General features: G+C 65.9%; 86 protein-coding genes (2 of these 86 cut by a window edge). 47 read left to right on the top strand and 39 right to left on the bottom strand.

Features of this window, described 5'->3' with window-relative positions; all coding sequences use genetic code 11:
- On the top strand, positions 1-585 hold the final stretch of the coding sequence (locus tag ACLIMP_RS20375) for an amidohydrolase family protein (protein WP_443478177.1). Its footprint begins 804 nt before the window's first position; only the last 585 of its 1389 coding nucleotides appear in the window; its start codon lies beyond the left edge, outside the window; the stop codon is at positions 583-585.
- A 28-nt stretch (positions 586-613) separates the two neighbouring features.
- Complete coding sequence (locus tag ACLIMP_RS20380) at positions 614-1717, top strand: dipeptidase (protein WP_443478909.1); 1104 nt, start codon at positions 614-616, stop codon at positions 1715-1717.
- A gap of 10 nt (positions 1718-1727) precedes the next feature.
- Here the strand turns inward: ACLIMP_RS20380 and ACLIMP_RS20385 are convergent, their stop codons facing one another.
- The 5 genes from ACLIMP_RS20385 to ACLIMP_RS20405 all read right to left on the bottom strand — a co-directional run bounded on the left by ACLIMP_RS20385 (position 1728) and on the right by ACLIMP_RS20405 (position 7038).
- Positions 1728-2609, bottom strand: a complete 882-nt coding sequence (locus ACLIMP_RS20385; RefSeq protein WP_324699649.1) for an SDR family NAD(P)-dependent oxidoreductase — start codon at positions 2607-2609, stop codon at positions 1728-1730.
- Positions 2609-3169 (bottom strand): nuclear transport factor 2 family protein, encoded by a 561-nt coding sequence (locus tag ACLIMP_RS20390; protein WP_324699650.1) that lies wholly within the window; start codon positions 3167-3169, stop codon positions 2609-2611. The genes ACLIMP_RS20385 and ACLIMP_RS20390 overlap by 1 nt, the downstream gene beginning before the upstream one ends.
- A complete protein-coding gene (locus ACLIMP_RS20395) occupies positions 3159-4055 on the bottom strand; it encodes an SDR family NAD(P)-dependent oxidoreductase (RefSeq protein ID WP_054434571.1) in 897 nt (298 codons plus the stop codon). The genes ACLIMP_RS20390 and ACLIMP_RS20395 overlap by 11 nt, the downstream gene beginning before the upstream one ends.
- Positions 4052-4582, bottom strand: coding sequence for a nuclear transport factor 2 family protein (locus tag ACLIMP_RS20400; protein WP_054434573.1), 531 nt, complete (start codon positions 4580-4582; stop codon positions 4052-4054). The genes ACLIMP_RS20395 and ACLIMP_RS20400 overlap by 4 nt, the downstream gene beginning before the upstream one ends.
- Before the next feature lie 119 nt (positions 4583-4701).
- Positions 4702-7038: a TonB-dependent receptor gene (locus ACLIMP_RS20405; protein ID WP_324699651.1), complete on the bottom strand. Its 2337-nt coding sequence runs from the start codon at positions 7036-7038 to the stop codon at positions 4702-4704.
- A 410-nt stretch (positions 7039-7448) separates the two neighbouring features.
- Between ACLIMP_RS20405 and ACLIMP_RS20410 the strand changes: the two genes are divergently transcribed.
- From ACLIMP_RS20410 to ACLIMP_RS20420, 3 genes are read left to right on the top strand one after another with little or no spacing between them, the layout of a single operon-like run.
- Positions 7449-10865 carry a glycoside hydrolase family 2 protein gene (locus ACLIMP_RS20410; protein ID WP_324699652.1) on the top strand — a complete coding sequence of 1139 codons (3417 nt, stop codon included), beginning with the start codon at positions 7449-7451 and terminating at the stop codon, positions 10863-10865.
- 2 nt (positions 10866-10867) lie between these two features.
- Positions 10868-11662, top strand: a complete 795-nt coding sequence (locus ACLIMP_RS20415; RefSeq protein WP_324699653.1) for a GDSL-type esterase/lipase family protein — start codon at positions 10868-10870, stop codon at positions 11660-11662.
- Positions 11659-13119: a carboxylesterase/lipase family protein gene (locus ACLIMP_RS20420; protein WP_324699654.1), complete on the top strand. Its 1461-nt coding sequence runs from the start codon at positions 11659-11661 to the stop codon at positions 13117-13119. Before ACLIMP_RS20415 ends, ACLIMP_RS20420 begins: the two co-directional genes overlap by 4 nt.
- A 6-nt stretch (positions 13120-13125) precedes the next feature.
- Here ACLIMP_RS20420 and ACLIMP_RS20425 read toward each other — a convergent pair whose 3' ends face one another.
- Positions 13126-14046 (bottom strand): ROK family protein, encoded by a 921-nt coding sequence (locus ACLIMP_RS20425; protein WP_324699655.1) that lies wholly within the window; start codon positions 14044-14046, stop codon positions 13126-13128.
- Between the two features lie 148 nt (positions 14047-14194).
- Positions 14195-15439 carry an ROK family transcriptional regulator gene (locus tag ACLIMP_RS20430; protein WP_132469550.1) on the bottom strand — a complete coding sequence of 415 codons (1245 nt, stop codon included), beginning with the start codon at positions 15437-15439 and terminating at the stop codon, positions 14195-14197.
- Between the two features lie 216 nt (positions 15440-15655).
- Here ACLIMP_RS20430 and ACLIMP_RS20435 point away from each other — a divergent pair, with 216 nt between their 5' ends.
- The 4 genes from ACLIMP_RS20435 (at position 15656) to ACLIMP_RS20450 (ending at position 24120) form a co-directional block, all read left to right on the top strand.
- The gene (locus ACLIMP_RS20435) at positions 15656-18760 is read left to right on the top strand and encodes a TonB-dependent receptor (protein WP_324699656.1); all 3105 of its coding nucleotides are present in this window, start codon (positions 15656-15658) and stop codon (positions 18758-18760) included.
- 105 nt (positions 18761-18865) lie between these two features.
- Positions 18866-20416: a tryptophan halogenase family protein gene (locus tag ACLIMP_RS20440; protein ID WP_324699657.1), complete on the top strand. Its 1551-nt coding sequence runs from the start codon at positions 18866-18868 to the stop codon at positions 20414-20416.
- A gap of 9 nt (positions 20417-20425) precedes the next feature.
- Positions 20426-22864, top strand: a complete 2439-nt coding sequence (locus tag ACLIMP_RS20445; RefSeq protein WP_324699658.1) for a glycoside hydrolase family 3 protein — start codon at positions 20426-20428, stop codon at positions 22862-22864.
- Between the two features lie 23 nt (positions 22865-22887).
- Complete coding sequence (locus ACLIMP_RS20450) at positions 22888-24120, top strand: glycoside hydrolase family 27 protein (RefSeq protein ID WP_324699659.1); 1233 nt, start codon at positions 22888-22890, stop codon at positions 24118-24120.
- Here ACLIMP_RS20450 and ACLIMP_RS20455 read toward each other — a convergent pair whose 3' ends face one another.
- Positions 24121-25188: a Gfo/Idh/MocA family protein gene (locus tag ACLIMP_RS20455; protein ID WP_324699660.1), complete on the bottom strand. Its 1068-nt coding sequence runs from the start codon at positions 25186-25188 to the stop codon at positions 24121-24123.
- 104 nt (positions 25189-25292) lie between these two features.
- A complete protein-coding gene (locus ACLIMP_RS20460) occupies positions 25293-26327 on the bottom strand; it encodes a DUF1838 family protein (RefSeq protein ID WP_185999764.1) in 1035 nt (344 codons plus the stop codon).
- A gap of 191 nt (positions 26328-26518) precedes the next feature.
- On the opposite strand from ACLIMP_RS20460, the gene ACLIMP_RS20465 reads away from it, so the two are divergent.
- Together ACLIMP_RS20465 and ACLIMP_RS20470 are read left to right on the top strand one after the other, a co-directional pair.
- Positions 26519-27748: a class I SAM-dependent methyltransferase gene (locus ACLIMP_RS20465; RefSeq protein WP_324699661.1), complete on the top strand. Its 1230-nt coding sequence runs from the start codon at positions 26519-26521 to the stop codon at positions 27746-27748.
- Positions 27749-27759: 11 nt separating this feature from the next.
- Positions 27760-28128 (top strand): hypothetical protein, encoded by a 369-nt coding sequence (locus ACLIMP_RS20470; protein WP_443478178.1) that lies wholly within the window; start codon positions 27760-27762, stop codon positions 28126-28128.
- Positions 28129-28201: 73 nt separating this feature from the next.
- Here the strand turns inward: ACLIMP_RS20470 and ACLIMP_RS20475 are convergent, their stop codons facing one another.
- The 8 genes from ACLIMP_RS20475 to ACLIMP_RS20510 form a co-directional block, all read right to left on the bottom strand.
- Positions 28202-29263, bottom strand: coding sequence for an LLM class flavin-dependent oxidoreductase (locus ACLIMP_RS20475; RefSeq protein ID WP_443478179.1), 1062 nt, complete (start codon positions 29261-29263; stop codon positions 28202-28204).
- A gap of 30 nt (positions 29264-29293) precedes the next feature.
- On the bottom strand, positions 29294-30757 hold the full coding sequence (locus ACLIMP_RS20480) for an MFS transporter (protein WP_443478180.1): 1464 nt from the start codon (positions 30755-30757) through the stop codon (positions 29294-29296).
- Positions 30758-30875: 118 nt separating this feature from the next.
- Positions 30876-31166 carry a DUF1330 domain-containing protein gene (locus tag ACLIMP_RS20485; protein WP_054439005.1) on the bottom strand — a complete coding sequence of 97 codons (291 nt, stop codon included), beginning with the start codon at positions 31164-31166 and terminating at the stop codon, positions 30876-30878.
- 50 nt (positions 31167-31216) lie between these two features.
- Complete coding sequence (locus ACLIMP_RS20490; protein WP_324699664.1) at positions 31217-32425, bottom strand: FAD-dependent oxidoreductase; 1209 nt, start codon at positions 32423-32425, stop codon at positions 31217-31219.
- A gap of 152 nt (positions 32426-32577) precedes the next feature.
- Entirely contained in the window at positions 32578-33573 is a 996-nt protein-coding gene (locus ACLIMP_RS20495; protein ID WP_324699665.1) for an alpha/beta fold hydrolase, read from the bottom strand.
- Positions 33570-34799: an LLM class flavin-dependent oxidoreductase gene (locus ACLIMP_RS20500; protein WP_324699666.1), complete on the bottom strand. Its 1230-nt coding sequence runs from the start codon at positions 34797-34799 to the stop codon at positions 33570-33572. Before ACLIMP_RS20500 ends, ACLIMP_RS20495 begins: the two co-directional genes overlap by 4 nt.
- Positions 34796-35644: an LLM class flavin-dependent oxidoreductase gene (locus ACLIMP_RS20505; protein WP_443478181.1), complete on the bottom strand. Its 849-nt coding sequence runs from the start codon at positions 35642-35644 to the stop codon at positions 34796-34798. Before ACLIMP_RS20505 ends, ACLIMP_RS20500 begins: the two co-directional genes overlap by 4 nt.
- A complete protein-coding gene (locus tag ACLIMP_RS20510) occupies positions 35641-36942 on the bottom strand; it encodes a M24 family metallopeptidase (protein ID WP_443478182.1) in 1302 nt (433 codons plus the stop codon). Before ACLIMP_RS20510 ends, ACLIMP_RS20505 begins: the two co-directional genes overlap by 4 nt.
- A 120-nt stretch (positions 36943-37062) precedes the next feature.
- Here ACLIMP_RS20510 and ACLIMP_RS20515 point away from each other — a divergent pair, with 120 nt between their 5' ends.
- The 8 genes from ACLIMP_RS20515 (at position 37063) to ACLIMP_RS20550 (ending at position 45043) form a co-directional block, all read left to right on the top strand.
- Positions 37063-37935 (top strand): alpha/beta fold hydrolase, encoded by an 873-nt coding sequence (locus ACLIMP_RS20515; protein ID WP_443478183.1) that lies wholly within the window; start codon positions 37063-37065, stop codon positions 37933-37935.
- Positions 37932-39332 carry an MFS transporter gene (locus ACLIMP_RS20520; RefSeq protein ID WP_443478184.1) on the top strand — a complete coding sequence of 467 codons (1401 nt, stop codon included), beginning with the start codon at positions 37932-37934 and terminating at the stop codon, positions 39330-39332. The genes ACLIMP_RS20515 and ACLIMP_RS20520 overlap by 4 nt, the downstream gene beginning before the upstream one ends.
- A gap of 71 nt (positions 39333-39403) precedes the next feature.
- The gene (locus tag ACLIMP_RS20525) at positions 39404-40237 is read left to right on the top strand and encodes an alpha/beta fold hydrolase (protein ID WP_185999772.1); all 834 of its coding nucleotides are present in this window, start codon (positions 39404-39406) and stop codon (positions 40235-40237) included.
- On the top strand, positions 40215-41222 hold the full coding sequence (locus tag ACLIMP_RS20530) for a phosphotransferase enzyme family protein (protein ID WP_292636074.1): 1008 nt from the start codon (positions 40215-40217) through the stop codon (positions 41220-41222). The genes ACLIMP_RS20525 and ACLIMP_RS20530 overlap by 23 nt, the downstream gene beginning before the upstream one ends.
- A gap of 2 nt (positions 41223-41224) precedes the next feature.
- Positions 41225-42640, top strand: a complete 1416-nt coding sequence (locus ACLIMP_RS20535; RefSeq protein WP_324699671.1) for an MFS transporter — start codon at positions 41225-41227, stop codon at positions 42638-42640.
- Positions 42641-42708: 68 nt separating this feature from the next.
- Complete coding sequence (locus ACLIMP_RS20540; protein ID WP_185999774.1) at positions 42709-43689, top strand: alpha/beta fold hydrolase; 981 nt, start codon at positions 42709-42711, stop codon at positions 43687-43689.
- 2 nt (positions 43690-43691) lie between these two features.
- Entirely contained in the window at positions 43692-44087 is a 396-nt protein-coding gene (locus tag ACLIMP_RS20545; RefSeq protein ID WP_132469558.1) for a Cap15 family cyclic dinucleotide receptor domain-containing protein, read from the top strand.
- Positions 44084-45043, top strand: a complete 960-nt coding sequence (locus ACLIMP_RS20550; RefSeq protein ID WP_324699672.1) for an alpha/beta fold hydrolase — start codon at positions 44084-44086, stop codon at positions 45041-45043. The genes ACLIMP_RS20545 and ACLIMP_RS20550 overlap by 4 nt, the downstream gene beginning before the upstream one ends.
- Positions 45044-45107: 64 nt before the next feature.
- Here ACLIMP_RS20550 and ACLIMP_RS20555 read toward each other — a convergent pair whose 3' ends face one another.
- From ACLIMP_RS20555 to ACLIMP_RS20570, 4 genes are all read right to left on the bottom strand, one after another.
- A complete protein-coding gene (locus ACLIMP_RS20555) occupies positions 45108-46202 on the bottom strand; it encodes an LLM class flavin-dependent oxidoreductase (RefSeq protein ID WP_324699673.1) in 1095 nt (364 codons plus the stop codon).
- A gap of 126 nt (positions 46203-46328) precedes the next feature.
- A complete protein-coding gene (locus ACLIMP_RS20560) occupies positions 46329-47513 on the bottom strand; it encodes a class I SAM-dependent methyltransferase (protein ID WP_292636070.1) in 1185 nt (394 codons plus the stop codon).
- Positions 47514-47535: 22 nt separating this feature from the next.
- Positions 47536-47892 (bottom strand): hypothetical protein, encoded by a 357-nt coding sequence (locus tag ACLIMP_RS20565; RefSeq protein ID WP_054439114.1) that lies wholly within the window; start codon positions 47890-47892, stop codon positions 47536-47538.
- A 4-nt stretch (positions 47893-47896) separates the two neighbouring features.
- A complete protein-coding gene (locus ACLIMP_RS20570; RefSeq protein WP_443478185.1) occupies positions 47897-48487 on the bottom strand; it encodes an ureidoglycolate lyase in 591 nt (196 codons plus the stop codon).
- Positions 48488-48669: 182 nt separating this feature from the next.
- Between ACLIMP_RS20570 and ACLIMP_RS20575 the strand changes: the two genes are divergently transcribed.
- Entirely contained in the window at positions 48670-50229 is a 1560-nt protein-coding gene (locus ACLIMP_RS20575) for an FAD-binding oxidoreductase (protein ID WP_185999780.1), read from the top strand.
- Positions 50230-50302: 73 nt separating this feature from the next.
- Here the strand turns inward: ACLIMP_RS20575 and ACLIMP_RS20580 are convergent, their stop codons facing one another.
- From ACLIMP_RS20580 to ACLIMP_RS20595, 4 genes are all read right to left on the bottom strand, one after another.
- The gene (locus ACLIMP_RS20580; RefSeq protein ID WP_443478186.1) at positions 50303-51229 is read right to left on the bottom strand and encodes an alpha/beta hydrolase family protein; all 927 of its coding nucleotides are present in this window, start codon (positions 51227-51229) and stop codon (positions 50303-50305) included.
- A gap of 2 nt (positions 51230-51231) precedes the next feature.
- Positions 51232-51633, bottom strand: coding sequence for a c-type cytochrome (locus ACLIMP_RS20585; RefSeq protein WP_443478187.1), 402 nt, complete (start codon positions 51631-51633; stop codon positions 51232-51234).
- A gap of 189 nt (positions 51634-51822) precedes the next feature.
- The gene (locus ACLIMP_RS20590) at positions 51823-52938 is read right to left on the bottom strand and encodes a DUF3089 domain-containing protein (RefSeq protein WP_443478188.1); all 1116 of its coding nucleotides are present in this window, start codon (positions 52936-52938) and stop codon (positions 51823-51825) included.
- The gene (locus ACLIMP_RS20595) at positions 52931-54331 is read right to left on the bottom strand and encodes an MFS transporter (protein ID WP_443478189.1); all 1401 of its coding nucleotides are present in this window, start codon (positions 54329-54331) and stop codon (positions 52931-52933) included. The genes ACLIMP_RS20590 and ACLIMP_RS20595 overlap by 8 nt, the downstream gene beginning before the upstream one ends.
- Positions 54332-54563: 232 nt before the next feature.
- On the opposite strand from ACLIMP_RS20595, the gene ACLIMP_RS20600 reads away from it, so the two are divergent.
- Positions 54564-56777, top strand: coding sequence for a beta-glucosidase family protein (locus tag ACLIMP_RS20600; protein WP_443478190.1), 2214 nt, complete (start codon positions 54564-54566; stop codon positions 56775-56777).
- Between the two features lie 48 nt (positions 56778-56825).
- On the opposite strand, the gene ACLIMP_RS20605 is transcribed toward ACLIMP_RS20600, so the two are convergent.
- The 3 genes from ACLIMP_RS20605 to ACLIMP_RS20615 form a co-directional block, all read right to left on the bottom strand.
- On the bottom strand, positions 56826-58046 hold the full coding sequence (locus tag ACLIMP_RS20605) for an alpha/beta hydrolase-fold protein (RefSeq protein ID WP_443478191.1): 1221 nt from the start codon (positions 58044-58046) through the stop codon (positions 56826-56828).
- A 143-nt stretch (positions 58047-58189) separates the two neighbouring features.
- Positions 58190-58741: a cupin domain-containing protein gene (locus ACLIMP_RS20610; protein WP_054439036.1), complete on the bottom strand. Its 552-nt coding sequence runs from the start codon at positions 58739-58741 to the stop codon at positions 58190-58192.
- Positions 58742-58756: 15 nt separating this feature from the next.
- Entirely contained in the window at positions 58757-59944 is a 1188-nt protein-coding gene (locus tag ACLIMP_RS20615; RefSeq protein ID WP_443478192.1) for an LLM class flavin-dependent oxidoreductase, read from the bottom strand.
- Positions 59945-60107: 163 nt separating this feature from the next.
- Between ACLIMP_RS20615 and ACLIMP_RS20620 the strand changes: the two genes are divergently transcribed.
- The 5 genes from ACLIMP_RS20620 (at position 60108) to ACLIMP_RS20640 (ending at position 66614) form a co-directional block, all read left to right on the top strand.
- Entirely contained in the window at positions 60108-61073 is a 966-nt protein-coding gene (locus tag ACLIMP_RS20620; RefSeq protein WP_443478193.1) for a LysR family transcriptional regulator, read from the top strand.
- A gap of 154 nt (positions 61074-61227) precedes the next feature.
- Entirely contained in the window at positions 61228-62094 is an 867-nt protein-coding gene (locus ACLIMP_RS20625) for a phytanoyl-CoA dioxygenase family protein (protein WP_443478194.1), read from the top strand.
- A complete protein-coding gene (locus tag ACLIMP_RS20630; RefSeq protein WP_443478195.1) occupies positions 62091-62672 on the top strand; it encodes a cupin domain-containing protein in 582 nt (193 codons plus the stop codon). Before ACLIMP_RS20625 ends, ACLIMP_RS20630 begins: the two co-directional genes overlap by 4 nt.
- Positions 62673-62704: 32 nt before the next feature.
- Positions 62705-64081 (top strand): MFS transporter, encoded by a 1377-nt coding sequence (locus ACLIMP_RS20635; protein ID WP_443478196.1) that lies wholly within the window; start codon positions 62705-62707, stop codon positions 64079-64081.
- Between the two features lie 178 nt (positions 64082-64259).
- Positions 64260-66614: a TonB-dependent receptor gene (locus tag ACLIMP_RS20640; RefSeq protein ID WP_443478197.1), complete on the top strand. Its 2355-nt coding sequence runs from the start codon at positions 64260-64262 to the stop codon at positions 66612-66614.
- Between the two features lie 72 nt (positions 66615-66686).
- On the opposite strand, the gene ACLIMP_RS20645 is transcribed toward ACLIMP_RS20640, so the two are convergent.
- Entirely contained in the window at positions 66687-68171 is a 1485-nt protein-coding gene (locus ACLIMP_RS20645) for a flavin monoamine oxidase family protein (RefSeq protein ID WP_324699684.1), read from the bottom strand.
- A gap of 81 nt (positions 68172-68252) precedes the next feature.
- Positions 68253-70679: a TonB-dependent receptor gene (locus ACLIMP_RS20650; protein WP_443478198.1), complete on the bottom strand. Its 2427-nt coding sequence runs from the start codon at positions 70677-70679 to the stop codon at positions 68253-68255.
- A 635-nt stretch (positions 70680-71314) separates the two neighbouring features.
- Here ACLIMP_RS20650 and ACLIMP_RS20655 point away from each other — a divergent pair.
- The 3 genes from ACLIMP_RS20655 to ACLIMP_RS20665 all read left to right on the top strand — a co-directional run bounded on the left by ACLIMP_RS20655 (position 71315) and on the right by ACLIMP_RS20665 (position 76246).
- On the top strand, positions 71315-73453 hold the full coding sequence (locus ACLIMP_RS20655; RefSeq protein WP_443478199.1) for a TonB-dependent receptor: 2139 nt from the start codon (positions 71315-71317) through the stop codon (positions 73451-73453).
- Positions 73454-73533: 80 nt separating this feature from the next.
- Entirely contained in the window at positions 73534-74295 is a 762-nt protein-coding gene (locus tag ACLIMP_RS20660; protein ID WP_443478200.1) for an SDR family NAD(P)-dependent oxidoreductase, read from the top strand.
- A gap of 142 nt (positions 74296-74437) precedes the next feature.
- On the top strand, positions 74438-76246 hold the full coding sequence (locus ACLIMP_RS20665) for a diguanylate cyclase (RefSeq protein ID WP_197283080.1): 1809 nt from the start codon (positions 74438-74440) through the stop codon (positions 76244-76246).
- A gap of 27 nt (positions 76247-76273) precedes the next feature.
- Here the strand turns inward: ACLIMP_RS20665 and pncB are convergent, their stop codons facing one another.
- The gene (gene pncB, locus ACLIMP_RS20670; protein WP_443478201.1) at positions 76274-77578 is read right to left on the bottom strand and encodes a nicotinate phosphoribosyltransferase; all 1305 of its coding nucleotides are present in this window, start codon (positions 77576-77578) and stop codon (positions 76274-76276) included.
- 27 nt (positions 77579-77605) lie between these two features.
- Here pncB and ACLIMP_RS20675 point away from each other — a divergent pair, with 27 nt between their 5' ends.
- Entirely contained in the window at positions 77606-78256 is a 651-nt protein-coding gene (locus ACLIMP_RS20675; RefSeq protein ID WP_443478202.1) for a cysteine hydrolase family protein, read from the top strand.
- A 21-nt stretch (positions 78257-78277) separates the two neighbouring features.
- On the opposite strand, the gene ACLIMP_RS20680 is transcribed toward ACLIMP_RS20675, so the two are convergent.
- Positions 78278-79045 (bottom strand): energy transducer TonB, encoded by a 768-nt coding sequence (locus tag ACLIMP_RS20680; protein ID WP_443478203.1) that lies wholly within the window; start codon positions 79043-79045, stop codon positions 78278-78280.
- Between the two features lie 359 nt (positions 79046-79404).
- On the opposite strand from ACLIMP_RS20680, the gene ACLIMP_RS20685 reads away from it, so the two are divergent.
- The 4 genes from ACLIMP_RS20685 to ACLIMP_RS20700 all read left to right on the top strand — a co-directional run bounded on the left by ACLIMP_RS20685 (position 79405) and on the right by ACLIMP_RS20700 (position 84872).
- Complete coding sequence (locus tag ACLIMP_RS20685; RefSeq protein WP_443478204.1) at positions 79405-80328, top strand: LysR family transcriptional regulator; 924 nt, start codon at positions 79405-79407, stop codon at positions 80326-80328.
- A gap of 90 nt (positions 80329-80418) precedes the next feature.
- Positions 80419-82410 (top strand): TonB-dependent receptor domain-containing protein, encoded by a 1992-nt coding sequence (locus ACLIMP_RS20690; RefSeq protein ID WP_443478205.1) that lies wholly within the window; start codon positions 80419-80421, stop codon positions 82408-82410.
- A 69-nt stretch (positions 82411-82479) separates the two neighbouring features.
- Complete coding sequence (locus ACLIMP_RS20695) at positions 82480-83331, top strand: DUF4198 domain-containing protein (RefSeq protein ID WP_443478206.1); 852 nt, start codon at positions 82480-82482, stop codon at positions 83329-83331.
- 257 nt (positions 83332-83588) lie between these two features.
- Entirely contained in the window at positions 83589-84872 is a 1284-nt protein-coding gene (locus ACLIMP_RS20700) for a cystathionine gamma-synthase family protein (protein ID WP_443478207.1), read from the top strand.
- A gap of 169 nt (positions 84873-85041) precedes the next feature.
- On the opposite strand, the gene ACLIMP_RS20705 is transcribed toward ACLIMP_RS20700, so the two are convergent.
- On the bottom strand, positions 85042-87279 hold the full coding sequence (locus ACLIMP_RS20705) for a TonB-dependent receptor (protein WP_443478208.1): 2238 nt from the start codon (positions 87277-87279) through the stop codon (positions 85042-85044).
- A gap of 532 nt (positions 87280-87811) precedes the next feature.
- On the opposite strand from ACLIMP_RS20705, the gene ACLIMP_RS20710 reads away from it, so the two are divergent.
- Positions 87812-92035 carry a bifunctional nitrate reductase/sulfite reductase flavoprotein subunit alpha gene (locus tag ACLIMP_RS20710; protein ID WP_443478209.1) on the top strand — a complete coding sequence of 1408 codons (4224 nt, stop codon included), beginning with the start codon at positions 87812-87814 and terminating at the stop codon, positions 92033-92035.
- A 135-nt stretch (positions 92036-92170) separates the two neighbouring features.
- Entirely contained in the window at positions 92171-94699 is a 2529-nt protein-coding gene (locus ACLIMP_RS20715; protein ID WP_443478210.1) for a TonB-dependent receptor, read from the top strand.
- Positions 94700-94719: 20 nt separating this feature from the next.
- Here the strand turns inward: ACLIMP_RS20715 and ACLIMP_RS20720 are convergent, their stop codons facing one another.
- Complete coding sequence (locus ACLIMP_RS20720) at positions 94720-95763, bottom strand: FecR family protein (protein ID WP_443478211.1); 1044 nt, start codon at positions 95761-95763, stop codon at positions 94720-94722.
- Positions 95760-96242: an RNA polymerase sigma factor gene (locus tag ACLIMP_RS20725; protein ID WP_054439062.1), complete on the bottom strand. Its 483-nt coding sequence runs from the start codon at positions 96240-96242 to the stop codon at positions 95760-95762. The genes ACLIMP_RS20720 and ACLIMP_RS20725 overlap by 4 nt, the downstream gene beginning before the upstream one ends.
- A gap of 202 nt (positions 96243-96444) precedes the next feature.
- Here ACLIMP_RS20725 and ACLIMP_RS20730 point away from each other — a divergent pair, with 202 nt between their 5' ends.
- The 4 genes from ACLIMP_RS20730 (at position 96445) to ACLIMP_RS20745 (ending at position 102458) form a co-directional block, all read left to right on the top strand.
- A complete protein-coding gene (locus tag ACLIMP_RS20730) occupies positions 96445-98778 on the top strand; it encodes a TonB-dependent receptor (RefSeq protein WP_185999806.1) in 2334 nt (777 codons plus the stop codon).
- Between the two features lie 74 nt (positions 98779-98852).
- A complete protein-coding gene (locus tag ACLIMP_RS20735) occupies positions 98853-100313 on the top strand; it encodes an amidohydrolase (protein WP_443478212.1) in 1461 nt (486 codons plus the stop codon).
- Between the two features lie 87 nt (positions 100314-100400).
- Entirely contained in the window at positions 100401-101699 is a 1299-nt protein-coding gene (locus ACLIMP_RS20740; protein ID WP_443478213.1) for a dicarboxylate/amino acid:cation symporter, read from the top strand.
- A 72-nt stretch (positions 101700-101771) separates the two neighbouring features.
- Positions 101772-102458 (top strand): GntR family transcriptional regulator, encoded by a 687-nt coding sequence (locus ACLIMP_RS20745; RefSeq protein WP_185999809.1) that lies wholly within the window; start codon positions 101772-101774, stop codon positions 102456-102458.
- 58 nt (positions 102459-102516) lie between these two features.
- On the opposite strand, the gene ACLIMP_RS20750 is transcribed toward ACLIMP_RS20745, so the two are convergent.
- Positions 102517-103440 (bottom strand): SMP-30/gluconolactonase/LRE family protein, encoded by a 924-nt coding sequence (locus ACLIMP_RS20750; protein ID WP_443478214.1) that lies wholly within the window; start codon positions 103438-103440, stop codon positions 102517-102519.
- Between the two features lie 159 nt (positions 103441-103599).
- On the opposite strand from ACLIMP_RS20750, the gene ACLIMP_RS20755 reads away from it, so the two are divergent.
- From ACLIMP_RS20755 to ACLIMP_RS20770, 4 genes are all read left to right on the top strand, one after another.
- On the top strand, positions 103600-104556 hold the full coding sequence (locus ACLIMP_RS20755) for a hydroxyacid dehydrogenase (RefSeq protein ID WP_443478215.1): 957 nt from the start codon (positions 103600-103602) through the stop codon (positions 104554-104556).
- Positions 104553-105275 carry a 4-carboxy-4-hydroxy-2-oxoadipate aldolase/oxaloacetate decarboxylase gene (locus ACLIMP_RS20760; RefSeq protein ID WP_054439070.1) on the top strand — a complete coding sequence of 241 codons (723 nt, stop codon included), beginning with the start codon at positions 104553-104555 and terminating at the stop codon, positions 105273-105275. Before ACLIMP_RS20755 ends, ACLIMP_RS20760 begins: the two co-directional genes overlap by 4 nt.
- A gap of 161 nt (positions 105276-105436) precedes the next feature.
- Positions 105437-106747, top strand: a complete 1311-nt coding sequence (locus ACLIMP_RS20765) for an NtaA/DmoA family FMN-dependent monooxygenase (protein ID WP_443478216.1) — start codon at positions 105437-105439, stop codon at positions 106745-106747.
- Positions 106747-107919 carry an alpha-hydroxy acid oxidase gene (locus ACLIMP_RS20770; protein ID WP_054439071.1) on the top strand — a complete coding sequence of 391 codons (1173 nt, stop codon included), beginning with the start codon at positions 106747-106749 and terminating at the stop codon, positions 107917-107919. The genes ACLIMP_RS20765 and ACLIMP_RS20770 overlap by 1 nt, the downstream gene beginning before the upstream one ends.
- A gap of 95 nt (positions 107920-108014) precedes the next feature.
- On the opposite strand, the gene ACLIMP_RS20775 is transcribed toward ACLIMP_RS20770, so the two are convergent.
- Positions 108015-108743 carry a hypothetical protein gene (locus ACLIMP_RS20775; protein ID WP_443478217.1) on the bottom strand — a complete coding sequence of 243 codons (729 nt, stop codon included), beginning with the start codon at positions 108741-108743 and terminating at the stop codon, positions 108015-108017.
- A gap of 136 nt (positions 108744-108879) precedes the next feature.
- On the bottom strand, positions 108880-110127 hold the full coding sequence (locus ACLIMP_RS20780) for a S8 family serine peptidase (protein WP_443478218.1): 1248 nt from the start codon (positions 110125-110127) through the stop codon (positions 108880-108882).
- 83 nt (positions 110128-110210) lie between these two features.
- Between ACLIMP_RS20780 and ACLIMP_RS20785 the strand changes: the two genes are divergently transcribed.
- Together ACLIMP_RS20785 and ACLIMP_RS20790 are read left to right on the top strand one after the other, a co-directional pair.
- Positions 110211-110708: an RNA polymerase sigma factor gene (locus ACLIMP_RS20785; RefSeq protein ID WP_443478910.1), complete on the top strand. Its 498-nt coding sequence runs from the start codon at positions 110211-110213 to the stop codon at positions 110706-110708.
- Positions 110705-111502 (top strand): anti-sigma factor family protein, encoded by a 798-nt coding sequence (locus tag ACLIMP_RS20790; protein ID WP_443478219.1) that lies wholly within the window; start codon positions 110705-110707, stop codon positions 111500-111502. Before ACLIMP_RS20785 ends, ACLIMP_RS20790 begins: the two co-directional genes overlap by 4 nt.
- A gap of 57 nt (positions 111503-111559) precedes the next feature.
- Here ACLIMP_RS20790 and ACLIMP_RS20795 read toward each other — a convergent pair whose 3' ends face one another.
- The gene (locus ACLIMP_RS20795) at positions 111560-114460 is read right to left on the bottom strand and encodes a TonB-dependent receptor domain-containing protein (RefSeq protein WP_443478220.1); all 2901 of its coding nucleotides are present in this window, start codon (positions 114458-114460) and stop codon (positions 111560-111562) included.
- Positions 114461-114726: 266 nt separating this feature from the next.
- Between ACLIMP_RS20795 and ACLIMP_RS20800 the strand changes: the two genes are divergently transcribed.
- Positions 114727-115343 carry the 5' end (the start) of a glycoside hydrolase family 2 TIM barrel-domain containing protein gene (locus ACLIMP_RS20800; RefSeq protein ID WP_443478221.1) on the top strand. It continues 2512 nt past the right edge of the window, so only the first 617 of its 3129 coding nucleotides appear in the window; the start codon lies at positions 114727-114729; its stop codon lies beyond the right edge, outside the window.

Here is a 115343-nt window from a genome sequence, read left to right on the forward strand (position 1 = left end):
CCGGTCATGCTCGCCTCCTACGAGGACCATACGCCCGTTCACGAGAACCTGCTGGCGAAGAAGGGCGACGATCCCGTGATCGCCGGGCTCTACCGCGACATGCTGGCGCGCGGCACCCTGCTCGACGCGACCGGGAGCCTGTTCGCGCGCTATGACCGGCTGCGCAGGGAACACCCGGAAACCCGCGCGCTGCGCTGCACCGGCGCAGCCACCGCGCGCCTCGTGCGGCAGGCATGGAAAGCGGGCGTGCCGATATCGACCGGAACCGATTTCGAGGCCGATACCGCCAGCCCATGGCCCGCGCTTTACGACGAGCTGGACTTCATGGCCCGCGATGTCGGGATGCCGCCGCTGGCCGTGATCCATGCAGCAACGCTCATAGGGGCCAGGGCCGCCGGGCAGGAGAAGGACACCGGATCGATCGAGCCGGGCAAGCTTGCCAACTTCGTGGTGCTCGGCGCCGATCCGCTGAAGGATATCGCCAACATTCGCAGCATCGAAAGCACGGTGAAACGCGGCAAGGCCTATGCCCGCGCCGATTACAAGCCCGTGACGACCGAGGAAATGGGAACGGACGATGATTGACCGGCGTGCACTGATCGCCCGCGGCGCGATGACCATGGCCGCCGCAACTTTCGCACCGGGCACGGCCATGGCCGCGGCGGCATCCGCAAAGGGCCGGATCGACGACTGGATCGTAATCAATGCGCTGGGCGGCCTCGCCGATCCCAACTGCGAAAGCGGCGCCGATGTGGAGCAGTTCACGCCGCGCGTGCTGGCCGAAGCGGCGGCCTCGGGGCTGACGGCGGTGAACGTCACGCTGGGATATGTCTCCGGGCCTGCCGAGCCTTTCGAGTTCAGCGTGCGCGAAATCGCGCAAACCGATGCCGCGATCCGCGCCAACAGCGGCAGGCTGGCAAAGATCCTGACCGCCGCCGACATCCGCAAGGCCAAGGCGGACGGCAAGGTCGGCGTGATCTACGGCTTCCAGAACGGCGCGATGATGGGCAGCGATGCGAGCCGCGTCGATATCTTTGCGGGCCTTGGGGTGCGCGTGTTCCAGCTTACCTACAATCCGGCGAACCAGCTTGGCGACGGTTCGATGGCACCGGAAAACCGGGGTCTGACGCCGTTCGGCCGTGAGGTGGTGGAGCGGCTCAACGCGGCGAAAGTGATGGTCGATCTCTCGCACAGCGGCGAGCGGACCTGCCTCGAGGCGGCGCGCCTGTCCCGCGTGCCGATATCGATCAACCACACCGGCTGCCGCGCCGTAACCGACCTGCCCCGCAACAAGACGGACGCCGAACTGCGGCTTGTGGCGGAAAAGGGCGGGTTCGTGGGCATCTACTTCATGCCCTTCCTCAACGCTTCGGGCCATGCCACGGCGCAGGACGTGGTGCGCCACATCGATCATGCCGTGAACCTGTGCGGCGAGGATCATGTCGGCATCGGCACGGATGGCACCGTCACCCAGATCGACGACCTCCAGCACTACCAGAGCGTCCTTGCAAAAGAGATCGCCGAACGCCGGGCCGCCGGGATCAGCGCCGCGGGCGAACGGCCGGACACCTACCCCTTCATCACCGACCTGCGCGGCCCCGACCAGTTCCGCGAACTGGCCCGCCTGCTCGCCGCGAAGGGTTATTCGAGCACGCGGATCGAGAAGATCATGGGTCTGAACTTCCTGCGCCACGCGCAGACCGTCTGGGGCGGCTGAGCCCGCCCTGTCAGGCGTGCGTGATCGCGCCCGCTTCCCACAGCGGGGCGCCACGGGTTTCGCGCAAGGACGGGATCGTGCGCCCATCCCGGTCGGTCACGCCGTATTCGGCGGCGAGTTCGGCGTTGATGAATGTCCCGCCGGAGCGCGCGTGCAGGTTCGGGTCCATGGCCAGCGCCGCGATCACCCGCCCCGGGAACTCCGGCGAAGAACCGGCCGCGCTGTTGAGCTGGCTGGCCATGCCTGGCACCGACTTGAGGTTCTCCAGCGCGCGTTCGGTATACGTGAAACCCTGCCAGAGCGAGAGCGCCGTCACGCCTGTTTCGCGCAGTTCGTGGCCCATGTCGCGCATCATCCGGTCGGTCGCGGTCTTGGTCGTGCCGAAGACCACGTCGTAAGTGTACGTCACCCCGACATAGCCGGAAAGCGCCGCGATCAGGCCCGATCCCTGCGGCACCATGATCCGCGCGGCGTGCCAGGCCGCGATGTAGGCGGCGCGCAGCCCGGTATCCCAGACTTCCCATTCCGCCAGCGGCTTTTCCCAGAAACCGTCACGCCGGGTCATCGCCTCGGGAATGGCCATGGCGTTGTTGACGAGCAGATCGAGCCGGCCCTCCTCACGCTCGATCCGTTCGAAAACGGCCGCGATCTGCGCCTCATCCGCAAGGTCCATCTGCACGGCAATGCCCTTGCCGCCGCGCGCGTCCACTTCGGCCACCGTTTCCGCCAGCGTTCCCGGCAAGGCGCTCTGCCCCGCCTCCACCGTTCGGCCGGTGACGTAAACCGTGGCGCCATGTTCGGCCAGGGCACAGGCGATGCCCTTGCCGATGCCGCGGCTGGCACCCGTGACGAGCGCGACCCGGCCGACCAGCCCGTCGGAAATCCGTGCCATCAGCCCTGCTCCCTGGCCGGATTGCGCGGCGCGCGGCGATTGACCAGCGGCCGCTGATAGGAGGGGTCTTCCGCGTTCCGGCTCGATACGCCGTTCAGCGCGATATCGGGTACGTCGGCGAAGGGAATGGGCATCGGTTGCGGCACGAAGCCCCATTCGATCACATTGGTCCGCAGCGCGATTTTCCACTGCCCGTCCCGCCTTTCGAGCCGGTCGATATAGCGCCCGCCGGCAACCCACAGGCTTTCATCGCGGTTGCGGCCGGTGAACTGGTAGTAGGTTTCGGTATGGGCCGTATCGCCGTCGAGGTCGATCGTGGTCTGGAGCAGGGCGTGATGGGTCAGGATCTGCCCCGCCTCGTGCATCGGGATCGCCCAGTCCCAGCAATCCGCCGCACTGCCGACGAACGGCCCCGCCGCCGTTTCCGCATCCTCGTGGAAGGCCGACAGATAGATGTCCCGATCGAAACGATCCATCCCGCGCGAAAACCGCGCGAGGCACTCCATGATGTCCTGCTTGTCGAGCAGTTCGCCAAGACGGCTTTCACGGTCACTTGCCACGGTAATCGACCTCCGAAATCGGCTTCCAGACCGGTGAGCCCCGGCTTGCACGGGCCGAGGCGATCACGCTGCCGTCCACGTCCGCAATCCCGTATTCCTGCGCCAGTTCGGCTGTGACGAATTCCCCGCCCGATCGTTTCATGATCTGCGGATCGGCTGCCAGCGCAGCCACGACGCGGCCGGGGTGTTCCACCGAACTGCCCTGCATCGAGGTGATAGAGGTGGTCATCCGGTCGCCCATCCTGGCGAGGTTGTCCCGCGCCTTCTCGGTGAGCGTCAGCCCCTGCCAAAGGGTGAGCGAGGCGACGCCGTGCGGCTCCAGCTCGATCGCCATGTCGCGCGCCATGCGGTCTACCGCGGATTTCGAGGTACCGAAGATCACGCCGTAAGTATAAGTTACTGCAGCAAAGCCGGAGATCGCCACGATCAACCCCGAGCCCTGCGGCGCCATGATCCGCGCCGCATGCCACGCCGCAACATAGTTGGAACGCACGCCGACATCCCACATCTCGAGATTGGAAAGCGGCTTTTCCCAGAAACCCTTGGGCTCCAGCAGATCGTCGGACAGCGTGAAGGCGTTGTTGACGAGAATGTCGAGCCGGCCCTGCTCCCGCTCGATCTGTTCGAAGAGGGCCGCCACTGCCGCATCGTTTCCATGGTCGCAGGCGACCGCCACGCCGCTACCGCCGCTTGCGCGCCCGCGTTCGTCACATTCGGCCGCAGTGCCGCCGACGGTGCCGGGCAGGTAATAGTCCCCCTCGCGCACGGTGCGTCCGGTGACGTAGACCGTCGCGCCCTGCTCGGCCAGCACCAGCGCGATGCCCTTGCCGATACCCCGGCTGGCGCCCGTGACCAGCGCGACCTTTCCGGACAGCGGCGCGCTCATCCGCGATCTCCCGCGAACCATGCCTCGCTGTAATCGCCCTTGGCCCGGCCGGGGAAATGCTCAGCGGTAAAGGGATAGCCCATGACACCCCTGGACCAGTCCGCCGCGGCGCCCCAGTCCTGCTCCCAGTCGTAGAGCATCACCCGCCCGGCGATGCGCCACTCTCCCCCGCGCTTCTCGAAACTGTCGAGATAGCGGCCGCCGATGCAGGTGTCGCGGTCGCCATTGCCCATGTCGACGCGGTGATAGGAAAAGACGTGCGTTTCCGCCTTCGCACGGTCTCCGTCCAGTTCGATAAACGATTGGCCGATCAGGTGCTGGGTGTCCTTGATCGCATCCGCGCCCGGAACGACCCATGCCAGATAGGTTTCGAAATCGCCGCTGTGGACGCCGTAGTCGAAACGGGCCTCGGGCCACCAGCAGCCCCGGATAAGCTCCGCGCTGCGCCGATCCTCGCCCCGCGCCAGCCGCGCGACACAATCCCGGATGGCTTCGCGATCGACGAATGCCGCCAGTTCAGGGCTCATGCTTCCTCTCCGTTATCGGTTCTTTCAAGCCCGTATCGCATCGCCATGCCCGCCAGACTTGACATATCCGGACAGAAAACCGGCATCGCCCCGGCGTCTCGCCGGGGCGGGACCGGACCTCAGCGGAACTTCGCTCCGAACTGTATCCCGTAAGTCACCGGCGCATTCCATACCGAGCCGGTGCCAAGCGTATTGAACAGCACCTGCGTGCGATAGCGGCGGCCCGTCACGTTATCGCCGTAGATCGCCACGGTGTAGCGGTCGGAGGGATCGGTCCATTCCGCGCGCAGGGCGAGCACTTCGTAGCCCTTCTGCTTGAACTGCTGTTCGGGGTCGAAGTAGAAGCTCGAGGTGTAGTAGAGGTTGCCCGACAGCATGAGCCTGCCGCCGCCGAGATCGAGACCGTAGCTGGCGCCGATATTGCCGGTGAATTCGGGCGCGCGCTGCATCTTGTAGCCGGAGGCATCGGTCGTCGTCTGGGTAAGCGCGCCGGGGCCTATACCGCCCAACGCCGTGGGAATGCAGGCGATCGGGTTCGTCAGATCCGCAACGGTCGGGTCGCAGTAACTGTAGTACGGGGCGTTCGGGAACGACTTGTAGCGCGCATGGGTCCAGGCAGCGCCGCCCAGCAGGCTGAAATCGTTCGTCACCTTGTAGCGGAGCTGGGCTTCGAGTCCGTAGATTTCCGAGGATGCGGCATTGCGGATCTGCGCCGCGCCGCTCTGGAAGCTGGAAACCTGGAGGTTCTTGTAGTCGTAGTAGAACCCGGCAAGGTCGGCCTGGAGGCGGCGGTCGTCGTACTTGAAGCCCACTTCGAAGGCGTTGATCTTCTCCGGCTTCACCGGCTGCTGCGAATAGCCGCCCACGTTGAGGATGCCGGCCTTGTAGCCGCGCGTGAACGAGGCATAGACGCTCGATTCCTCGCTCGGCTTGTAGCGCACCACCACGCGCGGCGTGAAGCTGTCGTTCTTGAGCGTGTTGACCGGGATGCGCACGCCCGCTCCCCCGGAATAGGGCACGACTTCGCCGTTGGGGCCGATATAGGACGTGGTGGTCGCGTTGGTGACGAAGTAGCCGTCATCGACGATATCGTGGCTGTAGCGACCGCCGAGCGTGAAGAAGAGGCTGTCGCTGACCGCATAAGTGGCATCGAGGAAGGCGGCGTAGGACTTCGTATTGGTGTTCGAACCGCCGAACTGGCCGTAAGGCGAACCGCCGAAGCTTGCCCCGATGTCCCAGGTATCGCGGATCTGGAAGTAATTGAGCCCCGCAGTCCACTGAAGCGGCGACCCCGGCTTGGAATTGAACAGGAATTCCTGGCTCCAGGTCTCGTCATTGACGCCGACGTAGATGTTGAAGAACGGCAGCCCGGTGGCGTCGAGATCGCCGTAATAGGGCGACAGGTCCTTGCGATACTGGGTGTAGGAGGTGAAGTCCGCCACGCCGAGGTCAGCCTTTATCGTGGCCTGGAGCGCGTCTGAATTGGTGCGGAAGCTGACCGGCGTGTTCAGCAGGACATCGCCCGGCTTGGTCGCATAAGTGGAGCTGGGCGCGTAGAGATAGACCAGCGGCAGGCCCTTCGAGCTCGAAGTCCCGTAGAACGCCTGCCCGGCGGAGGAAATCTTGTCGAAGAAGCCCGCGCCGCCCGACTTGTCGACATAGGCATTGACGAGCTGGGTCGTGGGATCGTCGGTCTCCGCATGGATCCAGCGCAGCAGCAGCGAGACGTCGTCGGTGATATCGGCCTTCAGGCCGACCCGGATCGACCAGTTTTCATACCTGCCGATGTTGTCGTCATCGTTGGACAGATCGGTGAAGTAGCCGTCTCCGCGCCGGTAGAGACCCTCCACGTCGAGCGCCACGCGGTCGCTGATGCCGAAGGTGGCATAGGCCTGCGCCTTCACGGCGTTGAAGCGGCCATAGCTGACCTTGGCCTGGGCGCTGGTTTCGGTGCTGGGTTCGGCCGTGGAGACGATGATCGCGCCGCCGGTGGTGTTGCGTCCGAACAGGGTGCCCTGCGGCCCCTTCAGCACTTCGATGCCGCGCACGTTCAGCAGATCGAAGTCCGACATGTAGGTATTGGCCTGGAAGAAGCCGTCGACATAGATGCCGACATTGGGGCCGCCGCCGGAGGTGGTGATGGCGGTGCCGACGCCGCGAATGGTCGGCTGGACGGCGGGGCCCTGACTGTCGAAGCGCAGGCCCGGCGTCACCCTTGCGGTATCGGAAAGCTGGTTGACGTTGGCGGTGGCGAGCTGCTCCTGCCCGAGCGAGGTCACGCTGATCGGCACATCGCGCGATTGTTCGGCGCGGCGCTGCGCGGTGACGATGATCTCGGTGCCGGTGGGCGTTTCGGCGGCGGGCTGCTGCTGGGCCAGAGCCATGCCGGGCACACCTGCAGCGGCGGCCGCAAGCGCGAGCATGGAAACCGATCGCGCGGAAATCGAGCGCACCATTCAAAAACCTCCCCTGTATGCGCTGCCGTCCGTATGTTCGCGGCTTCGCGCATCTGAACCGAGGAAGAAGCCCCGGCCCCCGGCGAACCGCCGCAAGAACGGACCTGAGCCGACCTCTTCCTCAACCTGATGGTAATGCCCTCTGCCGGGCGCCGTAGCTTGACGAATTCGGACAAACTGGAATGCGCACCGCCGGTTTCGCCATGGCGATAACGGCTCGGCGGTGCGGATTGCCGGGGCATGTTGCTTTCATGTCGCGCATCCGCCTTGACCGATCCCGACGAAGTTGCGCGAAGTCCAAGCCTTCCTCACGCCCGACTAAATCGATCCGATTATGCAAAAACATTTTCTTTTTGCGACGGGACGTGCTTTTTTGACAGTCAAAGCCAAGAGGCACTGAAGGGATGGGGATGATGAAGGGAATGAAGATTTCCGCGCGCGCGGTTCTGGCAACTGCCTGTGCGATGCCGCTTCTTGTCCTGGCCAATTCGGTCTTCGCGCAGGGCGCCGGGCCGGTCGATCTGGAAGTGATTCCCGCCGCGCCCACCTGGTCCAGCGATGTCGCGCCCGGATCGTCCTGGACGCTGAGCTTCTGGGCCGCCCTTGCCAGCAATTCGCACGGACAGCTCGTCGCCCTGGCCGACCCGGCAGGAACCCCGATCGTGTCGATCGCGCTCGACGGCGCAAGGCCCGTGCTCTCGGCCGGGGAAGACAGCGCCTCCGGCCCGGTGCTGCGCGATGCGGCAGGCTGGCACCATTTCGCGCTGGTCGCCACCGACAAGGGCGAGCGGCTCTATATCGACGGCCGGCCGGCAGCGGCGCTGGCCCGCCCTCTCGCATCACCGCCCGCCAGACTGCTGGTAGCGCCATCCGCCAACCCTTCGGGCAGCGTGGCGGGCCGCATCGCCGGGTTGAAGCTGGAGGCCGGCGCGGCGGCAGAGGCCGACTTGCGCAAGGCCGCCGCGCAGGCGCCCGATCCCGCGCTGATCCAGTTTACCGAGACCAGCGCCCGCTGGCCGCTTCAGGTGCGCCAGATGCAGGGCCAGCTCACGCCCCAGCCTCCCGCCACCCTGCCCCGCAGTGCTACCGCGCCGGACAAGCCGGTCGCCAAGCCGGTGCCGCAAGTCCCCGCCCTGGCGCCGCAGGGCGATGCGCGGTGGACCTTGCAGAAGTGGACGCTGGCCGAGGCGCCGGCCGTTTCCGGCGATGCCGCTGCCATCTCCCGCCCCGGCTTCACGACCGGGAAGTGGTACGCGGCCACCGTTCCCGGCACCGTGCTCACCACCCTTGTCGACCGGGGCGTCTATCCCGACCCCGCGCACGGGCTGAACAACCTCGTCATTCCCGAAAAGCTGGCGCGGCAGGACTACTGGTATCGCACCGAGTTCGATCTTCCCGCAGAAGCTTCCGGCAAGCGGCTGGAATTGCTGCTGAACGGGGTGAACTTCAGTTCGCAGGTCTGGGTAAACGGCACCGAGGTCGGCACCACCAGAGGGGCCTTCGTGCGCGGCCGCTTCGATGTCTCGCCCTACCTGAAGCCCGGCCGCAACGCCGTGGCCATCCGCGTTTCGCCGCCGCCGCATCCGGGCCGCGCCCATGAGGAATCGCTGACGGCAGGCGTTGGCGAGAACGGCGGGGCGATGATGCTCGACGGGCCGACCTTCGGCGCCTCCGAAGGCTGGGACTGGATCCCCACCATCCGCGACCGCCAGACGGGGCTCTGGCAGGACGTGCAGCTCCTCGCCTCGGGCGATGTGCGGATCGGCGATCCGCAAGTCGTCACCACCCTGCCCAATCCCGACAATTCCGTGGCCAATGTCGAGATCACGGTTCCGGTCTCCAACCTGTCGGACCAGCCCCGCACCGCAACCGTGCGCGCCGCTTTCGACGACGTGACCGTGGAGCGATCGATCACCGTTCCGGCGCGCCAGTCCGCCTCGGTGCGCTTCTCGCCCGAGACCGACGCCGTGCTGGCGGTGCGCAATCCCCGGCTCTGGTGGCCCAACGGATACGGCGACCCGGCGCTGCACACGCTTCACCTGACCGCCTCGGTCGATGGCGGCAAGTCCGATGCGAAGGATCTGCGCTTCGGCATGCGGCAGGTCACTTACGAACTCTCGCTGGTGGACGGCGAAGGCAATCTCGACCGGGTCGCCATCGACTTCGAGAAGGCGCGGGCGCTCGGCCAGCAGATCGTGGACGAACGGCACGAGGCGATCCGGCAGGTGCGCGGCGGCTGGGCCTATTCCTTCGCGCCCGGCGCCGAGAACTCCCCCGCCGTCACCCCGATCCGGGGCGACGAGGGCCTTTCGCCGTTCCTCGTCCTGCGCGTCAACGGCGTGCGGATCGCCGCGCGCGGCGGCTCGATCGGCATGGACGACTTCATGAAGCGCGTGGACCGCGAGCGGCTGGAGCCCTTCTTCAAGCTGCACAAGAACGCCCACGTCAACGTCATCCGCAACTGGGTGGGCCAGAATACGCAGGCCAGCTTCTTCGATCTCGCCGATGAATACGGCCTCATGGTCATGAGCGATTTCTGGGAATCGACGCAGGACTACAATATCGAGGCCGAGGACGCGGACCTGTTCCTCGGCAATGCCAGGGACGTGGTCCAGCGGTTCCGCAACCATCCCTCGATCGTGCTGTGGTTCGGCCGCAACGAAGGCGTGCCGCAACCGATCCTCAACGAAGGGCTGGACACGCTGCTCCGCAAGGAAGACGGCACGCGCCTTTACATGACCTCGTCCAATCGCATCAGCCTGCACGATTCCGGCCCCTACAACTGGCGCGCGCCGGAGAAGTACTTCACCGAATACTCGAAGGGCTTCGCGGTCGAGGTGGGCACGCCGTCCTTCCCGACACTGGAATCGTGGGAGCGCGCGATCCCGGCGAGCGAGCGCTGGCCGATCAGCGATACCTGGGCCTATCACGACTGGCACCAGACCGGGAACGGCGCGGTCAAGACCTTCACCGATGCCATGGACCGCGAATTCGGCAAGCCGACCAGCCTGCCCGATTTCGAGCGCAAGGCGCAGATGCTGGAATACGAAAGCTACCGTGCGATCTTCGAGGGCATGAACGCCGGCCTCTGGACCGAGAATTCGGGCCGCATGCTCTGGATGACCCAGCCCGCCTGGCCGAGTTCGGCGTGGCAGATCCTATCCTCCGACTATGACACCCACGGCGCGTTCTACGGGATGAAGAAGGCCTCCGAGCCGGTCCACGTCCAGATGAACCTGCCGGACCACAAGGTGATCGTGGTCAACAACCGCATGGCCGCGCTTTCCGGCGTGACCGTGCGGGCCAGGGTGCAGGCGCTCGACGGCCGCCAGCTTGCGGCGCAGGAGACGAAACTCGATCTCACCGCCGGCAAGGTGGGCGAGGCCTTCACGCTCGACCTTGCGCCGCTCATGGCCTCGGGTCCGGTTCTGGTGCGACTGGAGGCGGTCGACACATCGGGAACCCGGCTTTCCGACAACTTCTACTGGCAGGCGGCGAGCGACGAAGCGCTTCAGGCGCTCAGCGCCATGGCGCAGGTGCCCCTCACCGCAAGCGCAAGGGCGGCGCAGGACGGCGACGAGACGAGGATCGAGGTCACCTTGACCAACCCCGGCACGACAGCCGCGATCCAGACCAAGCTGACCCTGTTCGATGCCAAGGGAAAACAGGTGCTTCCGGCCTATTTCTCGGACAACTACGTCTCGCTTCTGCCGGGAGAGACCCGTAACGTGACGATCACCGCGCCCACCGCTGCCGCCGGCAATTCACCTTCGGTCAAGCTGCGCGGCTGGAACGTCGAACCCCGGACCATCGCCACAGGAAAATGACCTTGCGCCTGAAAATTCTGCCTGCTTTCGCCCTTCCCTCCCTTGCCCTGTCCTCCCTGGCTCTTTCCGCGCCGGTTCTTGCCCAGACGGCTCCGACCGCGCCCGCTGCGCCCAATGCGGCGCAGGCGGCGGACCTGCGCCTGCGAACTGACTGGGCCTGGACGACGCGCTACCGGGACGCCAATCTGGCGGATGCGGCCACTGCTGCCCGCCCCCGCATCGTGCTGATGGGCGATTCCATCACGCAGGGCTGGTACGATCTCGATCGCCCCTTCTTCACGCCGGGCCGGATCGGACGCGGCATCGGCGGGCAGACGACCTCGCAGATGCTGCTGCGCTTCCGGCAGGACGTGATCGATCTCAAGCCGCAGGTCGTGCAGATCATGGCCGGAACCAACGACATCGCCGGTAATACCGGGCCGATGACCGACGAGCAGATCCAGGGCAACTTCCGCTCGATGGTGGAACTGGCCCAGGCGCACGGCATCCGCGTGGTGATCGCCTCGATTCCCCCGGCCGACCTGTTCCCCTGGCGCCCCGGCCTCGACACGGGATCGCGCATCCAGCGCATCAATGCCTGGCTCAAGAGCTATGCCGTAAAGACCGGCGCGGTCTATGCCGATTACTGGACGGCGATGAAGGGCACCGGCCTCGGCGCGCGCGAGGGGCTCACCTCCGACCATGTCCACCCGACGCCCGCCGGATATGAAGTGATGAACAAGGTTGCCGAGGCAGCATTCAAACAGGCCCTCGCCCTGCCCGCGACAAGGCCGCTGGCCGCCGCCCGCGTGCCATGATCGGCGCTCTGGCGGCGCTCGTCCTGACTGCGGCGGGGACGAGCGCCGCCGCGCCCGTGGTGGAGACCGATGCCGGCGCGATCCGGGGCGAGACCGCCGAAGACGGGCGCAGCCTGTTTCGCGGCATTCCCTTTGCCGCGCCGCCCATCGGCGACTTGCGCTGGCAGCCCCCGCAACCCGCCATGCCGTGGCAGGGCCTGCGCGAAGCCACGCGCTCAGCCCCGGCCTGCATGCAGGTGGATTACGGCTGGAACCATGAAGCGGCGGCGAACCAGTCGGAGGATTGCCTCTATCTGGAAGTCGGCACGCCATCGTTGCGGCCTGAGAAGCCGCTGCCGGTCATGGTCTGGATCCACGGCGGCGGCAATCGCGGCGGCGGCGGTGCGGGCACGATCTCCTCGCCGATCGTCAGGCGCGGCATCGTGCTGGTCAGCGTGCAGTACCGGCTCTCCGCGCTCGGCTTCCTGTCCCACCCGGCGCTCGGCGCACATTCGGGCAATTACGGGTTGATGGACCAGCAAGCCGCCCTGCGCTGGGTCCAAGCCAATATCGCCCGCTTCGGCGGCGATCCGGCGAATGTGACGATCTTCGGCGAATCCGCAGGGGCTCAGGACGTCGGGCTGCAAATGCTCTCGCCCGGCGCCCGGGGGCTGTTCGCCAAGGCCATCGCCGAAAGCGGAACTCCCGGCTTCGGCCTGCCGCCCCGGAGCCTGACCGAAAACGAAACACTCGGCGAGCATATCGCCGTGGCCGCCGGGGCCCCGCCCCATGCCTCGGCACGGCAGCTTCGCGCCGTCCCGGCAGCGGCGCTCATCGCCGCCAGCGAGGCGGCGGACGTTCCCGCGCTGGATGATGACAGCTTCATCTGGCTTCAGGCCGTGGTCGACGGAGTGGTGCTGACGGAAACCCCGGCAGCATCGCTGGCACGCGGGACCGGCAACGACATTCCGCTGATATTGGGCAACAACTTCCACGAACTCGGCCTTCACGGCACGCCGCAGCGGGCCATCGCGCAGGGGTTCGGAACGAATGCGCCCAGCGCGCTGAAGGCATATGGCCTGACGCGCGCTGGCACGCCGCCCGCCGATCTCGAATTACGGCTGGCGAACGACCTGACATTCCGCTGCCCCGCCCTGCATGTCGCGGCGGCCCGCGCGCATGGCGGCGGGCGCACCTGGCATTACCAGTTCAGCATCGACGGCCCCGGAGAAGCCCCGGTCACCCACGGTTCGGAAATTCGCTACGTCCTCGGCGCCGCAGGGAGCGCGGAAGGCGCGCTCGCCCCGCTCGCCGCTTACTGGACCGCGTTTGCAGCCACGGGCGATCCCAATGCCGCCGGGCTGCCCGCATGGCCCCGTTTCGGTGCGGACGCCGCCACGCTGGAATTCACCGCGAACGGCGCACGGCTGGTGCCCCGCCTTTCCGGCGAGGTCTGCGCGCTGCGCAGCGCACCCTGATCGGGGTCAGGCGGCAGGAACCGCCTCGTCCAAGTCCCAGAGCAGCGCCGCGCCGCGCACGCCCGAACTGTCGCCCCAGCGCGCCCGCACCACTTCGCCGGTCCACGCGCCGGAGAAAGTCCGCGCCCGCACGGCCTGCGCCAATCCCTCGTAGATCGGCTCGACATTCGACATGCCGCCGCCCAGCACGATGGCGTCTGGATCCAGCAGGTTGGCAACCACCGCGAGGCCGCGCGCCAGACGGTCGCGGTAGCGCTCCAGCGCCTCGCGTCCATGCGCATCCCCGGCCTCGGCGGCGGCAACGATGGCCGGCGCATCGAGATCGCGTCCGGTCGCGCCTTCGAACGAGCGGCGGAACCCCGTTCCCGAAACCCAGGATTCGAAGCATCCGCGCAGCCCGCACCAGCAAGGCGGCGCGGGAAGCTCGTCGGGCTGCGGATCGGGAAGCGGCATATGCCCGAGTTCCCCGGTCAGTCCATGCGCGCCGCCCACGACGTGATGGTCCAGCACGAAGCCGCCGCCGCAGCCGGTGCCGATGATGAGCCCGAAGACCGACGCCTTGCCCGCCGCCGCACCGTCGATGGCTTCCGACAGGGCGAAGCAGTTGGCGTCATTCGCAAGACGGACCTGCCGGCCCAGCGCCGCTTCGAGATCGCGCTGGAACGGGCGTCCGTTGAGATAGGCCGAATTGGCATTGCGCATGAGGCCGGTGCCTCGCGCCGCCGACCCCGGCGTGCCGATCCCGATCGTGCCGCGCATCCCAAGCTCGCCTTCGACCGCCGCCACAAGTTCGCAGAGCGTCGCCAGCGCGCCGTCATAGGAGCCGGGCGTCGGCGTCCGGCGGCGGTGCAGAACCGAGCCGTCGGCAGCCAGCGCCGCCGCCTCGATCTTGGTGCCGCCGAAATCGATTCCAATCCGCATGGTCATGCGGCTGCTCGCCGCATCGGCGCGAAACCCGCCATAGCCCTCTCCGGTAAAACTGCGCCTTCGCCAGGCAAATCCATACACGCCCGCGACGCTTCAAATGTTCAAGCGCACTTTGGCACGTTCACCGAATAAGACAATTTCTTTTTTTTTAGATCGGGTCCGAGCGACCGGCCTGCATGAGGATGGCATCTGAGGGCAGGAGCTGGTCAAGGAACGGCAGGATAGCCGCGCCGATGGCCGGTGCTTCCGCCGCCATCTGCGCCGGATGGACCGGCACGCGATTGGGCATGGAAACCTGCGCGAGGGCGGCGTCGAGCCGGGCGCTCAACCGTTCGATCAGCGGCACCGGAAGCCGGCCGCCGATCACGATGGCGTCGGGATCGAGCAGGCACGACACTGCCACCAGCGGCCCGGTCAGCGCGCGGGTGGCGTCGGCGATCCACTGGTCCATCGTGGTCGCCATCACCGGATCCAGGGCGAGCAGGTCCTCCAGCGCATCGAGCCTGCGCCCGGCCTGCAACAGCCGCTCCTCGATCGCCGAAAGCGAAACGGTGTCCTGCACCACCGCCCCCGGCTCGGCCGCGCCGACATCCGGCATGAGCCCGATTTCGCCGCTCCGCATCCGCGCGCCGCGATAATAGCTGCCGTCGATCACCGGCCCGCCGCCAAGACCCGCGCTGATCAGCAGGTAGAAGAAGCTCGGCCTTTCCTGCCCGATCACGCCTTGCGCCTCGCCAAGAGCGGCCGCTGCTGCGTCATTGTCGACATGGACGGGCCAGGGCAGGATTTCCTTGAGGAGGCTGGGGAAATCGACTTCCGACCAGCTGCCGTATCCTTCCGGCTTGTGCGGCAAGGCGATCCCGCCGAGATCGTCGGGCCGGGCAAGACCGATCCCCAGCACCCGTTCCCGGTCGACTCCGCCCGCCGCCAGCAGGCCGTCGATTTCCTCGGCAACGATAGCCAGCACGTCGGACGGCAGCGCGAAGCGGACTTCGCGGGTGACGCGACTGCGCACTTCGCCGGCAAGGTCGAGCGCGACGAGAGTGATGTGATCGCGGTCCACGTTGAGGCCGATGGCGAAGGCCCCGTCCGGGTTGATCGCAAGGCGCAGGGCCGGCTGCCCCCGGCCGCCATGCTTGCGGCCGAGGTGGGCGATCAGGCCCATCTCGTCGAGCCGGGAGGTGATGTTGGCGATGGTGGGCGCGGTCAGGCCGGTTTGCCGGGCCAGTTCGATACGCGTGGTTTCGCCGCTGAGCCGGATGGCCTGGAGCACGATGCGCTGGTTGTAATCGCTCGCCCGCGCCAGGTTGGTGCCGGACAGCGAGATGGCGAGCCGCTTGCCACGGGCTTCCGCCGAATCAGGTGATGCGACGATGCGATCCTCTCTTTTCATGGCTCAGACGATTACATCCGGATTGCTCGCCGAACTAACAAAAAAGAAAAAATTTAAGTTGACGCTCTTCCCTATTGGGCAGATGTGTATCGCAACGCGAGTCACCAAGAATACTCGCACCCGGAGAGGATAAGCGGCAGTACGACCGCGGGTCGACGCCCCTCTCCGAAAAGAATGAGGCACGCATCGCGCGTGAGTGGAGAGGAGTTGAGGGGAATGAAGCAGCATAGTTGCGTGCGTCGTGGCGTCCTGTTGGCGGCCACGTCTATCGTTGCACTGGGTTCGTCGCATGGCGCCTGGGCCGAGGAAATCGCGCCGGTCCTGACCGGAACCGCCACGCGCCTTGCCGTGGCGGAACAGGCCGAAGGCGGCGGTACCGCCGCTCCGACGGCCGATCCCAGCGCCGAGGAAATCATCGTCACCGGCATCCGCGCCTCCCAGGAACGCGCCGTCAACATCAAGCGCAATGCGACTTCCGTGGTCGATTCCATTTCTGCCGAGGACATCGGCAAGCTGCCCGACGTCACCATCTCGGACTCCCTCCAGCGCATTCCGGGCGTGCAGATCCTGCGCAGCGCGGGCGAAGGTTCGACCATCAATATCCGCGGCCTGCCGCAAGTTACCACGCTGCTCAACGGCGAAGCCTATCTCGGCGCGCAGTCGATCACCACGATCCAGCCGAACTTCAACGATATCCCCTCGCAGCTCTTCGCAGGCGCCGACGTCATCAAGTCGGCCACCGCGGATTCGCTGAACGCCGGCATCACCGGCACCGTCAACTTGCGCACCCGCCGTCCCTTCGACCTGAAGGAAGGCGTGACCGTCGCCGTCGCGGCGGAAGGGGCCTACGGCGACAAGACCAAGCACAAGTTCGACCCGAACTTCAACGGCCTGCTTTCCTGGCACAACGACCGCTTCGGCTTCATGGTCTCCGCCGCCTATTCCGACGTGCGCCTGTCGAATTCGCACAACGGCATCCAGGAAGGCTACGGCGCCGCCCTGCATAACGAAGGCACGCTGGACGCCACCTCCACCAACGGCTTCTCGCCCGCCAACCGCCCGCGTGGCACGGCGGTAGCCGGCGGCGTGGACGTCAACGACAACGGCAATTCCAACGATGCCTTCATCGTTCCGCAGGGCTTCACCGGCTGGAACAAGATCAACCAGCGCCAGCGCCTCGGCATCAACGGCTCGGCGCAGTGGATGATCAACGACGCCCTCACCCTGACCGGCGACGCTTTCTTCACCCGCCAGAACGAGCATGACCGCACCGCCGGTTTCCAGATGCAAAACGTGAACTGGCAGGCGGCGGAATTCGTCCCCGGCCAGTCACGCGATACGGGCGCAACTTATGTCGGCGGTGACGGGCGCACCTACAACATCAATACCACCCAGGTTTACAACTACGATCTCGGCAACTTCGATTCCTACGCTCAGACCGATCGCTACAAGTCGCAGTCGCAGAACTACAACGTCGAGCTGAAATTCGACAATGGCGGTCCGTTCAAGGGAAGCCTGCGCGGCATCTATGGCAAGGCGCACCAGTACTACGACCAGAGCTACCTCCAGTTCAGCATGTCCGACGGCCGGCAATGGCAGCCGGGCGGCATCGGCCACTATCCCGACGGCGACCGCGTGTTCAACGAGAACGGCTACACCGTCAACACGATTGCCGGGCTGAACTCGCTTCCCGCCGTAGTGGACTTCACCGGCAACAAGCCGGTCTTCACCTTGCCCTCCCAGCTCCTGAGCGAACTGGGCGACATCAGCAACTATGCGCTCAAGACGATGTCGTCGGAAGGCAACTATCGCCGCAAGGGCGACCTCAAGGTCCTGCGTGCGGATGGCTCCTACGAAGCCTCGCCGGACCTCACGGTGAGCTTCGGCGGCCGCTATTCCGAACGCTCCATCAATGACTACGAGTTCGACCGCGCTGCGCCGCTCTATGCTGGCATGGCGAGCGATCCGAACGGCTGCCTCGTGAAGTGGAAGGCGTTCGACGTTCCCATGAGCGACAGCTCGTGCAGCGCCGGCGACGCTTCCGGCTTCTACACCGCCGGTCTCACCCGCCTCGCCAACGATCCAACCCTTGGCGGCCGGGTCAAGCTGTTCAACCCCGGCGTTGCCGGTGTGCCTGCCATGTACGTGCTCGATCCCAAGGCGATGGATAACGCCCTGGCCTTCCAGAACGAGTTCTACCCCGGCAACGTCGAGGTCATGAACCCGGGCGCCTCGTTCAAGGTCGGCGTCAAGCAGATTTCGGGCTATGTCCAGACGGACTTCCATGGCGACCTGTTCGGCGTGCCCTTCTCGGGTAACGGGGGCGTGAAGGTCATCAACACCAAGCTCGACATCACCCAGTACATCACCGGAGGCCCGCAGCCTTACGGGCTCGCCAACGAACTGGGCGGTTCGGTCAACACCAAGCGTGATTTCACCGACATCCTGCCCGCGTTCAACGTGGCCTTCGACCTGGCGCAGAACCTGAAGTTCCGCTTCGCCTTCTCGAAGACGATGACCCTGCTCGACCTCAACCAGTGGGGCGGCGGCCTGAACCCGACTTACGCGATCGACACCAGCATTCCCGGAACCCCTGTCTTCCGCGTCACGGGCGGCAGCCAGAACGGCAACCCGAACCTCGATCCCTGGCGCGCCACCAATGTCGAGGCATCGCTGGAATACTACCTCGGCCGGGGAAGCCTGCTGAGCCTGGGCGCTTTCCACATCGCGGTGGACAGCTTCATCCAGAGCGGCAACGAGATCCGGACCGACCTGCCCGACAACGACGGCGTGGTGCGCAACCGCACGGTCTCGATCAGCACCCCGGTGCAGGGTTCGGGCGGCTCGCTGAAGGGGGTCGAGGCCGGTGCGAAACTCTCGTTCACCGATCTCGGCTTCATGCCGGGCTTCCTGGAAAACTTCGGCATCGACACGAACTTCACCTTCTCGCCCTCCAGCACCGGCGACAAGGATCTGGCGGGGCGCAAGATTCCCTTCCAGGACAACTCGAAGATCCAGACCAACGCGGCCGTGTTCTACCAGGACTCGCACTTCCAGGCCCGCGTGGCGTGGAACTTCCGTTCCAAGCGCGCGGTACAGTCCAACTTCGGCGGCATTGCCGGTCTGGAACTCTACCAGGCGCCCACCAACTACGTCGACGCCTCGATCAGCTACGACGTGACGCCGAACATCACGATCTACGGGCAGGGTTCCAACCTCACGGGCGAGTACGAGAAGTACTACCTCACCTGGAAGGACCAGAAGGCCTACAACAACATCTTCGAACGCCGCTTCACCATGGGTGCGCGCGTCAAGTTCTGACCTCCCCCCTTTCTCCCCCGCCCACCTCCTCCGGGCGGGGGGGATCCTTTTTCCATCGCGACCGGCTAGGTTCACGACCTGGACAGGTCTTCGGGGGGCCAGACAATGGCGAAGAATGCGATCCGTTCCATCCTGATCGTCGGCGGCGGCACCGCCGGCTGGATGACTGCAAACCTGCTGGCAACGCGCCTGCGCCGCCTGCCGATCGAGATTACTCTCGTCGAAAGCCCCGACATCCGCACCGTCGGCGTGGGCGAGGCGACGGTTCCCGCCATTCGGGATTACTTCAAGGCCATCGGCGTCACCGAATTCGAAGTGATGCGGGCCACGCAGGGCACCGTGAAGCTCGGCATCGAATTCCAGGACTGGGCACGGCCCGGGGAACGCTTTTTCCATCCCTTCGGCCGCTACGGCGTGGACGCCTTCGCGGTGCCGTTCCACCAGTTCTGGCTCAAGCGCCGCATGGCGGGAGACGAGACCCCCCTCTCGGCCTATTGCCTGGCGACCGAGGCGGCATCGCGCGGTCTCGTGCTGCTGCCGCCCGACCAGCCCGCCAACGACCTCGGCGTGTTCGACTGGGCGATCCATTTCGACGCGGGCCTCTTCGCGCGGTTTCTTTCCCAGCGCGCCCGGGACGATCTGGGCGTGCGCCATGTCGAAGGCACCATCGCCGGCGTGAACCGCGATGGAGAGACCGGACGCATCGCCTCCGTCACGCTCGAAGGAGGGGCCGAACTGGCGGCCGATCTCTTCGTGGACTGTTCGGGCTTCCGCAGCCTCCTGCTGGGACAGGCGCTGGACGTGCCTTACGAGGACTGGACGCACCTGCTCCCCTGCGACCGCGCGGTTGCCGTGCCCTGCACGCATGGCGAGGAGATGGCCCCCTTCACCCGGAGCACCGCGCTTTCCGCCGGGTGGCAGTGGCGCATCCCGCTCCAGCACCGCGTCGGCAACGGCTACGTCTATTCGAGCCGCCACATTTCCGACGACGAGGCCACCGCCACGCTGCTCTCGCGGCTCGAAGGCGAGACGCTGGCCGAACCCAACATGCTGCGCTTCAGGACCGGGCACCGGCAGCGCCTGTGGGAGAAGAACTGCGTGGCGGTGGGCCTGGCCGCGGGCTTCCTCGAACCGCTGGAATCGACCTCGATCACCCTCATCCAGAGCGCCGTCGAACGCCTGCTCGACCACTTCCCCGACCGTGACTTCGATCCCTCGCTGGCGGATGAATTCAACCGCATCACCCGGCTGGAATATGCGCGGATCAGGGACTTCCTGCTGCTCCACTACTGGGCGAACCGCCGCGAGGGCGAAGCGATGTGGGACGAATGCCGCGCGCTGGAACTGCCCGAGACGCTGGCCGCACGCATCCGTGCCTTCACGGGCGGCGGCAAGCTGCCGCGTTTCGAGTGGGACTCCTTCCAGTCGCCGAGCTGGCTTTCGATGTATGCCGGTTTCGACATCTGGCCGCCCCGCCACGATCCGCTGGCGGACCAGTTGACGGTGGAGGAACTGGGCGCTTCGTTCGCCAAGATGCGTGAGGCCATCGGGCGCGCCGCAGCGCTGGCAGTGCCGCATGCCCGCTTCATCGCCGAAAACTGCGCCGCCCCTGCCGCGCCTCATGATCATGGGCGCGTGCCCGCCCATTCAGCCTAGGAACGCCCGATGCGCCGTACGCTCGCCACTCTGCTTGCCCTTTCCGGAAGCGTACTGCCGCTGGCAAGCGCTCTTGCCGAGGACACCGGCCCCGCCGCCACCGCGCATGCCGAACTCTGGCCCAAGGCGCAGAGCGTCGGCCTTGTCGATCCGGAAACGGAGGCGAAGATCACCCGGCTGATGGCGCAGATGTCGGTGCGGGAGAAGGTCGGGCAGATGATCCAGCCCAGCATCGCCGCGATGAAGCCGGAGGAACTGCGCGAATATCCGGTGGGCTCGATCCTGGGCGGCGGCAACGATCCGCCGCTTTCGGGCAACGACCGGGGCCCGGCCAGCGACTGGATCGCCACCGCCGAAGCCTTCCGCCAGATCTCGATCGAAAAGCGCCCCGGCCATGTGCCGATCCCGGTGATCTTCGGCATGGATTCGGTCCACGGCAACTCGAACGTGTTCGGCGCCACGATCTTCCCGCACAATGTCGGCCTTGGCGCGATGCGCGATCCCGAACTGATGGAGAAGATCGGTCAGGTGACGGCTGCCGAAAGCGCCGCCTCCGGCTTCGACTGGGCCTTCGGTCCCACCGTCACCGTGCCGCAGGACGATCGCTGGGGCCGCGCCTACGAAGGCTATTCCGAGCGCCCCGAGATCACCCGCGAATACTCCGCCGCCATGGTGCGCGGGCTGCAGGGTACGCCCGGCAAGAGCCGCATCCAGAACGGCAATGTCGCCGCATCGATCAAGCACTTCCTGGCTGACGGCGGCACGCACGGCGGCATCGATCAGGGCGACGCGCAAGTCCCCGAGAAAGACCTGATCGAGATCCACTCGCCGGGTTACGTCAGCGGCATCGATGCCGGGGCGATGACCGTGATGGCCAGCTTCTCCTCGTGGAACGGGGTCAAGAACCACGGCAACAAGACGCTGCTGACCGATGTCCTCAAGGGCCGCCTCGGCTTCGAGGGCTTCACCGTGGGCGACTGGAACGCGCATGGCCAGATCCCCGGCTGCACCAACGGCAATTGCGCGGCAACCTTCAATGCCGGTCTCGACATGGCGATGGTGCCCAGCGACTGGAAGGACCTGTTCAACAACACGCTGAAGCAGGTTCAGGACGGCACCATCCCGATGGCGCGGGTGGACGATGCGGTGCGCCGCATCCTGCGCGTGAAGTTCAAGCTGGGCCTGTTCGATCCCGCCCGCCCCTACGAACACCGCACCGAGCTCGGCACGCCGGAGCACCGCGCGGTAGCGCGTCAGGCGGCGGCGGAATCGCTGGTGCTGCTCAAGAACAACGGCGCGCTGCTGCCGATCAGGCCGGGCCAGAAGGTGCTCGTCACCGGCACCCATGCCGACGATATCGGCATGCAGACCGGCGGCTGGACGATGTCGTGGCAGGGCACCGGCAACACCAATGCCGACTTCCCCGGCGCCACCTCGATCTGGGGCGGCCTCAAGACCGCGATCGAGGCGGCGGGCGGCACCGCCACGCTGAGTGCCGACGGCAAGGTCACGGGGCCGCAGCCCGATGTCGCCGTCGTCGTCTTCGGCGAGACGCCTTATGCCGAAATGGTCGGCGATATCTCCACGCTGGAATTCCAGCCGGGCGACAAGCAGGCGCTGGCACAGTTGAAAGCGCTGAAGGCGCAGGGGATTCCGGTCGTCTCGGTGTTCATCTCGGGCCGCGCGCTCTGGGTGAACCCGGAGATCAACCAGTCCGACGCTTTCGTTGCCGCCTTCCTGCCGGGTTCCGAGGGCGAGGGCCTGGCCGACGTGCTGGTCGCCAGGAAGGACGGCACGCCGAACAAGGACTTCCGCGGCAAGCTCAGCTATTCCTGGCCGAAGAACGCAGGCCAGTTCCTCAACAACGTGGGCCAGCCGGGCTACGATCCGCAGTTCGCCTATGGCTACGGCCTGACCTACAAGGACAAAAGCGCGGTTCCGCAGCTGAGCGAAGTGGCCGGGCTCGATGCCTCGCTTTCCAACGTCTCGGTCTACTACCTGCCAGGCAAGGTGCTGGCGCCGTGGAAGCTCGCAACAGGCGGCGCGGTCGCGGTGAGGAATGTCGACGGCGGCGGCACGCAGGAAGGCGCGCGCCAGCTCACCTTCACCGGCCCCGGCGAAGTGCGCATCGAAGGACCGACGGTCGATCTGAACCGCCAGAGCAACGCGATGCTCAGCTTGCGCATCGATTACCGCATCGATGCCAAGGGAACCGTCGCGCCGAAGCTGGGCTTGGGCGAGACGCTCCTCGACGGCGCACAGGTCTTCACCGCCGCGCCGGGCCAGTGGGCCAGCGTCAAGGTCTCGCTCTCCTGCTTCGCCAAGGCCGGGGCGGACATGACGAAGATTTCACGTCCCTTCGTGCTGCAAGGCAATGCGGGCCAGACGATCGCCATTTCCACCGTCAAGCTCGACGCCGATCCCACCGGCGCGATCTGCCCGAACTGAGCTTTAAAGAGAGAATGCTCCCCATGTCGCGACTTGCGAAATTCGCCGCACTCGCCCTGAGCCTTGCCCCTGTGGCCCTCACCAATCCGGCGCTGGCGGAGGAAGTGGACCAGAACCGCCTGCCGCCCTCGCAGGACCCGGCACGCATGGCCAACGGCCTTGCACAGACGCCGCCGATGGGCTGGAACAGCTGGAACAAGTTCGCCTGCAACATCTCGGAAAAGACCATCCGCGACACGGCGGACGCGCTGGTCGCCACCGGGATGAAGGATGCGGGCTACAATTACCTCGTGATCGACGATTGCTGGCATGGCGAGCGCGATGCCAAGGGCTTCATCACCGCCAATGCCAAGGCCTTCCCCTCGGGCATCAAGGCCACGGCCGACTACGTCCATTCGAAGGGCCTCAAGTTCGGCATCTATTCGGACGCCGGCACCAAGACCTGCGGCGGACGGCCCGGAAGTCAGGGCCACGAGTATCAGGACGCGATCACTTATGCCTCGTGGGGCGTGGACTATCTCAAGTACGACTGGTGCAGCACCGGCAGCCGCAATGCGGAAGAAGCCTATGCGCTGATGTCGGATGCGCTGCGCTCCACGGGGCGCGACGTGCTGCTCTCGCTCTGCGAATGGGGCACCAACCGCCCATGGCTCTGGGCCTCGAAGATCGGCAACATGTGGCGCACCACCGCCGATATCACTGACAAATGGTCGGGCAAGCACGGCTATGCGCTGGGCATGCTCGATATCGTCGATCTCAACGAGCCGCTCTGGGCTTATGCCGCGCCGGGACACTGGAACGACCCGGACATGCTGGAAGTCGGCAACGGCGGCATGACCACCACCGAATACCGCAGCCACTTCTCGCTCTGGTCGATGATGGCCTCGCCGCTGATCGCGGGCAACGACGTGGCGAACATGAGCGCCGATACCAGAGCGATCCTGCTCAACAAGGACGTGATCGCGGTCGATCAGGACAAGCTGGGCCGTCAGGGCCGCCGGATTGCGAAGGACGGAAACGGCGAAGTCTGGGTCCGCACGCTGGCGGACGGCAAGCGCGCCGCGCTGCTGTTCAACCGGGGCGAGACGCCGGTGAAGGTGACGGTGAACTGGGCGCAGCTGGACTATCCGGCCGGCCATTCGCTCAGGCTGCGTGACCTTTGGGCGCACCGCGATCTGGGCGCGATGAAGGGCAGCTTCTCGGCGCAGGTCCAGCCGCATGACGTGGTGATGGTCACGCTCACGCCGGAAAGCTGATCACTCCGCCAGAAGCGGAGGGTCGATGGCATCGGCCGCCGAATTGGCGCGGGCCGATGCCTTCACCCGGTCTATCAGGGTGATGAGGCGGGCGGCATCGTCGCCGGTCGGGCAGCGATGGGGCTCTCCGCGCAGGGCCTGCACGAATTCGCGGAGCTGATCGGTGAAGTAGTGATCAAGCCGCCGCCCGCCCATCGCGCGCGGATTGGCCAGCACGCCCTCCGGCGGAGTGACCAGCACTTCGCCGTTCCAGCGCAATATCTCGCCGTGCTCGATCTCCAGCACGCCGTGCTCGAAGTGCAGCACCTTGCGGTCCAGCACCGAGGGCTGGTTGTACGAGATGTGGACGCTGGCCATGCGGCGGCCGGGATAGGCGAGCAGGATCATCGCCTCATCCTCGCCCTGCCAGCCGGACTGGTGGCGCGCAGCTTCGGCATGGACGCGAACGGGATCGTCATCCCCCATGACCAGTTGCACGAAATCCAGCGCATGAGGCGCGAAGAGCGAAAGGATCAGCCCCTCCTCCGGGCTGCGCTCGGCCCACCACGGGGCCTGCGGACCGTCCCATTTCACGCAGGTCGAAACCTCCAGCGTGCGCAGGCGGCCGAACTGCGCCGACCTTTCCGCGCTGGCGCCCGAGAGGATGTCCGCCATGCAGCGCACCGCGGCGTTGTGCCGGAAGGTATGCCCCGCCGCCAGCACCAGCCCCCGCGCCTGCGCCTCGCGCGCCAGCATCGCGGCATCGGCCCCGGTCTCCGCCACCGGCTTCTCCACCAGCACATGCCGCCCTGCCCGCAGCGCCGCCAGCGACTGTTCGGCATGAAGCGCGTTGGGCGTGGCGATCAGCACCGCCTCCACCTCCGCCAGCGCCAGCGCCTCCTCCAGCGAGGTCAGCGCCCGGGCACCGAACGGCGCAGCGGCGGCCTGCGCCGCGGCCCGATCGGCATCGACCGCGGCGACCAGCCTGACATGGCCGGGCAGCGATGCGGCGGCGGCGAAATGCGCGCCGGAGATGCGGCCGCAGCCGATGATGGCGAGACCGGTCGGCGGTCTTGTCTGGTCGGTCATCGTCGCGGGGCTCCGGTCGGGAAAAGCAAATCCGCACCGAAGGATGGGTCGACAGGCCGACCCACCCCTCGGTGCCGTTCAGGCAGCTTTAGGTGCCGCTCGGTCTACTCCGGCTTGTGCAGCAGCGCCTGCGGCGCGGCGGGCGGCTTGGGCGGTGTCCAACCCGCCGGAACCGGGGCAGGCTTCTGTTCGCGGGCATAGTTCTCAAGGCTCGAAAGCGACGGGCCATAGTCCTCCGTCGGCGCGTGCAGCCACTTTTCGCCATAACCGCGCGCCGCCGCCACGAGATCCGCCGGAAGGCCCTTTTCGCCGTCCTCGATCGTCTGGAAATGGGTGAAGTAGTTCACATGGCCTTCGGCCTGCCCCATCAGCATCCACGGCAACCACGGCGTGATCCGGCTCCAGGCGCCGATATGCGGGATATGCGTAAGGCGCGGATTCTCAACGTCCTCGCGCTTCACCGTATAGATGAAGTGCTCCGAAACGCGGTTCATGGGGCCGGCGGATTCGCGCACCCACTTCGCCGGGTCCAGTGCGTTGGGATACTGCATGTCGATGTCGGTACGCAGGATCAGCGTGCCGTTGGGACCTTCCTCCCAATCCTGAAGGAAGGGCTTGCGCGGCGGCTTGTCCTTGTTGAGACCGCCGTAGGACGGGGGTTCGGGCGCCCACTGGCTGATCGTGAAGTTGAACGGATCGTTGGCGATCGGCACGACCTTCACGGTCTCGCCGGTGTAGGGATTCTGCCAGTTTTCCAGTATCTTACCGGTTTCGAGATCCCGATAGAACACGATCTCGCGCAGCATCCGGCGATAGGAACCGTCCTCCAGCCGCTTGGTCCGCACGAAGCTGAAGCCCTCCACGCCGAACAGCGGACGAACCGGCTCGTTCGGCCGCACGCCATAGGCCTTGCCCTTCAGCCAGCCGCACTTTTCCTTGGCAGGATCGATATCGGCATCGATACGGACGTAGACGTCGCGGTTCCACTCCGGGTCCTTGAAATCGATCCTGGTCTTGAAGGCAGGCGTTGCCTTGCTGGGCCCGGTGGCGGCCTGCGCCAGCGACGGTGCTGCCGCAAGTCCTGCTGCAACTCCTGCGAATCCGAGGCTTTCGCGGCGGGAGAACTTCATTTCGTCCATTCGATGATCCCCTGTTGGGTCCGGCATCCGTTCGAACCGGTTGATCGGTTTTTTGCGCTTTCGAAAGCGCGCGGCATCGCGATAGGGTGCGGTGATCGCCAAGCGGATAGCCGGCGGCGGCGGGGCTGCCCCGAACCGCGCATCGCCGCAGAACCGTAACCGCGCACAGGATCAAGCGGAGTCGCAGCAGAATGCTCAACACCTTCCAGCAATCGCCCCACGCAGCCCTGCCGAAAGCGAATGCCGACGAGGCCTCGCGCCAGGAATTCGCCAAGAGCTTCAAGGGCTTCATCCAGTCCGGCCTGTTGCCCGGCCTCGGCCCGGTCTACCAGACCCGCGTCTCCCAGTCGTTCGAGAAACAGCACGGCCGCGCCCCGGTGGACCGCCGCGACATCCGCACGGGCATGGTGGGCGATCTCTACTTCCAGCACTATGCCGCCGCGAACCGGATCGCGCAGGAACTGCTGTGGGAATCGGTGAACGGCTCGGTGGACCGCCAGCTTCCCGAGCTGCTGGGAAAGGCGAAGGAACTGTCCGCCTCCACCCCGGCAAAGCTGCAGATTCCCGAAGATTTCGTCCCGCCGCGCTATGTCACCGCGCTCGACATCCACTGCATGCCCGGCGGCTATTGCTCGGAAGTCTGCGCGCAGGACATTTCGGTGGGCGCGCTCTACGACCGGGGCGTCTACCTCTATGCGATGGGCTATACCGGCCCCGACAATGACGACATGGGCCGCTCGGTGGTGAACTACCTCAAGCGCAATCGGCCTGATTTCAAGCCCCGCCGCATCCTCGACATGGGCTGCACGGTCGGCCACTCGACCCTGCCCTACAAGGAACTGTTCCCCGAAGCCGAAGTCTGGGGCATCGACGTGGGCGCGCCGGTGGTGCGCTATGCCCATGCCCGCGCCGCCGCGATGGGACAGGAGGTCAACTTCGCGCAGATGAGCGCCGAGCAGACCACCTTCCCCGACGGTCACTTCGACCTCGTCGTCAGCCATATCCTCCTGCATGAAACCAGCGGCAAGGCCATGCCCAAGATCTTCGAGGAAGCACACCGCGTGCTCGCGCCCGGCGGGTTGATGATCCACGCAGACCTTCCTCCCTTCGATCTCATGGACCCGTTCACCCAGTTCATCCTCGATAACGAGACCTGGTACAATAACGAGCCGTTCTGGGGCGCCATGCGCGACATGGACCAGATCGCGCTGGCCGAAAAGGCCGGGTTCGACCGCGCAGACGTGCGTTTCGATACCGCGCCGATGGCCGTGATGGAATTCGCCGCCGCCGCCGAGGGTTACAGCCAGGAAGCCTCCGAGCATGTTGCCGAGCGTGACTTCACCGCCGGCGAATTCGCGCCCGGCGGTGGCTGGGAAGTTCTCATTGCCCGCAAGCCCGAAGAAAAGGCCCTCGCCGCGTGAACGACATGACCATGACTGAAGAAACCACCGGCGAACGCCCGCACGTCATCCGCCACGCCAGGGGCAAGCGCCCGCAGTTCTACGACACGCCCGGCCTCGATGCCGCCATGTCGATGATAATGGTGCTGGCCAACGAGATGTGCGTCCTGCGCGACCGGCTGGATTCCGCCGAGCGCGTCGCCAAAGCCTCGGGGCTCGACCTCGCCGCCGGGATCGAGACGCTCCAGTTCGACCAGGACGCCCTGGAAGAGCGCGAGCAGCGCCGCCAGGATTTCCTCCAGCGGCTGTTCTATCTCCAGCTCAAGGATGCCGACGAAGCGGCCAAGGCCCAGACCGAGGCCGCCTACAACCAGACCATTGCCGATATCGCGCAGCAGTAGAGCTGCTGCCGGGACAAGGAAAAAGCCGCCGATGCCGGACGCATCGGCGGCTTTTTCGTGCCTCCCGTCTGCCTCAATCCGCCAGTCGCCGCAGTTCCGGACCGATCTCGGTGCCGATCCGGTGCGTGTCCGCCAGCCAGTCGAACCCGGTGACGAGGAAATTGTCGATCCCCGCCTCGCGGTAGCGCATCAGGGCCTGCACCAGGGTTCCGGGCGATCCGACAAGGCACATCACCTGAAGGCGGCCTTGCGTCGCCTTGGTGAGCCCGGTCCACAGGCATGGGTCCAATGCGGCATCGTCCGCCTCCACCGCGCGCTCCGCCGCATCCTGTGCCGCCCGGCCAAGATCGCGTCCCAGTGCCCCGAACGCGGCCTGCCGCGCCTCGACACCGCGCAGGAGGTCGCGGGCGCGATCCCATGCCGCCTCGTCGCTGTCCGCCACCACCAGGCGCATCGACATCGAGAAACGCGGATCGCGGCCATGGACCCCCGCCTCCCGCCTCACCTTGCCGACCAGTTCGGCCACTTGCGCAGCGCTGCCCGGCCCGAGCGCGTAGACATCCGCCAGTTCGGCGCCGTAGCGCAGGCCCAGTTCCGACGTCCCGGCCCAGAACACCGGCACGCTGCCGTTCACCGGACGCACTTCGCTGCCAGCCTGCTCGAACTGGTACCAGTCTCCCTCATGGTCGAAGGGGTGCTCTCCGGCCCACATCCGGCGCATGACCTGCACATATTCGCGGCTGCGGTTATAGCGCTCCTGCTTGGAGTGGTAATCGCCGTCACAGCGGGTTTCGATGTCGGAAAAGGCAGTGATGATGTGGACGCCCGCTCTGCCGCCGGAGAACTGATCGAGCGTCGCGAAGGCGCGCGCGGCCATGGTCGGGGCGATGAAACCGGGACGATGCGCAACCATCAGCTTGAGGCGGCTGGTCACCGCCGCCACCCATGTCGCGGTGACGAGGCTGTCGGCAGACTTCGCGTTCTGGCCGATCAGTACCCGGTCGTAGCCCGCCTGCTCATAGGCGCGCGCACATTCGGCGACGAAGGCGGGATCGTAAAGGGCAGGTTCGACGCTCGCCTCGGAACCCCGGTAGGGCGAGACGAGGCCGACGAGCTCGATGGGTTTGCGTGACATGGCATGATTTCCCGGAATGGAGCCTGAGGGTCAGGCCTTCGCGTCCTGCCCGTTCTCCAGCGCCTGAAGCTGCGCGGGATCGAGCCGATAGAAACACAAGGCGACGATGGCACAGAGCATGGCCGCGGCGGGGATCGCGGATTCGCAGAGCATGATCGCCAGGATCGCCCGCTCGCCCTGCACGGCCGCCTGTCCGCTGGCCGAAGGAACGTAGCCCATCGCGCCCAGGAACACCCCCATCGCCGCCAGCGCCGCGGCGGAGGAGAGCTTGTCGAACAGCGTGGTGAAGCCGGCAAAAGCGCCCTCCCGGCGCTCGCCGCTCTGCACATAGTCATAGCGCACGGCGTCGGACAGCAAGGCATAGGCGCACAGGATCATGCCCCCGCCCGCAAAGCCGCTTGCCAGACCGCGCAGAGAAACCAGCACCATGCTCTCGCCCGGCGCGGCGGCAAGCCAGCTCAGTTGCACCAGTCCGAACAGCGCCAGCGAGGCCATATAGCAGGCCTTCTTGCCGACCCGGCCCGAAAGCCAGACCCACACCGTCATGCCCAGCACCATCATCACGGTCGCCATCATGAAGTAAGTGCCCAGCACCTCGTCGCCCAGCCCGAGAACGACACGCGTGAAATAGGCAAGCGCAGCCGATCCGATCGCGGTGCCGAACAGCAGGAAGACATGGGCGATGGCGAGAATCCGGAAAGGTCGGTTATCCCAGGCTAGCCGGACCTGCCGCCCCAGCGCGACCAGCGGATTGCGGCGCACGATGGCGGTGGAGGCGCGCGGCTGCGTGCGCGGAGCGTCGCGCAGCAGGCGCACCGCCAGCACGGTGGCCAGCAGGACCACGAGACCCACGACCATCGCCAGCAGGAGATGCCCGCCGCGCGTCGGCCCGGTCAGGCCGAGCAGCCAGGCGGGAAGCGTCGATCCGATCAGGGTGCCGATGGCATTGCCGTAAGTGCGCCAGGCCATGAGCCGGGTACGTTCGTGCGGATCGGAGGAGCTTTCCACCACCATCGCGAAGCCCGGGATCGTCAGCAGGGTATAGCCGGTGGCGTGGATCGCCAGAGCCAGCGTGACGAAGACTTGCGCCAGCACGATAGAGCCCATGTCCGGCGCCCCGAACAGCAGCGCGAGGCCCAGCGGCATGGCGATGCCACCCGCGAAGAGGAACGGCAGGCGGCGCCCCCAGGGCGTCACCGCGCGGTCGCTCCAGGCGCCGACCGCCGGATCGAGGAAACCGTCGTAGATCTTGACCAGCGCGAAGATCAGGCCCGCCGCCCCTGCCGAGATGGCAAGGCTGTCAGTCATGAAGCGCAGGCCCAGCACGGTGACGACATTCTGCCCCGCGGCATGTGCCAGCGGGATCATGAGCGAGCCGAACCGGATACGCCATGTCCTGGAACCGGATGGCTTGGAACCGGCAGGCGGAGCGATGGTCTGCGGTATATCGATGGCGCGCGGAATCGTTCCCGCGCCGGTTAGTTCGCTGGTCAAGCCTGCTGCCCTCCTGCCGTGCATCCCAGTCGATGCCGTCCCTTGCGAAGGTGCCTGCGGGCAGCCGCCCGCCGCGCCGTTTCTGCGCATTCTCCGCAGAGCGGAGAACCGCGAGGGATCACCCTTCGACGAGCGTCACGCTGACCTCGGCAATGCCGTCGCGCAGCTTCTTCACCTCGGCGTATTCGGCCGATTCCCAGAAGGCCATCGCGGTTCCGGCATCGGGCCACTCCATGACGACCGCACCGCCGCCCTCATGGCCTGCGCCTTCGAGCACCCGGCCCTTCCGGCCGCGCAGCACGTAGCGCGCGCCCCATTCCTCCGCGAGCCGGGCCACTGCCGGGGAATAGCCCGACATGAAGGCCTCCCGGTCGTGGACTTTCGTGGTGATGACGAACCAGGCAGGCATGTTCTGTCTCAGAAATGGGAACCGGACCGGTCGGTCCGGTTCCACGCGGGTCAGCGGATCAGCGCCGCATCCTCCAGGCTCTGGAACATCGCCTGGCGCATGAGGTAGGCACGGCGGCGTTCGTCGTCCTGCTTGATCGCCAGGAACTCGCGCCGACGCGCATCGTGCGCCGATCCGCAGCCGCCGCTGATGAAGGCCATGTTCTGCTTGGTCTGGGCCTGGGTGAAGCTATGCGTCACTTCGCGGCGCTGGCGGTCGTAAAGCGCGAGGCTGGGCTCCATCGCCGCCTGTCCCTTGAGCACGGGCAGCAGCTTCTCGAACAGGTTGAAGGCATCGTGGATGCCCGAATTCATGCCGAAGCCGCCGAGCGGATTGTTGAGATGGGCAGCATCGCCCACCAGCACGACGCGGCCCTCGCGGAACGACTGGGCCACGCGCTGGTGGACCCGATAGAGCGTGCGGTGATGCGTGACGACCGAGGCACCGTCCCCCATGAGACGATCGAAGATCGCCGTCTTGTTGGCTTCGGACGTCAGTTCCGCCTCGTCCACCGCGCCGTTCACCGGCACCAGCACGCGCCAGACGGACGGCACCTTCAGCAGCACCAGCCATTCCTGCGGATCGGAAACGTAGTTCACCAGCGAAAGGTTGGGCAGGAACTGGCCGAGATCGGTTTCGGTCGAAAGGGTCAGGAACCGCTCGGGATAAGTGAACCCGTCGAATTCGGTGCCGAGCCACTTGCGCACGATGGAATTCGCACCGTCCGCGCCGATCAGGAAGTCGGCGCGGACGCGCTCGATCCCCATCGTCGTCTCCACGGCAAGGTCCACGCCGTTCTCGTCCTGCACGAACGAAAGCAGGCGATTGCCGAAGCGGACATCGGCATTGGCGTGATTGTCCAGCCCCGATGCAAGCGCACGGGAAAGGTGATACTGTTCGCACTGGATGCGGAAGGGATAGCGGGTGACGTCGTGCAGCTCGCTGAGATCGAACTCGATCACTTCGCCCGAAGCGCGGTCGCGCCACTGATAGACGGGGGCCTTGAGGCCGGTTTCCAGCAGCATCGGCGTGATGCCGATATCGTCCAGCATTTCGAGCGTCGGCGGGTGGAAGGTCGAGGCGCGCAGATCCTGCGCACAGTCCTGTCCGGCTTCGAGCAGGATCACCGAGATACCCTGCTGCGCCAACAACGTCGCCATGACCGTGCCGACAGGGCCGGCACCGGCAATCGCTACCTGGCAACGATCTTTCACTGACATTTGCGATGAAACTCCATTCAACGGGACCGACAGGCGTAAAAGCTGCCGTCCGGGCTTGCGGCGCCGACCGTGACTCTATCCGAGGCGCGGTGAGCGGGATCGGGGCTGCGATGTTTGGGGTGATGTTTGGGGCGGTGTTCGGGCGGCCCCGTTCAGGCTTTCGCGGCCGGAACGGCAGCCGGTGTGACCTTGTCCAGCCAGCGTTTGAGGTCGCGGGTGAACTTCTCCGGGTTCTCCCACATCGGGAAGTGGCCGAGGTCGGGATATTCGATCAGTTCGACCGGCGCATGCGTGAAGCGGGCGACCGAGGCCTTGGCCCCTTGCGAGATCACGTCGTCATAGCTGCACCATTGCAGCAGCACCGGCACGCGCACCGTTTCCGCCACTGCTCCGACGTCCGAGGTCTTGAACGCCTTGACGTTGGCCTGAATGTACTGCGCCTGGCGGCCCAGCGCGCCGGGCAGGTTGTTCATGTCGTAAATCTGGTCGACCATGCGATCGGTCGGCACGAAGCCGGGGGGCGTGGTATCCTCCAGCATCAGCTTCCAGAACCAGTGCGAGCGCCAGTCCGGCAGCACCGCCTTGTGGAACGAGAGCATCCACGCCAGCCGCGGATCGACCTTGCGGGTCTGGCTCGGCCGTTCGAGCGGCAGCATCGAAAACGCCATGGCCGTGGCGTGGCCCGGATAGGCGCGGTTGTATTCGAGCGCGACGTTCGATCCATTGGACGTGGCGACGACCGCGAACCTGTCATGGCCAAGCTGTTTCATCAGCCCGTCCATGAGCTGCGCGGAACGCGGCGTGGAATAGACGCCCGAAGGATCGGGGCCGGTCAGCCCATAGGGCGACCAGTCGAAGCGGACCACGCGGTAGCGGTCCTTGAGACGCTCGGCAACGCCGTCCCATTCATGGAGATTGACGATCGAGCCGTGAAGCAGGACCACGACCGGCGCGCGCGCCGGGCCTTCCTCGCGCACGTGCATCCGCACACCGTCCACGGTGACGAAGCGCGAGGGGCCGTCGGCCCAGCGCTTTTCGAGTTCCGCCCGGTCGCTCGCGCCCGCTCCTGCCCGCAGGGCCAGCACGCTTCCACCGCCGACCAGCACCAACGCGCCAAGCGCGCCCAGAAGGATATGGCGCTTCTTCATGCCGCCACCGCCTCACGCGCGGGCAGGCCCAGCGTCTCGCGCAGGGTGCTGCCGGGATATTCGGTGCGCAGGCGTCCGCGCTGCTGGAGCAGCGGCACCACCTGTTCGACGAAGTCCTCAAGCCCGCCCGGCATGTAGCTGGGCTGGAGGGTGAAACCATCGCAGGCACCGGCATCGCGCCAGGCGATCATCATGTCCGCCATCTGCTCGGGCGTGCCGAGGAACACGTTATGGCCGCGCGGATGGCGCATGAAATTGGCCGCGAAATCGCCAAGCGGGGTGCCCTTCTCCTGCGCGGGGGTGATGGCGCGGGCGATGTCGGCCTTGGGCAGGATCGTCCGGTCGAGGATCGTGTCCACCGGGATCGCACCGGCAGGGTCGAAGGCGGTCAGGTCGCAGCCCAGCGATTCCGAGAGATACTCGATGGCCAGCGCATCGTCGGCAAGATCGAGAATGGCGAGATGGTTGGCGCGCGCCTCCTCCTCGGTGCCGCCGAGCACGCAGGACAGGCCCGGCATGATCCGCACACCGTCGGGATCGCGGCCCACGGCGGCGATGCGGGTGCGCAAGTCGCTGCGGAAATCCACGCCTGCCTCGATATTGGCGGCCGGACAGAAGATCGCCTCGGCCGTGCGCGCCGCGAAATCGCGCCCGTCGGGTGACTGGCCCGCCTGGACGAGGACCGGGCGGCCCTGCGGCAGCAGCGGCCCTTCGCGGTCCATCGCCGCCCAGAGTTCGCAGGCCTTGGCGACGACTTCCTTGGCGTGGCGATAGCGTTCGTCCTTCGGCGGCAGGTCGTCCTCGCCGAAGTTGGGGGCGGTGTCGGGGTGCGCGGTGGTCACGATGTTCCAGCCCGCGCGGCCGCCGGAAATACGCTCCATCGTGCCGAAGCGCTCGGCGAGCATTTCCGGGGTGTTGTATGTCGTCGAAACCGTTGCGACGAGGCCGACGTGCTTCGTTACCGCCGCCATCGCGGTGAGCAGGCTGACGGGATCGAGCGTCGGCATCGCCATGCGCTCCGGCGTGCGACCACCCGCCCCGCGCGACTGAAGCTGGTCGCCGAAGACGATCGCGTCGAACATGCCCTGTTCGGCGAGTTTCGCAACGCGGGCGTAATAGTCCATCGAGAACACACCCGCCGGGTTCGCGCGCTCATGCATCCATCCACTCGGGAAGAAGCCGATGCCCTGAAGGAAGGCCCAGAGGTGAATTTGCTTGTCCATCATGCGTTCTCCGGGATCACGGCGCCGCCGGGCTGGTTGGATGCGGTGGAAGGGATCGGCAGGCCAAGCCGCGCGCGCAGGTCGCCGCTCTCGGAGGGCCGCGCCGAAACGGGAGCGCCGAAGCGCGCGCCGATCACGGGAAGCTGTGACAGGGCGTCGGTCAGGGTGAAGTGCAGGCCATCGATTTCACCGGCCTCGAAACGGGCCATCGGTTCGGCAGGATCGGCATCGAGCGCAACCTTGAGCAGCCGCTTGCTTGCCGGCGGCACTGGCTGTCCATCGGCAAACAGCGCGATATCGGCATCTGCCACGGCGAGAGGGTCATCCCCGTCTACCACCAGCAGCGGATGGCCGAGCGGCGGGCGCATGGCGTTGACGGGACCGGCCACCTTGAAGAACGCGCCTTCGTAGTTCGAGGCGCTGACTTTCGACGCATCGAGATAGCGTCCGCTTGCCTTGTCGAGGATCAGCGTGTCGCTGCCCCAGCCATCCCACAGCGCGCGGGCGGCGCCCACCATGTCCTCGCCCATGCCTTGCGGCGCGCCTTCGGATACCACTGACCAGCCGGTGCGGCCCGCGCTCAGGAAATCGATGGCCGAAAGCGCCCGGGCAACGTGGAAGGGGTGCGCGTTCGACGCGGGAACCGTAGCGACGAGGCCGAGCCGCGAGGTCAGCGGCGCCGCCCATGCCAGCAGCACTTGCGCATCGAAGGGAAGCGCGCCGGAGCGGCCCATGACCAGCAGGTCAAGACCGGCCGCTTCGGCCGCGCGCAGGATCGGCGCGGCGCTTTCGGGAACGGCGAAGGCGGCCTCGGCGATCGAGGCGGAGAGGATGAAAGGTCTGGTCATACGATGATCACCGGTTCGTGAAGGGGATGGATGGGTTCGCAGCCGGTCTCGGTAATGCGCACGAGGTCTTCGCAATGGGCCGAGCCGCCGATGCCGGTATCCAGCGTCGGGCAGTCGACCGAGAGGATCATGCCCGGCTCCAGCACGATGTCCGGCTTGCGCCAGAAACCGCCGTGAACCTCGCCCGGCTCATCGGTATGGGCCAGGCCGACGCTGTGCGGGCCGAAGCCGATGACAGCCTCGTATCCGGCCTTGCGAATGGCCGTTTCGCCCAGCATCGCGATCTCGGAATAACGCAGGCCCGGCCGCAGCTTCTCGCGCACCGCCTGCCAGCCGAAAGCGGCCGCCTGTGCCGCGCGGGCGGCGGCGCGGGTGGGCTCGCCGACGAAGACGGTGCGGGCGAAATCGCCGTGGTAACCAAGGTACTGGCTCACCCCGTCGAGCATCAGCGTCTGCCCATCCGCGACCTCGATCCGCGACAGGTCCGAGGAGACCCGGTCGACATTGAGGAACACCGCCGTATTGCCGCGCGCGGCGGTTTCCATGCGGAACAGCGCCTGCAATTCGGCATGGCTGGCGCCGGCGCGGATCGCGCGGCCCACGGCATTGAGGGCATCGACGTTGGACTTCGCCGCGCGCGCCATCAGGGCGTGCTCCAGCGGCGATTTCACGAGGCGGATCTCGCGCAGTATATTGTCGGCCTGCACCAGTTCGCCGGGATGCTCGCGCCGCAGGGCGACTTCGGCGATGACCCCGTGGTCGTAGCCGATCCGTCCCTGCCACAGGCCAAGACCGCGCATGGCCGCGGCGATGGCAGCCCCTGCATCCCCGCGCGCCGTCATGGCCCCGGCCTCACGCGCGGAAATCGCCTCGCGGTGAGCCTCGGCGGCGGTCGGAGGGCTGCTGGATCGGCGCGGCAGGACGGGCGTGTCCGGCACTTGCGCCGGGGTGTCGTCGCCCGCGTCTCCGAGCGTGTCGTAGAGCCAGACGGCCACGTCGTTGCGGCTGCGTCCGTCGGCCCAGCTATAGTGATGGAGGAAGCGGCTGGTGACGAGGCCCCACTGTCCGGGCCGCTCCCGCGCGATCAGTGCGAAAGTCCCCGGAGGCTGCCCGGGCCGGGTCCGCCCGATCTGCGGCCAGTGCCCCAGCGCGTGGAACACGTTCACGGGATCGCCCAGCACCAGGCCCGCCAGATCGTGCCGTTCCATCACGGCGATCGCACGGGCCAGATTGATCGGCCCCTCGCGCTCTAGCGCCGTCAGAAGCGCGCCGTCGTCAGGAAGGAAGGATGTGTCCATGACGGCGATTATGAACCCCGCCGCCGAGCAATCCGGGGTGGGGGGATAAAACTATTCGCCTGCCGATCAAGTTTGCATGGAGGGGCGGCGGGTGACCGGCCTGCGATAGCCTCGGCCCCCATGAACGAACCCGAGATTCCCGATACCCTTCAGATCGAGCGCGCCTTCGTCCGGCTGGATGAGGGGCAGGTTCACTTGCGCCGCCTGCCCGCGGCCGATGCCGCGCACCGGCCCTTGCTGCTGCTTCACGCCTCGCCCGCGTCCTCATGGTTCATGCAGGACCTGATGACGGCCCTTCGCGCGGCGGGATACCTGGGCGAGATCGTCGCGCCCGATACGCTCGGCAACGGCGATTCCGCCGCCCCCGGACCTGCCGAGCCCGACATCGCCTATTTCGCGGATTCCGTGGACCGCCTGTGCAACGCACTGGGCTTCGGAGCGGTCGATGCCTACGGCACGCACACCGGCGCCCGCATCGCCTGCGAGCTTGCCGCCGGCCATCCCGCCCGCGTGCACGGCCTCGTGCTGGACGGCATCACCGAATACGAGGACGATCTGCGCGAAGCGGTGATCGCCAATTACGCCCCCGTGGTCGAGCCGGACGAATATGGCCGCCACCTGGTCTGGGCGTTCAACTTCTGCCGCGACCAGGCGCTGTTCTTCCCCCATTTCATGAAGGATGCGGAACATCGGCTTTCCGTGCCGATGCCGCCGCCGCAGGTGCTGCACCGGATCACGCTGGACGTGCTCAAGGCGCTCGACACTTATCCCAAGCCCTACATCGCAGCGTTCCGCTACCGCGCGTTCGAGCGCATGGCCCGGATCGCAGCGCCTACGCTGCTGCTCAAGCCCGAGACCGAACTGGCCCTGCTCAATGCCTCGGTGAAGACCGCGCTTGGCCTGCTGGCCGACGGGCATGAGGCGGCAACCGGCGGATCACCCGCAGCCAAGGCCGCCGCCATGGCCAAATTCCTCAAGAGGCAGCTACCATGAAGATGTCGGTTTCGAAGGATAGCCGGGCCGATGTCCGGTTGAGCGTCAGGACCTGCCTCGGCTTCGGGATCGGCACGGTGGGCGTGTCGATCATGCTCAACACCGTGACCACCTACTTCCCCGCGCTGATGTCCACCGTGCTGGGCCAGTCGCCCGAGATCGCCGGCTACCTGCTGATGATCTCCAAGCTGGCCGACGCGGTGATCGACGTCGCCATCGGCAGCCTGTCCGACCGCGCCCGCACCCGCTGGGGCCGGCGCAAGCCGTTCCTCCTGGGAGGAGCGCTGCTTTCGGCGGTCTCGTTCGTGATGCTGTTCGCACCGCCGGTCCTGTCCGAAGGGGCACTGCTGCTCTGGATGATCGCGGGGCTGGTGATCTATTCCACCGCCTATTCGCTGTTCAACGTGCCCTACATGGCCCTGCCCGCCGAACTGACCGACGGCTTCCACGAACGCACGCGCCTGATCTCGTTCCGCACCGTGTTTGTCTCGATCGGCCAGCTTCTGGCGATGGCGGGCACCGCGTGGCTGATCCAGAGCGGCGGCGCGGGCCGTTCCGGCTTCGCCACCATGGGCATGGTCATGGCGCTCATCATCGGCGGATCGATGACGGCGACGGCGCTCGCCGTACCGGTGAAGCACGGTACCGCGCCGGGTTCCGGCAAGCACCTGCCCGGTCCGGCGCAGCTTCGCGCGATCGCCCGCAACCGGCCCTTCATGATGCTGCTGGGCGCCAAGGTGTTCCAGTTCCTCTCCTTCGCCTCGGTCGCCTCGACGATGCTGCTGTTCATGCTCAACGTCGTGGGCGTGGGCTACAACGGCCAGATCGCCTTTGCCGTGACCCAGAACGTCGTCACCGCGCTGGTCATGCCGCTGTGGGTCTGGACCGGAAAGCGCTTCGGCAAGCGCCGCACGTATCTGGCGGGCGTCGTGCTGTTCTGCATGACCACGCTGAGCTGGCTCCTGGCCGACCATTCGATCACCACGACCGGTATCGTCCTGCGCGGTATCGGCGGCGGCCTCGGCTCGGGCGCGATCATCCTGATGTCGATCTCGATGCTGGGCGACACCCAGGCCTATGACCGCCTGCTGACCGGCGAGGCGCGCGAGGGCCTGCTCTCCAGCGCCATAGCCGTGATCGAGAAAGTCAGCTTCGCGCTCGGCGTGGCGGTGCTGGGCGTGTTCCTTCACGCGCTGGGCTACGTGCCGACCACCGGCGGCGCCATCGTCGCCCAGCCCGCCAGCGCGATGCTGGCGCTGAAGCTCGGATTCTCGGTGATCCCGGCGGTCATGTTCGCAATCAACGGCCTGTTCCTCTGGGCATACGACCTTGACGAGGACAAGCTCGCCGCCGCGCGCCTGGAGACTTCCGAAGGCCTTGGGAACGCAGTGGCATGACCCGATCCCCGAACAGCGGAGATTCCTCTTTGGCCGCGCAAGGTGCGCAAAGCAGCGAGCATTCTGCCTTCATGACCGACACACCCTCGATCCGCCGTGCCTATACCACCTGCCGCCACGGCCAGATGCATTATCGCACCGCCGGGGCCGCACAGGCCGGACGCACGCCCATCGTGCTGCTGCACCAGAACCCCTCGTCTTCCTACGAGTACGAGGCCCTGATCCGCGAACTGGCGACCGACCGGCTCGTGATCTCCTTCGACACGCCGGGCTACGGCATGTCCGACGCGCCGCCCGCGCCGCCGGGGATGGCGGGCTATGCCGCCGCCTTCTCGGACGCGCTCGATGCGCTGGAGGCCGACGGCGTGCTCACCGGCAAGGTCGATCTCTACGGCTTCCACACCGGCACGCTGCTGTCCTGCGAACTGGCCATCGCCCGCCCGGACAAGGTCCGCGCATTGGGGCTGACCGGCATTCCGATGTTCGATCCGGCCACCCTTGCCGCCAAGCTCGAAGAAGCGCGCAATTTCCCGGAGCCGGACGAAAGCGGCGAAGTGATCCTCGGCCTGCTTGGCAGGCTCTGGGGCTATATCGTCACCAACCGCGATCCCGCACAGCCGCTCGACAAGGCGGTGTGGAACTTCGCCGACAAATCGCGCGTGCTGCACCGTTTCACCTGGGCCTACAGCGGCGTCTGGTCGTGGGATTTCTCGCGCCTCGGCCTCGTAACCCAGCCTGCCGTGCTCGTGCAGACGGCGGAAGACCTTCTCGAAGTGTCCCTCCAGGCCGCCGCGCGCATGCCGGACTGCCGGACGGTCCAGCTTCTCGATCTCGACAAAGACATTTTCGATCTTGCCCCGGAGCGTATTGCCCATGAACTGCGTGACTTCCTTGACCGCCTCTGACCTTCCGGTGGCCGAGGTTTCGCACTCGGTCCTCCATCCCGAGTTCATCGCCGCCGAAGTGGCGCGCCGCTATCCCGTCAAGGGCGAGCTGACTTGTTTCCTGCTCTACCGGGGCATGAACGATGTCTATCTCGTGCAGGACGAGGAAGCGAAATACGCCCTGCGCGTCTGGCGCAAGACCTACCGCGACGTTGACGACGTGGCCTACGAACTCGATTTCCTCGACTATCTGCGCGAACAGGGCTTCCCCGCCTCGGTCGGCGTGCCGCAGCATGACGGCAAGCTCTACTTCAAGGTGCTCTCCCCCGAGGGCGAACGCGCCATCGCGCTTTACGACTGGGCGCCGGGCGTGAAGTTCGGAGACCGCCTGTCCGAGGAAACCGCCTTCCGCATCGGCGCCGCCATGGCCCGGATGCACCTGCTCGGCAATGCCTGGGCGGGCGCCGACCACCGGTTCTCGACCGAGACGGCCAAGGACTACAACATCTGCATGCCGGCGCTGATCGACTTCGTCTACGACCGGCCGGACGACTTGCGCGACTATCCGGTGATCGCCGCCAACCTCGACAAGCGGCTCGACGAACTGGCCGCCTCGGGCAAAGTGCCGCTGGGCGTGTGCCACCGCGATTTCCACCCCAGCAACGTCCACGTCGCCGAAGACGGCGGCATCACCCTGCTGGACTTCGACGCCGCGGGCGAGGACTTCCTCATGCAGGACGTGCAGAACTTCGTCTGGGGCAACCTGTTCTACGGCTTCGACCCGAAGATCGGCGAGGCTTTCGAGGACGGCTACCAGTCGGTTCGGCCCTTCACCCGGGAAGAGACCGAGAATACCGAGCTGTTCCTGATGGCCAAGGCCCTGCGCCTGATCGCAGGCATGGCCCATAGCTCGACGGCGGTAGGGCGCGGCACCCTGCGCTTCCGCAATCTCGACTGGCTGGGGGACTATGTGAAGACCCGCGCCCGCGCCTGCGGCCTGCTCTGACCATGAACGGCCCGATCGCGCTCGACAGGGCGGAGGCTGCGGCGATGCCATCGTCCGGCTCCCGCCCGGTGGCGGAAGGCTCGTGGCCGGGCGGAAAATCCGCCTGGGTCATGGTTTTCATGCTGTTCCTGGCAGGGGTGCTCTCGGTCATCGACCGGGCGGCGCTCAACATCCTGGTCGATCCGGTGCGTGCCGATATCGGCATCGGGGACGAGCAGATCGGGCTGTTGCAGGGCCTCGCCTTCGGGCTGTTCTATGCCTTCATGGGCCTGCCGATGGGTCTGCTGGCCGATCGCATCTCCCGCCGCAACCTGATTGTCGCGGGGATCGCGCTGTGGAGCGTGGCGACGATCGGCAGCGGGCTGGCCCAGACGTTCGGCTCGCTGTTCACCGCCCGCCTGCTGGTGGGTCTGGGAGAAGCGGCGCTGGGGCCGGCCGCGATCTCGCTGATCGCCGACCTTTTCTCACCGGCGCAGCGCGGACGGCCGATCTCGTTCTACATGATGGGACAGGGACTTGCCAACGGCGTGGCCATCTCGCTTACCGGCCTCTTGGTGACGGCGGCGGGCGCGGGCGCTTTCCTCGGCCTGCCGCTGATCGGCCACCTCGTGCCCTGGCGGATCGTCTTCGTGGTGTTCGGCGCCGGCGGGCTGCTGGTGGCGCTGGCCCTGCTTGCCTTCACGCGCGAGCCCGTCCGACAAGTGCAGGCCGCCGCCGGAGCCGTGCCGCGCCTGCCCGGCGCAGCGGAAGCCGCCTATTTCTGGCGCAATCGCCGCGTGCTCCTGCCGCTCTATTTCGGTTTCGCGACCTGCTTCACGGTCGCCTACGGCGGTTCCGCCTGGGCGCCGACGATGCTGCTGCGCGGCTACGGCGCCGATGCCGCGTTCCTCGGCAAGTGGCTGGGGCCGCTCTCGATCCTGTTCTCCGCCATCGGCCCGCTGATCGGCGGAACGATGCTGGACCGCTCGATGCGCTCGGGCCGGACGATGGCGCGCTTCGCGATCCTCGCGGTCGCACCGCTTTTTGCGTTGCCTTCGGTGCTCGCCGTTCTGGCTGGGGAACTTCACCTGGCGACAGTGCTGGTGGCCTCTTCGAACGCCGTGTTCTCGGTGATCGGCACGGTCATGTTCGCCACTTTGCAGTCCCTCGTCCCGCCCCGAATGCGCGGCTGCGCGATTTCGCTCACGCTCGTGCTCAACACCATCATCGGCGCCAGCCTCGGCCCGCTGATGGTCGCCAGCGTGACCGAGCGCGTGCTGCACGACCCGGCGCAAGTGGGCTGGTCGATTGCCGTGGTCTGCACGCCGTTCCTGTTGCTGGGCGCCGCGCTCTATGCCGGAGCCGGGCGCGCGATGCGCCGCGCCGCCGCGCGCGGCGACAGCGAATGCGCGCAGCTTCTTTCAAGCGGCGCCAACTGATCGAGACACACAATCCATGGCCGGGCGCAATCGCCCGGCCATGACAGCCTACCCAGGGGGAAACAGCGATGACGGTCGGTCGAATTCTTAAGGCGGCGGGGGGCGCGGTCCTTGCCGTTGTCGTCCTGCTGGCGCTCGTGCTGCTGACGATGCGGCTGGGCTGGTGGAACCCGTCCTATGAAAGCGTAAAGGCGGCGCAGGCCACCGCGCCCTCGACGTTCGAACGCATCGGCACCGCCAATCTCCACATCCGCGACGAAGGTCCGCGCGATGGCCCGGTCGTGGTGATGCTCCACAGCTCGATGACGAACCTGCGCGAATGGGACGGCTGGACCGACGCGCTCAAGGACAAGTACCGGGTGATCCGGTTCGACTGGCCGCCCTACGGCCTCTCGACGGACAGCGCCCCCTCCACCGGGATGCCCGGCGTGGTGGCGCTGCTGGAAAAGCTGATGGAGAAGAAGGGCGTCACGCGCTTCGCCCTTGTCGGCACGTCCAGCGGAGCCACCGTCTCGACGCTCTACGCTGCGAAGTATCCGCAGAAGGTCACGGCGCTGGCGCTCTCGGCCCTGCCGCTGAAAGCGCCGCCGCCCAGCGATTTCAGCCGCCTGATGTGGGCGATGGTCTGGACCCACGAAACGCTGGTGCCCAATTACTACCCGCGCTTCTACTATCGCCGCGCGCTTTCCGAACTCTACGGCAAGCCCGAACGCCTCACGGATGCGACGGTGGACTGGTACTACCAGACCAACACCCTGCCCGGCGGCTTCGCCCGCGTGAAGGACTACTACGAAACCAACAAGAAGGCGGTCTGGGCCAAGGGCGCGGGCGACGACGCCGCGCGGGTCAAGGCGCCGATCCTGCTGCAATGGGGTGATGCCGATCCGGTGCTGCCGAAGTACCTCGCCGCCGATGCGGTGAAGGAGTTCTCGGGCACGAAAGTGGACGTGATCCACTATCCCGATCTCGGCCATTACCCGATGCTCGAACTGCCCGGGGAAACCGCAAGGGACCTGCGCGCCTGGCTCGACCGGACGGTGACGAAGTGAGCGTGCCAGATCGAACCGGGCCCGATCTGGCCGGCACATGGGCCCTCCACGGCGCCACGCTCGGCCCCGATGGCGATACGCTTTACGAATGGGACGGCAGGATGACGCTCGTTCCCGGCGGAGATGCCTTCTCCGTCGCCATCGAGACCACCGGCTTCAAGACCTCCCGCTCGGTGAGCTTCGCCGAGAAGCTCACGCCCCTGCCCTCGGGCGAGTGGCACCTGCGCTATGGCTACGAGGCTGACCCCGAGCATTTCGCCACCGAAAGCCATACCTTCTTCGGCCTTTCACAGCTCACCTTCGCGCCGGACCTTGCAAGCGCGCGGGGCACTTCTTGCAACTACAACGGCCGATACGTCGTCATGGAACTGCAGGCCACGCGGGAGGAGCGGACATGAGGCCGATCCGGCTTGCGCGTATCTGCGGGCTCTCGCTGGCCGCCCTGGCGCTGTCTCCCGCCGCCGCGCAGACCGAGCCGGCCCCGCTCGGCGATGCCGCCCTGCGCAGCCGCTATGCGCTGCCCGGCTCGCAATTCGCCGAGATCGACGGGGAAAGCGTCCATTACGTCGTGGAGGGCAAGGGCCCGGCGATCCTGCTGGTCCACGGCTCCTACGCCAGCCTGCGCCAGTGGGACGATTGGGCCGCCAGGCTCTCGCGCCATTACCGGGTGATCCGCTACGACCAGTCTCCCGCCGGACTCTCGGGGCCCAGCCCTGCCGGAGACTATACCATCGAGCACCGCATCCGCGTGATCGACGGATTGATGGACCAGCTGAAGGCAGACCGCTTCGTCATGGTCGCGACATCCAGCGGCGGGCTGCCCGCCGCCGCCTACGCTGCCGCCCGGCCAAAGCGGGTGCGGGCGCTGGTGCTGAACAACATCGCGGCGGGGCCGGTGAAGTTCGACCTCGACGGCCTGCCCCCCGCGCTCAAGGCCGCGCTGGCCGAGGACCGGACCCACCCCGGCTGGCACGCGCCGGAATACTGGCGGCAGATCCTGCTCGCCAATGTCGTCGATCCCGCGCGCATCACTCCCGCGCTGGTGGCCCAGTGGACCGACCTCAACAGCCGCCCCTTGCGCGATCCCGCCATCGGCAAGGCGGTGGCGGCGTCCACGTCCTTCGCGCGAACGCCGGACGACTTGCGCCGGATCACCGCACCCACGCTGCTGCTCTGGTCCGCCGACGACCACGAAACCACGCTGGAGCGGGACGGAAAACAGGCGCTCGCGCTGCTCGGCAGCACCGACAAATCGCTCGAAGTCATCGACCGCTGCGGCCACATGATGCCGTTCGACTGCCCGGATCGGGCTCTCGAACGCATGATGCCCTTCCTCCGCCGCACTGCCAGGTGACAGGAAAAGGCCGCGCCCCCGTGAAAGGGCGCGGCCTTCGATCCCTGGGGCAAACGGCGCCCGGTCAGGCCGGCATGGGTTCCGCCTCCGCCAGTTCGGCATCGCGCTCGGCCACTTTCGCGCGCAGCAGCGGAATAAGGTCGCGTCCGATGGCGATCACGTCTTCCACCGGATCGAAACCGCGCAGGATGAACGCCGAAACCCCGGCATCGTAATAGTCCATCAGCGCGTCGGCGAGCTGGGCCGGGGTACCGACAAGGGTGCCCGAATTGCTCTGCCCGCCGCGAAGCTGGTTGATGCCGTTCCAGAAGCACTTCTCCAGCCTGTCGCCGCGGGCGGCGAGTTCGGCGGTGCGCTTGAACCCGTCGGCCTTCACGGCGGCGGTGTTCGGCGCCAGCTTGCCCATGTTGGCGGCCACCGCCTCGCGGATCTCGTCGGCGCGGGCCCATGCCGCTTCCTCGCTATCGGCGATGACGATGCGGATCGACATCAGGAAGCGCGGGGAGCGACCATGCGGCGCGGCGGCCTCGCGCACCTTGGCGACCACTTCGGTCATCCCTGCCACCGTATCGGAGAGGGTGGCGAAAGTATCGCAATACTCGCCCGCCACTTCGAGCGCTGCCGGGCTCATCCCGCCGAAATAGACCGGAACCGTGCCCTGCGTGGGCTTGATCGCGGCAAAACCGCCGTTGAAACGGAACCACTTGTCCTCATGATCGACGGGCTTTTGGCTGGTCCATATCCGGCGCAGCACCGAGATATATTCCTTTGCGCGGTCGTAGCGCTCCACCTTGGTCCGGTAATCGCCGTCGGCCTGCGTTTCCTCGTCGCTGGCGGCGGTGATGATGTGGACGCCGACGCGGCCCGGCATCAACCGGTCAAGCGTGGCCAGCATCCGCGCGGCCATGGTCGGCGGGATGAAGCCCGGCCGGTGCGCCAGCATGACGCCGAGCCGCGTCGTGTTCGCGGCGACATATCCGGCGATGGTGAAGTTGTCCGGCATGATCGCGGCATTGGCGACCAGCACCTTGTCATAGCCCCATGCGTCATGGAGGCGCGCCATCCGCGCGATGCCTTCGGGATCGAACGTCTCGAAGGGAACGGGATGCGTTTCGCTCGAAATGTTGTGGTTGAGCAGACCGTTTATCTCGACCGGCATGAGGCTCGAAGCCCTCCTGGATAGTGCTGAAGGCCGAAGTCTATGCCCGGCTGTATCGGCGCAAAGCCGCCGCTTTTCGGTATCCGACAGGTGGAACGGGGCTGCCGTCCCACCTGCCGGGAAAGGTCACTTGGTAGCCGAGCAGGCGTACCAGCTGCCGATCATCGCCCGCCCCTCGGGGTGGCCTTCGGTGAAGAAGTCCGCCCGGTCGGGCTTGAGGAAGAACGTGCCCTTGCGGTAGCCGACCATGACTTCTTCAGGGTCGAAACCGGCATCCACCGCGACCTTCATCCAGTCGGTACGCGCCAGCGAGGTCATGAACGGTTCGTTGTTGTAGTGGCTTTCGAAATCGCAGCGCATCTGGTCCCAGAGCGAGAGATGCTCATGGCGCGGCGGCACGTCCACGTGGCACATGATCCCGCCCTTGCGCAGCAGGCGGTGGCTCTCCTTGAAGATGCCGCGCATGCCCTTGGCCGAAGTCTCGTGGAGCACGGCGGAAGAGCAGACCAGATCGAAGCTCTCGTCCTCGAAATCGGTATGCTCTGCGTCCTGCTGGCTGAAGTGGATCGCCGCGCCCATCGCCTCGGCGCGGGCATGGCCGTAGCGCAGCATCGGCGCGCCCACGTCGAGCGCGAAGACTTCCGCATCGGGGAAAGCCTGCGCGATCGCCACGGTCGAATGGCCGACCGAGCAGCCGAGATCGAGGATGCGCCGGGGCTTGAAGTCCGGGTAGAAGTCCTGGACATGGCTGGCAAGCGTGTGCCCGCGTCCGTCGTTCTTCCAGCCGCCGTTGAGATTGCGCAGATACGTGGAAGCGAAACGGTCGTAGAGCGCGCCGGCGCGGAAATCGCCCGCGGCGGTGTCGACCGTGTAGCTGCCCGGCATGCGGTGATGATCGAAGGACGAGATGTAGCGCGGAATGGCAAGGTCCGGATTCAGGCGGAGGCTGCCCTTGGGCTCCGCCACTTGCGCCTCGACCTTGGCCGAAAGCTCGTCAAACTGGCGGTCGATCGCACCGTCGAGCGAAAGCCAGATGCGGTCCTGGTAGAACAGCGAAAGCGTCAGCCAGTACTGGTGCAGCGGATGGGCTTCCAGCGCCCCGCGAACCTGGGTGCTGGAGGTCGGCTTGCTGCCGGTCTTCTTCTCGATCTCCGGGACGATAACCTCGTCAAGCAGGCGACGGTCGAGCGGGTCCATGTTCTGGCTGGTCCAGGCGCGCATGGCGAGGAAGTGGTCCTCCATCGCCTGCTCGTCATGGTTGGACTGCGGCATGACCGCATGACCGAAATGTTCCTGGCGGTACTGTTCCATGTCTTGGGGCTCCCGTTCCGGATTAATCGCGGGTCACGGCGTCGAGGACGCCTTCATAATCGTGCTGGTCGGCCAGTGCCTCGGGCATCAGCTTGTCGCGGGCGGTGCCCAGCACGCGCTCGTAAATCCCTTGCCGGTAGGCGCCGCGATAGGCGCGCGCCTCGGCGTCCGGGGCGAATGTGTCGATATCAGCGGGGCCGTGCAAGCCCGCGGCCTTGAGCAGGCGCTCGTTCGCGTCGAGCCGGTCCTTCAGCACGACGACCTCGCCCATCAGCGCCAGCACCAGTCCCGCGAGAGCGTCCACCGTCCCGCTTTCGAAAACCACCGGCTGGCTGCCCTTCGACCGCGCCTTGCGGTCAAGGTTCATGCGCTCTGCCATCACGTCACTCCATCAGTTCGAAACGGAACAGGTTGCCGGTGCGGGCAACGATGTCCTTCTTGTCGAGATCGGGGCCGTGCGCCTCTTCGGTCACGGCATCCTTGGCCTTCAGGTCATAGCCGGTCTGGCTGGAGAGGATCACGACGAGGTCGGTCCCGTCCTCCACCGCGAAGGGAAACTCGTGCCATGTGCCAAGGTGCATGGCGAAGCCCGCCGTCCCGTCGAAACGGAAGGCGCGCACTTGCGAAAGGTCGGGAAGCTCGCCCTCGCTCGGCGGCGCCATGACCGCCACGAAAGGCTTGCCGCCAAGCGGCAGGAATGCCTGGGTATGCTGGAAATGGCGCTCCATGTAGCGCACTTCGCCGGGGCGGCGATCCATCTGTGCCAGCGTGACTTCCACCGGATGTTCGCAGAGGAAGCGGGCGGGGTAGCTCATCTTCACCGCGCCCTTGTAGAAATCGACCGAAACCGGCTTAACCGGCGCATCGTGGCCGATCACCGCACCGAACGGCGCCAGCGCTTCTGGCGTGGCGGGTTCGACCGCAAGCTCAATCACGGTGCATTCAGGCGTTGAACTGCCGTTTTGCGTGGTCATGGATGCCCTCTGCCGCCTTTGTCCGCCCGATCATGCGCCCCGGAAAGGGGATTCGAGCAGGGATCGAACTGTTTGATCGCTGGCCGGATAGCCGCAGGGTGGATAGGCTGGCGCCGGGCGGTCGCGGGGGCTGGCGGGAATGGTCAAGCCTAGCGGCCGATATGGAAAATTCGGGTATTCTGATGAGCAGCGCGATTGTCGAGGAACAAGTGGTTTCTGCCCTGGTGAAGGCACTGGGAGCCGATGCCGTGATCCATGAGGGCGAGGCGCTCGCCTACTTCTCGAACGACGTCTATCGCGGCGGGGCCGCGCCCAAGGCGGTTGTCCGCCCGGCCGATGTGAAAGCGCTGCAGGAAGCCGTGCGCATCTGTGCGGCGGCCGGGGTCGCCATGGTCCCGCGCGGCGGCGGTGCATCCTATACCGACGCCTATCTCCTGCCCGAGGGCGGTCACGTCCTGATCGACACCGGCGCGCTCGACACGATCGAGATCGACGAACGCAACGCCGTCGTCACGGTCGGCGCGGGGGTCACGTGGATGGCGCTCAAGGCCGCGCTTGACGCCAAGGGCCTGCGCACGCCGTTCTGGGGACCGTTTTCCGGCATCGCCGCCACCGTGGGCGGCAGCATGAGCCAGAACACGCTGAGCCACGGCAGCACCGCGCACGGCATCTCGGCACAGTCGGTCCTGTCGATGGACGTGGTGCTGGCGAGCGGGGAAATGCTCTCGACCAGCGCCAGTTCGGCCATGCGCTTCTATGGGCCGGACCTCACCGGCCTGTTCACGGGCGACTGCGGGATTTTCGGCATCAAGGCACGCATTCGTCTGCCGCTGCTGCCGGTCCTGCCGCATTTCGAATGCCTGAGCTTCGCGTTCGAAAGCTTCGCGGACTATCACGCCGCCTCGCGCGAGGCGGCCATGGCCCGGCTGGACGATTCCCACTTCGGCCTCGACCTTGCCCTGTCGCAAGGGCAGATCGGCCGCCAGGAAGGCATGGGCGCGCGCCTGAAGATCGCCGCCGAGGTGATGCGCAAGGCGCCGGACAAGATGAAGGGCCTTGCCCAGCTCGTCCGCATGGCGCTGGCGGGCGAGAACCCGATGCGCGCGGGCGCCTACATGTGCCACTTCATCATCGAGGGGTTCGATGCCGACGAGGCGGCGCACAAGGCCAGGATCCTGCGCCGGATGCTGGCCCGGCATGGCCGCGAGATCGCCAATTCGATCCCGACTTTCGTCCACTCGGTACCCTTCGCGCCGCTGTTCAACGTGCTCGGCCCGGGCGGCGAGCGCTGGGTGCCGATCCACGGCGTGCTCGCCCACGACCAGGCCGTGCCGTTCGACGCCGCGTTCAAGGAACTGATCGCCGGGCGCAAGGCGGAAATGGACCGTCTCGGCGTCTGGACCGGCACGATGTTCTCCCCGGTCGGCGCCACCGGCTTCCTTTACGAAGTGGCGCTTTACTGGCCGGACGACCGCACCGCCTATCACCGCACGGTATTGGGCGCGGAATACCTGTCCCAGCAGCCGCAATTCCCCGCCAACGCGGAATCGCGCGCCTATGCGGACGATCTCAAGCAGGCGATCGTCGCGCTGATGCAGGAATACGGCGCCGGGCACTTCCAGCTCGGCCGGGCCTATCCCTACCGCCAGCGGCTGTCTCCCCAGGCGCTCTCCCTACTGGGCGCGGTAAAGCGGGAACTCGATCCGAAGGGACTGATGAACCCCGGCGCGCTCGGGCTCTGAAACCGCCGAAACCCACGAAAAACGCCCCGGAAACGAATTCCGGGGCGTTTTTTAAGGAGAATGGCGAAGAGCCTCAGCGCTTCATGAGGCGCGCCGGCAGGGCTTCCGTCACCAGCCTGTCTAGACGGCGGCGCGCCCTTGCGCTTTCCCCGCCGAAGCCTTCGAGGAACAGCGCGGCACGCTCGACCGCCAGCTTCAGGGCCGCCAGTTGCGGCGGTCCCGGCTGCGAAAAATCACAGATAGCGCCGCCGAAGTAGTGGTTGGCCCCTTCGAGCACGAGGCCATAGCGATCGCCCCCCACAGCAGCGGCAGTGAACGGCGCGAGGTGGCCCTTCCAGCCATCGGCGGCCATCCCCGGCATCAGGTCAAGCGTACCCGTCTGGACCAGCGCGGGCACCGACAGCGCGCCGTAGCCCGCCTCGGTCACGAGGACAGGGATCGGCGGCGGAGGCGAGAAGGCGATCACCGCCCTTGCAAGGCGCGGCACCAGCGGCGCTTGCAGCCCTTCCGGCAGGACCGGCTGCGCACCGCCCAGCATCGTCGCGACCAGGCCGCCATAGGAATGTCCCGCCGCCACGAACGGCGCATCGCCGATATGGGAAACGAGCGCGCGCATATCCTCGATACGCGCCTTCCAGCTTGCAAGTCCCTGGTACTGCGCGGTTTGCGGGTGCTCGCGCGAATCCACGTGAAGCGGTGCGAGCACCCGCCACCCTGCTGCGACCCAGGGCCCTATGATCGGATCGTAGTATGCAGGGGCCGATCCCGCCCCGTGCGAGAACAGGATCACCCCGCGCGGGCTGCCCTGCGGCCGCCATTCGGTGATGGAAACCGCGCGGCCTTCCGGCGTCTTCAGCTCGATGACCGCAGGCTGGGGCATCGGCTTTGGCGGGGAGGCCGCCAGCGCGCGTCCGGCCACGGCCAGTCCCGCCGCCGCGACGGAACCTGCCAGCAGCGACCGGCGCGATACCGCAAGGCCCGTCTCCACGATCCGCGTCACGTTCAGGGCGCCGGCTTCTTGAGGTAGGCGATCACGGCCTTGCGGTCTTCCGGCTTGGGAAGCCCGGCGAAGACCATCGAGGTGCCGGGAACCACGCTGGCCGGACGGGTCAGCCACTTGTCGAGCGTGGCATCGTTCCAGGTCACGCCGGACTTGGTCATGGCTGCCGAATAGCGGAAGCCCTTCACCGTGCCGGATTTCTTGCCGACCACGCCCGAGAGATTCGGTCCCACCTTGTTCGCACCCCCGGCATTCACCGTGTGGCAGGCCATGCAGCGCATGAAGATGCGCTTGCCCGCCGCGGCGTCAGCCGCCGGCGGCGCGGCCGAAACGCTTACCGGAATCGCCGCCATGGCAGCGAAGGCGGCCGCGGCCAGTGACGGAAGGATGATCTGTCTGGTCATGTCTAACTGCCTACCCTTTGGAATGCGTCATTGTCGCTCCGGCCGGGATGCCCGGACGCCTTCTCTGCTTGGAAGGCTGCCCATCGGGTCCGCCGGGGCCCGTTCTTTCCAGTCATCCTCCAACCTAGGTCGTAAACGCGAACTCTGCCCGATACGCAGCGCCGACTATCCGCCTTGCGGACAGGCCGTTCAGCGATGCGCCTTGAGCCAGGCCGAGGCGCGCAGGGCCGCATTGGCGCGGATGTCCGCATAGAACAGCGCGAAATCGTAATAGTGAAGGCTTCCGCCCGCCATCGGCCTCACATCGAGCCCCGGCGCCGGATAGGTCACGGCAAGCCCCTGCTCGCACCGCACGGCCACCGCGCCGGTCCGCAGCGGCTTCATCGCGCCGAAACCGGGCTCGCCCGGAACCGCGCCGCGTGCCTGCGCCGAAAGCGCGGCGGGGCGGGACCGGTCGAAAGTCACCGGGTTGATGCAGAGCGGGCGCTTGCCGGGAACGTCGCCATATCTGTCGACGAAGGCCTTTTCGTAAGCGGCGACGATGGGCGCAAGGTTGGCGCCAGCCTCAACCGCATTCCATTGCAGGGCGCATCCGGTCTGCGCGGGCCTGTCGCAAACGGGGACGTGCCTGTACCGCAGGCCGAACTCGCCTTCCGAAAGATTGATGCCCACGATGTAGGCCGCCACCATGCGCTGCTGCAGCGGCGTGCCGTCGATCCGTCGTTCCAGCAGGTCGGCGATGTGCTTGGCGCCCTGGCTGTGTCCGGCGATGATAAAGGGCCGGCCATCGCCGACATGGGCGAGGAACCAGTCGAATGCGCGCTCCACGTCGGAATAGGCAAGCGCGAAGGCGGCATCCCGGTGCGCGGGGTCCATCAGCGCCTTGTAGCTGGCCGCCCGGTATCGCGGCGCCCAGATCCGGCAGCAGGCCCCGAACGCGCTGGCTTGCCGGGCCACCGCGCTCTCGTCCGTCCAGGTGCTGGCGGCGACGTCGGCAGGGTCCTGGTTCCACGCGGTCTGGCTGCGGAAGGTGGTGGGATGGACATAGAACACATCCACCCCCGGAGCCTGCGCGACCGGCGCGGCGCCCTCGGGCAAGGCCGCCGCCGGGCCGGGACCGGCAGGGCCGGCGGCCCAGTTCCCGGCGACAGCGTAATCGGGTGCGGGCGGCGCGAGCGCGGCGATGTCATCCTGCGGTGCGGCGCGGACCGGACAGGACCAGCACAGCAGCACCGCCATGAGGCCTGCGGCGGATCTTGCCGCCGACCGTGCCCTCAGCCGGGCAGCGCGGCCGCGCTCACGCATCGGCGGGCAGCCGGTAGCGCGAGAACACCAGAAGGCTGACAAGCTGGGTTCCAGCCGGGATCAGGCTGTAGAGCAGGACGATGCCGGTGATCGCATGGGGCGTCTGCGTCACCGCTCCGCCGGTAGAGGATACGAAGCCGAACGCACTCATCACAAGGCCCGCGACGACCGGGCCGAGCGCAAAGGAGAGTTTCTCCATGGCCGAGAACAGTCCGGCGAAGACGCCTTCGTTGGCAATGCCCTTGCGGCGGCGTTCGTAATCGATCGTATCGGTGAGCATCGAGAGCGAGAGCATGACGAACGCCGAGTTCACTACGCCGATCACCGCGCCGCGCACCAGCACCAGAACGTGCTGCGTGCCCAGCGCGCCCACGCCGGGAATGTTCACCAGCACGTCGGTGGCCGGGTGGACGAAGAACCAGGTTACCGTCACCATCGCCCATGCGGCGGAGGCGATGACGTAAGTGCGCTCCTTGCCCCAGCGGCGCGAAAGCGCGAGCCAGAGCGGCTGCGCGAGAATGCCCGCGATCGCCATGACGAGGATGAACAGCGGCACGATCCAGATCGCCTGGATCGCATAGAGATAGATGAAGCCGATCACGGTATAGCCCGAAGCCTGCCCGATGTTCTGGATCAGGCAGGTTGCCAGCAGCACCAGATAGGGCCGGTTGCCCTTGATCGCGCCAAGCTGGCTCAAGAGGCTGCCCGGCGCGGCATCGTCGCGGATCATCGGCACGCGGGCGAGGCCCAGCGCGGTCACCAGCATCGTGCCGAGGCACACCGCGCCCAGCACCAGTGCCATCACGGTCCAGCCATGCGCGCCGCCGCCCAGCGCATAGATCAGCGGCTGCGCCACGCCCACGCCCACCAGCACGCCCAGCGTCGAGAAGACCATGCGCCAGACCATGATGCGCGTGCGTTCGTGCGGATCGTGCGACAGCGCCGCCGCAATCGCGAGATAGGGCACGGAGAACATCGAGAAGGCGGTGGAGGCGAGGAAGAACAGGAAGCAGGTGATCGCCGCCGAAAGCAGCGGGCTGGAACTCTCGGTCAGCGTGAACAGCGCCACGAAGCCGAGGCTGGTGAGAACCGCTCCCGCGACGAGGAAGGGCGCGCGCCCGTGCTTTCCGCGCAGCCGGTCGGACCAGGCGCCGACCAGCGGATCGCAGACGATCAACCAGAGCTTGGGGATGAGCACGACCAGCCCCGCCAGCCAGGCCTCTACGCCGAGCATGGTGGTGAGGAACAGCGGCAGCAGCACCGCCGGTGTATCGCGGAAGATCTGCGCCCCGAGCTGGCCGGTGCCGTAGCGCAGGAGGACGGAGGTGCCGACCCTGTCGTCATGCCCCGCCAGTGGCTGCGGGAGGATTGTCTGCTCGATCATGGTGGCCATGCGCTTCCCGAATCTTGTTTTGTTGCACTGCAACATGCGACGGAGCGCCCGCTCCGTCCATGGGATATTCATGCCATTGACCTTTGCCGCATCGCGGCAATTGCGCGGTTTATCCACCAGACGGACGTGGCGGTCCGCTGCGTGGACACCCTTCGGCAGCGATCCATGGTGGCCGCGAAGCCCCGAGACCCGAATTTCGGGGCGATCCTCCCTCTCCTGGAGACCTTCCGCAATGATTTCCCGCCTGCTCGCCTGCACAGCCGTTTCACTGGTTATCGCCGCGCCCGCGCCCGCAGCCGAACGCGACAGCCGCGCCATCGACCTTGCGGCCGCACAGAAGCGCGCGGGCGAAACGGTTTCCCGCATGTCCGCGCAGGAAAAAGTGGTCATCACTCACGGCATCATGCCCCTGCCCGGCGGCGGCCCGAAAGTGGAGATCCCGGCCGAAGCGATCATCGGCGCGGGCTACATTCCCGGCGTTGCCCGGCTCGGCATTCCGCACTTGCGGGAAACCGATGCCAGCCTCGGCGTGAGCTGGGTGATGGGCGCGCGCAAGGACTGGTCCACCGCCCTGCCCTCGGCCGTGGCGCAGGCGGCAAGCTGGAACCCCGCACTGGTCGAGCGCGGCGGCGCGATGATCGGCTCGGAAGCGCGGGCCAAGGGCTTCAACGTCCTTCTTGCAGGCGGCGTGAACCTGGCCCGCGATCCGCGCAACGGGCGGACTTTCGAATACTTCTCGGAAGACCCGCTGCTGTCCGGCGTGCTGGCGGGCGCGGCGATCCGGGGGGTACAATCCAACCATATCATCTCCACCATCAAGCACTTCGCGCTCAACGGGCAGGAAACCGGCCGCAAGTACGTGGACGTGAAGATCGCGCCCGCCGCCGCGCATGAAAGCGACCTGCTGGCCTTCCAGATCGGCATCGAGCAGGGCCAGCCGGGCTCGGTCATGTGCGCCTACAACCGCGTTCACGGGGCGCAGGCCTGCTCCAGCGACTGGCTGCTCAACAAGGTGCTCAAGCAGGAATGGGGCTACAAGGGCTTCGTCATGTCGGACTGGGGAGCCGTGCCCTCGATCGACGCGGCGATGAACGGGCTTGACCAGCAATCGGGCGACCAGCTCGATCCGGGCGTGTTCTTCGGCGCGAAGCTGGCCGAAAAGGCTGCGTCCGATCCGGCATGGGCCCCCCGGCTCGATGACATGAACACCCGCATCCTGACCGCCGTCTATGCCGCCGGGCTGGACAGCCATCCCGCAGAACCCGGCGGCACGATAGACTGGCCCGCCCATGCCGCTATTGCCGAGGAGGTCGCCAAGCAGGGCATCGTCCTGCTGAAAAACGAAGGCCATGTGCTGCCGCTGGCCAGAACCGCGAAGTCCATCGCGGTCATCGGCGGGTATGCCGACGGCGGCGTACTTTCGGGCGCCGGGTCGAGCCAGGTCATGGGCGAAGGCGGGCCTGCGGTGAAGCTGCCGGTGGCAGGGTCGGGCGTATGGGCCGGGTTCATCTCGGAATCCTACCACCGTTCCAGCCCGATGGCGGCGATCAAGGCGCAGGCGCCGGGCGCCGCCGTGCTCTACCGCCAGGGTCAGTACATCAAGGACGCGGCCGAACTGGCCGCGCGTTCGGAAGTGGCCATCGTCTTCGCCACCCAGTGGATGACAGAAGGGCTGGACGTGCCGGACCTGTCGCTGCCGCGCGGACAGGATGCGCTGATCGAGGCGGTTGCCGCCGCCAATCCGAATACCATCGTCGTGCTCGAAACCGGCGGGCCGGTGAAGATGCCCTGGCTGGGCAAGGTCAGGGGCGTGATCGAGGCGTGGTATCCCGGCGCGCGCGGCGGCGAGGCGATCGCTTCGGTGCTGTTCGGCGAAACCAACCCCTCGGGCCGCCTGCCGATCACTTTCCCGGCCGACGAGAGCCAGCTTCCCCGCCCCCGCCTGGACGGGAGCGACTGGGTGGAGCCGGACTTCGGCGGCAATCCGAAGGGAGGCAAGGACAAGCTGCCCGCAGACTACGACATCGAAGGTTCGGACCTCGGCTATCGCTGGTTCGCGCGCAAGGCGGCCCGGCCGCTGTTCCCCTTCGGCCACGGGCTCAGCTACACCGCGTTCGCGCAAGGCAAGCCGGTGATCAAGGGTTCCGCCGCGCGCGTCACCGTGACCAACACCGGCGCGCGGGCAGGTGCGGACGTGGTACAGCTCTACCTGACCGACCGAGCGGGAGAGACAAAACGCCGTCTCGTCGGCTTCGGCCGCGTGGAACTGGCGCCCGGCGCCTCGGGCGAAGTGGCGATGACGATCGACCCGCGCCTGCTGGCGGACTGGAAGGATGGAAGCTGGACGATCCCGGCGGGCCGTTACGCTTTCGCGGTGGGCACCGATGCCGAGCATCTGGGCGCGCCGGTGACCGTGACGATGAAAGCGCGCCGCTGGAAGGACTGAAGCCAGAAGGCAGGCCCGGGCGCGCAAAAGGCGCGCCCGGGCCTGCCTTCAGCGGAACAGGCGCGGCGCGAAATCGGCGAGATAGCGCCGCCAGTTCACCCATTCGTGGCCGCCGCCGGTTTCATGATAGACGTGCGCGATGTGGTAGCGATCGAATAGCGCGCGCGTGGGCGCGACCGTCTCGTGAAGGAAATCCTCCCTGCCCATCGCGAAGTAGACGAGCTTCAGTTCCTTCGCGCTGCGCTTCAGTTCGGCATCGTATTTCGCGGCATACGTCTCCACGCCGTTGAAGGCGTTGCCCTTGCTCAGCCCCATCGAGAATATGCCGATCCAGCGGAACTGGTCCGGATGCGTCAGCCCGTTTCGCAGGGTATGCGATCCGCCCATAGACAGGCCCGCCATGGCCCGTGCCTCTGGCCGGGCGTCGCTGCGGTAACCGGCATCGACATAGGGGATCAGGTCGCCGATCAGGTCGGCGCCGAAATCGGGGTTGTCGAGCGTCATCACCCCTTCGCGCAGCGGGGTGTGGCCGTCCGGCATGACGACGATCATCGGCACGACTTTTCCGGCGGCAATCAGGTTGTCGAGGATCGCGTTGGCCCGGCCCACGCTGGTCCAGCTGTCGTCACTGTCTCCCGCGCCGTGCACAAGATAGAGCACCGGATACTTGCGGCCGTCCTTCATGTAGCCGGGCGGCGTATAGACATGGGCGCGGCGGGCGATGCCGAGCGATTTCGACCAGTATTCGATCGTCGATACCGCGCCATGCGCGACTTGCGGGTTCCACGTCTGGAAATCGCCTTCGGGGCCGCGCACCTCGAATGTCGAATTGATGCCCTTGAGCTCCTCGGAGAAAGTCTTGCCGAGCGGATCCACGGTCTTCACCCCGTCCACGCGGAAGGCGAAGCGGTAAGTGTCCGCTGGCACCGGCCGGGGGGTGGTGACGGTCCAGAGACCGGTCGCGTCCTTCGCCATGGCAAGGCCCTGCGGCGTACCGGCGGGGAAGCCCATGGGAATGACCGTGGCGATATCGGTGCTGGTCAGCAGCACTTCCGATGCATTCGGCGCGCAGAGGCGGAAGGTCACGCGCCGGTCGGGAAGCTGCTCCACCGACTTGTAGGGCGCGGGGCCGGAATAGAACGGGGGCATCACGCAAGTGGAGGGATCGAGCTTGGGCGACTGCATCTGCGCCGTCGCCGGCAGCGCCGCCGCGATGGCGGATACGGCCGCCAGCAGCGCGGCGGAGGAGACTATCTTGCGGCGAACCATGCAAAAAACCTTTCGCGAACGCAGCGAGCGCTGCTGCCATGAAAGGTCGCTTCTGCCGGTGCCGGAACGAACGGCGCCATCGCGTCTATCCGACTGGCGGACCCGCCCGCTCCGCACACCCCGCCATCACCGTGGGTGGCGGTTCACTTGCGCGCTTCGCCCTGCTTTCCCAGCCGCGCCGCCACGCACTGGTCGGCGGGCATGCCATCGGGGCAGCTCTCGGCCTTGGGCACGAGCGCGCTGTCCTTCGGCAATCGGACGGTGAGGATGCGCACGGGCTCGGTGCCGATCATGCGCGAGGTATGGCCGCGTCCGGTCACGTCGTCCGCCAGGACGATGTCGCCCTTGGAAAGGATGTGCTTCGAACCGTCACCCAGCCCCACTTCGAGCTGGCCTGACAGGACGATCAGGAAGCGCGGGGTGGAAACGCCGTGGAAATCGATGAAGCCGCCGGGCAGCGTATCGCCGATCTCGACATCGGTGGCGCGCAGGCGCGACTGCACCGAACGCCCGTCCCCCCCGCCAGTCAGCGGCAGGTCGATGATCTCGAGATGGGATTCGCCGTCCTCCCCGCCGTACATGTGCATCATGCGCATGGCCTTGCCGGTGGGAGAAAGCGGGGTGACGGGCGCCGGATCGGCCAGCGCGGGCGCCGCAAGGGCCAGCACGGCGGCGAACGGAACGAGCAGTTTCATGCGCCTTGTTCTCCTTCAGGCACTGACGCGGGAACCGGCGGCGGCGAGGTCGGCCCCGGACTTCTCGTCATGGCGGGCGGCCAGTTCGCGCAGGCGCGGGATCAGTTCGCGCCCGTGGACCGCGATATCGCCCAGCAGGTCGAATCCGCGCAGCAGGAAGCCGCCGATGCCCATGGCATAATAGTCCATCAAGGCATCCGCCACCTGCTCGGCCGTGCCCACCAGCGCGGGCGGCAGCATCGGCGTCGAGAAATCGATCGAGGCGCGGGTGATCCCGGTCCAGAGGCGCTTGTCGATCAGTTCGCTGCGACCGGCGAGCGCCTCCAGTTCCTCACGCCCGGATCCGCCGCGCGTCGTGGCCAGCCTGGGGTCAAGCCGCATGGCGGTGCCGGTCGCCTCGCCCTTTCCGGCATCGGCTTCGGAGATTTTCGCCTGCTGCATCGCGGCAGTGTCGCGAAGCTGCTCGATCACCGCGCGCGCGGCCTGCCATGCCTGTTCCTCGGTCTCGCCAAGGATGACCCGCGCCGATGTCTGGAGCCGCAGGGGACGGCCGGTTGCCGCCCAGGCCGCCTTGACCTGCGCCGCCGTCTCTTCCATCTGCGCCAGCGGCTTGAGACCGCCGATCGCGTAGACATCCGCCACTTGCGCGCCCACTTCCAGCGCCAGCGGAGAAGCTCCGCCCCAGTAGACCGGGATGGCGCCGCCCTCCGGCCGGATTTCCGCCAGCGCCCGGTCGAACCGGTACCAGTCGCCCGCATGGCTCACCGGCTCGCGCGCGGCCCAGACCCGGCGCATGATCTCAACATATTCGCCGCTGCGCCGGTAGCGTTCGTCCTTGGTGTGGTAATCCCCGTCGCAGGCCAGTTCCAGGTCGTTGGCGCCGGTGATGACATGGACCCCGGCACGCCCGCCGCTCAGCCGGTCAAGCGTGGCGAACATGCGCGCGGCCATGGTCGGCGCGATGAAGCCGGGCCGATGCGCCACCATGAAGGATAGCCGCCGGGTGATCGCGGCCGCGTAACTGGCGATGGCGAAAGGGTCCGGCGCGTAGGAGTTCTGGAGGATCAGCACGCGGTCGAAGCCGTTCTCGTCAAACGCGCGGGCCAGCGTGCCGATCGTCTCCACATCGAAGCTCGGCCCGCCCGGCGGCGACACTTCCGAGGCATTGCGGTGGAGCAGGACTCCCAGGATTTCAAGCGACATGACGGCCCTCCCCAAGGCCGGGCCACGATGCGTGCCGGCTTCAATTCTGACCCCGAAAAACTGGCAGGTGATCGAGAGGCGAATAATCCAAGAAATCTATTACCCTGCGAGAGAAGCTTGATCGAACCTCCCCGGGCAACAGCAACCAGGAGGCCCCCCGCCGATGAACATCGTCAAGCTCGAACGCATGATCGCCGTCTACGAGGCAGGCAGTTTCCGCAAGGCAGCGCGCCGTTTCGGCATGTCGCAGCCCGCGCTCACCTGGAGCATCCGGCAATTGGAGGAAAGCCTCGGCCTCTCGCTGTTCGTTCGCGGTCCCTCCGGCATCCGCCCGACCGAGGCCTGCGAGACGCTGATCGTGCGCGCGCGCCTGATCGTCAGCGAACATGCCCGCCTGCTCGCCGAAGTGGAGCGCAAGAACCGCCAGCAGGTGATCGTGATCGGCGTCCACCCGGTGCTGCTCAACAGCCAGTTCGCCCACACCATCGCCGCTTTTCGCGAACGCGAGCCCGCCGTTACCCTGCGCGTGGTGGAAGCCTATAGCGCCGACCTCATCGCCCGCCTGCAACGCGGCGAACTGGACCTGGCCTTCTCCGCCGCCCCGCCCGAGGACGAGGACGCCGACGAAATCGCCTTCGAGCCGCTGCTGCGCCAGTATTACTCGATCTTCGCCCGCCCCGATCACGCGATCTTCGAACAGATCGAAAGCGGCGGCCCGATCACCGAACATGCCTGGGCGCAGGCAGATGCCCCCAATGTCGGCGCGCGGCAGGTGACCGCCAGCAGTGGCGATCGCAACAATACCAACATGGTGCTGGAACTGCTCGCACGCTTCGGGATGACCGAAAACATGGTGGCGATCCGCTCCGCCTCGATGCACCTGATCCGCCGGATGGTCATGGACGGCGGCCTGCTGGGCATGGTGCCGGAAAGCCAGTTCGCCACCGAACTGCAGGGCGGCACCGTGCGCCAGGTGCCCGGCTCCAACATCGAGGGGCCGCCGCTCGGCCTGTTGTGGATCGACGGCTGCTACGAGACGCTGGCGGTGCGGCGGCTGAAGTCGCTGCTGCGCACGATGCAGGTTCCCGACCATCCCAAGGCGCTGCCCGCCCCGAAGATCGCGGCATGATGGCCGCCGCTGCCCGGGTGATAGAGGCGCTCTATCACAGGTCAAAATTAGTTCTCTGTTCCGCCTCGCCAAGCCCAAGCAACATGCCGCCACTGGCTGCGCTGGGTTCCAGTCGCTCACCGTGGCCCCTTTTTTCCTCACAGCGAGTCCGGCGATGAACAAGCATCCCCTCAACCCCGTCACGCCCGAGCACATCGAGACCTATCGCCGCGACGGCGTGGTCTGCCTGCGCCAGATGTTCGACGCGGAATGGATCGAGCGTCTCCAGCAGGCCGCGCTCGAAGTATCCGCCGATCCCGCCGCACACGGCCTTACCGGCCCCTCGCACGGCGCCATGGTCTCGGTTTCGCACCTCTGGCACAAGCCGGGCATATTCCGCGACTTCGCCTTCAACTCGCCCGCGGGCGAGATCGTCGGCCGCGTGATCGAGGCGGACAACGTGCAGATGTTCCACGATCACCTGTTCCGCAAGCCGCCGCAATCGCCCGCGATCATGCAGTGGCATGCCGATCACCTCTGGCCCTTCACCGGCACCATGATCCCCAACCTGTGGGTCGCGCTGTCGCCGGTGAACGAGGAGAACGGCCGGATCGAATTCGTCGCGGGCTATCACCGCTTCTGCATCGACACCGGCTCGCGCTTCGGCCCCGCCGGAGACGGCACCTTCCGCTTCCCCGACTTCGAAGCAGAGCGCGACAATCCGGATTTCCCGTTCCGCTTCGTCACCTGGGATCTCCAGCCGGGCGACGCCGTGCTGTTCCATGTCGATATCCCGCACTATTCCAAGGGCAACGATTCCGACACGCTCGCCCGCACCGGCCTTGCCATGCGGATGATCGGCGACGACTGCTACTGGTGCCCGCGCGAAGGGCTGATGCCGGTCCACGGCATGGACCTGATGAGCCAGCCCGACGGCGTTCACCCCGAACCCGGCGAACTGCTACCGCTGATCTGGCACCGCCCCGACGACGAACCGCGCGTCTTCGCCCCGCGCCCCGCCCAAGCGGCGCGGGCAGCATGACCTTCGATCCCGGCAAGCGGGAATTCCTTGGCGGCGCGGCGCTTCTCGCGATGCTGGGAATTTCCGGCCCGGCGGTGGCGGGCAGCGCTCCCGGCATCCGGGTAGAGCCGATCCAGGGCCCGAACCTGCCGATGGAATTTCCCGGCAGCGGCGGCACGGTTCCCTGGCTGAAGCGGGTCTTTCACCTCTATTCCGGACCAGACGGGCTGACCCGGGCCGAACAACTCGAAGTGGTCGAGCCGCGCGGCCAGTCCATCGCCACGCTGCTGCGCCGCACCGCCGCGCGCGTCACCCTTGGCGGATCGCAACCCGGCGCCGGTTTCGGCTTCCACGTCGCCAGCCAGCCTACCCTGCTGATCCCGATCTTCGGGTCGATGATGATCGGCCTTCATGACGGCACCGAATACGAACTGCGCCACGGCGACCTCGCCTATGCCGAGGACTGCACCGGCAAGGGCCACATCTCGAAAGCCGGGCCGGAAGGCTCGTTCATGGTCGCGGTGCAGCTTCCCGGCGAAGGCTGCCCCCTGTCCGGCAGTTCCGACATGACGAAGGTCTGGTCCGACCAAGCCCGCTGAGCCCATAGCCCCCCTCGCTGCAAGGAACACGCGTGAAGAAGACTGCATATCTCGGCTGGGCGATCGGCTCCTTCACGTCCTCGGCGCTGGTCAGCGCCGTGGGCCTGCTGCACTTGCGGTTCATGACGGATTCGCTCGGCCTTGCCATCGGGCTGGCCGGAATGCTGACCGTCCTTGCCAAGATATACGATGCCGCCTGCGACCCGCTGATGGGCCACATCGGCGACCGCACGCACACCCGTTTCGGCAAGTACCGCCCCTATCTGCTGGGCGGCGGGCTGATGGCCGGGCTTTCCATGGTCATGCTGTTCAACGTGCCTGCGGCGCTTTCGGGCACCGGCCTATGGGTCTGGGTGGGGATGACGCTGCTGTTCTTCTCCACCGCCTATACCTTGTTCCGCATTCCCTATCTGGCGCTGGGGCGGGCGATCACGTCGAACTTTCCGGAACGCTCGAAGCTGATGACCTTCAGCGTCTACGGCTCCTCACTCGGCAACATGGCCGCGACCGCCGCCGCGCCGTTCCTGCTTTCGCGCATCGGCAGCGACCGTGCCGGGCACGGCACAGTGGCGATCGTGCTGGGCGTGCTCATCGCCCTTGGCGGGGCGGCTTCCTTCGCACTGCTGCGCGAAGGCGAAGCGGCGGAAAGCGCGCCATCCGGCGATGGCTCCCTGCGCGAGGCGGTGGGTGCCCTGCGCCGCAACCGGCCGTTCCTCTGCCTGATCGGCTTCAAGCTCGTGCTGTTCTCGGGCCTTACCGTCCACATGGCGGCGATCCCCTTCTACACGCGCCACGTGCTGGGCGTGGCCGACAGCACGCTGGGCTCGATCTTCCTCGTGCAGACGCTGGCGATGATGGGCTCGCAGTACCTCTGGGTAAGGCTTGCCGCGCGCCACGGCCGCCGCAACGCGCTGCTCGGCGCCAGTGCGCTCTGCGCGCTCGCCTATTTCAGCTGGCTCTTCGTTCCCGCCGCCCGGCCCGAACCCTTCGTCCATCTCTGCGCGCTGGTTTCCGGCATCGCCACCGGCGGCATCTTCCTCGGTCTCTACACGGTGCTGACCGACACGATGGACTATTCGCGCCAGGTACAGGGAGACAGCCGCGCCGGGATGCTCGCAGGCGTCTTCGTCATGGTGGAGAAGGGCACGGCGGCCTTCGGCACCTTCGTGTTCAGCATGACCATGGCCTGGGTCGGGTTCGTGTCCTCCACCGGCAACGGCGCGGATGCGCAGCCTCCCAGCGTGCGGCTCGGGATCATCGTGGCGCTCTCCGTCGTGCCCTCGCTCGCCGCGGTGGCCGCGGGCCTCATCATGCTGCGCTACCGGCTTCCGGGTCAGGCCGCGCCAGAACACGCTGCGCAGGCTTCTGAAACAGCCGAAGGAAATGCCCTGCACGCCACTGCCGCCTGACCGGAAAAAGCCAGTTCCAACCCCTTGCAGGGCGGGCGCTTCCAGCGTCTCGCCCCGCAGCCATCTTCGCGATATTTTCTTTATCCGTCCATCGGATAGGGGAAATACTTCAGAAAAATACTCACCCGACTGCGACAGCATGTCCCCTCAAGAACAAATAACATGAGGGAAAGCGTCCATGACCGGTAAGTTGAAAAGAACAGCATTGACGACCAGCCTGATCGCCACCGCCGCCATGCTGGCGACGGCCCCCGCGCAGGCCCAGCAGGCCGGCGACGCGGAAGGCGGCAATACCATCGTCGTCACCGCCAAGAACCGCAAGGAAAGCCTTCAGGACGTGCCGCTGGCGATCACCGCGCTGAGCGACCAGGATCTCGCCGGTGCCCAGATCCGCGACGCGCGAGACCTCCAGAAGATCACGCCGAACCTCAGCCTTTTCGCCGGCTCGGGCCGCAACGATCCCTCGGCCTACTCGCTGCGCGGCCTGGCCCCCAATACTTCGGACGAACGCTACCAGGGCATCTCGATCTTCATCGACGGCGTGGCCCTGTCCGGGCAACTCGCCTCGCTCGATCTGGAGAACCTCCAGCGCGTGGAGATCATCAAGGGCCCGCAAAGCGCCACCTTCGGCCGCGCCACCTACAGCGGCGCGATCAACTACGTCACCGCCGATCCCTCGAGCGATGCCGTGACCGGCTTCGTCAAGGCGCGCGGCAGCCTCACCAACAAGGCGCCGGACGCCAGCTACTACTTCGGCGGCACCATTACCGCGCCAATCGTGAAGGATGCGCTATGGTTCTCTGTTTCCGGCTCGCTGATGCAGAACGGCGCCTTCGCGAAGTCGGTTGACGACGGCACCGCGATCGGGCGCGAACGCACGCAGGTCGTCTCGGGCACGCTGTTCTTCAAGCCGGACGAAAGCTTCTCGATCAAGCTGCGCGGCATGTACCAGCACGACCGCGATTCCCCGCCCGCACAAGTGGTTCAGCACCCGCGCGAATGGCTGGCAGCCGGCGTCGCGGTGGCGCCTTTCGCGCGCGGCAACGGCGCGTTCTTCCCCGCCTACCTGCCGGACGGCGACCTCGACACCATCGGCACGCAGGGCGCCACCGGCTACGGACGCGACCGCTACTTCGCCAGCGCCGTCGTCACCAAGACCTTCGGCGATTATGAACTGAGCTACCGCGGCGGCTATTTCAGGGAATCGCGCTGGGCCAATGTCGCCACCGTTCCCCGCGCGGTGCAGCCCGGACAGGACCCGGTGTTCGGCGACCTGATAACCAATGGCACGGTAACCGTGCGCAGTTCGGTGCTGGGCACCTTCCCCTCGACCGAGACTTTCGAGAACACCAGCCACCAGCTCATGCTGCTCTCCCCCGGAAGCAAACCGTTCCGCTGGCGGGCGGGGCTCTATTATTTCTGGGAGAACGATCTCTCCGCCTTCTCCGGCTACGGCACCACCGCCAATCCCAAGGGCGTGACGCGCAACGACCACCTCACCAACATGGCGGTGCTGGGCGGGTTCGACTGGGACGTCACCGACGCGCTGACGCTGAGCGGCGAAGGGCGCTACGCCCGCGAGAAGGTGTCCTCCCCCGCCTGCCCCACTTGCGTGTTCTACCCGACCTCTGTCGATTACAACAACGTCTCTGAGGACTTCAGCCCGCGTATCACCCTGAGCTACAAGGTGACGGGTGAGAGCATGATCTATGCGCTGTTTTCCAAGGGTGTGAAAAGCGCACGGTACAGCTTCGTGAATGTCGGTGGAAACTATGTCGGGCTCGCCGCGGACCCGGAGAAGCTGTTCAACTACGAGATCGGCAGCAAGAACACCTTCTTCGGCGGCCGCCTGACCCTCAACCTCGCCGCGTTCTATGACGAAGTGAAGGACCAGCAGCTCGTCTCCACGCAGGAACGCACGGTCAACGGCAACATCGTCAACATCGCCACGGTGGGCAACGTCGGCGCCTCGAAAATCCTTGGTTTCGAAGGCGAGGCGAACCTCCGGATAACCCCGCGCCTGACGCTGCGCGGCTCGGTCGGCTATGCCCACCAGGAGTTCACGACCAAGACCCCGCTCATCATCAGCACCAGCTCGACTTACGGGTTCCCCGCCAGCGCGGACAATTCGATCGTGCTCGACGGGCTCACCCAGGCCAATGTGCCGGACTGGAACGGCTTCATCGGCGGCGAATACAAGTTGCCGGAAATGGGCGGTTTTTCGCCCAGCTTCCGTCTGGACGGCGCCTATCGCGGCAGCTGGTACGCCAATCTCGCCAACACCGTGAAGGGCCGCTCGGCCTGGACCGTGGACGCGCGGATCAACTTCGCCAGCGATGCCATCGACTTCTCGCTCTTCGGCCGCAACATCCTCAACAACCAGCGCCCGACCGGCTCCGGCCTCGCCGGAGCCACCGCGACCTGCATCTTCGTGGAACGCGACACCGCCACTTATGGCTCCAACCAGCAGTGCCTCTACGCCTCGGTCCCCCGTCCGGCCGAATGGGGCATGGAAGCCACCCTGCGCTTCTGATCCCGCCGGCAAGCAAAAGGCCCGGCAGGCACATCGCCTGCCGGGCCTTTTCCCGTTCGTCACGCGCGCAAATCAGGCCCGCGCGCCGATCTCCACGGCAACGCGTTCACCGCTTTCCATCGCCGATTCCATGCCGAAATCGAGCCGCCGCGTATGCTCGCCCGCAAAGTGCATGACCTGCCAGGGATCGGTCATCGTCCGGGCAAAGCCGTTGACCTGGCCCGGTGCCAGGCTGAACCCGCAGCCGAGCTGGTTGGGATCGCGCATCCAGTCCTTGTAGGTGGCCAGCCGCAGAAGTCCTTTCGCAGCGGGGCGGAGGCGGACGATCTCGTTCTGGATGAAGGCTTCCGCCTCGGCATGTTCCATTTTCGCGATGGCCTGCGCGACAAGGCCGACCATGACCACCATCGCCCGGTGCCGGCCCTCGCCGGTGTGATTGTCGATCGCCCAGAACATCCCGATCGGACCATCGGTGGAGAACGAGGGCGGCAGTCCGTCTTCCTTCCAGAACGGCTTCTCGGCCGTCAGGTACATGCGCGCGGTGTTGGCATAGGGCATCGCCGAAATCGCCTGCCTTTGCAGGGGATTGTCCCTGCCCGCGACGATTTCGACACGGCGCAGCACCGAGAAGGGAACGGCGGAAATCACGAACCGCGCCGAAACTGCACTGCCGTCCGCACAAGTCACGGTGGCGCCGCTGTCCGTCATCTCGATCCGCGCCACCTTGCGTCCGAGGCGGATGGCGTCACCCAGCTTCGCCGCCATGGCCAGCGGCAGCTGCTGGCAGCCGCCGACGATGTTGTTGGTGGAGGCGAGGCCGTCGATCATGTTGTGGTCGTTGGCCTCGCCGAAAGGATGGTCCCGCGCGTGCTGGACCGGCGACTGGCCCGTCCGGCGATCGACGCCTCCGCGCGTCTCCTCCTGCCACATGCGCAGCATCGAGGTTTCGTCGATGCCGATACCGGGCGCCGAGAACGCCGCGAGTTCGATCGCCGCCTCGCTGTAGCCGTTGCGCTTCATCAGTTCGCGCAGGGAGATGTCGTACCCGGAAAAGCGCGGGTCCAGCCAGTCGTCCACTTCCTTGAGCGGATTGAATTTCGCGGTGACGGCCTGCCCCATCAGGATCGGGTTGATCTTGCGCTCATCGCCGACGGTGCGGTTGAGCGGGTTCGATTCCCACGTCTTCGGGTCGATCCAGGTGTCCTTGATATGACCGCCGAACGAAAGCAGGTCGCGGTCTTCCGAAACGAGCTTGAGCCCGTAGCGCTGGCAGGCGTCCAGCACGCGGGCATAGCTGCGGCCGATCTGGCTGGCGCCGACGTCGATGGGGCCGTCCACGGTCTGAACGGTCTGCACGCGCCCGCCAACCCGGTCGGACGCTTCGAGGATGAGCACGCGCATCCCGAGATCGCGCAGGAGCTCGGCCGAATGCAGGCCGGAAAGGCCCGCGCCGATGATGACGACATCGGCCTTCTCCGCGGCGAAAGCCATGCGCGGCAGCGCGAAGGTGGCGGCGCCAAGCGCGCCCGCGCCCAGAATCTTGCGGCGAGTGAACATGAGAACTGTCTCCAGTCTGAAAAGGAAGCTTGGAACGGCCGTTCCCGGACGGGCCAGCCATCCGGGAACGGCCGCCTGTCATCAGAAGCCCAGCTTGAGCTGCACGCCTGCGGTGCGCAGGTCGGGCAGGCCGACGAGCACGGCGTTGTAGCGCGCCAGCGAATAGCCGGGCGCAATCGCCCAGTTATCGTCGATGCTGGTATAGGCCTTGTTGTTGAAGACGTTGTTCACGAACAGCTCTATCGAGGCCTTCCCGCGCGAAAGGCCGGTGCGCAGGTTCACCAGGTGGCGGTCCTGCGTCTTGATGAGGTTCGCCTGGTCGGACCAGACGCCCGACTTGAAGCTGTAGTCCGCCCGCGCGAACCAGCCGGCATCGTCGATCCGGCGCAAGTCCCCGCCGAGTTGCACGCCCAGGTTCGCAGACCACTTGGAAGTACGCGCCATTTCCTTGCCGCTGAAGTCGGTGATCCCGGAATAGGCGGTTACGGAAGGATTGACGAAGCTGTTGATGTCCGTGCCCGTATAGGCGCCCGCCGCATCGATGGTGACGAGATCGCCCAGCCGCAGGTGCGTTTCCGCCTCAAGCCCGTAGAGATCGGTGGAGCCGGAGTTGGCAACGCCGGTGAACAGGGTGCCGTCATCCAGCAGGAACGAATAGGACGTGATCTGCTTGCGCCACTTCGCGTAATATCCGGCCGCCGTATACGTCAGCCGGCCGTTCAGCGCCTTGCCCTTTACCCCCAGTTCGTAGTTGGTCAGCTTCTCCGGCTGCACCGTAAGCGGTACGCCCTGCTGCGCCGCCAGCTCCCGGTCACCCGAATCCGTCGTCGAGGCCAGCAGGAAGGCGTTGAACTGCGACGGGTTCACCCCGCGCGAATAGGAGGCGTAGACCATAAGGTCCGGGTCGATCTGGAAGTTGGCGATCACGCGCGGCGTGAAGTTGCGGAACTTGTCCGAAGCCAGCTTGCTACCCGCCGCATAAGTGCCCGCCGGGACATAGATGGAATCGGCGATGGTCAGGTTGCTGTTGGCGTAGGTTGCGATCCGGTCGATCTGGTAGCGGCCTTCCGCGCTTACCGAGAAGCGATCGGTGATGTCGTAAGTGAGGCCCGCGAAGATGCCCAGGGTCTTGCTCTCGTTGCGCCCGGTGGTGCCGGGGCGGCCGCCGTAGATCGGCGTGCCGCTGCCCACCCGGTTCCACGCTTCGAGATAGCTGGCCCCGGCCACGCCGTGGACGGCGCCGAAATCGTAGTTCACCCGGCCCTCCGCCGAGTAATCGTGCATCTCCCGCTCGATCAGGTAGGGGAAGTCGTAATAGGCGGTGTTCCAGTAACTCGTGCCGGTGAAGGCCGAACTGTCGAACCCGTCCAGGTCGACCAGGGTGCTCCATTTCTCCTCGTTGTGCCCGGCCAGCAGCGAGAGCGAGAAATTGTCGTCGATCTCGTAGTCGGCGGTAAGGTGCGCGTGGATGGAATTGCGCAGCAGACCATAGTGATCGACCGTCTCGTCGCTTGAAAGCAGGCGCCCGGCAGGATTGTCGAGCCAGTTCTTGAGCTGGCTGGTGAAGCTGGTGTTGGCGCTCACCCGATTGACGAGGCCCGGCGCGGTGCCGCAGATGAAGGCATAGCCGCCCGGCGTCGTGCAATTGCTCTGGCTGCTCTGGATCACGGTGCCGCCCGGCGTCTTGATATCCGTGGCCACGAGCCGCGTCTGCGCCGAGGGTCCGTCCTCGTCACGCGTCCACATGCCGAACGCCTTGACGGTGAGCCGGTCGCTCGGCTTGGCGACGAGCAGGAGGCTGGCGCTGCGCGTCGATTCATCGCCCAGCGTGCCGCCGTCATAGCTGTTCTTCCACGATCCGCCCTTGTCGAACGCATCGCCGGTTATCCGGAACGTCAGCATGTCGCCGATGATCGGGCCTTCGACCGAGCCGCGCAGGCGCCAGTTGTCACGCGTGCCGATCATGCCCGTCAGTTGGCCGTGCCACTCTCCGCCCGGCTCCTTGTTCACGAAGTTGATCGCACCGGCAAAAGTATTGCGGCCGAAATAGGCGCTCTGCGGCCCCTTGAGGATCTCGATCCGCTCGGGATCGCTGATCGAGGTGAACGGCGAAGGCGAGGCAACCGGAACGCCGTCGATGAACATCGAGGTCGTCGTCGCATTGGTCGTCACCGGCGTGAAACCGCGCAGCGAGATCTGCTGGAAGGAACGGTCGGCATGGCCGGAAGAGCTGTTGTTGATGTTGATGCCCGGCGTCGAACTCGCCAGCGACTGCATCGAGACGATGCCCTTGGCCTCCAGCGTTTCCGAAGTCATCGCGGTCACCGTGACCGGCGTCTTCAGCAGGCTCTCCTCCCGTTTGCGGGCGGTGACGACGATATCGCCCGGCGCCATTTCAGTCGCCTGCGCCGGTGCGGACTGTCCCTGTGCGAAAGCCGGAGCGGCCCAGCATGCGAGCGCCGTTGAAAGCGCGGTGGTGAAACGTAGAATGTGACTGTTTCTGATCATGGTAGCCCCTCGATGTTGTCCGGACCGCGCGCTTTCACGGCGCGTACCCGGAGAAGTTCCCTGTCGAACATCGACATGCGGGAAGGGCTGACCCGAACAGGTCAGAAGTTTCGTTCCAGACGAGCTTCCATCGAAAAATGAACAGAACCGCTGGGAGGCACCCCTCCTTGGCATGTCCCAGTCTTTAAAGGTCGGAATACTTGCGCATCCGGTTGCGGGGTGAACCGCGTCGCAAGCTGCTTCGTCATGACGATCGAGCGCTTGTCCATGCCCATGAGATTTACTTTCCCGCCGCCGGATCGGCGCTGAATCTGGGCCCTGTTCGCCTGTCGGATGAGGGAGCGGAAAAAATCTGTCCCGCCATGAACCCGTGCGCGGATCGTCATGGACCTTGGCGATCAATCGCGACATTCAGGTTCCGCACCGCTTCATGTCCGACCATCGGTGATCCGCGTGGATCACGATCGCCGCAGGGCGTGCCTGCTGCATCTCCGCCCCGTCGGGACGTGCAGGAAGACATGGCAGGCAGGGGAAACCCCCGCCCGCAGCCCGGGAAGACAGGTGCCGCACCAAGCCGACGCAGAGCGGTCCGGTGACGAAAAAGCAAGGTTCAGGTTCAAATCGGAGTTTTTCAAATGAAGAAGTCTGTCATGCGGGTGCTGCTGGTCGCAACGGCACTCACCGCGCTTCCTGCCGTCGCCATGGCCCAGGAAACACCGCAAGCAGGGTCGGAACAGGACGCCCCGCAACAGGGCTTCGGAGACATCGTGGTCAGCGCCCAGCGCATCGACCAGCGGCTCCAGGACGTTCCGGTCTCGGTAACCGCCATCACCGCCGAGGAGATCGAGACCCGCCAGGTGCTCTCCCCCACCGATATCGGCCGCCTCGCCCCCAACGTGAACCTCAGTTCGGTGACCGGCGGCAGCGCCGGCCTCACCGCCTATATCCGCGGCGGCGGCGTGACGGACGGCGGCTACATCATGTCGGAGCCGGAAGTCGCGCTTTACGTGAACGACGTCTACAACGCCCGCATGCAGGCCGCCCTGCTGGACTTTGCCGAGATCGAGCGGATCGAGGTGCTGCGCGGCCCGCAAGGCGTGCTCTACGGCCGTAACGCGGCGGCGGGCGCGATCAACATCATCACCAAGCAGCCTGCCGACACGCTGACCGGCAACGTGCAGGTCGGCTACGGCACGTGGAACGAACGCCGCGTGAAGGGCTACCTTTCGGTTCCGCTCAGCAAGGACGGCAAGTGGGCCTTCTCGCTCAACGGCATCGTCCGCGCGCGAGACGGCGGCCGCCAGTACAATGCCACGCTGGACCGGAAGGTCGGCAAGGAAGACTTCCAGGGCGGCCAGTTCGATCTCGCCTACAAGGGCGACGCCGTTAAGGGGCGGCTCAACCTGTTCTATGTCCATCTCAACAGCGACGGCCAATGGGCCAGCAACACCGTCACTGGCGACGACGGCAAGATCGTGCCGCTCTCCGGCTCCTACCGCACCGTGCTCTCGCCCTTCCCGTCCTATACCGCCGTCACGCAGAAGGGCGGATCGCTGCGCCTTTCCGCCGATTATCCGGGCGGCACCATCACCTCGATCACCGCCTATTCGCGCCTGAAGGACCGCTGGGGCGAAGACTTCTCCGGCGGCGTCTACCCTTCGATGATCGAGGGCAGCGGCGATACGCCGATCTCGCTGTTCGAACGCGAAAGCCGCTCGAAGTCATGGCAGGCCAGTCAGGAGACCCAGTTCGCCGGGTCGCTGGCGGACGATTTGGTGAACTATGTCGTCGGGCTCTACTACTTCCACGAGCAGGGCGATCAGGACATGAACTCCACGATATTCTTCGCCCCCTCTACCACCCGGTTCCATGCCGAGACGAATGCCTGGGCGGGCTACGGCCAGTTCACCTTCAACGTGACCGACAAGCTCGCACTCGTGGCGGGCGGCCGGTACACGCTGGAAGACAAGAGCCTGGACGCCACGCTGGCCGGCACGCCCGCGATCAGCCGGGACCACTACGAGAAGTTCACGCCCAAGCTCGGCGTCAACTTTAAGCCCTCGCGCGACATGCTGCTCTATGCATCCTACACGGTCGGCTTCAAGTCAGGCGGCTACAACGGCCTCGCCTCCACCGCCGCGCAACTGGCCACCGCCTATCGCCCGGAGACCACGAAAGCCTGGGAAGCAGGGGTGAAGGCCGATATCGGCCGGACCGTTCGCGGCTCCGTTGCCGGCTTCGTCAACAAGATCACGGACCGCCAGGAAACCGTGAACCTCAATGACGGCGGCTTCCTTGTCGAGAACTACAACGTGAGGATTTCCGGCATCGAGGCAGAGCTGGCCTGGCGCCCGCTTACCGGGCTCCAGATCTGGGGCAATGGCTCGATCAACCGGGGCAAATACCTCTCCACCGACTCCGCCGTCGGTTCGCTGATCGGCAAGAACCCGCCCTCGTTGCCCAAGTACCAGGGCACCATCGGCGTGGACTACTCGCTGCCGGTCGGTCCAGGCACGGCCAAGCTCGGCGCCGACGCCGCCTTCCGCGACCAGTACTTCTCGACGCCGGACAATCTGGAGGTCGGCCACGTCAAGGCGACCCAGTTGTTCAACGCCTATGCCGGATACGACGTGGGCCCATGGAACTTCCAGATCGCCGGCAAGAACCTGTTCAACCAGACCTACTGGACGACCGGCTTCGGCTTTTCGGTGATCAACCCGCGCATCATGGCCAATCCGCGCACGGTGCTGGGCACGGTGAAGTACAGCTTCTAGCAACGTCCCGGCGGGCTCCCCTCGGCCGGGAGCCCGCCTCCCGCGATCGGCGGCCGCAGGCGTCATGGAGTGCAAAGGAAATGAACAACGCGCGGTTTTCCGGCCTCAACGTCGTCGTCACCGGGGGACGCGGCGGCATCGGCGCTGCCATCGTCTCGGCCTTTGCCGCCGAAGGAGCCCGCGTGGTGAGCGCGGATCTCGCCTGCGAGGATGAGGATGGCGGCACCGGCAAGGCCCTTGTCCTCGAACGCCGCCTGGACGTCACCAGCGAAGCGTCCTGGTCCGGCCTGCTCGATTTCGTGGATACCCATCTCGGCGGACTGGATGTCCTGGTGAACAACGCCGGGTTCTATCTGCCCGACATCGCCTTCGAGGACATGCCGCTGGACCTGTGGCAGCGCCATTTCGCCATCAATTCCGACGGCACTTTCCTCGGCTGCAAGCATGCGATCCGGCATATGAAGGGGCGTGGCGGCGGCTCCGTGGTCAACCTGGGGTCGGGCATGTCGATCACCGCCAACCCGAACGGCGCGGCCTACTGCGCCTCCAAGGCCGCTGCGCTCATGACCACCAGGGCGGCGGCGCGGGCGGCAGGCCGCTACGGTATCAGGGTCAACGCCGTGCTGCCCGGCGCCGTCCCCACCCCGATGCTCATGGGCAACATGCACGGCGGCGAGACCGAGAGCGAATTCCTCGCCCGCATGGAGAGTTTCAGCCCGCTCGGCCTGCTGGCCACGCCCGAGGATATCGCCCGCGCCGTGCTGTTCCTCGCAGATCCCGCCAACCGCGCCATTTCCGGCATCCATGTCCCGGTGGACGGCGGGAACATCCCCGGCGCCTGACTTAAGCAAACCTACGCTAACCTGCCACAACCTCATCAAGACAATCGATTTCTGTTGCATCGTCGCCCCGATTGACCAAAGGCGAAACATTGCGGATCTACGGAGTTTCCCCTTGGTCGGATCATTGTCCAATCGCATCGTGATGCTGTGCAGCATCCTGTGCCTGATGTTGGCCGTCCTGGCGGGGCTCCTGCTCGACGGTTCGTCGCAGATGCACGGCAGCCTCACGTGGGTGACGCATTCCTCGCAGGTTCTCAAGACCGCTAATCGTGCTCTCAGCCATCTCCAGCAGGCCGAGTCCGGCCAGCGCGGGTTCGTGCTCACGCATAATCCCGAATTCGGCCAGACCGTCGCCACGGAAATCGCGGCCTCCAAGCGGGACGCGGCGGCGCTTGTCACCCTCACCTCCGACAACCCGTCGCAGAACGAACGCGCCCGCCAGATCCGCTCGCTGATCGAGGAACGCTCAGCAAACCTGGAAAAGTCCGCCGAACTTACCCGCAACGGCGATTTCGCCGCCGCGCAGGCCCTGGCCGCCACCGGGCGCGGGCGCTACATCATGCTGCTGGTGGACGCCCGCGTCGGCGACCTGCTCAGCGAGGAGCGCGCCCTTTCGATCTCGCGGATGGGCGCGGTGGAGCACAGGCTCAACTACATCCGCTGGCTGGTGCTCATCGGCACGCCGCTTGCCATCGTCATCATCGCCCTGATGGGCACCGCACTGATCCGCCGCATCCGCCGCCCGGTCGACGCCATGATGACCGTGATGGGCCAACTTGGCGCGGGCGATCGCAGTGCCCGCATCGACGCGACCATGGATTCGAGCGAATTCGAACGCCTCGCCAGCGGCTACAACGCCATGGCCGAGGAGCTTGAGGCCGCCGTCGCCGATCAGGTGGACAGCGAGGAAAGGCTGCGCGTCGCCAATCTCGAACTGAGCGGAAACGCCGATGTCCTGCGCGAACGCGGCGAGGTCATCGAACTACTGGGCGGCATGGCGCACCGGATGCAGGCCGCCCGCACAGACGAGGAACTGGCCTCGATCATCCGCGTCTTCGTGCCGCGCGTCCTGCCCGAAATCCCCGGCGCGCTCTATGCCCACAACAATTCGCGCAACCTGCTCGTGCCGATCGCGGCGTGGGCGGGGCTCGAAGTCGAGACCGCCGGGTTCGCACCGGACCAGTGCTGGGCGCTGCGGCGCGGCCAGAGCCATTTCGTGGTCGAACCCGGCTCCGATATCGTCTGCGCCCATGTCGGGGCCGAAACCGACCACTATCACTGCGAGCCGCTGCTGGCCGGCGGCGAAGTCATCGGCGTGCTTTATCTCAAGGGCGTGGTCGGGGCCGAGAACCGCTTCCGCCTGACCGTGCTGACCGAGAACATCGCCTCGGCCCTCGTCAACCACAGGCTGCAGCGCGGCCTGCGCGAACAGACGATCCGCGACCCGCTCACCAGCCTGTTCAACCGCCGCTACATGGAAGAGACGCTGGCGCTGGAAATCGCCCGCGCCTCGCGCACCGGCAGCCCGCTCAGCCTCGTCATGTGCGATGTCGACCACTTCAAGCGCTTCAACGACGAATTCGGCCACGAGGCAGGCGATGCCGTGCTCCAGGCCGTTGCGGCCGAGATGCGCAGCCGTTTCCGCGACGGCGACGTGGTCTGCCGCTTCGGCGGCGAGGAATTCACGATCATCGCGCCCGGCACTTCGGCCGCCGTGCTGGCGGGCCGCGTGGAAATCGTGCGCCAGGCGATCAGCGAACTGATGGTCAACCAGGGCGGCCGCACGCTCGGCTCCACCACCATGTCCTTCGGCATCGCCACCTGGGAAGAGAACATGGAGCGTGACGGCTCCACTCTCATCAAGTCCGCTGACGCCGCGCTCTATCGCGCCAAGCGCGACGGGCGGAACCGGGTCGTGCTGGATGCCCGTGCGGAAGCACTGGCGGCCTGATCCTGTCCCGAACGCAGGGTTGCGGCGCTAGACGCTGACCTTTGCCGCAACCCGCCCGCCGTCGCCGAATACGCGCAGGTAACGTTCGATCTCGGCGGGCCTGCCGGTCGCCTTGGCCGGATTGTCCGACAGCTTCACGGCGGGCCGGCCGTTGGCCGAAACCACCTTGCAGACCAGCGAGATCGGATCGAGCCCATCGGTTTCGAAAGGCGCGCAGCCCCGGAAGTCATTCGTGAGGTTGGTACCCCAGCCGAAGCTCATCCGCACCCGGCCGTGGAAATGGCGATAGGTCGCCTCGATGCTGTCGATATCCATGCCGTCGGAAAAGATCAGCAGCTTGGTCCGGGGATCGCGGCCCTTTTCACGCCACCAGCGGATGATCTGCTCACCGCCCTCGATCGGCGGCGCGCTGTCGGGGCGGAAGCCGGTCCAGTCGGCCACCCAGTCAGGCGCGCGTTCGAGGAACGACGTCGTACCGAAGGCATCCGGCAGCGCCACCAGCAGGTTGCCGGCATAATGATCGCTCCAGTCCTTGAGCACGCGATAGGGGGCCTGCCGCAGCTCCTCGTCGCCGTCTGCCAGCGCGGCCAGCACCATCGGCAATTCGTGCGCATTGGTGCCGATCGCCTCAAGGTCCGCATCCATCGCCAGCAGGACGTTGGATGACCCGATGAAGCGCTCGCCCAGCCCTTCCTTCAACGCTTCGACGCACCAGCGCTGCCAGAGGAAGCCGTGCCGCCGCCGCGTGCCGAAATCCGAAAGCACGAGGTCGGGAAGCTGGGCGAGCCGCTCGACCTTCTCCCACAGCTTCGCCTTGGCGCGCGCATAGAGCACGTCGAGCTCAAAGCGGCCGCGATCCTTCATCGCCGTGCGCGAACGCAGCTCGTTCACGATGGCGAGCGCGGGAATTTCCCACATCATGGTATGCGTCCACGGTCCTTCGAACCGCAGTTCGTACTGGCCGTCCATTTTGCGAAGCTCATACTCCGGCAAGCGGAAATCGGCGAGCCAGGCGATGAAATCCGGGCTGAACATCTGCGCCTTGCCGTAGAAGCTGTTGCCCGCCAGCCAGATCAGCTCCTTCTTGCCGAACCGCAGCGAACGCGCATGGTCGAGCTGGGCGCGCAGTTCGGCCTCGTCGATCACATCGGCCAGACGGACCGACTTCGTGCGATTGATGAGCTCGAACGTCGCCTGCACATCCGGATAGAGATGCCGGACCATCTGAAGCATCAGCAGCTTGTAGAAGTCCGTATCCAGCAGGCTGCGCACGATCGGGTCGAGGCGCCAGTTGTGATTGTATGTACGCGTTGCGATATCGGTGTAGACCATGACAAACTCTTAGGACGATATCCCGCAATGACAAACCCTGGGGCACTCAACCTTACGGCAACTCCGGTTTCGAATTCCGGCAGCCGCCGGTTCGTCATCGTCGTGGACATGCAGGGGGACTTCGTACATGCCGACGGCGCCCTGCCCGTCCCCGGCGCACAAGCCATCGTGGCGCCGATGCAGGATTGGCTCAACGCGCTCGATCCCGCGCTGACCGCCGGTGTCCTGCTTACTTTCGACACGCATCAGCCCGAACTCTATGCCGGATCGCCGGAAAGCGAGGAGTTCCCCATTCATTGCATGAAGGGAACGGCGGGCTGGGAAAGCGTGCTCGATGCAAGCGCCATCGATTCCCTCATTCCGGTCTACACGCTGGAAAAGGGCGTGTTCGATATGTGGGCCGAACCCGGACTGGCGATGGAACCTGCCCGCGGCGCGCAAGGTGAGCCGACAGGCCGCGACAGTTTCTTCTCCGATCTGGCCGGGTCGGGCGTGGAAACCGTGACCGTAGTGGGCGTGGCGGCAGAATACTGCGTGCGCTGGGCCATGGAAGGCCTGCTCGCTCGCGGCTTCAGGGTTGATCTGCCCGCATCCCTGACGCGCGGCATCGGCAAGGATGCCGGGGAAGTCATCGTCGAACTGGGCGAAGAACACCGCCTGGCTGCGCTGGCTCCGTAAGCCCTGCCCCCGCCGCGCGGGTCAGGTCTGGAGGACGAAGGGAATCTCGACCAGCCCGCGCACCATGACCGCGGCACCATCACGCCGCGTGGGAGACCACTTCCAGCGCCTCACCGCGGACAGCGCGGCCTTGTCGAGACGCTCGAACCCGCTGCTTTTCGACACCGAGATATCCGCGACCGAACCGTCCGCGCCCAGGATGACCATGAGCACGACCGTGCCCTGCTCGCGCTTGCGGCGCGATTCCACCGGATAGCGCGGCGGATCCGCAGCGATCATCTTGGAAGAAAGGTCCCCTGCGTTCTCGATCCGAGGCGCCGGGGCCAAAGCCACTGTCTGCGTCTGGGGCGCGGGCGGGCCCGGAATCGCCACCTGCACGACCGGCGGCTCCGGCGAGGTGGAGATCGTGGCGGGCGCCGAGGTCAGCACGATCGGCGGCGGCGGCGCCACGACCGGGGAGACCGGCTGCACCACCTGCTTCACGGGTTGCGGCTGGGATTTGGGCGGCGGCGGAGGCGGGGGCGTGGGCTGTTCCAGATCGGCGACCACCAGCCGCTTGCGTGCTTCCTGATGGCCGTTGACGATATTGAGTGCCAGCATCGAGGCGATCATCCCGCCGACGATCGCGGTGGCGCCCAGCATCGCGCCGATGTTCGGGCGGCGTTGTTCGCCATAACGCGAAACCGCCCAGGCTCCGGGAAGAGCGACGACCTCGCCCTGGGGCTGGGCCCTCGGACGCTCCGGCAGGACGACGTCGTCCGTCTGCTGAATTGTGGCGTATTTCGTCAAGTTACCGAACCCCCGCCAAAAGCCATTTTGGCCTGGCTAATGCGAGTCATTCGCATAGCTGAACCTTGATTTGCAGTCGAGACACAATCCGCACCGCATGGGCGGTTCCCGCCACAACCGCGCGTAAGGCCGGACGATTCGCAGCCTTGCCTTCCACGATGCATTGCCACTCGATTGCCATGTATTTCGCTATTGCGAATGAAACGCGATAAAGCAATATCCGCAATTGCAAGATGCGAAGCATTCCTTGCAACTTTCGTCAGCCAATCACTTAAAAATTTGTATTATAAGGATTTTTTCTGATTCCATCGTTAGGCGCAAAAATTGCGACTGCGAAGGAATTGCAATAATCGCCGGAAATGTCGCTCCCGATCGCACCCAACCTGCTGCTGATCCTCGCGCTCCTGCTCAAGACTAAAAGCGTGAGCGGGACGGCACTCGCCCTGGGCGTAAGCCAGCCCAGCGTAAGCCGAGCGCTCTCGCAGCTTCGGACCGCACTGAAGGACCCGCTGCTGGTCCGCTCCGGCGCGGGCATGGCAAGGACGCGCCGGGGTGAGGAACTTGTCGGCAAACTGGCGGACTGGGTGACGACAACGTCCTCCCTGCTCATGGAGGACAGCTTCGCGCCCGCCGAAGTGGAACGGCGCTTTCGCATCGCCTCAACCGATTTCGGGGTGATGTCGGTGCTTTTGCCTGCCATCGCGATGCTTCGAGAACTCGCGCCCGCTATCTCGATCGACATCGTGCCGCTCAGCCATGCCACGCACCGCTCGCTGGCGGAGGGCGATATCGACTTCGCGATTTCCGGGCTCGACCATGACCCGGCGCAGCTTCATCGAATGTTGCTCTTCAGGGACAGCTTCCGCTGCGTCACGCGACGCGATCATCCCCTGGCCGTAAGCGATGACACGCCAATCACGGTGGAAACCTTTCTGGAGCACCCCCATCTCGGCCTCACTGTAAGCGAGGCGGAACTGGACCGGGTGACAATGACGCTCGGCCCGCTCGCCGCCACGCGCAAGGTCGCCGCCAGCCTGCCTTACTTCGGCCTCGCGCCGGACATGCTGGCGGCCGGCGATCTCGTGATGGTGCTGCCCGCACGGGCGGCAAACCATTTCAGCCAGACTCACGAACTGGCTTCGCGCCCGGCGCCGGAGCAACTGGGAGAACTGGAATACTGGCTGCTCTGGCACGAGCGCAGCCACCGCGACCGAGCAGCCGAATGGCTGCGGGACCGGCTTCAGGAGATCTGCTCCGCAAGCCTGACCGGCAAACCTGAATAGTCGATATCCGATCTTGATTGTTGGCCTTGGCCGGCTTCCGTCCCAATGGCGCTACTGCAATCTATTCGCATTAGCACAATGGGGGTTTCCGTGTTCAAAAAATCCGGGCTGCGCGCGAGCGCGGCCACCCTGGCGCTTGTCGTGGCACCTGCCGTGTCGATCAGCGCCGTCCCGGCGCTCGCCGACGAGGTAGACGGCACAACCAACGGCTCGACGATCGTCGTTACCGCGACCAGCCGCGAGCAGGAAGTGAAGGACGCGCCCGCCTCGATCAGCGTCCTCACCCGCGCGGATCTGGAACGCCTGCCCTATCGCGAAATAAACGATGCGCTGATGGAAATTCCGGGCGTCACCGTAACCCCGGGCGAAGGCAACAGCCGCGACATCTCGATCCGCGGCATGTCTCCGCAGTACACGCTGATCCTGGTCGACGGGAAACGCCTCAGTTCGCGCGAATCCCGCACGAACGGGGGCAGCATCTCCGAAGGCGGCATGTTGCCCCCGCTGGAGGCCATCGAACGCATCGAAGTGGTGCGCGGCCCGATGTCATCGCTCTACGGCTCGGACGCGATGGGCGGCGTCGTCAACGTCATCACCCGCCGCATCGCCGACAGCTGGCGCGGCAGCGTCCGAGTGAACGGCACGATGCAACTCGGCAGCGATTATGGCAATTTCGCGGAAGGCAGCTTCTATCTTTCCGGTCCGGTCACCAAGGGCATCGGCCTCCAGGTGCAGGGCTCGATCAACCGCCGCACCGAGGACAACGTGATCGGCGGCACCCCCGACCGCAAGGACGAGAGCCTCTCGGGCAAGCTGGGCTTCTCGGCCGGGCCGGACCACGACCTCCTGATCGAGGGCGGGTACTACCGCCAGAAGACCTTATCGACCGCAGGAAAGACCGTGGAAGTGACCGCCACCGTGCCTGAAGGCACCGTGGATTCGCAGACCCAGGAACGCTACGTCGCCGCGCTCAGCCACCAGGGACGCTGGGGCTTCGCCAGTTCCGAAAGCTACGTCCAGTACGAGGACGCCAGGAACATCGAGAGCGACAAGCGGATCAAGAACACGGTCGCACAGTCGATCTGGTCGGTGCCGCTGCCGTCGAACATGCTCAGTCTCGGCGGGTTCTTCCGCAACGAGGACCTGAGCGACACCACCGGCAACTTGCTCTCCGGCTCCACCCGCGCAGGTGCCTCGCGCACCAACTGGGCGCTGTTCGCCGAGAACGAGCTCACCATCCTCGACAACCTGCGCCTCACCGGCGGCATCCGCCTCGACAAGGACGAGCAGTACGGCTCGCATTGGACGCCGCGCATCTACGCGGTGTGGAATGCGGCCAGCAACTTCACGCTGAAAGGCGGCTATTCACAGGGTTTCCGCGCGCCCAACCTGCGCCAGACATTGCCGGACTGGGGACAGAGCAGCCGCGGCGGCACGATCTATGGCAACCCTGACCTCGAAGCCGAGACCTCGCGCACCGTAGAGGCGGTGGCGATGTACGAAGGCAAGGGCTTCGAAGCCAGCCTCACCGTCTACGACACCCGCTTCAACGACAAGATCACCCGCGTGACCTGCGAAGTGGCCGGCGCGTGGTGCATCGACGAGCCGCTAAGCTCGATCGGCCGCCCGCCAACGACGTACGTGAATGTCGACAAGGCGAAAGTGCGCGGCATCGAGGCCACCATCGATATCGCCCTCACCGGCACGCTGCGCCTGAACGCCACCGGCACGCTGACGGATTCGGAACAGCTGACCGGCGCCAACATCGGCTCCGCGCTGAACGACACGCCCAAGCAGCAGGCCAGCGGTTCGCTCAACTGGCGGCCCGACGACCGCCTGACCGTTTATGCACGCGCCGTGTTCCGCGGCGAGGAAGCCGTGACGGAAGCCCAGATCAGCGGCAACAACATCGTCGCCTCGTCCTATACGACCGTGGACCTCGGCGGTTCGTACAAGGTCTCGCCGGCCTTCACTTTCCATGCCGGTGTACAGAACCTGCTCGACAAGCGGATCGACTACGACAACTACGGCTATGTCATCGATCCGGCCCGCATCTGGATGGGCGCCACCGCCCGCTTCTGACGACCACGAACTGGCGCTTCGGGGCATCATTCCCGGAGCGCCTTTCGGCTTTTAAATCGAGGACATACCATGCTTTTCCGCTCCCTGCTTCTCGCCGGTTTCGCGGCCGCCGCATTTGCCGCCCCCGCTCACGCACACCGTGCCTGGCTGCTGCCGTCAACCGCCTCCCTGTCCGGCACCGGGCAAGTCGTCTCGGTGGACGCCGCCGTATCGAACGACCTGTTCCACCCCGATCACGTCGCACTGAACACCGACCAGATCACGGTCAATGCTCCCGACGGCAGCGACGGCCTGGTTGAGAACGCCGCCAAGGGCCGCCACCGTTCGACCTTCGACGTGAAGATCGACAAGCCCGGAACCTGGAGGATCGGCACCCAGCGCACGGCCTATGCCGGAAGTTTCAAGCTGAACGGCGAGGAATGGCGCGTCGGCGGCCGTCCGCCGCGTCCGGTTGCGCCGGGCGCTGCTCCCGCCCCGGTGCGCCGCGTCGCGGGTCTGGCGGATATTCCCGCCGGGGCAACCGACATCAAGCTGGCCGAAGTCATCGCGGCCAATGCGATATTCGTAACCGCCGATGCCCCCACCAAGACCGTCTTCGTCACCGGCAAGGGGCTGGAGTTCGATCCCGTCACTCATCCCTCCGCGCTCGTTTCGGACGAGGAAGCCCGGTTCCGGTTCCTGGTCGACGGCAGGCCCGCCGCAGGCGTGAAAGTCAACGTGGTTCCCGGCGCCAAGAAGTTCCGCGAAGCCGAAATGGCGCAGGAACTCGTGACCGACGCGCAAGGCGTGCTCACGGTGAAGTGGCCGGTCGCCGGGGTTTACTGGCTCAACGCCGCTACCGCCGATGCCAGGCCCGACGAACGCCGGGCCAGCGAACGGCGCATGAGCTTCACCACCACGCTGGAAGTGCTTGCCCCCTGATCGTGCCGGAGTTGCCGGACCTCGTTCGGCAACTCCGCGTCGGGGCGGCCGGGTTTCCACCGGGCGCCGCGAGATGAACCGATCAACGATCCCAGCATCCCGTCCTTAGGCGGGCTCGGTATGCCCGCCCACCCAGAGCGGTATCCGTCCGTGCGGACGGGGGTGACACTTGGCACTTTCAATGTGCGAACACAGAACACGCATTGGATGCTATGTTGCGCCGGCCCGTCGCCCGGGCCATCAGCAAGGAGGATGAGATGACCGCACCTCGCGAAAGCAAGACAGCCATCGGTGGACACAAGCTTCACCCGGACACTCTGATGCTGAACTATGGCTACGATCCGTCTCTCTCGGAAGGGGCGGTCAAGCCTCCGGTTTTCCTGACATCGACGTTCGTTTTCCCGACAGCCGAGGAAGGCCGGGACTTCTTCGATTATGTTGCCGGCCGGAAGGAGCCGCCTGCAGGTCAGGGGCGCGGGCTGGTCTATTCCCGCTTCAATCATCCCAACAGCGAAATCGTCGAGGACCGGCTGGCGGTCTATGAAGGCGCCGAAGCAGGCGTCGTGTTCTCTTCCGGCATGGGAGCGATCACGACCACTGTATTGGCGTTTGCCCGGCCCGGTGACGTGATCCTCCATTCGCAGCCGCTTTACGGCGGAACAGAGACGCTTTTGGCGAAGACTTTCGCCAATCTGGGCATCAAGGCGCTCGGCTTTGCAGACGGACTGGACGAAGCCGCCGTGATGGCAGCCGCAAGTGAGGCGGCAGCACTGGGACGGATTTCGATGGTGCTGATCGAGACCCCGGCCAACCCGACCAACAGTCTCGTCGACATATCGCTGCTCGAACGCGTTTGTGCCAGAATGGGCGACCTGCAGGGGCACCGCCCGCTACTGGTATGCGACAATACTCTTCTTGGCCCGGTGTTCCAGCATCCCCTGGCACATGGCGCCGACATTTCGCTCTATTCCCTGACCAAGTATGTGGGCGGGCATTCCGACCTCGTGGCAGGCGCTGCGCTCGGCTCGGCGGCACTCATGCGCGAAGTTCGCCTCCTGCGCAGCGCAATCGGGACCCAGTTGGACCCTCACAGCTGCTGGATGCTGAGCCGGTCTCTGGAAACGCTGGGCCTTCGCATGGAGCGCGCGAATGCCAACGCTGCCGTGGCGGCCACATTCCTGAAGGATCATCCGAAGGTTATCGGCGTGGCCTATCCCCCGTTCTATCCCGCAGGTTCCCGGCAGGCCGAAGTCTTCGCCGCCCAGTGCAGCGGCGCAGGCTCGACCTTCGCCTTCGATATCGCCGGAGGCCAGCCCGCCGCGTTCCGGTTCCTGAACGCATTGCAGATCTTCAAACTGGCGGTCAGCCTCGGAGGCACGGAATCGCTGGCGAGCCACCCGGCAACCACGACCCATTCGGGCGTCCCTCTGGAAGTGCGCGATCGTATCGGCGTGCTGGAAACGACTGTGCGGCTTTCCATCGGCATCGAACATGCCGAGGATATTGTCGCCGATCTCGCGCAGGCGCTCGACCTCGCCTGACCTTGCGCCGCGGCAGACCGACCTTTCGAAAGCGCAAGGTCGGTCTGCCCACAAGCAGCGTCGCGCTGCCATTCTCCATCCACCGGTGCTGGATATCGGGCACGCCAACGGCCGCACCGTAAGATGTTTCTTGGAGAATGCCTGTTTAGGGTTTCGTAAAAATGCCGGATCAATAAGTAAATCTAAGCGTCGCGCCATAAGTGCGCGGCGCCGCCCGCGCTGTGGTGGCACCGATCCCGGTTGATATCTTCTGCTGGAAATACTTCGTGTCCGAGATGTTCTTCATCCAGAACTCCAGATCCCATTTCTCCGTCGGACGGTATTCGATCGAGCCGTTAAGCAGCATGTATTCGTCCTGCTTCAGGACCCCGTCCGTCTCGAAAGGAAAGCCACTGTTGTAGCTGCCCATCATGTTTACGCGCAGTTGCTGCACCTCACCCAGCGGGATGGTCGCGCTGGCGCCGAGACTGGCGGAAAAGTCCGGCGCCGTCGGGGTCTGGAACCCTGAAGCATCGCCGAAGCAGGTCTTGAACCCGCCGGCCTGCGGCCCGGTGGTCATCCCCGGCGCGCGGGTTCCGGTGGCGTCGCAGATCGCCGGGTTGGGGTAGATGAACGGAGCACCTGCCAGCGTGTCGGTCGGGCCGAAGTAGTGGAAGCGGGAATCGAGCCAGGTAAAGCCCCCGAAGATGCGCAGACCGTCGGTCGGCGCAGCCTCGAAATCCACGTCGAGACCATCCACCTTGACCGAAGCCGCATTCAGCAGGGCCGCCGTTCCGATCGTGCCCACCGCCGCCGAGCGCACCTGATAGTTGGTGATGTCATAGTGGAATACCGAGGCATTCAGGCGCAACGCACGGTCGAACAGTTCCGACTTCACGCCGATTTCGTAGGCGTTGATATACTGCGGCTGGACGGGCGGAAGCTGCGGGTTCTGCAACGAATAGGTGCCTGCCTTGAAGCCGCGGTTATAGGAGGCATAGACGCTCACGTCGTCGGAAAGCTCCTGCCGGATCGCGGCGCGCCAGGTGAATTTGCCATAGCTTATCTTGTCGTCGGTCGGGATGAAAACACCCACGACATCGTTGGCGAGCGCGGCATAGCCACCGCCGAGGCGGCGCTGGTCCTTTGTATAACGGACGCCGCCGGTCAGCTTGGTCGTGGATGTCAGCGCATAGGTCACTTCGCCGAACGCCGCGTAGGAATCGGTATCGAGCGTGGCATCGATGTACTGGCCGCTGGTGAGCCCGCCCAGCGCCAATCCGGTGAACCTGGCCCGGTTGAAAACCTCTGAACGCAGGTAGAACGCCCCGATTTGCCAGCTGAGCGGTTCCGTATCGCTCGATGCCAGCCGCAATTCCTGCTGATAGGCGCGCGAGCCCGATGTGAACGCGATCCGCATGTAGGGAACCTGCGTGGCATCAACGTCGAAGTCCGATCTGTTCTTGCTGTCGCGCAAGGAACTGATGCTGGTCAACGTCGCGAAGCCGAGATCCGCCTCGCCCGTCAGGCTAACTCCCCAGTTGGTCAGCTGGGTGAGCGAATAATCGTTCGATGCCGTGTCCATGCTGCCGATCGAACGGATGCCCCCGACTACGAGATAGTCCTCATCCACGCTCCAGCCGACCGCGGTATTGTCATCCGTGTCGTAGTAATCGCCTGACAGCACGAATTTCACATCGTCGCTGGCGCGAAGCACGATCTTGGATCGGGCGCCCCAGTACCGCATCTTCTTGATATCGCGGTCCAGCGTGACGTTTCGGCCCCAACCGTCGCGCTGGTCGTAGCCGGTCAGGGCAATGTCCGCGCTGATCCGGTCCGTGATCGGCCCGCCCAGATAGGCCTGCCCCTGTATCGTGTCGTAGTTCGCATAGCCCACCTGCCCGGACGCTTCGAGATGGTCCCCTGGCTCCCGGGTGATGACATGGATGAGCCCGCCGAATGCATTGCGGCCGAACAGCGTGCCCTGCGGCCCCTTCAGAACCTCGATACGCTCTATGTTGTTGAATTGCATGACGGTGCTGGACAAGTCCGGCATATAGACCCCATCGACGTAGAAGGCATTCGAGCCTTCGTCCCCGATCGAGGCATTGGTGGTGCCCACCCCCCGCACGAAGAACAGGCCGCTGGCACCCGAACGGGAGAACTGCACCGCCGGAACGGCCTGGGTCAGCGTATTGGTCTCGGAAATGCCGGAGGACTGGAGCGCTTCCGATCCGACTGCGGTAATCGCGATCGGCACTTCCTGGAGGTTCTCCGCCCGGCGCTGCGCGGTCACGATGATTTCCTGAAGGCCGTGCGCCTCATCCTGCGCCCTTGCCGGCCGCACCTCGCACAGGGCCATGACGGCGATGGCAGCGCAGCCCCAATGCGCAGGTAAAGAACTGGAAAGCCGACGATTACCTGACATTGCACACCCTCCAGATTCGTGCATGGGCGCCGGTCCCGGCGCTCCTCCCATTGCGAAGCCATGCTTCGCCTGTCCTGCCGAGGCGCCCGATTGTATTTGAAATTGCCGCCCCGGATCGCTCCCAAGGGTGATCGGCACGAATAGGAGGGTCAATCGACCAAGAACCGCCAAGGCCGCAAATTTCCGCCACAAGCATAAGAAATTGGCGGATTTTACATCAAGGGAACATAGTTCTCCTGCGCGTTCCGTTCTCATGGCGGGCCGTTTTTGCCTCGAACCTCGATCATTGCCGCCCGGGAGTTCACGCCGGGGAGATCGGCGGAACGAAAGCCCCCGCCGGATGCTGCAGCGCGAAACAAATTCTTGCAGCGGGTCCCTCGATTAGGCAAGATAGGGCCACGAATTCGGATTCTGCCCGCAATGACGCAGGCGTGATCCAGCGGTCCTTCGGAACCGCATATAGAGGCAACGACGCCATCGACCGGCCCTGCAAGGGGCCCGGTCGGTGGCGTTTTTTCGTTTTGGGGACCATGTGAGCAACAGGACGGTCAAGAGCGTATGTCCCTACTGCGGCGTTGGCTGCGGTATCGTCATGGAAGTGGCGGACAACCGGATCGTCAAGGTCTCCGGCGACAAGAGCCATCCCACCAATTTCGGCCGGCTCTGCACCAAGGGCAACACCTGCCACGAACCGGTGGCGGCGGCGGGCCGTGCCGTCACGGCCTATGCCCGGATCGCCGGGGGCAATGACCAGGGCGCTATCCCCATGGAAGAGGCGATCGGCCGCACCGCACGGGGCCTGCGCGCGATCATCGATCGCGACGGGCCGGATGCCGTCTCGCTCTATGTATCGGGCCAGATGTCGCTGGAGGCGCAATATCTGGCCAACAAGCTCTGCAAGGGCTTCATCGGCACGAACAACATAGAGAGCAATTCGCGCCTTTGCATGGCGAGCGCGGCGAGCGGCTACAAACTGTCGATCGGGGCAGACGGCCCGCCCGGCTCCTATCAGGATTTCGACAAGGCGGACCTGTTCTTCGTGATCGGCGCGAACATGGCCGATTGCCACCCCATCCTGTTCCTGCGGATGATGGACCGGGTGAAGGCCGGGGCACGGCTGATCGTCGTCGATCCGCGCCGCAACGGCACGGCGGACAAGGCCGACCTGTTCCTCCAGATCCGCCCCGGCACCGATCTCGCGCTGCTGAACGGCCTGCTTCACCTGCTGGCGCAGGAAGGCCGGATCGACGAGGATTTCATCGCCGCCCACACCGAGGGCTGGGACGCGATGCCCGAGTTCCTGGCGGATTACACCCCCGCCCGCGTGGCCGAACTGACCGGCATTCCCGAGGCCGACATCAGGCAGGCCGCCCGATGGATCGGCGAGGCGGGCGAGTGGATGTCATGCTGGACCATGGGGCTGAACCAGAGCACGCACGGCACCTGGAACACGAACGCGATCTGCAACCTGCACCTCGCCACGGGGGCGATCTGCCGACCGGGAAGCGGCCCCTTCTCGCTTACCGGCCAGCCCAACGCGATGGGCGGCCGCGAAATGGGCTACATGGGTCCGGGCCTGCCGGGCCAGCGCGCGACGCCCAGCGATGAGGACCGCCGTTTCGTGGAGGACGCCTGGGGCATTGCGCCTGGCAGCCTTCGCGTGGATGCCGGGGCGGGGACGATATCGCTGTTCGAGGAGATGGCCGCAGGACGGATCAAGGCCTGCTGGATCATCTGCACCAACCCGGTGGCCAGCGTGGCGAACCGCAAGACCGTGATTGCAGGGCTGGAAGCCGCCGAACTGGTGATCGCGCAGGACGTCTACATCGATACCGAAACCAACCGCTACGCCGACCTGATCCTGCCCGGCGCCCTGTGGGCCGAGGCGGAAGGCGTCATGATAAATTCCGAACGCAACCTCACGTTGATGCAGAAAGCCGTCGATCCGCCGGGAGAGGCGATGGCGGACTGGCAGATCATCGCCCGCGTCGCCTGCGAAATGGGTTATGGTCATGCGTTCACTTATGCGTCGGCCGCGGAAGTCTTTGAGGAAATCCGCGAATTCTGGAACCCGCGGACCGGATATGACATCCGCGGCGCCAGCCATGACCGGCTCCGCGAGGCTCCGCTGCAATGGCCCTGCCCGCCGGGTGACGATCATGGCCGGAACCCCATCCGATACCTCAACGACGGCGTGAGCCAGACGGGACGGATTAACGAGGACGGCAGCCGTCCGGCGATCTCCTTTCCCACCGAAAGCGGAAAGGCGCACTTCCTGCCCCGGCCGCACCTGTCCCCCGCCGAGATGCCGGATGCCGATTATCCGCTCGTGCTCAATACCGGCCGCCTCCAGCACCAGTGGCACACGCTGACGAAGACGGGGAAAGTGGGGAAGCTCAACAAGCTCAATCCGGGACCGTTCGTGGAAATCCACCCAGAGGACGCCGCGGCGCTAGGCATCGGCGAGGGTGACAGGGTGGAAGTCCGCTCGCGGCGGGGGCGGGCTGTCCTTCCGGCGATGCTCACAGAGCGGGTCCGTCCCGGCAACTGTTTCGCCCCGTTCCACTGGAACGACGTGTTCGGCGAGGATCTCGCCATCAATGCGCTCACCAGCGACGCGGTCGATCCGCTTTCGCTGCAACCCGAATTCAAGTTCTCCGCCATTGCCCTCGCCCGGCTGTCAGGGCCGGCGGAGGACGATCCCATCACAGCCGCGCCGGAAGACATGACACCGCCATTCGCAGACCCCCTGCCCGGCCCGGCCGGACTGCTCCCGTTCCAGACGGCCGCGATCGACGCATTCCTGCAGGTCATGGGCCTGAGCCCCGGCACGCCGCCGACGCTATCCGGAAGCGAGGAACGCTACCTTTCGGGCTTCATGACCGGCCTGCGTTCGGGCAACCTGCCTGAAGACGCCGTTGTGCCCGTGCTGCCCGGCGGATCACCGGTCGATGAAGACAAGCGGACCTACATGAACGGCCTCCTGGCCGGCCTCTTCTCCCGCTCGCCCGCAATTCCGGGCGGCGATCGGAGAGAGGCGGTATCCCTGCCCGCCGCCGCGACGTCCAGGGAAAGCCTGCCCGAAGTGCTGGTGCTCTGGGCGTCGCAGACCGGAACGGCGGAAAGTTTCGCCGAACAATGCGCCAGCCGGCTTGCCGAACAGTCCTGCAAAGTGAGGCTTGCGCCGCTGGGCAGCGTGAAACCTGCGGACCTGACCGCGGCAGGCCGGGCGCTGTTCATCGCCAGCACCTTCGGCGACGGCGATGCCCCCGACGACGCGGGCGCATTCTGGTCCGCGCTGGCATCGGAAGCGCCTTCAGGGATCGAAGCCCTGCGCTATTCGGTGCTGGCCTTTGGCGATTCCAGCTACGACCAGTTCTGCGGTTTCGGGCGAAAACTCGACGCCCGGCTGGAGGAACTTGGCGCCAACCGCCTCGCGCCCCGCGCCGATTGCGAACCCGACTTCGAAGTGGAAGCCGCGCGATGGCTGGATGCGGTATCGGCGGCCCTGCTCCCCGGCACGATGGATGTGCCCGCCGAAGCGGCAATGGAAGGTGCCGCCGCCGTGCTCACCGTCGCTCCGGCATCCCCCGCACTGCGCTCCACCCAGGCCCCGGCGCAAGTCTCCTACACCCGCAAGGCCCCGCTCAGGACGGCGCTGGTTCGCAACACCCTGCTCAGCGGGCTGGGCGCACAGAAGGAAGTGCGCCAGTTCGGTTTCGATCTCGCCGGGCACGATTTCGCCTACCGCGCCGGCGATGCGCTGGGGGTATGGCCGATCAACTGCCCGGCGCTGGTGGCGGAGATCGTCGACCTGCTTGCGCTCGATCCCGATGCTCCCGTAACTATCAAGGGCCTTGGCGAAGTGCCGCTCCACGAAGCGCTGCTCCGCCACTGGGACATTGCCAAACCCACGCGCAACATTCTCGAACTCATTGCCGAGCGCATGCCGCAAGCCGCGTTCGTCCCGCTGCTCGATCCAGACCGCAAGCCGGAGTATGACCGGCTGCTGCGCGAAAACCAGATCGCCGATATCCTGCACGAAACCGGCGCCCAGCTCGACACGGCTGACCTGATGCAGGTCATGCGGCCATTGCAACCGCGCTTCTACTCGATCGCCTCCAGCCCGCTTGCGCAGGCGAACGAGGTGCAACTTACCGTCTCGGTCCTGCGCTACAGCAACCGGGGGCGGCGACGCTCGGGGGTCTGCTCGGCCTTCATGGCGGACCGCGCAGCCGAGTACGAGGCGGAGCGCGGAACCGGCCTGTTCCTGCAACCATCCTCGCATTTCCGGCCGCCTGCCGATCCGGCCCGCGCCGCGATCATGGTAGGCCCGGGCACCGGCATCGCACCTTTCCGGGGCTTCCTCCATGACCGCGAGGCGAGCGGCGCGGCGGGAAGCAACTGGCTGTTCTTCGGCGAGCAGCACGAGGCCACCGACTTCTACTACCGCGAAGAGATCGACCAGTGGCGCCGTTCAGGCCACCTCGACCGGCTCAGCCTCGCCTTTTCCCGCGACCAGGCGGAGAAGGTCTATGTGCAAAACCGCATGATCGAGGAAGGCGCAGAACTGTGGCGCTGGATCGACGGGGGCGCGCATTTCTACGTCTGCGGCGATGCCAGCCGCATGGCCAGGGACGTGGACAAGGCGCTCAGACAGGTGATCGCGGTACACGGCGGCATGACGGCCGAGGCGGCCGACGATTACGTCGCCCAGATGCGGGAGGACAAGCGCTACGCCCGCGATGTCTATTAGGTGGCGTAAGAATTGTTCATAACATCCCCGCCCACGCGCCATTTTGTTGAACTTGCGCGGCGCAATCGATAGCCGGTTCGTTCCTCCTCTCACTGGGTGCCCCGCAACAGGACCGCAGGGCCGGGAACCGTCGGATTGCGTTTTCGCGTCGCTCATTCCGTTTGCACTCTGGCCGCAATCCTGTGGCCCGCAACCGGCGTTCTGGCGCAATCCGCCGAAGTGAATGTTCCCTCCCAGCCACTCTCCCGCGCCATCGCGCAACTGGGGCAGCAGGCCGGCGTGGAGATCCTGCTCAACACGCCCGGTCAGGAGCGCCGCCTTTCCAGAACCGTGAAAGGGCACCTTTCGGCGCGGGAAGCGCTACAGCGCATGATCCGCGGCATGGATCTGGAAACGAGGCAGGTCTCACCGGGCGTATACCTCGTGCTGGCTTCGCGCCGTGCCGAACGCCGCAAGGCCGAACCCCGCCCACCCACACCCGATCCCTCGCCCGATATCCTGGTCTCGGCACGGCGCAGGCCGGAACGGGAAATCGAAGTGCCGCTACAGGTGGTCCAGCGGGACGCCGAAACGCTCGACCGGGCCTCCATCCGAACTCTGGCCGATCTCGCCCGCATCACGCCCGGTTTCGTCGCGACGGGACAGACGTCTAGCGCCACGCCGCTCCTCGTCATGCGCGGCCAGCGCCGCTCGATCAGCGATGAAAACCGCCTGCCGCTGGTCGTCTATCAGGACGAGGTACCGCTTCCCAACCAGGCCGCCGTCGCACCGCTTTACGACATGGCCTCGATCGAGGTACTGCGCGGGCCGCAAGGCACCCTGTTCGGCCGCAACACCACCAGTGGCGCCGTGCAGCTCCATTCGGTCCTGCCGGGAAGCGGGGTGCCCGGCTATCTCGAAGCGGAGACTGGCACATATGGCCTGAGCCGGCTCGAAGGCGCCCTCGAACTGCCGCGGGAGGGGCCGTGGTCCTTGCGCGTATCCGGCCAGCGGATGCGGCGAAACGGCTATACGCACATGGCCTCGGGCGGACGGGCAGACACGGCCCACAGCGATGCCATGCGCGCGATGGTCCGCTTCGAACCCGAAAGTCCACTGCGATCGACCCTCAGCTTCGACATGCTGGACGCCGAAGAGATGGGCGCAGCGCTGATCCTTGCCGGGGTCTATGAAACCGGCAGCGCCCGCAATCCTGAAAACGTTCCCTATTTCGACTGCGGAAGCGGCGCATGCGACATCGACAGCTACTTCTCGATCCAGCAATCGCTCGGCCGGCGCACCTCGCAATCCGGAATCGCGCCGATCTATCGTCGGCGGTTCCGGGGGCTCGGCAACATCACCGAGTACGGTGACGAAGACCTGATGGTCCGCAATATTCTCGGCTGGCGATCCACCCGTGTTTTCTATGCGCTCGACGGGGACGGCACCCCGCTGGAAATCAACGATTCCACCACCCGATCTGCCCATCATCAGTGGACGGAAGAATTCCAGCTTCAGGGCCGGCTGGGAAAGGTCCGCTACATCGCGGGCCTGTTCTATCTGGACAGCGCACCGTCCGGCGCGGTGCTGCAGGACGTCTCCCGGTTCGTCCGCCCGGACAATCCGCCCTTTCACGTCGCCAACTACCAGACCTTCCGCAGCGCCGCCGTTTTCGGGCAGGCGACTGTCCCGATCGGCGATGAACTGACCGCCGACCTCGGCCTGCGCTATACCGCCGAGCAGGTCAGCGGCTGCACGTTGCGCTCGCTGACGGCCCGGCCCGCGACCCGCGAGGCCTGCCTCGATGACGGCGGTTCCGCCGCGAAAGCAGCTTCGCAGCGACTGACATGGACTTTCGCCCTGACCCGCAAGCTCGGCGATCACAGTTTCTATCTCACCAGCAGACGGGCGTTCCGGTCCGGTGGATACAATACACCGCGCCTTGCCGGCACGCTGGCCCCCTACCAGACCTTCAAGCCGGAAACCCTGACCGATCTTGAAATTGGCGCCAAGGGGCGCTGGTCGGCCGGAAATCTTGGAGGATATTATTCGGCGGCGGCCTATGCCGGGCTTTACACCAATGTCCAGCGCGCGCTTTTCCCCGATCTCGACTTTGACGGCGATGGCGACATCACGACGGACCCGATCACACTTTACATCAACAGCGCAAAAGCCCGCGTTGCCGGTTTCGATGGCGAATTTTCGGCCAACCTGGACACGCGCACCCATGTGACGCTCAGCGCCTCCTGGATCCACGCACGCTATACGGAAGTGGTCGCTCCGGCAGCCCTGATCTCGCTGCTGGGAACAGACCCGCTCAACAACCGCTTCACGTATACGCCCAGCTTCAGCGGAACCGTTTCGCTCTCCCGCGAGGTGCCCCTGCCTCATCGGCTGGGCGAATTGAGCCTCGCTGCGGATTACAGCTACGTCAGCGCCGTCCGCTTCACCGAGCGGCCGAGCGAGACTTTCGGAACCCAGCCGGCTTACGGCCTGCTTGGCGCATCGATCACATGGCAGCGGATCGGCGGGATGCCGTTGGACCTGGAGATATGGGGCCGCAATCTGACCGACCGTTTCTACGCCAGCGGCGGCGGCACGCTCAATCCAGCCTATGCCGCCGCGACCATCATTCCCGGTCCGCCCAGGACCATGGGCCTGCGGCTGCGCTACACTTTCGAATAGCGCCGCCCAAGGCGCGCCGCTCAGGGCTGGACGAGTTCGGCCCGGGTCGCGCTTTCATTCTCGACGCGGGCAATGCCGGCCAGTTCCAGGCTCTGGAGGAAACCGCGCGTCACTCCGATGCGGAACGTGCCGCTGATCGGATGGCGGGCCAGGGCCGGGCTGGCGACGATGATTTCCTGCGGGCTGTAGCGGTTGATCTCCGCCACTGCGTCCTTCAGTGGAGCCTGGTCGAAACTGACAACACCCTTGCGCCAGGCAAGCTGCCGGTCGACATCGATGCTGCCGGTGCGGAACCTGCCGGAACTCCAGACAAGCTCCTGCCCGGGGGCAAGGATCGCCGATTGCGCAGGCTGTCCAGCGCTCGCGGGCATATCGACACGGACCTTTCCGTGCGCAAGCGTAACGCCGATGGTACCGCCGAAGTCCCGAACCGCAAAAGCGGTGCCCAGCGCAGTGACCTTCACCCCGCCCGCCTCGACCACGAACGGCTTGCGCGGGTTCTTCGCGACCTCGAAGAAGGCTTCGCCATTCCTGATGGAGGTGCTGCGCCGCGTATCGGTTTCGTTGACCGCAAGGGTGGAAGAGGTATTCGCCGTGATCGTCGACCCGTCCGTCATGCGGAAGGTCAACTGCTGGCCGATGCCGGTTGAAATGATCCGGCTGTCCGCCCCCGCAATCGCCGTGGCCGTCGCCGCAACTTCGGCGCTTTGTTGCCGCTGGTAGACGACACCGGCGGTCAGCACCGCGACAGCTGCAACCGCGGCCGCCAGCGGACGCTGCCACCGGACACGTGAGCGGCGGTTGGCCAGCGCCTGTTCGCGGATCGCCAGGATGCGTGCGTCCGTTCGCATCGCGGCGGTCTCTTCCCATGCGCGCTCGACGCGCGCCCAGGCCACGCGATTGCCCTCGTCGCGGGCGTGCCAGCGCTCGAAATCATCGTAATCCTGCGCGGTCGCCCGAGGCGAACGGAACAGGCTGAAATAGGCGGCCGCCGTCGCTTCGGGGGAATCGATCTGTTCCAGAGCGCGGGCATCGAAGGGCCGGGGATCGATGGACTTGCTCATGGCAGATCCCTCGCAGCCAGGAAGCGCACGGCCTTCATCAGGTGCCGCCCGACTGCACTGTTAGAAAGGCCGAGATGCTCTCCGATCGCATCGTAGGACATCTCCTCGAAGCGGTGGAGGACGAAGACGTCGCGCGTCAGTCCGGGCATTTCCTCAAGCGCATTGACCAGCCGGTCCACGTCCTCGCGCCCACGCAAGACACGCTCAGGCGTCAGTTCCTCTACCGGGTGGAACGTCTCGGTCAGTTCGAAATGCGCGCTACGGTGGCGGACCTGATCGCGGCGCGCGCGGTCGGTCAGCACACTGGCCGCGACCTGGAACAGGTAACCCTCGACATTGGCGATCGGATCGGTCTGCCCGCGCACGTGCATGCGCACCAGCACGTCCTGCACGAGATCGTCCACATCACCGGGCACCGCCCGCTTGGCGATGTACCGCCGCAAGGCCGGGACGTGCGCCGAGAGATCCGGCGCCTCCACGCGTTCGTTCGGCGATGTCCTGCGCAGCGAGAAAATGACGTCGATCCTTCGATCCGGAAACCGCCTCTCCTTAGCCGCGCAGCCGGCGAAACGTCACCCAGAATATTTTTTCATCGAAAGCGAATGATCCGCGCCGGACTGCGTCTTGCGACTATCGGCCTGCGATCAGGGACAGGCCGGATAGATAAGGAAATAGAACAATATGTCCTGTCGTAGCCTTTCCGCATTGCTGCTTGCCTCCTCGTTCCTGGCCATTTCGGCCCCGGTCGCCCAGGCCCAGGAAACCGCCTCGCGCGTATCCGACGAGCCCGGCGGCGAAATCTTCGTCACCGCCCGCCGCCGCGAGGAAAGCGCCCAGACCGTTCCCGTCTCGGTGACCGCCTTCAACGAGGAAATGCTGCGCGAGAAGGCGATCGTCAGCACGCAGGACCTCACTTACACGACGCCGGGTCTCAACGTCGCTCCGCAGACCTCGCGCGATACGCCCAGCATCGTCATCCGCGGCCAGCGCCGCGCGACGGCAGGCGCGGCCGCGCCTTCGGTCGTCACCTACTTCGCCGACGTGCCGCTGCCCAATGAAGGCTCCATCGTGCCGACGTTCGACGTCGGCTCGATCCAGGTCCTCAAGGGCCCGCAGGGCACGCTGTTCGGCCGCAACACCACCGGGGGCGCGCTGCTGCTCTATCCTACCGCGCCGGATTACGACTTCGGCGGCTACGGGCAGGTCACGCTCGGCTCCTACAACGAGCGGACCTTCGAAGGCGCGGTCAATGTGCCGATCATGGACGAACACGTCGCCCTGCGTCTGGCCGGACAGGTCGCGCGCCGCGACGGCTACACCAAGAACCACGGCATCGGCGGCAACCTTGACGACCGCAACAACAACGCCTTCCGTGCCTCGCTGCTGGTGGAACCGGTCGAGGGCCTCAAGAACGTGACGGTGTTCGACTGGTACCGCGCGCGGGAGAACGGCACCGGCCTCGTGCTCAACGGCGTCTACCCGAACCCCGCCGTCTCCGGTGGCGGCACCGCGCGCACGGCGGCCAACGCGCCTTACTTCGACTGCGGCGTCGCCGGCTGCGACATCGACATTGCCCTGTCCGAGCAGCAGGCCGCCGGCGTGCGCGACGTGTCGACCAGCATCGATCCTTATTCGAACCGCACGTTCTGGGGCCTTGCCAATACCACCACGCTCGATGTCGGCACGGTCACCTTCAAGAACATCTTCGGCTACCGCAGCAGCAAGGTAGACGGTGCTCGCGACATGGACGGCACTTACCTTGCCCTCTACGACGGCGTGTCCAACACCAATGTCCAGCAGTACTCGAACGAGTTCCAGGCCATGGGCAAGCTGTTCGGAGACAAGCTCGACTGGATCGTCGGCGCATTCTACCTGAAGAGCGACCCGAACGGCGTGAACGGCAGCGTCACCTATTCTGCCGTGATCCCGGGCAAGACCTTCACCTATAACGAGAACTACAACACCTCGACCAGCAAGGCGCTGTTCGGCCAGATCGGCTATGCCTTCGGCGGCTTCGCGGAAGGCCTGCGCTTCAACGGCGGGTTCCGCTACACCTGGGACAAGTCCTCGGGCTGCTCGGTGGCGGCGCTGGATACGGCGGCACGCATCGGGCCGGACGCCTGCGAGGACCGCGGCGGCAAGACCGGCTCGGAAAGCTCCAAGGCGCCGACCTGGACACTGGGCTTCGACTACAAGGTCAACGACGACCTGTTCCTCTACGTTACCAACCGCCGCGGCTACCGTTCGGCCGGTTACAACCAGAGCGGGCTGTCCTCCTACTTCGACGGTTTCGAAACCTTCAAGCCCGAGAAGGTCACCGACTATGAAGCCGGCATCAAGTCGAGCTGGCAGCTCGGCGACGTGAAGGGCCGCTTCAACATCGCCGCCTACACCAGCAAGTACAATAACATCCAGCGCTCGATCTTCCCCGGCGCTGACTTCGACGGCGACGGCAACTCCGCCAACGACCCCAGCAGCCTGATCATCAACGCCGCCAAGGCGACGATCCAGGGCACCGAGTTCGACTTCTCGGTCACGCCGGTTCACGGCTTCACCCTCTCGGGCTTCGGCGCCTATACCGACGCCAAGTACGACGAGTACGATGCCCCGGCCGCCTTCATCCCGCTGCTGGGCAACAATCCGGTCAACAACAAGTTCTCCTACACCCCCAAGTGGACCGTGGGCGGCGGCGCGCGTTACGCGCATGACCTGGGCGAGTTCGCGGAACTGGTGTTCAACGCCAACTGGTTCCACAGCACCAAGGTCTGGTACGTCGAGCGCCCGCTGGATACCAACGGCATCCAGAAGGCCTACGACACCGTCAACCTGAAGCTTGACCTCAACGACATCGAGGGCCGGGGCATCGATCTCGGCTTCTTCATCCGCAACCTGTTCGACGTGACTTACGCGGCGGCCGGCGGCGTGGTGACCCCCTCGATCACTTCGACCACGCTGGTCTACAACGAACCGCGCGTGTTCGGCGCCCAGCTTCGCGTCTCCTTCGGGAAGCGCTGATTTACTGCCTGTACCGCGCGGTTCGCCGATCCGCGCGGGACAATTTCGATACGACCTTCAATGAGGATGTGCTCATGAAATCCCTCGTTCGTACCGCCCTGTTCCTGCTCTCCGCCAGCGCCAGCGTTCCCGCTCTGGCCGGGCCGCTTGCCGATGCCGACCGCACCGCGATCCTGGCCGACGTCGATCGCGGCTCTGCCGCCATGTCGCGCAATGCGCTTCAGATCTGGTCCTGGGCCGAAGTCGGCTTCCAGGAAACCAAAAGTTCCGGGCTGCTTCAGAAGGAGCTGAAGACCGCCGGCTTCCAGGTCACGCCCGGCGCCGCCGGAATGCCCACCGCCTTCGTCGCGAGCTTCAGGACCGGTGATGGCCCCGTCATCGGCATCCTTGCCGAATTCGATGCCCTGCCCGGCCTCGCCCAGGCCGCCGAGCCGGAGCGCCATGCGCTTGACGGCATTGCCGGCCATGCCTGCGGCCACAACCTGTTCGGCGCCGCCTCCATCGCCGCTGCCATAGCCACAAAGAACTGGATGGTCGCTCACGGCATCAAGGGCGAACTGCGTGTCTATGGCGCGCCTGCCGAAGAGGGCGGTTCGGGCAAGGTCTTCCTCGTCCGCTCGGGCCTGACCAAGGACGTCTCCGCCATGCTGCACTGGCATGCGGGTGACGGCTACAGCGCCATGCAGGGCCATGCCCTTGCCAATGTCAGCGCCAAGTTCCGCTTCCACGGGATCGCCTCGCACGCGGCCGCCGCGCCCGAACGCGGCCGCTCCGCGCTGGATGCGGTCGAGGCGATGGACAACATGGTCAACATGATGCGCGAGCACGTCCCGCAGGAAACACGCATCCATTACGTCATCACCGATGGCGGCAAGGCCCCCAACGTCGTGCCCGACACGGCCGAAGTCTACTACTACGTCCGCCACCCCGACCAGCAGCAGGTGGCCGAAATCATGGAGCGCGTGAAGAAGGCCGCAGAAGGCGCCGCGCTCGGCACCGGCACTACGGTGGAGTACAACCAGATCGGCGGCACTTTCGACCTGCTGCCGAACGACACGCTCGGCCATGTCATGTACGAGAACCTCAAGCAGGTGCCGCTGCCCGCCTACACGGCGCAGGAACAGGCCTTCATCGACAAGATCAGCGCCACCCTGCCCAAGGGCGGCCGCAAGAGCACACCGGGCGTCGCCCCCTATAGCAGCGGCGAGATCATGTCGGCCTCCACCGACGTCGGCGACGTCAGCTACACGACCCCCACCGCCGGGCTTTCCGCCGGCACCTGGGCGCCGGGCACCCCGCCGCACAGCTGGCAGGCGGTTGCGGCCAGCGGCAACAGCGTCGGCACCAAGGGCGCCGAAGTCGCCGCCAAGGCGCTTGCCCTCACCGCCGCGCAACTGTTCCAGAGCCCCGATACGCTGGCCGCCGCCAAGGCCGAACTCGACGAGCGCCGCGGTCCGAACTTCGTCTACCGCTCGCTGCTCGGCGAAAAGGCCCCTTCGTTGGATTACCGCAAGGGCTCTGCCACCAAGGATTGACCGGACCCATCCTGACCCCGGTTCCGCCCATCCCGGCGGAACCGGGTCCTTTTTTGGGCCCCGCCCCTCTTCCAAAGAGTACTGCCTATGTCACGTCGCCTGACGACCCTGATCGTCGCCGGGATGGTATCCGGCGTCTGCGCCGGATTTGCCGCCAACCAGATCGTCGGCGGATCGGCCGAAACCGCCGGGCAAGTGGCGGGCTACTTCCACCTCCTTGCCGACATTTTCCTGCACCTCATAAAGATGATCATCGCGCCGCTGGTGTTTTCCACGCTGGTCGCGGGGGTTGCGCATATGGGAGACAGCGGCGCATTGGGCCGGATCGGCGGGCGGGCCATGGCCTGGTTCGTGATCGCCAGCCTGATCTCGCTGACGCTGGGCCTGGTATTCGTGAACCTCTTCGCCCCCGGCGAGGGGCTGGACCTCGTGCGCTCTGCCACGAACGTCGACGCGCCCGTCAATGGCAGTGCCCTGAATTTGCGTGACTTCGTGCTGCACGTGTTCCCGACATCGATGGTCGGCGCGATGGCAGACAATTCGGTGCTCCAGATCGTGGTCTTCTCGCTCTTCATCGGGGTGGGCCTCACGGCGCTGGGCGATGCCGGCAAGCCGGTGGTGGTGCTGATAGAGACCATGGCCCAACTCATGCTGAAAGTGACCGGCTACGTCATGCGGGTCGCGCCGCTGGCCGTGTTCGGCGCGCTGGCGGCGGCCGTGACGACGGAGGGGCTCGGCGTGCTCAGGACCTTCGGCACGCTGGTGGGCGAATTCTACCTTGCGCTCATGGCGCTCTGGGTTCTCCTGCTGGCCGCGGGCGCGCTATTCCTCGGCAAGCGCATCTTCTCGCTGATCCGCCATGTGCGCGAACCGGTGCTGCTCGCCTTTTCGACCGCCTCTTCCGAGGCGGCCTATCCCAAGATGCTGGAACAACTGGACCGCTTCGGCGTGCCCCGGCGCATCTACAGCTTCATCCTGCCACTGGGCTACAGCTTCAACCTAGACGGCTCGATGATGTACGCCACTTTCGCGACGATGTTCATCGCGCAAGCTTACGGCATAGACCTGCCGCTCATGACGCAGATCACGATCCTGCTGGTGCTGATGGTGACGAGCAAGGGCATCGCGGCGGTCCCCCGCGCCTCGCTGGTGGTGGTCGCCGCCACGCTGGCGCAGTTCGACCTGCCGGTCGAAGGCGTGGCCTTCATCCTTGCTGTCGATCACTTCATGGACATGGGCCGCACCGCCACCAACGTCCTGGGCAACGCCATAGCCACCTCGGTCATCACCCAATGGGAAGGTCTGCTGGCGCCCGAGAGCGAGGGCGAGCGTCCTGTTCCCGCCGTGGCCGAAGCGGACATTGCGGCGAAGATCGCCCTGCCGTAACCTGCCTCGCAAACCGCCGGAGCCGCGTTCACACCTCGACCCACGGGCAGAATCGCCTATCAGGGGAACATCATGAGTTCCCAACCATCCTCCGTCGCCAGCCAGCGCATCGCCGATATCCTCGCAGAGCGTATCCTCTCGGGGGATCTGCGGCCGGGAACCCGGATCAAGCAGGACGAACTGGCGGCGGAGCTGGAAACCAGCCGCATCCCGGTGCGCGATGCCCTGCGGATGCTGGAAGCACGCGGCCTCGTCACCATGCGCCCCAACACCGGGGCCCGGGTGACGAGCCTGACGATGCGCGATCTCGAAGTCTCGTTCGAAATACGCGCCAGGGTGGAGCCGCTGCTGCTGGCGGAAAGCGTGCCGAACCTGACAGAACAGGACCTGGCCGACCTCAAGGAGGTGATGGAGCGGATCGAGCAGGTTTCCGACCTTGACGAGACGATCGCGCTGGGCCGCGAGTTTCACTGGATCACCTATCGCCGCCACGATACGCCGCTGCTCGCGCAGATCGTCGAGCGCGTCTGGGATACAACGCAGAGCTATCGCCGGGCCTACATGAAGCTCTCGCTCGGCAGCGGCAATCGCACGCACGACGTGGAACACCGGCTGCTCTATGACGCGATAAGCCGCCGCGAAGTGGAAACCGCACAGGCCGTCCTCGTCATGCATATCGGCCGCACGCGGATCGGGCTGGAGCGCTATGCCCACCTGTTGAGCCAGTCCGACGCAAAGACCAAGCCCCCCCGCGCCTGACGCCAATCGGATTGGCGCGGGACGCATTTTTCGCGCGCGCGAAGGGGATAAAAACTCCTCAGATGCTCGCAGAATAGATCGGACGTCCCGGCACCGGCATCTCCACCCGGTAAACGGTGCCGGTGCTCGATTCCGTGAAGTAGAGCCATTTGTTGCCCGGTCCGCCATATGCCGCATTGGTGGTATAGCGGCCTTCCGGCACATCGATCCGCAGCATCGGCTCGCCCCGGTTGCTGAACAGCCAGACCGCGCCGAAACCGACATGGCAGACGACGAGATTGTCATCCTCGTCTATCGTCAGTCCGTCCGGCCCGGAGCCGCCGGACATCTGGATATAGGTCCCCACCTTGCTGATCACCGCACCGTCGTTGACCAGTGGGCACCGCCAAACGGCATTGGCGCGGGTAACCGCCAGGAACAGCGCCGTCTCGGCCTTGTTCAGCACGAGCCCGTTGGGACTGGGAATCCGGTCCAGCAGCAATTCGGGCTGCGCCGTCCCGGCGCGCACGCGGAACAACCGGCCATTGGGGTTCTGCCAGCCCGACTGGCCCTGGTCGGTGAAGTAGATATCGCCGTTGCGCGCGATCGTCAGGTCGTTGCAGCCAAGGAAAGGTTCGAGCAGGTAGCGGTCGAACCATGTTTCCGCCTTTCCGCTCTGCAAGTCGCAAACGACCATGCCCTTGTGATGGTCCGCCACCAGCAGCCGTCCATCGGCGAGGAACTTCATGCCGTTCGGCTGCCCATCGTATTCGAAACCCAGTTCGCAGGTTCCGTCGGGCGCGATCCGGAACAGCCGTCCCCAGGGAATATCGGTAACCCACAGGTTCCCCTGCGCATCGAACACCGGTCCTTCGAGAAACACCGGCGCTGCCGCACCGTGAAGCTGGACCCTGGCCCATTCGGTCGTCTCGCCGTGCCGACGGAATTTCTCGGGAATACGGCAGAAGGGTTCCGCCATGACGGCGGGCGGGGCAGCGAACATCGCATTCTCCTCTCAGCCGATCGCCCGGACGAAAACGGACAGATCGGATACATCTCTTTGCGGAAAGACCTAATAGGAGTTGACCGCGCGGGAAAGAGCTTTCACGAGACACTCAAGCCACAAACGTATACATAATCGTCGTGGAAAGGAGATTCAGGCGTGAGTTCCCGCGAACTTGTATGCATTATCGATCCTATCCACCCTATCGGCGTGGAAAGGCTGAGCGCCCGCCATGACATTATCGCTCCGGCGAACTGGCGCGAGGACGCAAGGCTTCGCGAAACCAGCGTGATCGTCATCCGCACCAGCCCGTTGGGGCCGGAGATTTTCGGTGCGATGCCCCGCCTCAAGGCCATCGTGAAACACGGTGCGGGCGTAGACAACATCGCCATTCCGGCAGCCAGCGCGCAGGGCGTGATGGTGGCCAACACGCCGGGCGGCAACAACTCCACCGCCGTGGCCGAAGGCGCGGTCTCGATGATGCTCTCGTTGCTGCGCCAGTCCCGCGAGATGGACGCACTGGTGCGCGGCAATCGCTGGGACGAGCGCTGGCAGATCCGCCTCGGGGACCTGACCGGCGCGAAAGTCGGACTGATCGGCTTCGGCCGCATCGCCCGCTGCGTCGCACGCATATGCAGCGCCGGTTTCGGAGCCGAAGTAGCGGCGTTCGATCCGATGGTGCCGGATGAGGACATGCGCGCCGCCGGGGTCGAACCTCTGCCCCTCGAACGGATTCTCCAGCGCGACATCGTCTCGATCCACACTCCGCTCAGCGAAGGCACGCGCAACCTGATCAACACTGTCGAACTCGGCCTGATGGCACCGCATGCGATCCTGGTGAACTGCTCGCGCGGGGGCATCGTCAATGAGGCCGCGCTCGCCGAGGCGCTCAGATCCGGCCAGATCGCGGGAGCCGGGATCGACGTTTTCGAAGCCGAACCGCCGTCCCCGGACAACCCCTTGTTCGGCCTGACCAACTGCATGCTCTCACCGCATGTCGCCGGCGTCACCGAGGCGGGCATGAAGGACATGGCGCTCCACGTCGCCAGCGTCGTCGACTGCGTAAGCCGCGGAGAACGACCCGCGACCCTCCTCAATCCGGAGATTTCCGAATGACCGCTCCGCTCAAGTCCGTGATCTACAAGCGTATCCCCCGGCCCGATCCCGAGCTTGTAGCCCGCGCAGCCCGGTTCGGCGTGGCCGATCTCCACGAAGGCCTTGGCGAGATCGCCGGCCGCATGTGCCTGATGAGCCCGGCGATGGCGCCCATCTCCCCCGGCCAGAAGCTCTGCGGCCCCGCCGTCACGGCGTGGAATTTTCCCGGCGACAATCTCGCCATTCACGCAGCTCTCTACGTGGCGGAAGCCGGCGACGTGCTGGTGCTGACGAATGGCGGCGGCCATCAAGGGGCGCTTTGGGGTGACGTGGCCTGCACTTACGCTCGCCGCAAAGGCCTTGCCGGCACTGTCGTCCATGGCGCCATGCGCGACGTCGATGCCATTCGCGAGCTCGACTACCCGGTCTGGTCCACGGCCGTTTCCGTCGAGCACCCGAAGAAGCGCGGCCCGGTTGCGGTCAACGTGCCGTTGGTGGCGGACGGCGTACTGGTCGAACCGGGCGACGTCGTGGTCGGCGATTCCGATGGAGTGCTCGTCATCCCGCGCGCCCACCTTCTGCAAACGGTTGAAAGCGCGGAGAAACGCGCGGCTGCCGAAGTCGAGTTCCGCCGCCGCATCGGCGAGGGCGAAGTGCTGTTCGAGGTGCTCGGCATGGACAAGGTCATCGCCGATCTCGGCATCGAAATTCACGACTGCACCTGGGGAGGGGACCTCTAAGAGGTCCGGCAGGGGCGGCCGGGGCCGGCTTGCGCCGGTTCCGGCCGCATCCCCCGCCTACGGGATACAGGCGCGAAAACTTGTATACAATAAAAAGGTCCAGACATGCCTTTCGGCCCGCCGGACCTGCACTTCAGATTGCGAGAGAGGGAACCGGCGCCATGACGAGCAAGCAGATTCATCTGGTCAGCTTCCAGATCCATTCGCCGATCAATCATACCGTGCTGAGCTGGGCCGCGCCCGGCGATACCCGGCTCTCCGCGATGAGCGACCTCAAGGCCTGGCAAAGCCTCGTTCGCACGCTTGAGCGCGGGAAGTTCGACGGGCTGTTCTTCGCCGACACGCCCGGCGTGTTCGACCGCTATAGAGACAGCCACGAGGACGCGGTGAAGTACGGCGTGTGCTGGCCCAGCCACGATCCTGTCGTACTGCTTTCCGCCCTTGCCGCCGCCACCGAGCATCTCGGTCTGGCAACCACGATGTCGACAAGTTCCTATCGCCCCTGGTCGATCGTGCGCCAGCTCTCGACGCTGGACTACCTGTCCGGCGGCCGTATCGGCTGGAATATCGTCACCGGCCACTTGCGGGGCGAACATCGCGCGCTGGGCCTCGAGCAGCTCGAACATGACCGCCGATACGATGCTGCCGACGAATATATGGAGATCTGCTACCGGCTCTGGGATTCCATCGGCGAAGGCGCGATCCTGGCCGACCGCGAACGCGGCATCTATGCCGATCCCGACAAGGTGAAGTTCGTCGACTTCAACGGTGAATTCCACAAGTGCCACACGGTCGGCCCGGTCCTGCCTTCGCCGCAGCGTCGCCCGGTGCTGTTCCAGGCCGGAACCTCCGGGCGGGGGCTGCGCTTCGGCATCGAGCACGGCGACGTGGTGTTCGCGATCCAGCCGAATCTGCCGGGAATGCAGCGCTACATGCGGCAACTCGAAGAAGCCGCTTCCGGTCTTGGCCGCAAAACCCCGGGCGTGCTGTTTGGCGTGCAGCCGATCCTCGGCGGCACCGAGGAGGAAGCCCAGCGCCATCTAGACGACCTGATCGAACGCTTGCCGCTCGACGGTTGCCTTGCCCGCCTTTCCGGCACGATGGGCGTGGACTTCTCCGGCATCGAACTGGACCAGCCGATGCAGGAACAGGCGACCCAGGCTTCGCAGGGGCTGATGAAGGCCTTTACCTCGGTCCTGGGCGACAGGCCCTTCACCTTGCGCGAAGTGGCCATCAAGTGGGGGCTTGCCGTCGGCATGCCGCAGCTCGTGGGCACGCCCGATCAAGTCGCGGACAAACTGGAGAACATCTGGCGCGAAACCGGCTGCCACGGCTTCAACCTCACTCCTACGGTCATGGCTTCCTCAGTGGAAGGTTTTGTCGACGAGGTGGTGCCGATCCTGCAGAGGCGCGGGATCTATCGCACGGAATACGAAGGCACGACGTTCGCCAAAAATCTCGGGCTGAATTGATGGCCGCCATCGCCGAACGCGCGCACAATATACCCCAGCTTCGCGACCTCGCCCGCCGCCGCCTGCCACGCGCGATATGGGAGTTCGTGGAGCGGGGAACCGAAGATGATCTCCTGATCGGGCGGAACCCCGATGCCCTGCGCGCTGTGCAACTCCTGCCGCGCACCCTGCGCGACGTCTCCGCGCGTTCCGCCGAAATTACGCTGTTCGGGCGCCGCCAGCCGCTCCCACTGGTGATCGCACCCACCGGGGTAGCGGATCTCATGTGGCACCGCGGCGAACGCGCCATCGCGAAAGCCGCGGCAACAGCGGGCATTCCCTTCACGCAGACCACTAGTTCCACCACCAGCTTCGCCGAGATCGCCAAAGTGGCCTCGTGCGGGCACTGGATGCAGATGTACCTCTGGGAAAGGCGCGACCTGTCATGGCAGGTCGTCGATGCCGCACGGGAAAACGGCGCGGAAGTCCTGGTGCTGACAGTGGACACGCCGCTCTGGCCGCTGCGCGAATTCAACCGCAGGGCCGGCATGTCAAACCCGGTGCGCCCGAACGCCCGCCTCGTCGGCGATTTCCTGCGCAGACCGCGCTGGCTCGCCTCGGTCATGGGCCGCTACATGCTGGAGGGCGGCTTGCCGCAGTTCGCCAATTATCCGGCGGAAGTCGGCGGACGGATCACCGGCAAGGTCTCACGCGTCGCCAATTCCGCCTCGGTCGACTGGAAGGACGTGGCCGAACTGCGCCGCCGCTGGCCCGGCAAACTCGTGCTCAAGGGCCTGCTCCATCCCGACGATGCGCGGATGGCAGTGGATCACGGCGTGGACGGTATCGCCGTGTCCAACCATGGCGGGCGCAATTTCGATTCCTCGCCGCCCGCTATCACCGCACTCGGCGATATCGTCGATGCCGTGGCAGGGCGCGCAGCGGTCCTGTTCGACAGTGGCATCCGGCGCGGCGCGGACGTGCTGAAAGCCATGGCGATCGGCGCGGACGCGGTGATGGTAGGCCGTGCGACGCTCTATGGCTGCGCCGCCGCCGGCGAGGCAGGAGCCCGACATGCGCTGGCGTTGCTCGCGAACGAGATAGACGTGGGCATGGCCATGCTGGGCGTGAACCGGCTGAACCAGCTTGACCGCAGCTTCCTGATGCCCGGAACCGCCGGGTTGCTGCGCTGAAACGAAAACCCCCGGCGGCATTTCTGCCAACCGGGGGCTCGCACCGTCATGAGCCGATCATCGGCCCCGTCGGTGCGCGGGGGGTATTGTCAGATTCAATTGCCGCTGGCGCTCGCGCCAAGGTTGACCGAGGCGCCGGAGGCCGAGCGTGAGGCTCCTGCCGAACCCGAGGCGGCAGCATTGTGTCCGGCTGCACCGGCATTGGCGGAACCATTGCCCGATCCCTGGGCCTGCGCACTCTGAACTGCGGAGGCAGTTTCGCCGGCACGGTCACGCGCGCCGGATGCGGCGGAAGAAAGCTGTTGCCCGGCTGCGCTTCGGGCATTGCCGAGCGTCGACGCCGCATCACCCGGCAGCGTTCTCGCTGACAGCGCGCCATCGGCCGCGCCACTGCCGGAAAGCATGGCGCCCGAGGCGGTGCGGCTTGCTGTTCCGCTCGCGGTGCCGCTTCCCGTGGCGCCGAGCGATCCCGCCGAACCGCCCAGATTGCCTGCCGCGCCCGATGCCGTATCGCGGACCGCCGAAGTGTCCGGCGCGGAGATCGATGGCGCGCTCACCGACTTGCGGGCTCGTCCCTCGCCGCTGCCCCTGGCCGAAGACGTGACCGAACGCGTGGTTCGCGACACACCGATGTCGCCCGCGCCGCTACCCGCGCCGCCGATCGAACTCCCGACCGAACCAATGCTGCCTCCGAGCGAACCGCCCAGGGAACCACCCAGCGAGCCGCCCAGTCCGCCGCCGCCCAGCAATTGGGCATTGGCAGTGCCGCTAACGGCTACGATGGCGAAAACGGTGATGGCCGTACCGAAAGAGAGCTTCTTCATGATTTCGTTCCTTCCTCTTGTCGTACCTGCCGCCAGGGCATCTCGCCTTGCCGGGGTGTCTGTGAGAGGAACGGATGGCCATTGCGCTTTCATCCGTGACGAAGGCGATTTTTATAAAAAAATTCCGCGCGGCCTCTTATGTACCCGAACGGCAGATCATGCAGAGCACGCCCCGTCCAGTCTGGCGCGATGCGCCGAATGCCTCGGAATTCGCGGCTTCAAGAGCCGAACCGGCACTTTTGCCCTGCGCCATGCGAGCCGCGATGCGGGACGCGGCTAGAGGAGCGGCGAAGGACGTGCCCCGCAAACCGATGCGCCCCTTGCCTGGAACGATCGCCGACATGTCCGCGCCGGGAGCAGCATAATCCAGGTGGGATGCCCGTCCGGCCTCGATAAGCACCCGGCCCCGACCGTCCACTCCGGTCACTGCGACAACACCGGGATAGGACGCCGGGTAGGCAGGAGGCGCAGCGGCGCCGTCATTGCCCACGGCGGCGACCACCGCCATCCCTTTCGCGCGGGCAGCCGCCACCGCCCGCGCCAGCAACGGATTGGCAGGCCCGACCAGACTGATCGACACGACTGGCACCCCCTGCCCCGCCATCCAGCCAAGCGCGCGCGCGATAGCAAGGGCATTGCCGCCAGCCGGGTCCGAACCGTAGACATCGGCACCATAGATCCGCGCCGATCCTGCACTCTTGAGCAGCGAGGCGATCGCAGAAGCATGCTCACTGCCTTTGGGGGCGCCGCTGGCGAAACCGCGCTGAGCGACAAGCCGATCCGAGCCCGCAATCGCACCATCGATAACGCCGACCGTGCCTCCTCGTGGAAGCGCCGGTGTAGCAGGCTTCGCACTGGTCCCACCGGCGCCCACGCCTGACGGGAAATGAATCTGGTCAGCCGTGATCTCGCGGCCTGGCAGCGCCCGGCGCAAGATCTTGAGCCCGCGGGCGAGCGATTGCCCGGCGGGGATGGATAGCCGCGCATAAGCGATGCCGAGATCCTCGATCACACCTTGCTCGATCGGCAGGAATCCCCGGTCCCGCGCGAGGGCAAGGCTGGCAGGGTCGGGATCGAGCAACAGTACCTCTCCGGCGCGGGCCGGTTCATGGCGATCGTCCCAGTCCACCGCTCCCCGGCTTGCCATGACCAAGCCTTCCAGACGCGCGATACGCGCCTGCGCAAGTTGGCGCGCGCTGCGCTCGATTGTCGAGGTTGGCGCCAGTGCTCGATCCGTCAATTCCTGCGCGGCATCGCCAACCCGCCCCAAAGTGCCGAGCGGATCAATCCCGCCGGGAAGCGAAAGCTGTGCCTGCGCCGGCCCCGTCAGGGCCAGGAGCAGCGAGGCCAGCAATGCGTATGGTGTCTTCCCGCGCGGTATCATCAGTGGTCCGATAGCAAAAATAAATGGCGTCAGGGGATGAAACGGTGGCATCGGGACGTTTCATCCCGGGACATGGCAATTCGATGAGCAACAACGGCTTCTGCAACGAACTGACGGCACTGCTGCCACGCTTGCGGCGGTTCGCACGCGGGCTTGCGCAGAATGCCGCCGATGCCGACGACCTGTGCCAGTCGACCGTCGAGCGTGCGCTCAGGGCCCGCCAGCAGTGGCAGGAAGGGACGCGTCTTGACGCGTGGGTTTACAGGATCATGCGGAACCAGTGGATCGACGAAACCAGAGCAAGAGCGCGCCGGGCACAGACTTTCGCTCACGAGGACGAAGGCGCGAACATCGGCATGGCCGGGGACCGCGACGCGGAGAACCGCGTCGAGCTGAGCAATGTTGACCGCGCGCTGGCGCGGCTGCCGGAAGAACAGCGCGAGGCGGTCGTGCTGGTGCTGGTCGAAGGCTTCGCTTACCGCGAGGCCGCCGAGATCATCGGCATTCCGCAGGGAACACTGACCTCCCGGCTAGGTCGCGGCCGGGAAGCACTGATGAAGGAATTGGGAGAAGTGGCATGAGCGTGACGGCGGAAGAACTGATGGCGCTCGTCGACGGCGAGCTTTCGCCCGAAGATGCTGCGCGCGTCGAAGCCGCCATTGCGGCGGACCCGGAACTGGCCCGGCGGCTCGATGCCGAGCGCGGCCTTCGCGAAACCCTGCGCGGACATTTCGCACCGGTGGCCAGGGAGCCCGTGCCCGATGCGCTCACCGACATGATCGCCCGCGCCGCCGCCGAGGAGGCGGAAGAGCAGATGACCGACAGCAACCACGCCGCACCGGCGCAGGTGCTGGACTTCGCGAGCGCACGCAGCCGCCGCGAGGAAGCCGAAAAGGCGCGCCGCAAGGCCGAAAGAAAATCACGCGCTCCGATCTTCGCGGATCGACGCATGGCCTTCGCCATCGCCGCTTCACTGGTGCTCGGGCTGATGCTGGGCACCCGGCTTCACAGCGAAGGGCCGATCACGTCGAATGGCAACAGGCTGGTGGCCTCGGGTACGCTGGCAAAGGGGCTCGACCGCACGCTGGCATCGGCGGGAGGCGAAGGCGACTTGCGTGTCCTCACCAGCTTCCGGCGCAGCGGCGGCGGCTATTGCCGCGTGTTCGAAGCCCGCGCGGTAGCGGGCATCGCCTGCAAGGACGACCGCGACTGGGTTCTCGAGCGGACGATGAAGCCCGACGACAGGCCAAACGGTGCCTACCGGCAGGCCGGTTCAGCGGGTGCCGCTTTGCTGGCGGCCGCGCAGGAGATGGCCGCGGGCGAGCCACTCGACGCCGCACAGGAAAGTGCCGCTCGCGAGAAAAACTGGCGCTGAACGAACAGCCACCGGATGAGCGCGCCCGGCTTCCCGAGGAAACCGGGCGCGCCTGTATCAGCGGTGGAACCTCAGGCTGAGGAAGAAGGTGCGTCCGATCACATCGTAGACACCGGACTGTTCGCTCAGTTCGAAATTCGCACCGCCCGCCTCGGCACCGGGGATGCGCGGCGGCTTGCGGTCGAAGGCGTTGTTGAGCCCGCCTGACAGTTCGATATTGTCAGTGAGCGCGAAGAAGGCCGAGAAATCGTTGTAGAATACGTTCGGCGTCCAGATCTTGCTGTACTTCTCCTTGGTGATCGTGGTGCTGGCCTTCATCGGCGAGACGTGGCGCAGGCTCCAGGTGAAGCCCATGCCGTCACGCGAATAGGTCGTGCGCACAACACCCTTCCACTTCGGAGAACCGAAGATTCCGGCATATTCGGTGATCGAATTGGGATCGGACGGATCGAGCGTGTAGCGACGATTGAGCAGGCGCGTGTAGTTGGCGTCGATCGAAAGCTTGCCCTCGTCGTCCGGCAGGCCGAGCCGTGCCAGCGGAACCGAATAGTTCAGGCCGAAATCGATACCCCGCGTCAGATACTGCGCAAGGTTCAGCTTCTGCGTCATCACCGCTTCGAGATTGCCGTTGGCGTCGCGCTTGATGAGGGGGCAGAAGATATTGTCGAGCGTCGGCTGATCCACGCACTTGTCGATCAGGGTCTGCGCACCGAACGCATCGATCGCATTGCGCAGGTCGATGTTGTAGTAATCGACCGTCAGCGACAGGCCCGGCAAGAAGCGCGGCTGCATCACCGCGCCGACCGTCAGCGTCTTGGCGGTTTCCGGCTTCAGGTCGAGATTGCCGCTCGAGATGATGTCACGGTAGAGCCAGTAGCTGGCGGTATCCGCAGGGCTGATCGCCGCGCAGTTCGCCGCCGTGTACTGCGTGCGGGTAGCCCGGTTGGCGAGGTTGTAGGTGTTGCACGGGTCCGTGATCCAGAGACCTGAAATGCTGTCCGCTGTGTAAAGCTCGCCTATGTTCGGCGCGCGCACCGCCTGACCGTAAGTCGCGCGGAAGCGGATGTCACGGATCGGCGCCCATTCGCCGCCGATCTTCCAGGTCGTGGTCGAACCGGCGGTGCTGTAGTCCGAAAGGCGCAGCGCGCCGTCCAGCGAAAGCGTCTCGAAGAACGGCGTCTTCGCCAGCAGCGGGACGTGGACTTCGCCGTAGACTTCCTTGACCGAATACTTGCCGACCAGCGTTCCGGCGGTCGTGCCGATGGTGGGATCGTAAAGCGGGCTGTCCGGATTGTACTCGGGGATCGCGCCGATATCGTTGCGCTCCTTGCGGTACTCTCCGCCCAGCACAACCTGCACCGTGCCGCCGGGCAGGTCGAACAGGCCGCCGCTGACGTAGCCGGACAGGACCTGCTGCGTCAGCGTCGATTTCGACCAGTGCGAGGTATAGGTGATGTAGTCGATCATCTCCGGCGTGAGCTTCACCAGGGGATTGATCGCCACGCAGCCGTTACCGGGATCGTCGAGCGTGCTGCGGCAGATCGCCTTGCCGTCCGGCCCCGTCGTGCTGTCGAGGCCCAGATACCAGCGATCGTATGCAGTCGAATTGACGTCGCGCACGCGTTCGGTGGTCTTGCCGTAGGAGTAATAGGTCGAATAGTTCCACGGCCTGGAGAAGAGCGTGAAATCACCCTCGGCACCGGTCACGGCCTGGAACAGCGTGCGGTCATACTCGGTGCGCGGAGCGGCCAGTTCCATGAAACGCCGCGCGAACTGCACGCCGCCTGCCGGCACCGCACCGCCGTTGGCGGCGCGCATCTCGTCCGTGATGTAGGGGCTGTCCGCCGGAACGACGTCGGTGCCGAAGGCGGTCATCTGGAGATAGCCGGCCTTGGACGTATTGTGCGCGAAAGTGGCGTTGGCGAAGAGCTTCAGCGCATCGCTGACCTCGAAGCTCGCCGATGCGCGGGTGTTGATACGCTGCGAGGGAACCGAAAGGAACCAGCCGTCATAGCGGCCATTATATTCGCCGCCATCGGTCAGCAAGGTGCCCAGCGGTTCGGTCGACGTGCCCAGATTGACGGGAACGGCGTTGACGAAACCACCCGGACCGAGAATCGGATCGCGCAGCGTGCCATTGCCGCTGACCGCGTAAAGCCTGCCGCCCAGCACCACTTGCGCGGCATCGGCGGTGTTGATGTTGCGAACGTGATCCTGGATGTAATAGGGGCTGGAACTGCTGGTGCGGGCGTAGATCGGATAACCGTCCGCCGTCCATGGCCGGTCCGCACCGCTGACGGTTCCGGGCGTGTTCTCGAAGAAACCGTAAAGCGTCACGTTGCCGCGATGGTCGGCAAAGTTGGCGCCGGCCAGCAGGTCGAACCCGTAGGTATCCATGTCGCCGCGCGTGGACGCACTGTAGCGCGTGTTCGCCTCGACCCCTTCGAAATCCTTCTTGAGGATGAAGTTGGCCACGCCCGCAACCGCATCCGCGCCGTACAGCGCCGAGGCGCCGCCGGTGATCACCTCCACGCGCTGGACGAGGCTGGAGGGAATATTGCTGAGATCGACCGCCGAAGTACCCGGAATCGCCGCCACCTGACGGCGACCGTCAACCAGTACCAGCGTGCGCTGCGTGCCCAGGCCGCGCAGGTCGAGCGCATTGACGCCAGCGTTGCCCGCAAGGTTGCTGGTCTGGTTGGTCTGGGTGACGGCCAGTGCCGGAAGCTGGTTGACGACATCGGCGATGTTCTGCGTGCCGGTCGCCTTGATCTGGTCTGCATCGACGATCGAAAGCGGCGAAGGACTGTCGGCTGCGGCGCGGCGGATGCGGGAACCGGTAACGACGATATCAGCCGCCTTGTTCTCGCCCGCCGTGTCCTGGGCGGTCTCGGGCAGCGTCTGGGCGAAGGCCGCGGTTGAAAGGGCGCCAGCGGAAAGCCCCAGGCAACTCAGCATCAGCAAGCACCGGAAACGCGCCACGGCGGACCCCGCGGCGAGGGCATTATATCTCATTGATTTTTGCTCCCTGTTGACCGCATGAATCCCCACATACGGTACACCGTATACGATATTATCATTTCTGCGTTGTCAAGTTGGGTGCAGCGCATTCAATCGGTTGCAATGCGAAGACCCTGACCGGTTGCGCTTTTCCTATATTGGTATACGATATATTTATCCGGTTTTCCGTTGCCGGAACAGCTTACCGTCAGGGGAAATGCCAAGTGCGTACCATCATCCATTCGAGCGCGATCGGAAGCCTGATGGCGAGCCTGCTGGTTTCCGCAGCCGCCCATGCACAGGCTCCAACCCCTGAATGGGAGCAGCCGGATGTCATCCGGCAAGGCGCCGAACCGATGCATGCGACTTTCGACGGGTTCGAAACGCGCGCCGCCGCCTTGTCGCGAGAAACCGCAAAGTCACGCTACCATCTCTCGCTCGACGGTGACTGGAAGTTCCAACTCTCCAGGACACCGGAAACCCGCCCTACCGATTTCTTCGCCGAGGATTTCGACGCAAGCGGCTGGGGAACCATGAAAGTCCCCGGCATCCTCCAGGCCGAGGGTCATGGACGGCCGGTGTTCGTGGGCAGCGGCTATCCCTTTCCGCGCAACCAGCCCTGGATCGACCACAGCCTCAACGAAGTGGCGTCCTACCGCCGCAACTTCACCGTTCCCGCCACCTGGTCTGGCCGACGCCTGCTGCTGACCGTCGGCGCGGCGGGCGCGGCCTATTACATCTGGGTCAATGGCCAGCGCGTAGGCTATTCGGAAGACTCCAAGCTGCCCGCCGAGTTCGACGTGACGCGCTATGCTCATGCCGGCAACAACACCGTCGCCAT

Origin of the sequence: Novosphingobium aeonii (genome assembly GCF_052279045.1) — a bacterium.
GTDB lineage: Bacteria > Pseudomonadota > Alphaproteobacteria > Sphingomonadales > Sphingomonadaceae > Novosphingobium.

Excerpts from the sequence above, each read along its gene's own strand:
- ACLIMP_RS20705 (WP_443478208.1), bottom strand. The coding sequence starts at position 87,279 with ATGTCAGGTAATCGTCGGCTTTCCAGTTCTTTACCTGCGCATTGGGGC.
- ACLIMP_RS20735 (WP_443478212.1), top strand. The coding sequence starts at position 98,853 with ATGAAATCCCTCGTTCGTACCGCCCTGTTCCTGCTCTCCGCCAGCGCC.
- ACLIMP_RS20785 (WP_443478910.1), top strand. The coding sequence starts at position 110,211 with ATGAGCAACAACGGCTTCTGCAACGAACTGACGGCACTGCTGCCACGC.
- ACLIMP_RS20590 (WP_443478188.1), bottom strand. The coding sequence starts at position 52,938 with ATGCGTGAGCGCGGCCGCGCTGCCCGGCTGAGGGCACGGTCGGCGGCA.
- ACLIMP_RS20720 (WP_443478211.1), bottom strand. The coding sequence starts at position 95,763 with ATGAGCAAGTCCATCGATCCCCGGCCCTTCGATGCCCGCGCTCTGGAA.
- ACLIMP_RS20790 (WP_443478219.1), top strand. The coding sequence starts at position 110,705 with ATGAGCGTGACGGCGGAAGAACTGATGGCGCTCGTCGACGGCGAGCTT.
- ACLIMP_RS20625 (WP_443478194.1), top strand. The coding sequence starts at position 61,228 with ATGAACAAGCATCCCCTCAACCCCGTCACGCCCGAGCACATCGAGACC.
- ACLIMP_RS20560 (WP_292636070.1), bottom strand. The coding sequence starts at position 47,513 with ATGGAACAGTACCGCCAGGAACATTTCGGTCATGCGGTCATGCCGCAG.
- ACLIMP_RS20385 (WP_324699649.1), bottom strand. The coding sequence starts at position 2,609 with ATGGCACGGATTTCCGACGGGCTGGTCGGCCGGGTCGCGCTCGTCACG.
- ACLIMP_RS20730 (WP_185999806.1), top strand. The coding sequence starts at position 96,445 with ATGTCCTGTCGTAGCCTTTCCGCATTGCTGCTTGCCTCCTCGTTCCTG.
- ACLIMP_RS20465 (WP_324699661.1), top strand. The coding sequence starts at position 26,519 with ATGCTCAACACCTTCCAGCAATCGCCCCACGCAGCCCTGCCGAAAGCG.
- ACLIMP_RS20595 (WP_443478189.1), bottom strand. The coding sequence starts at position 54,331 with ATGGCCACCATGATCGAGCAGACAATCCTCCCGCAGCCACTGGCGGGG.
- ACLIMP_RS20660 (WP_443478200.1), top strand. The coding sequence starts at position 73,534 with ATGAACAACGCGCGGTTTTCCGGCCTCAACGTCGTCGTCACCGGGGGA.
- ACLIMP_RS20425 (WP_324699655.1), bottom strand. The coding sequence starts at position 14,046 with ATGACCATGCGGATTGGAATCGATTTCGGCGGCACCAAGATCGAGGCG.
- pncB (WP_443478201.1), bottom strand. The coding sequence starts at position 77,578 with ATGGTCTACACCGATATCGCAACGCGTACATACAATCACAACTGGCGC.
- ACLIMP_RS20700 (WP_443478207.1), top strand. The coding sequence starts at position 83,589 with ATGACCGCACCTCGCGAAAGCAAGACAGCCATCGGTGGACACAAGCTT.
- ACLIMP_RS20495 (WP_324699665.1), bottom strand. The coding sequence starts at position 33,573 with ATGAAGAAGCGCCATATCCTTCTGGGCGCGCTTGGCGCGTTGGTGCTG.
- ACLIMP_RS20445 (WP_324699658.1), top strand. The coding sequence starts at position 20,426 with ATGCGCCGTACGCTCGCCACTCTGCTTGCCCTTTCCGGAAGCGTACTG.
- ACLIMP_RS20605 (WP_443478191.1), bottom strand. The coding sequence starts at position 58,046 with ATGGTTCGCCGCAAGATAGTCTCCTCCGCCGCGCTGCTGGCGGCCGTA.
- ACLIMP_RS20510 (WP_443478182.1), bottom strand. The coding sequence starts at position 36,942 with ATGGACACATCCTTCCTTCCTGACGACGGCGCGCTTCTGACGGCGCTA.
- ACLIMP_RS20490 (WP_324699664.1), bottom strand. The coding sequence starts at position 32,425 with ATGTCAGTGAAAGATCGTTGCCAGGTAGCGATTGCCGGTGCCGGCCCT.
- ACLIMP_RS20500 (WP_324699666.1), bottom strand. The coding sequence starts at position 34,799 with ATGATGGACAAGCAAATTCACCTCTGGGCCTTCCTTCAGGGCATCGGC.
- ACLIMP_RS20450 (WP_324699659.1), top strand. The coding sequence starts at position 22,888 with ATGTCGCGACTTGCGAAATTCGCCGCACTCGCCCTGAGCCTTGCCCCT.
- ACLIMP_RS20520 (WP_443478184.1), top strand. The coding sequence starts at position 37,932 with ATGAAGATGTCGGTTTCGAAGGATAGCCGGGCCGATGTCCGGTTGAGC.
- ACLIMP_RS20795 (WP_443478220.1), bottom strand. The coding sequence starts at position 114,460 with ATGCTGAGTTGCCTGGGGCTTTCCGCTGGCGCCCTTTCAACCGCGGCC.
- ACLIMP_RS20475 (WP_443478179.1), bottom strand. The coding sequence starts at position 29,263 with ATGTCACGCAAACCCATCGAGCTCGTCGGCCTCGTCTCGCCCTACCGG.
- ACLIMP_RS20395 (WP_054434571.1), bottom strand. The coding sequence starts at position 4,055 with ATGAGCGCGCCGCTGTCCGGAAAGGTCGCGCTGGTCACGGGCGCCAGC.
- ACLIMP_RS20765 (WP_443478216.1), top strand. The coding sequence starts at position 105,437 with ATGACGAGCAAGCAGATTCATCTGGTCAGCTTCCAGATCCATTCGCCG.
- ACLIMP_RS20600 (WP_443478190.1), top strand. The coding sequence starts at position 54,564 with ATGATTTCCCGCCTGCTCGCCTGCACAGCCGTTTCACTGGTTATCGCC.
- ACLIMP_RS20565 (WP_054439114.1), bottom strand. The coding sequence starts at position 47,892 with ATGGCAGAGCGCATGAACCTTGACCGCAAGGCGCGGTCGAAGGGCAGC.
- ACLIMP_RS20435 (WP_324699656.1), top strand. The coding sequence starts at position 15,656 with ATGAAGCAGCATAGTTGCGTGCGTCGTGGCGTCCTGTTGGCGGCCACG.
- ACLIMP_RS20430 (WP_132469550.1), bottom strand. The coding sequence starts at position 15,439 with ATGAAAAGAGAGGATCGCATCGTCGCATCACCTGATTCGGCGGAAGCC.
- ACLIMP_RS20585 (WP_443478187.1), bottom strand. The coding sequence starts at position 51,633 with ATGACCAGACAGATCATCCTTCCGTCACTGGCCGCGGCCGCCTTCGCT.
- ACLIMP_RS20740 (WP_443478213.1), top strand. The coding sequence starts at position 100,401 with ATGTCACGTCGCCTGACGACCCTGATCGTCGCCGGGATGGTATCCGGC.
- ACLIMP_RS20505 (WP_443478181.1), bottom strand. The coding sequence starts at position 35,644 with ATGACCAGACCTTTCATCCTCTCCGCCTCGATCGCCGAGGCCGCCTTC.
- ACLIMP_RS20380 (WP_443478909.1), top strand. The coding sequence starts at position 614 with ATGACCATGGCCGCCGCAACTTTCGCACCGGGCACGGCCATGGCCGCG.
- ACLIMP_RS20745 (WP_185999809.1), top strand. The coding sequence starts at position 101,772 with ATGAGTTCCCAACCATCCTCCGTCGCCAGCCAGCGCATCGCCGATATC.
- ACLIMP_RS20655 (WP_443478199.1), top strand. The coding sequence starts at position 71,315 with ATGAAGAAGTCTGTCATGCGGGTGCTGCTGGTCGCAACGGCACTCACC.
- ACLIMP_RS20550 (WP_324699672.1), top strand. The coding sequence starts at position 44,084 with ATGAGGCCGATCCGGCTTGCGCGTATCTGCGGGCTCTCGCTGGCCGCC.
- ACLIMP_RS20460 (WP_185999764.1), bottom strand. The coding sequence starts at position 26,327 with ATGGACGAAATGAAGTTCTCCCGCCGCGAAAGCCTCGGATTCGCAGGA.
- ACLIMP_RS20400 (WP_054434573.1), bottom strand. The coding sequence starts at position 4,582 with ATGAGCCCTGAACTGGCGGCATTCGTCGATCGCGAAGCCATCCGGGAT.
- ACLIMP_RS20515 (WP_443478183.1), top strand. The coding sequence starts at position 37,063 with ATGAACGAACCCGAGATTCCCGATACCCTTCAGATCGAGCGCGCCTTC.
- ACLIMP_RS20760 (WP_054439070.1), top strand. The coding sequence starts at position 104,553 with ATGACCGCTCCGCTCAAGTCCGTGATCTACAAGCGTATCCCCCGGCCC.
- ACLIMP_RS20555 (WP_324699673.1), bottom strand. The coding sequence starts at position 46,202 with ATGCCGGTCGAGATAAACGGTCTGCTCAACCACAACATTTCGAGCGAA.
- ACLIMP_RS20485 (WP_054439005.1), bottom strand. The coding sequence starts at position 31,166 with ATGCCTGCCTGGTTCGTCATCACCACGAAAGTCCACGACCGGGAGGCC.
- ACLIMP_RS20405 (WP_324699651.1), bottom strand. The coding sequence starts at position 7,038 with ATGGTGCGCTCGATTTCCGCGCGATCGGTTTCCATGCTCGCGCTTGCG.
- ACLIMP_RS20695 (WP_443478206.1), top strand. The coding sequence starts at position 82,480 with ATGCTTTTCCGCTCCCTGCTTCTCGCCGGTTTCGCGGCCGCCGCATTT.
- ACLIMP_RS20525 (WP_185999772.1), top strand. The coding sequence starts at position 39,404 with ATGACCGACACACCCTCGATCCGCCGTGCCTATACCACCTGCCGCCAC.
- ACLIMP_RS20780 (WP_443478218.1), bottom strand. The coding sequence starts at position 110,127 with ATGATACCGCGCGGGAAGACACCATACGCATTGCTGGCCTCGCTGCTC.
- ACLIMP_RS20420 (WP_324699654.1), top strand. The coding sequence starts at position 11,659 with ATGATCGGCGCTCTGGCGGCGCTCGTCCTGACTGCGGCGGGGACGAGC.
- ACLIMP_RS20535 (WP_324699671.1), top strand. The coding sequence starts at position 41,225 with ATGAACGGCCCGATCGCGCTCGACAGGGCGGAGGCTGCGGCGATGCCA.
- ACLIMP_RS20410 (WP_324699652.1), top strand. The coding sequence starts at position 7,449 with ATGATGAAGGGAATGAAGATTTCCGCGCGCGCGGTTCTGGCAACTGCC.
- ACLIMP_RS20575 (WP_185999780.1), top strand. The coding sequence starts at position 48,670 with ATGAGCAGCGCGATTGTCGAGGAACAAGTGGTTTCTGCCCTGGTGAAG.
- ACLIMP_RS20570 (WP_443478185.1), bottom strand. The coding sequence starts at position 48,487 with ATGACCACGCAAAACGGCAGTTCAACGCCTGAATGCACCGTGATTGAG.
- ACLIMP_RS20770 (WP_054439071.1), top strand. The coding sequence starts at position 106,747 with ATGGCCGCCATCGCCGAACGCGCGCACAATATACCCCAGCTTCGCGAC.
- ACLIMP_RS20665 (WP_197283080.1), top strand. The coding sequence starts at position 74,438 with ATGCTGTGCAGCATCCTGTGCCTGATGTTGGCCGTCCTGGCGGGGCTC.
- ACLIMP_RS20470 (WP_443478178.1), top strand. The coding sequence starts at position 27,760 with ATGACTGAAGAAACCACCGGCGAACGCCCGCACGTCATCCGCCACGCC.
- ACLIMP_RS20610 (WP_054439036.1), bottom strand. The coding sequence starts at position 58,741 with ATGAAACTGCTCGTTCCGTTCGCCGCCGTGCTGGCCCTTGCGGCGCCC.
- ACLIMP_RS20440 (WP_324699657.1), top strand. The coding sequence starts at position 18,866 with ATGGCGAAGAATGCGATCCGTTCCATCCTGATCGTCGGCGGCGGCACC.
- ACLIMP_RS20640 (WP_443478197.1), top strand. The coding sequence starts at position 64,260 with ATGACCGGTAAGTTGAAAAGAACAGCATTGACGACCAGCCTGATCGCC.
- ACLIMP_RS20540 (WP_185999774.1), top strand. The coding sequence starts at position 42,709 with ATGACGGTCGGTCGAATTCTTAAGGCGGCGGGGGGCGCGGTCCTTGCC.
- ACLIMP_RS20630 (WP_443478195.1), top strand. The coding sequence starts at position 62,091 with ATGACCTTCGATCCCGGCAAGCGGGAATTCCTTGGCGGCGCGGCGCTT.
- ACLIMP_RS20455 (WP_324699660.1), bottom strand. The coding sequence starts at position 25,188 with ATGACCGACCAGACAAGACCGCCGACCGGTCTCGCCATCATCGGCTGC.
- ACLIMP_RS20615 (WP_443478192.1), bottom strand. The coding sequence starts at position 59,944 with ATGTCGCTTGAAATCCTGGGAGTCCTGCTCCACCGCAATGCCTCGGAA.
- ACLIMP_RS20675 (WP_443478202.1), top strand. The coding sequence starts at position 77,606 with ATGACAAACCCTGGGGCACTCAACCTTACGGCAACTCCGGTTTCGAAT.
- ACLIMP_RS20620 (WP_443478193.1), top strand. The coding sequence starts at position 60,108 with ATGAACATCGTCAAGCTCGAACGCATGATCGCCGTCTACGAGGCAGGC.
- ACLIMP_RS20775 (WP_443478217.1), bottom strand. The coding sequence starts at position 108,743 with ATGAAGAAGCTCTCTTTCGGTACGGCCATCACCGTTTTCGCCATCGTA.
- ACLIMP_RS20645 (WP_324699684.1), bottom strand. The coding sequence starts at position 68,171 with ATGTTCACTCGCCGCAAGATTCTGGGCGCGGGCGCGCTTGGCGCCGCC.
- ACLIMP_RS20750 (WP_443478214.1), bottom strand. The coding sequence starts at position 103,440 with ATGTTCGCTGCCCCGCCCGCCGTCATGGCGGAACCCTTCTGCCGTATT.
- ACLIMP_RS20650 (WP_443478198.1), bottom strand. The coding sequence starts at position 70,679 with ATGATCAGAAACAGTCACATTCTACGTTTCACCACCGCGCTTTCAACG.
- ACLIMP_RS20685 (WP_443478204.1), top strand. The coding sequence starts at position 79,405 with ATGTCGCTCCCGATCGCACCCAACCTGCTGCTGATCCTCGCGCTCCTG.